The following is a 112540-nucleotide window of genomic DNA, read 5'->3' as shown; positions in this document are numbered from 1 at the left end:
CAGGCGGAACTGTTCCAGCGCGCTGGCGCCGAGCGCGCCCAGTTCCTCGCCCAGCGCCAGCACCTGGCCGGCATCGGCGCGCTGCAGGCCGCTGAGGATCGACAGCAGGGTGCTCTTGCCGCAGCCGGACGGGCCGGAGATCAGGGTCAGTTCGCCCGGCCACACCTGCAGTTCCACGTCGCGCAGCACCGGCGTGCGCAGGCTGCCGGAGACGAAGCTCTTGCACAGCCCGCTGCCGCTGAGGGTGGCGGCGGCCGGGTGCAGCGCGGCGGAGGCGACGATGCGGCTCATCGCAGCAGCAACGCCGGATCGGCGCGGCGCAGCCCGCGCAGCGCGGCCAGGGCCGAGACCACGGTCAGCAGCATCACCGCGCACACGCACAGCCCCCAGCCGCCGGCGTTGAACGCCACCGGCACGTCGTGCGCGCGGGCCAGCGCGACCAGCGCCGCGCCCAGCGCGCTGGCGCCGATCAGGCCCAGCGCGCCGACCCAGGCCGCCTGTTCCAGCACCACCCAGCGCAGGTTGCGCATGCTCACGCCCAGCGCGTTGAGCGTGGCGTACTCGCGCGCGGCGCCGAGCACGGTGCCCAGCAGGGTCTGGCTGGTGATGGCCACGCCGACCAGCAGCACGATGCCGCCCAGGAACAGCACGCCGGAGCCGGCGCCGGTGTCGAACATCCAGAACAGGATGCTGCGCCGGGCGAAATCGTCGGCGCTCCAGGCTTCCACGCGCGGCCGCGTGACCGCGCTGTCGATCGCCTGCGCCACCGCCTGCGGGTCGGCGCCGGGGCGCAGCTTGGCCACCATGTAGGTCGGCCAGTCCGGATGCGCGGTGTCGCTGTTGAGCGCGCGCGCGGTGTCCAGCGAGGCCAGCACGTTGACCCCGCCCAGCGCGCGCAGGCCGCGGCCGACCCCGATCACCCGCACGCGGTGGCCGTTGATGCGCGCGCTGCTGCCGACGGCGACGCCCAGCTTGTCCAGTTCCGCGCGGTCCACCACCACGGTGTCCGGCTCGCGCAGCGCCGCGCGCAGGGCCGGGCTGAGCAGGCGCGAGAACATCAGCCCGCCGTCGCGGGTGTCGATGCCGGAGATGTAGACCGAGACGGCACCGGTGTCGCCGGGGCCGCGCCAGTCGCCGTCGAACCAGATGAACGGTTCGATCTGCGCCACCCGCGGGTCCAGGTACAGCGGCGCGGCCGCGTCCGGGTCGATGGCGCGGCCCTGGTCCACGCTCTGCGTGCCGGGATAGCCCAGCCACAGGTCGGCATCGGAGCCGGAGACGTAGACGCTGGCGCTGCCGAAGATGCCCAGCACCAGCGCGGTCTGCAGCAGCAGCAACAGGCTGGCGAAGCCCACCGACACCACCACCGGCAGGAAGCGGCGCCACTCGTAGCGCAGGGTCTGGCGGGCCAGCGCGACCATCAGGGCTGCGCGCCTTCGCGCTCGCTACCCGGGATCGGCGCGGTGGCGCTGCCCAGTGCGGTGTGCAGGGCGACGTAGGCCAGGTCGCGCTGGCGCTGCGCGTCCAGCAGTTCCAGGTCGGCCTGGTCGCGCGCGGCCTGCTGCGTGGCAACCTCCAGGTCGCTGCCCAGGCCCAACTGCCGGCGCTGTTGCGCGACGTCGCTGGCCTGCTGCTGTGCCTGCAGCACCTGCTGCTGCGTCTCGACGTTGCGCCGCTGCTGTTCGAGCGCGGTCAAGGCGTCCTCGACCTCGTTGACCGCCGCCAGCACGGTCTGCCGGTAGGCCAGGGTCGCCGCTTCCAGCAGGTCGCCGCGTGCCTTGGCCTTGGCCTGGCGGATGCCCCAGTCGAACAGCGGGATGTCGATCACCGGGCCGAACGAGGCGATGCCGTGGGTGGCGGTGCGGCGATGGGTCAGCAGGCTGGTCGACCAGCGGATCGCGCCGCCCAGGCCGATGCTGCCGTAGCGGTCGGCGCGGGCGATGCCCAGGGCGCCGGCGGCGCTGATCACCTCGGCCTCGTGCGCGGCGATGTCCGGGCGCCGCCGCAGCAGGTCGGCCGGCACGCTGTCGACCGCGGCGATCTGCAGTTGCCCCGGCGCGGTGGTGGCCGCGGCCGTACTCCATGCCGGGTCGGGCGTGTCGCGGCCCAGCAGCACCGCCAGGCGCCGCGCGGCCGCGGCGGCGGCGTCGCGCGGTTCGTTCACCGCGCTCTGCGCCTGCAGCGCCGCGGCCTGCGCCTGCGCGGCGCTGGCCGGCGTGGCCAGATGCAGGTCGACCAGGGTCTGCTGCAGGCTGGCCTGGCGCTGGCGCGCGCTGGCGATGTCCTGCAGCAGGCGTTCGGCCTGCTGCGCGTGGCGCAGGTCGATCCAGTTGTGCGCCACGTCGGAGATCGTCGCCGCGCGCACCTGCGCCAGGTTGGCCTGGGCGCTCTGCAGGTCGCCGCGGGCCATGCGGTTGGTGGCTTCGCCGCGGCCGAACAGCGGCAGTTCCCATTCCGAATCGACGCCCACGACCAGGAACGAGGCGCTGGCGTCCGGGTCGATCGGGTCCTCGGTGCGCGCGCGTAGCTGCGGCCGAAGTGTCGCGTCGGCGACCGCGTCCAGCCGCCGCGCCGCGCGCAGCCGCGCCAGCGCCTGGCCGACCTCGAGATCGTCCCGCAGCGCCTGCGCGACCAGCGCGTCGAGCTGCGGATCGTGGAAATCCTGCCACCAGGCGCTGCCCGGCGGGCGCGGCACGGCCGCCTGCGGCGTCGCGCTGCTCCACTGTGCGGGCAGCGACGGCTGGCGCAGGTCGGGGATGCGCTGGCTGGCGCAGCCGCCCAGCGCGAGCGCGGCGGCCAGCGCCAGCAGCGCGGCCGGGCGGGGGCGTAGGCGGCTCATGCCTGCGGCTCCGCGCCGGCCGGCAGGTCCAGTTCCGCGCGCAAGCCGCCCAGCGCCGAGCGCCGATAGCGCAGCGTGGCGTGGTGGCGGGCGGCGATGTTGGCGACGATCGCCAGGCCCAGGCCGGTGCCGCCTTCGGGCGCGTCCGGGGCGCGGAAGAAGCGCTCGCCCAGACGCGGCAGCAGGGCATCGTCGATGCCGTTGCCGGCGTCGTCCACGGCCAGGCGCACGGACAGCGCATCGCGCCGCAGGCTGACCGTGACCACGCGGCCGGCGGCATGGCGGAAGGCATTGTCCAGCAGGTTGTCGAGCAGCTCGCGCAGCGTATAGCTGTCGGCGGCCACCCAGGCCGCCGCGTCGTCGTCGCCGGCGTCGTAGCCCAGGTCCACGCCGGCGTGCAGCGCGTCGGGGATGCGCTCGGCCAGCGCCTGCGGCAGCCATTGCGCCAGGTCCAGCGGCAGCAGCGGACGGATGCTCTCGCGCGGCGCCTGGGTGCGGGTCAGCGCCAGCAACTGGGTGGAGGTGCGGGTGGCGCGGTCGGTCAGCTGGCGGATGTGCTGCATCGCCTGCGCGGTGTCCTCCGGGCGATGGCTGGCCTGGGCGCGTTGCACGTGCATGCTCAGCCCGGCCAGCGGCGTGCGCAACTGGTGCGCGGCGTCGGCGAGGAAGCGCTCCTGCAGCGCCATCATGTGCTTGAGGCGGCCGAGCAGGCCGTCGATGGCCTGGGTCAGCGGCAGGATCTCCACCGGGATGTCCGGGCCGGACACCGGGCTGAGGTCGCGCTGGCTGTCGTCGAGCCGGCGCACCGCCGGCTCCAGCATGCGCAGGCCGACCCGCACGCCGTGCCAGACCAGCACCAGCAGGGAGCAGGTGAGCAGCAGTTCGGTCGGCAGCATCAGCATCAGGATCTCGCGGGCGCGGCGGTGGCGATCGTCCAGGGTCTCGGCCACCGACACGGTCAGCCAGTCGCCCGGCTCCAGCGCCGAGGGCAGCAACAGGCTGGCCACGCGCACCGGCACGCCGTTGTCCATGTGGTCGTCGTAGAGCATCACCCGGCCGACCTCGGCCGGATCCGGGTGCGCGGGAATCGGCTGGGTGCTGCCGCTGATCACCCCGTGGCGGCGGCTGTCCAGCTTGAAGAACACCCGGCCGTCGCTGCTGTACTCCAGCAGTTGCCGCGCCTGCAGGGTCAGCGGCATGCGCTCGCCGGGGTCGTTGACCGCGTTGGCCAGGCCCTGCGTGTCCTCCTTCAGGTCCATGTCGTGGACGTGATTGGTGTACTTGAGCATCAGCAGGTAGAACAGCGCCGAGACCACCAGCATCAGCAGCATGGTCGGGATCAGCAGGAACGCCAGCAATCGCCGGCGCAGGCTGGGATGGCGGTATGCCGGCGACTGCGCGGCCGCGGTCGCGCTCACTGCGGGATCTGTGCGTGGTCGGCGGCCGGTGAGGCGGCGCGCGACTCCTCCAGCAGATAGCCCAGGCCGCGGATGGTGCGGATGCCGACGCCGGCGCCATGCAGCTTGCGCCGCAGGCGGTGCATGGAGATGTCCAGGCCGTTGTCGGTGATTTCGTGTTGCCAGTCGCACAGCGCCTCGGTCAGCTGGCTGCGGCTGACCACGCGCCCGCTGCGCAGCAGGAGGGTTTCCAGCAGGGCGAACTCGCGCGCGGTCAGGTCCAGCGGCTGGTCCTGCAGCCACACCCGGCGCCCGGCCAGGTTGATGCGCAACTGGCCCAGCACCAGTTCCGGCACGCCGCCGCTGCTGCTGCGGCGCAGGAGCGCGCGGGTGCGGGCGAGGAACTCGGACAGTTCGAAGGGCTTGATCAGGTAGTCGTCGGCGCCCTGGTCGAGCGCGTGGATGCGGTCTTCCACCGCGTCGCGCGCGGTCACCACCAGGACCGGGATCTCGTCGCGGCGCGCGCGCAGGCGTTGCAGCACCTGCAACCCGTCGCGACGCGGCAGGCCCAGATCGAGGACCAGCAATTGATAGCTTTCGCTACCGAGCGCGCGTTCGGCGGCGGCGCCATCGCTGACATGATCCACCACGTGGCCGCACTCGGCGAGCGAGTCGCGCAACGCAACGGCAATGGACGTATCGTCTTCGGCGACCAGAATGCGCATGGCGCGGAATGCTTGCAACGGGGATGTGGGAAAACCGTCGTAATCGGCGGTCGCGAAGGCGCTACGATGGGATTCGTTAATGTAGCGTCGATGACGATTGTGCGGCAGGCGACGAGGCCTTGTCATCCACGGCCCCGCAGGCGCCGGGTGGAGGCGTCGCTGCGCCCATGTCGGAAAAGTCCTACACGCGGACGCGGTGTCGGCCGATCGTCACGGCCCGCGTGCCCAGGCACCATGCACCTGTCGGCAACGTCACCGCTCCCGCGCCAGGGAGACGGGTTCGCACGGAATCGAACGGATCTCGATTCGCCGGCCACTTTTCGTTCCCGCAGGCGCCAACGGACCGGCGCAGGTTCACTGCGATCGGAATCACAGGGAAGGAAACGCACGAGGCCCCGGCATGCCGGGGCCTCGTGCGTTCTGGGTTCCGCTGGACTGCGTGCGTGCTTGCGTGCGTGTGGGCGGCCAGCCAGTGGCCTGCGCACGGCGGCTGGTCCTGGCCCGCGGTCAGCGGCGCGTGGGGACGGTTGCGCCGCCGGCAATGCGGTCGAGCGTGCCGCACCTGCGCTCCACGCGCGTTCGCCCCGGCTGGCGCCGGCGCTGTGCCCGGTTTCCCCGCGGAAGCGGCCCGAGTCGTACCTGGCAAGCGGATGCGGCCGGGCGCCAGGCCCTCTCGCGATGGCGCCTGCCCGCAGCCGACGGCGAACCTGCGGCAACACGGGGGTCGCCGCCGGGACATCCAGCGGGCGCCTCGGCAAATCACAACGTTCGCCGAGACATGCACCTCAAGGCGGCCGAATCACCTCAGCCGCGGTGCCCCGCTTTTACGATTCCCCCCTCCCGATTCCCGATTCCCAGCCTCAAAGCGCCCAATCCAGCCGCAAGCCGGCCACCAGGGCATTGGGCAGGTCGCGGGTGCGCGAGGGCTCGTTGAACTGGTCCGGATGCACGATGTAGTGCAGGTTCGGGGCGATGCGCAGTTTCGGGGTCACCTCGATGCCGTAGCTCAGTTCCATCATGGTCTGCGCGCGGTGCGGGGTGCCGCTGCCGCCGGCCGCGGCGCGGGCCAGGCGCAGGTCCTCCAGGGCGTCGTCGCTGTAGTGCTGCTGGGTGACGACGAAGGCGATGTTGTCGTTCGGGCGGCTGGCGAAGGTGCCGCGCTGGACCAGGCCCAGTTCCAGGAAGTGGTCTTCGATCAACTGCCCGGAGGTGCCCTTGAGCACCGAGCCGAACAGCACCAGGCCGCGGTTGCTGTCCGGGTCGGGGCGGGTGACCTGCTGTTCGAAGCGGAAGAACGCGCCGGAGCGGCCGTTGCGGGTGGCGTAGTCCAGCCCGCTCAGCCGCGACGGGTTGCCGTTGCGGTCGTTGAGCGGATCGCGGTAATCGGAGTTGTCCTGCCAGCCGCCCAGCTCGTACAGCGCCGGCAGGCGCGCGCCGCTGGCCTGGGTGCTGTAGCCGATCGCGTAGGGCACGATCACCCCGGTGCGGTCGTTGGTGCTCCAGTTCAGGCCGTGCTGGCCGCGCTCGGCCTGGATCGGGTTGACCTCGTAGGCGCCGACGTGGACGTAGACGTTCGGCGTCACCCAGGCCTTGGCGTGCGCGGCCCAACTGGACACCGGCCAATAGGTGAAGTTGCTGGTGCGGAACACGAAGGTCGGGTTGCCGCAGGCCGAGTTGCCCTGGAAGTAGCCGCACAGCTCCGATCCCAGGAAGTGGATGTTGGCCACGCTGCGGCCGGCTTCCAGTTCCAGGCGGTCGTTGAACAGCTTCTGGTCGATGGTGAAGTTGGCCAGGCGCGTGCCCTGGCCGCCGTAGATTTCCTGCACCGAGGTGCTGTTGCCGATGTTGCCGTTGGCCAGGTTGGTGCCGTGGCGGTTGATGCCGTAGACCTTCAGCGTGGCGCCGTTCCAGCCCATCAGCCGTTGCAGGTCCACGTCGGTGCCGAACATCAGCTGTCCGGCATAGGCGCTGCCCTGGTGCTTGCCGCCGTCCAGCGAGACCGCGGCCTCGCCGGTGTAGGCGAGCTTGGGCGTGAACGCGTCGCTGGCGTCCTGGGCGTGGGCCAGCGGCGCGGCGAGGGCGAGCGCCAGTGGGGCGAGGGCGAAGGGCAGGCGCGAGACGAGGGAATGGGACATGGGTGGGACTCCTCAGCAAGGGAAGGCCGGCGCGCCGCCCACGGCGGCGGGGAGGGGCATCGCCAGGGCGACGCGCCGGCGCATGGACGGGACTAGGCGACGACCGGCTTCTTGAGCACCCGCAGCGCGACCGCGGTGACCACGGTGCCGGCGAGCAGCGCCACCAGGTACATGCCCAGGTGGGTGACCGCATTGGGGATCGGCAGCACGAACACGCCGCCGTGCGGCACCTTCAGCTCGGCGCCGGCGGCCATCGAGATCGCGCCGGCCAGCGCCGAGCCGAGCATCAGCGCGGGGATGGTGCGCAGCGGGTCGCGTGCGGCGTACGGGATCGCGCCTTCGGTGACGAAGGCCAGGCCGAGCACGCCGGTGGCGGCGCTGCTGCCGCGCTCGTCCTGGGTGAAGCGGTTGCGGAACACCCAGGTGGCCAGGGCGATGCCCAGCGGCGGGGTCATGCCGGCGACCATCGCCGCGGCCATCGGCGTGTACACCTGGCTGGCGATCAGGCCGGTGGAGAAGGCGTAGGCGGCCTTGTTGACCGGCCCGCCCATGTCGAAGGCCATCATCGCGCCCAGCAGCAGGCCCAGCAGCACCGCGCTGCTGCCCTGCATGCCGCGCAGCCATTCGGTCAGCCAGGCCAGCAGCTCGGCCACCGGCTGGCCGACCACGTAGAGCATGGACAGGCCGACCAGCAACGTGCCCAGCACCGGCAGGATCAGCACCGGCTTCAGGCCTTCCAACGTGCGCGGCAGCTTGATCGCCCGGTTCAGCGCGGCCACGCCGTAGCCGGCGATGAAGCCGGCCAGGATGCCGCCGATGAAGCCGGCGCCGAGGTTGGCCGCGACCATGCCGCCGATCATGCCCGGGGCGATGCCGGGGCGGTCGGCGATGGAGTAGGCGATGTAGCCGGCTAGCGCAGGCACCATCAGGGTGAAGCCGGCCTTGGCGCCGATCTGGAACAGCGACCAGGCCAGGGTGCCCTTGTGCGCGTCGTCGAAGGCGTAGATGCCGCCGAGCGCGAACGCCAGTGCGATCAGCAGGCCGCCGGCGGTGACGAACGGCAGCATGAACGACACGCCGGTCATCAGGTGCTTGTACGGCCCCGCGGAGCGCCCGCCCTGGGCCTTGGCCGGGGCGCCGCCGCCGTTGCCGGCGGCGTGCACGCTGGCCTCGGCCAGGGCCTTGCGGATCAGTGCCGGGCCGTCGTTGATCGCCGGCTTGGTGCCGCTCTTGAACAGGCGCTTGCCGCCGAAGCGGCCCAGGTCGACCTCGCGGTCGGCGGCGATCAGCACCAGGTCGGCGGCGGCGATCTCCTCGGCGCTGAGCGCGTCCTGCGCGCCGACCGAGCCCTGGGTTTCCACCCGGATCTGGTGGCCCAATGCCTTGGCCGCCTGCTGCAGGCCCTCGGCGGCCATGAAGGTATGGGCGATGCCGGTGGGGCAGGAGGTGATGGCGACGATGCGCTTGCTGCTGCCGCCGCCGCTGCCATCGCTGGCGGCCGTGGCGCCCACGGCGGCGTCGGACGCCGCCGCGGCCAGCAGCGGCGCCAGCACCGCGCCGGCGTCGGCCAGCACCGCGTCCAGCGCGCTGCGCTGCACGCTGCGGCCGCCGAAGCGGGCGGCATCGGCGTCGCCGTCGCCGACCAGCAGCAGCGGCGCGGCGGCGGGCGCCGCGGCCAGGTCCAGCGGGGCGATCACGCCCTGCGGCGTGCGCACCTCGGCCTGCAACACCGCGCCCCGCAGCGTGGCGGCATGGCGCAGCGCCTCGGCGGCGAGGACGGCTTCGGTACTGCGATCGCCGGCGGCGATCACCACGAGAATCGGATTCATGCGGGCTCCCGATGAGCGCAAGAGGGCGCGGCGCACAGCGGCGACGCGGCGGAAGTCATGACAGGGTCTCGAGGCCGACCGCGGCGGCCAGCTCGGCCAGGCGCTCGCGCGGCAGGCGGCGGGCGACGCCGCTGCCCAGCGTGGCCACGGCGAAGGCGGTAGCCTGGCGCGCGCAGGTAGCCAGGTCGGCGTCGGCGCGCAATGCCGCCACCAGGCCGGCGACCATCGCGTCGCCGGCGCCGACGCTGCTGCCGCCGGTCACCTGCGGCGGCTGCGCCAGCAGCGCCTGCTCGCCGCGCACGAACAGCGCGCCGTCGCTGCCCAGCGACACCGCGACCAGGCCGATGCCGCGCGCCAGCAGGGCGCGCGCGGCGCCGAGCAATTCGGCGGTGCTGGCCAGCGGCGCGCCGGCCCACTCCTCCAGTTCGTGGCGGTTGGGCTTGATCGCGAACGGCAGTTGCGCGCGCGGGGCGTCCAGTGCGGCGTGCAGCGGCGCACCGCTGGTGTCCAGCAGCACCCGCGCGCCGGCGGCCGCGGCCTGCGCCTGCAGGTGCCGCCAGGTATCCGTGGCCAGGCCGCCCGGCAGGCTGCCGCAGAGCACCACCGGCAGGCCGGGGCGCAGCAGGTCGGCCAGGCGCGCGCCGATGGTGTCGAGCTGCGCCTGGTCCAGCGCCAGGCCGGGCAGGTTGATGTCGGTGGTGGCGCCGCTGTCGGCGGCGACCAGCTTGAGGTTGGTGCGGGTGTCGCCGGGCACGCGCAGGCAGCGGTCGTCGATGCCGCGGGCGGCGAACAGCGCCTCGAACGCCTGCGCGTTGTCCGCGCCGAGCGCGCCGAGCGCGGCGCAGCGCAGGCCGGCGTCGGCCAGGCAGGCGGCGACGTTGATGCCCTTGCCGCCGGCGATGGCGTGGGCGCTGCGCGCACGGTGTACCTGGCCCGGTTGCAGCCGGTCGATCGCCACGGTCAGGTCGATCGCCGGATTCAGGGTGACGGTGACGGCATCGACGCTCATGCGCCGGCTCCGCCGTCGAGCGCGCGCACGTCCGCCGCGCTCTCGCAGTCCAGCGCGCGCTGCGCCAGCGCCTGCAGCGCGTCCAGGCGGCTGCCGCGCAGGCGCGCCTTCACCGCCGGGATGTCGTTCGGGGTCATCGACAGCTCGTGCACGCCCAGCCCGGCCAGCAGCGCCGCGCCGAACGCATCGCCGGCCAGCCCGCCGCACACGCCGACCCAGCGGCCGTGGCGCGCCGCGCCCTCGACGGTGGTGCGGATCAGCCGCAGCACCGCCGGATGCAGGCTGTCGGCCTCGGCGGCCAGGTCGGGGTTCTGCCGGTCGATGGCCAGGGTGTACTGGGTCAGGTCGTTGGTGCCGATCGAGAAGAAATCCGCATGCCTGGCCAGCGCGTCGGCCTGGATCGCCGCCGCCGGCACTTCGATCATGATGCCCAGCGGCACCTCCGGCGCCTGCAGTTCCGCACGCAGGCGCTCGCATTCGGCGCGCAGCGTCAGCAGTTCCGCGACCGAGGTGATCATCGGGAACATGATCGCCAGGCGCGCGCCGTCCTTGGCCGCGCGGTACAGCGCGCGCAGTTGCGGTTGCAGCAGGTCGGCGCGGCGCAGCAGCAGGCGCGCGCCGCGCACGCCCAGGAACGGGTTTTCCTCGCGCGGCAGGTTCAGGTGCGCGACCTGCTTGTCGCCGCCGATGTCCAGCGCGCGCACGATCAGCGCGCGGCCGTCCAGCGCCTGCGCCATCGCCGCGTAGGTGGCGTACTGCTCGTCCTCGCTGGGGGTGCTGCCGCGCTCCAGGAACAGGAATTCGGTGCGCATCAGGCCCACGCTCTCGGCGCCTTGCGCCAGCGCCGCGGCGACCTGCTCGGGCAGGTTGACGTTGGCGCCGATCTCCAGGCGATGGCCGTCCTCGGTCTGCGCCGGCTGGTTGCGCTGCTCGGCCTCGCGCGCGCGCAACTGCTGCTGTTCCTCGATGTAGGCGCGGGCCGAGGCCAGGTCGGCCTCCGACGGCGCCAGGTACAGGCGGCCGCTCGTGCCGTCGACGATGACCGTGGCGCCATCCTCCAGATCCAGCAGGTCGGCGCCGCCGGCGACCAGCGCCGGCAGGCCGAGGGTGCGCGAGAGGATCGCGGTATGCGAGGTCGGGCCGCCCACCGCGGTGGCCAGGCCGAGCACGCGGCTGGTGTCGAGGTGGGCGGTGTCCGACGGCGACAGGTCGTGCGCGAGCAGGATGCACGGCGCGGTCGGCAACTGCTCCAGGCTGCCGCCGGCCAGGCTCGGATCCAGCTGCGCCAGCACCCGGCGGCCGACATCGCGCAGGTCGCTGGCGCGGCCGGCGAGCACGGCGTTGCCCAGCGCCGAGAGCCTGTTGGCCAGGCGCTCGACCGACTGCTGCCAGGACCAGGCGACGCCGTGGCCCTCGACCATCAGCTGGCAGGCCAGGGTGATCAGGTCGGTGTCGTTGAGCAGTTCGGCCTGGGCGCGGAAGATCGCCGCGTCGCCGGCGCCGAGGCGGCGCCGGGTGTCGTCCTCGATGGCTTGCAGTTGCGCGCGGGTGCGCTGCAAGGCGTCGTGCAGCAGGGCGCCGCCGTCACTCAGCGGCACCGGCGTGTCCGCCACCGCGACCTCGTGGCCGGCCAGCTTGTGCACCACGCCGATCGCCAGGCCCGGGCTGGCACCGATGCCGACGATGGCCGGTTGCGCCTGCGGCGGGGTCCAGCCGGCGAGCGGTGCGGCGCGGCGTTGCGCGGCGGCCTCGGCGTCGGCCTGCTCCTGCGCGGTCAGGGCGTCGATCACGCTGCGCAGCCGCGCCAGCGCCGCGGCGGCATCCTGGCCTTCGGCCGAAATGGTCACGCTGTCGCCGGCGTGCAGGCCCAGTTGCAGCAGCGACACCAGGTTCTTGGCGTCGCCGACCTGGTCGCCGGCGCGCACCTGGATGCGGGCGGCGAAGCCGCGCGCGGTTTCCACCCAGCGCGTGGCCGGACGCGCGTGCAGGCCGGTGGGATAGCGCACGGTCCAGTCGAAGCGCTCGGCCAGGTCGCTGGCCGGCGCGGTGGGCGCGGCCGGGGCCGCATCCTCGCTCAGCGCGGCGACGATCGCCTGCGGGTCGTCGCTGGCGAACAGCGCCTCCAGCCGCGGCTGGTCCTGGATCAACCGGGTCAGCCGCCGCAGCAGGGCGATATGGGTGTCGGACTGGGCGGCGATGGCGACCACCAGGTGCGTGGTCTGGCCCGGGTTCCACTCCACGCCGTCGCGCAGCTGCAGCACCGCGATGCCGTCGCGGCGCACCAGGTGGCGGTCTTCGCCGGTGCAGTGCGGGATCGCCACGCCGTGGCCCAGGAAGGTGTTGGCCAGCGCTTCGCGGCGCAGCATGCTGGCCTCGTAGGCCGGCGGCACGCAGCCGGCGGCGACCAGCAACTGCGCCGCCTGGGCGATCGCGTCGGCCTTGTCGCGGGCCTGGACATCGACCCGGACCAGATCGCTGGAAACCAGGGGGGAGGAGGGCGTCTGGGACACGCGGAATCCTTGAGGGTGGGCGGCGAGTGGCGCGCAGTGTGGGAACGTTCCCAGTCAATCGTCAATGTGCAGTGCACAAATCCTTCGGAAATGCCCGGTGTTACCATCGGCAAACGCCAGCCGACAGGGGGTCGAAATGAAAATGATGCGGGAACGTTGCCAGTGAGCGTCAGCATCCATGACGTGGCCCGGGTCGCTGGCGTCTCGACCTCGACGGTATCGCGGGCCCTGGGCCAGGGCCCGGTCAGCGAGGAAGTGCGGGCGCGGGTGGAGGCGGCGGTGCGCGAAACCGGCTACCGCCCCAACCTGATGGCGCGGCGGCTGCGCTCACAGCATTCCGGCGTGATCGGCCTGATCGTCGCCGACATCCGCAATCCGTTCTTCACCGCCGCGATCCGCGCGGTCGAGGACGTGGCCTACCGCGCCGGCATGCGCGTGATCCTCTGCAATACCGACGAAGACCCGCAGCGCGAGGCGTTGTATCTGCAACTGATGCAGGAGGAACGGGTCAGCGGGCTGATCTTCGCCCCCACCCGCACCACCCAGAGCCAACTGGGCAAGTTGGCCTTCGACCATCCGGTGGTGCTGCTGGACCGCGCCGGCAAGGGCGGCGCGCACGACAGCGTGGTGCTGGACAATGCCGCGGCGATGGCCGCGCTGGTCGATCATCTGGTCGCCCGTGGCGCGCGCCGCATCGGCGGTCTGTTCGGCAAGACCAGCAGCACCGCCGCCGAGCGCCGCGACGGCTATCTGGAGGCGGTGCGCGGGCACGGCCTGGCGCCGGACTACCGCGAGGTGACGCCGAGCGCCGAAGCGGCGATCGCCGAGGTCCAGGCCTGGCTGGCGCAGGCGCCGCGGCCGGACGCGCTGGTGGCCAGCAACAGCCTGCTGCTGATGGGCGCGCTGAAGGCGGCGCGCGGTGCCGGCCTGCGCATTCCGCAGGACCTGGCGCTGGCCGGCTTCGACAACGAAAGCTGGACCGACCTGGTCGAACCCGGCATCACCGTGATCGAACAGCCGGTGGAAGAGATGGGCCGCACCGCGATGTCGCTGCTGCTGGAGCGGATGAACGCGCCTGCGCTGCCGACCCGCAAGGTGGTGCTCAGCGGCCGCTGCATCGTGCGCGGATCGAGCCTGCGTTGACCGCCGCGGGGCTTTGTCCGCTGCCCGCGCGCAGGTGAGGGGGAGCGCGCGGGGCGCTGCGGCGACCCTGATCTGCCGCAGCGGGGGCCTCGCGGATCGCCTGCTCGCTCATTCGCTGCCGTCCGGACGCGGATAGTCGTGCTCGGGATCGGCGTGGTCGTGCTTGGGATCGCTGTCCGGTTGGTCGCGCTCTTTCCACTGCGCGTCGTCGTTGCGCAGCTTGTCGGGCGTGTGGCTGCGCTGCTGCGAATCGTGGGCGTTGTCGCGGTTGGGCGTTGCCATGGCGGGACCTCGTGGATCAGGCGGGGGTATGCGCCGGATCGGGATTGTGGTCGCGCTGCTCGGACCCGTCGAAGCGTGCCCAGCAGGCCACGACCAGGGTTTCGGCATCGCTCCAGGCGATGCGCGGCCAGGGATGCTCGGCGTCGTAGCGCTGACGCAGGCGCTGCAGTCGCACGTCGTTGGATTCGCGCGGCAATTGCAGGAACACGTCGCAGGCCATCTTGATCAGGCGCGCATGCTCGCTGAACGACTGCGACCCCAATTGGCCCGCCGCGTGCAGCGCTTTCCAATGCGCCAATTCGGCTTCGACATCCACGAGCAGGCTCGGAGCGTGACTCACGCGAGTTCTCCTTGAGTGAGAGGGATAGAGGGAGGCGGGTGGTGCCCCCCTGGCAACGACCGCTGCACCACCCTAGGCGGTGGCGCGTAAAGGCGAGGTGGTGCTCATGTGGTGTGCATGACAAAACCCTTGCGGGTGTCGCCACAAAGCGTGATGCCCACCGCCGACTTTCACGCATGGCGTCGTGAAGGCGGCCATCGCCGCGCGTGAAGACGCACCACGCGCGCGAGCGCGCTGTTCCGCGGATCGGCTTGGTCTGCGCCGCTCGCACGCCTTACCATGGGCGGCGTCCGCGTGCGCGGGCGCCCCGACTTCCACCATCACGCGCCGACGGCCGCCGCTGCCGGCGCCCGTAAAGGACTGGCATGCCCGTTGCCCCTGTGCTCGATTCCGCGCCGCCGCGCATCGCCGTGATCGGCCTGGGCTACGTCGGCTTGCCGCTGGCGGTGGCGTTCGGCGCCCGCCACGACACGCTCGGCTACGACATCGACGCGCAGCGCGTGGCGCAACTGCGCGCCGGGCACGACCAGACCCTGGAACTGGAGGCCGAGGAGCTGCGCGCCGGCGTGCACCTGCGCTACAGCGACGACGCTGCGGCGCTGCGCGACCGCAACGTGTACATCGTCACCGTGCCGACCCCGATCGATGCGCACGAACAGCCGGACCTGCAGCCGCTGCGCCAGGCCAGCGAACTGCTGGCCGGCGTGCTCAAGCGCGGCGACCTGGTGATCTACGAGTCCACCGTCTATCCGGGCACCACCGAAGAGGTGTGCGTGCCGCTGCTGGAGCAGGGCTCGGGATTGCGCTGCGACGTCGATTTCCATTGCGGCTACAGCCCGGAGCGGGTCAACCCCGGCGACCGCCAGCGGCGCCTGGCCGACATCCGCAAGATCACCTCCGGCTCGAACCCGGCCGCCGCCGACGCGGTGGATGCGCTGTACGCCGGCATCATCGCCGCCGGCACCTGGCGCGCACCGTCGATCCGCGTGGCCGAGGCGGCCAAGGTGGTGGAGAACATCCAGCGCGACGTCAACATCGCCCTGGTCAACGAGCTGGCATTGATCTTCGACCGGCTCGGCATCGACACCCAGGACGTGCTGGACGCCGCCGGCACCAAGTGGAACTTCCTGCCGTTCCGGCCGGGCCTGGTCGGCGGCCACTGCATCGGCGTGGATCCGTACTACCTGCTGCACAAGTCCGAGAGCGTGGGCTACCACCCGGACCTGATCCACACCGCGCGCCAGGTCAACAACCGGGTCGGCGCCCACGTCGCCGCGCGGGTGCAGGCGCTGCTGGCCGGCAAGGGTGTGGCGATGGCCGAGGCCGCGGTGCTGGTGCTCGGCGTCACCTTCAAGGAGAACTGCCCGGACCTGCGCAACAGCCGCGCGCTGGAACTGGTGCAGGCACTGGCCGCCGCCGGCGCCCGCGTCGATGCCTGCGATCCGTGGGCCGATCCGCAGGCGGCGCAGGCGCACGGCGTCGACCTGTCGCCGGAACCGGTGCCCGGCCGCTACGACGCGGTGGTGCTGGCGGTGGCGCACGCGGCCTACCGCGACCTGGACGCGGCGCAGATCCGCGCGCTCGGCAAGCCCGGCCTGGTGGTCTACGACGTCAAGTCGGTGTGGCCGCGCGCGGCGGTGGACGACCGCCTCTAGGCACGCCGCCGGGAGCGGCTGGCCGTTCGCGCGGCGGTGTGGCGCGGGAGGCGAGCATCGGCAAGCTGTACCCGGGCGGAGCGGACCTCGCCGCCACTGCCGCGCCCGACCCGCGACACCCTCTACACTCGCCGGATTCCGACTCCTGCGAGGAACGCGATGCACCGTTACCTAGCCTATATCGCCAGTTGCGTGCTGCTGGCGCTGTCCATCGCCCTGTGCGCGATCTGGCCGCTGTGGGGCTGGGCCGTGGCGGCCTTCGCGATCCTGGCGGGACTGGGCACCGTGGACCTGCTGCAGACCCACAGCACCCTGCGCCGCAACTATCCGATCCTGGCGCATTTCCGCTACGGCCTGGAATCGGTCGGCCCGGAGATGCGCCAGTACTTCCTGCAGAGCGACATCGAAGAGGCGCCGTTCTCGCGGCAGCAGCGCGCCCTGGTCTACCAGCGCGCCAAGAACGTGATGGACGTGGTGCCGTTCGGCACCCAGCGCAGCACCTACGCGCCGGATTACGAATGGATCAACCATTCGCTGGCCACCAGCGAGATCGCCGACCACGATTTCCGGGTCACCATCGGCGCGGACTGCGCGCAGCCGTACGCGGCCAGCGTGTTCAACATCTCGGCGATGAGCTTCGGCGCGCTGTCGGCCAACGCCATCCGCGCGCTCAACGCCGGCGCGCGCCAGGGCGGCTTCTACCACGACACCGGCGAGGGCTCGATCTCGCCCTACCACCGCGAGTGCGGCGGCGACCTGGTGTGGGAGATCGGCTCGGGCTACTTCGGCTGCCGCGACGAGGACGGGCGCTTCGACCCGCAGCGCTTCGTCGCCAACGCCACGCTGGAGCAGGTCAAGATGATCGAGATCAAGCTCTCGCAAGGCGCCAAGCCGGGCCACGGTGGGGTGCTGCCGGCGGCCAAGGTCAGCGCCGAGATCGCCGCCACCCGTGGCGTGGCCATGGGCCGCGACTGCGTGTCGCCGTCGCGGCATTCGGCGTTCTCCACGCCGCTGGAACTGCTGCAGTTCGTGGCCCGGCTGCGCGAACTGTCCGGCGGCAAGCCCACCGGCTTCAAGCTGGCGATCGGCCACCCCTGGGAGTGGTTCGCCATCGCCAAGGCGATGCAGGAAAGCGGCCTGTACCCGGATTTCATCGTCGTCGACGGCGCCGAGGGCGGCACCGGCGCGGCGCCGGCGGAATTCATCGACCACGTTGGCGTGCCGATGCACGAGGCCTTGTTGTTGGTGCACAACACCCTGGTCGGGCTGGACATCCGCGAGCGCATCAAGCTCGGCGCCGCCGGCAAGATCACCAGCGCCTTCGACATCGCCCGCACCCTGGCGCTGGGCGCGGACTGGTGCAACGCCGCGCGCGGCTTCATGTTCGCGCTGGGCTGCATCCAGTCGCTGAGCTGCCACAGCGACCGCTGCCCCACCGGCATCGCCACCCAGGACCGTCGCCGCTGGCAGCATCTGGACCCCACCGACAAGGCCACCCGGGTCGCGCACTACCACGCCAACACGCTCAAGGCGCTGCGCGAACTGCTCAGCGCCGCCGGGCTGACGCATCCTTCGCAACTGGGGCCGGAACACATCCTGCGCCGCATCTCGCAGGTGGAGATCCGCTCGCTGGCCTCGCTGTACCGCTACCTGGAGCCGGGCGAGCTGCTACGCACGGTGCCCGACCACGCGGTCTTCCACGACTACTGGGGCGATGCGCGCAGCGATTCGTTCCAGCCGCCGGAGCGGATCCGGCGCCTGCGCGACAGCAAATCGGAATGAGCGACACGGCGCTGCCGGTGCGGTTGCGGCCTGGGCTGCACGAGGACATTCCGACGCTGTGGGCGTTGCGCACCCGCTGCGTGCGCGAGGTCTGCAGCAGCCATTACCCGCCGGAGGTGATCGCGCGCTGGTCGGCGGCGCCGGCGCCGGCCGGGTACCGTGCCCTGGTCGCTGCCGGCGGCGACCTCGTCGCCGAGGATGCCGCCGGTCGCGTGCTCGGGTTCGGCATCGCCGACCTGGCCGGTGCCGAGATCGACGCCCTGTTCGTCGACCCGGCGCTGCGCGGTGGCGGCCTCGGCCGGCGCCTGCTGCAGGCGCTGGAGCAGCGCCTGGACGCCTGCCCGCGCATCCATGTGGCGGCGGCGCTCAATGCGGTGCCGTTCTACCGAGCGCAGGGCTATGCGGTGGTGCGCGAGGGGCGCTATCCGCATCCCAGCGGGATCGCCCTGGACTGCGTGTTCATGGAGAAGCCCGGCGCGACGGCGCCACGCTGAGGTCGGTATCCCACAACATCGCGCCGATGCGGCGGCCGCGGCTTTTTTGCGCTGCCGCATCCGCGGCGCATGCTCGCCATCGCTGCCGCCGCCCGCTATCGTGCCGGTTCCTCCTCAGCGTCCTGCGCATGAACCAGCCCTCGGTCCCCGACGTCCTTCCCGCGCCGTTGCCCGACGACGAGGCCGAACGGCTTCGCGCGCTGGCGCAACTGGGGATGCTGGACACCGCGCCGGAGGCGGTCTTCGACGACCTGATCTGGCTGACCAGCCAACTGTGCGAGGCGCCGATCGCAGCGGTCTCGCTGATCGACGAACGCCGGCAATGGCTCAAGGCCAGTTGCGGCCTGCCGGCCGACAACACCACCTATCCACGCGAGCTGGCGTTCTGCGCCCACGCGCTGCTGTCGCCGCAGCTGCTGGAAGTGACCGACGCGACCATGGACCCGCGCTTCGCCCGCAACCCGCTGGTGCTCGGCGCGCCGCACATCCGCTTCTATGCCGGCATGCCGTTGCTCGGCGACCGGGGCCACATCTACGGCACCCTGTGCGTGATCGACCTGCACCCGCGGCAACTGGACGCGCGCCAGCGCGAGGGCCTGCAGCGGCTGGCCAGGCAGGTCACCGCGCATCTGGAGGCGCGCCGCGACGCGCGCATCGCCCACGACCAGGCCAAGACCCTGAGCCTGTTGCTGGAAACCATGCCCGACGGCGTGGTGTCGTGCCTGGCCGACGGCACGCTGGGCGAATTCAACCAGGTCGCGCGACAGTGGCACGGCGCCGATCCGCGCGCCTTGCCGCCGGCGCAATGGCCGCAGTACTTCGACCTGTTCGATGCCAGCGGCCAGCGCCTGCTGACCAGCGACGAGGTGCCGCTGGTGCGCGCCTGGCGCGGGGAATCGGTGCGCGATGCGGAAATCGTGATCGCCGCCAAGGGACAACCGTCGCGCAGCGTGCTGTGCAACGCGGAGCGGTTGTACGGCGGCGATGCGCGTGGCCTGGGCGCGGTCTGCGTGATGCGCGACGTCAGCGCCGAACGGGCGGCGTCGCACGCGGCGCTGCTGGCCGGGCAGCGCTTCTCCGGCGCCTTCTCGGCGGCCGCGCACGGCATGGCGCTGGTGTCGCTGGAGGGGCGCTGGCTGGACGTCAACGACGCCTTGTGCGCGATGCTGGGCTACAGCCGTGCGGAGCTGCTGGCGCTGCGTTTCCAGGACATCACCCACCCGGACGATCCGGCCGAGGATATGGAACTGGTGGCGGCGTTGATCGCCGATCGCGCCAACGAGTACCGCATCGAAAAGCGCTACCGCCACCGCGACGGCAGCAGCGTGCGTGCGCGCCTGTCGGTCTCGCTGGTGCGCGACGAACAGCGCCGCCCGTTGCATTTCGTCACCCACATCCAGGACATCACCGAGCAGCACCTGGCCGAACATCGCCTGCGCGACAGCGAGGCGCAACTGCGCACCATCGCCGACAACGCGCCGGCGCTGATCGCCTACCTCGACCGCGACCTGCGCTACCAGTTCGTCAACCGGCCGTACGCGGAATGGTTCGCGCTGGCGCCGGAGCGCATCGTCGGCCGTCGTCTGCACGAGGTGCTGGATCCGCAGCAGTTGGCCCTGCTGCAACCGCACCTGTCGTCGGCGCTGCAGGGCATGCCGGCGCAGTTCGACGCCGAGCTGTGCGATGCCGCCGACACCTTGCGGATCATGCACTTCAGCCTGATCCCGGACGTGGCGCTGGCGCCGCAGCGGGTCGGCCTGCACCTGATGATCAGCGACATCACCGGGCAGACCCGGCTGGCGCGGTTGCTGGAGGAGCGCGCACTGCGCGACGAACTGACCGGGCTGCCGAACCGGATGGCCTGGAACCAGACGCTGCGGCGGCGCATGAACGAGCGCCGCGGCCAGGGCCAGGTGGCGGTGATGTTCCTGGATCTGAACGACTTCAAGAGCGTCAACGACCGCTTCGGCCATCACGTCGGCGATGCGCTGCTGGTGCATTTCGCGCGCTTGCTGCAGGGCTGCCTGCGCGGGCAGGACAGCATTGCCCGGCTGGGCGGCGACGAGTTCGTGGTCCTGCTGGAAGGGCTGGCCGACGCCAGGCGCGAAGTGCTGGCCGCCGCGGCGCGGATCATGGACGCGTGCGCGGAGGGCTGCGTGGTCAGCGGCCGGCCGCTGCCGCTGCAGCCGAGCATCGGCATCGCCGTGCAGGCCGGGCCCGGCTTCGATCCGGTCCTGCTCACCCAGCGCGCCGACGAGGCGATGTACGTGGCCAAGCGCGATCCGCAGGCGCGGGTGCAGATCGCCACGCTTTGAGCGCGGTCCGCTGACGCCATCCCGATGTCGGTGCCTGCGGCGACGGCGCCCGACGCCGACGTGCCGCGCCGCGGCTACCGCGTGGCGTCCGCGGCGACGCGGCGGAACGCGAAGTGCGCGTCGCCGGCGTCGAGCGTGCCCTGGTCGGCATCGCCGGGCGTATCGAAGCGGATGACGATGTCCTGCGCGCTCAGGAAGAACGCATGTTCCGACGCGGGAATCAGCGGGTACGCCTGGTCCTTGCGCAACTCCACCAGCAGGCGCCCATGCGCTTCGCGGATCTGGAACGTGCCCAGCTCGGCGATGGCGAAGTTGCCGACGAAGCGCCGCCCGGCACGTGCAGCGCGCGCATCTGTTCGCGCAGCGTCAGCCGTGCGCCGGCCTGGTCCTGGGCGACGACGGCCGGCAACAGGCCGTGCTCCACCTGCCGCCTCGTCTGGCCGGAACCTGGCGCGGCAGTGGCGGCGAGGGCGCTGGCGGCGATGCCGAGCGCGAGGAAGCGGATCGATGGACGCATGCGTCGCTCCAGGCGGGAGATGCGCTGCGCACCGCGAGCCAGCCGCGGTCGCCACGGCCCTGCAGGGATACGACCTGCGGCCACAGCGTCGACAGGCCCGAAGGTCACTGGCCGTTCCGGCCAACCGCCGCGCCGGCGTCGCTCAGGCGGTGGCGCGCTGCAGCCAGGCCACCGCGCCGCGCCCGGCGCGCACGCCGCTGGCGAAGCACGCGGTGAGCAGGTAGCCGCCGGTCGGCGCTTCCCAGTCGAGCATTTCGCCGGCGCAGAAGGTGCCGGGCAGCGCCCGCAGCATCAGTTGCGCATCCAGCGCCTCCAGGCGCACGCCGCCGGCGCTGCTGATCGACTCTGCCAGCGGGCGCGGGCGCAACAGCGTCAGCGGCAGGCGCTTGAGCGTGGCCGCGGCCTGCGCCGGGTCCTGGCCGGCCTGCTTGCCGAGGATCTCGAACAGCAGCGCCGCCTTGACCCCGTCGATGCCGGCCTGGCGGCGCAGGTGCTCGCCGAAGCTGCGGCCGCCGCGCGGCTTGCCCAGCTCGGCCTGCAGCCGCGGCAGGTCCCGGCCGGGAGCCAGGTCCAGCCACAGCGTGGTCGGTCCGTGTGCGGCGATGGCCTCGCGCAGGTCCGCGGCCAGCGCATAGATCAGGCTGCCCTCGATACCGTGCTCGCCGACCACGCATTCGCCCTGCAGCGACTGCGCGCGGCCCTGCGCATCGTGCCAGTGCGCGACCACCGGCTTCAGCGGCGCGCCGGCGTGGCGTTCGCGGAAATGCACGCTCCAGTCCACGTCGAAGCCGCAGTTGGCCGGCTGCAGCGGCGCCAGGTCCACGCCGCGCGCGCGCAGCGTGTCCTGCCAGGCGCCGTCGGAGCCGAGCTGCGGCCAACTGCCGCCGCCCAGCGCCAGCACGCAGGCATCGGCCTGCACGCGCTGCTCACCGTCGGCGCCGGCGAAGCGCAGCGCGCCGTCCGCGTCCCAGCCCAGCCAGCGCTGCTGCACGTGGAAGCGCACGCCGGCGTCCTTCAGCCGCCGCACCCAGCCGCGCAGCAGCGGCGCCGCCTTGCGGTCCAGCGGGAACACCCGCCCGGAACTGCCGACGTAGGTCTCCACGCCCTGCGCCTGCGCCCAGCCGCGCAGCGCGTCGGCATCGAAGTCGGCCAGCCAGTCGCCGACCGCCGTCGCGCGCTCGCGGTAGCGCGCGACGAAGCGCTCGAACGGATCGGAGTGGGTGAGGTTGAGGCCGCCCTTGCCGGCGATCAGGAACTTGCGTCCGACCGAGCCCTTGGCCTCGTACACATCGACCTCGGCGCCGGCGGCGCGTGCGGTCTCGGCGGCGATCAGCCCGGCCGGGCCGCCGCCGACGATGGCGAGGCGGCCGCGCAGCGGCGCGGCGTGCTTGCTGGCGGACATCGGCGGGTGCGGCTCAACGCGGCTGGACATCGAGCAGTTCGACCTCGAACACCAGCGAGGCGCCCGGTGGGATCACCCCGCCGGCGCCGCTGGCGCCGTAGCCGTAGTCCGACGGCAGCATCAGCAGGCGCTTGCCGCCCACGCGCATGCCGGCCACGCCCTCGTCCCAGCCGCGGATCACCTGGCCGGCGCCGAGCACGAAGCTGAAGGGCTGGCCGTGGTCGGCGGAGGTATCGAACTTCTCGCCGCGCTTGTCCTTGGCGTGCTCGTCGTACAGCCAGCCGGTGTAGTGCACGGTGACGCGGCTGCCGGGACGGGCTTCCGCGCCGTCGCCGACGCGCTCGTCGGTGGCCTGGAACGCGGCGATGCTGCCGCCGGGCGGCGGCCCCGGCGGCGTGCAGCCGCCGAGGAGCCAGGCCGGCAACGACAGGCTCAACAGCAGCAGGATTCGGCGCATGCGGGAGGTCCACGGCGGGCAGGGCGTGCAAGGGTAGCGCATCGCCGCAGCGGCTATCATCGGCGCATGGCCAAACTGCTGCTCAATCTGCGCCACGTGCCCGACGACGAACGCGCCGAGGTCTGCGCGCTGCTCGACGCCGCCGGCATCGGCTACTACGAAACCCGCGCCGGCACCTTCGGCATCTCCGCCGGCGGCATCTGGTTGCGCGAGGACGCTGAGCAGCCGCGGGCCAAGGCGTTGCTGGCCGAGTACCAGGCCAGGCGCGGCGAACGCGCCCGCGCCGAGCGCGCCGCGGCGCTGCGTGACGGCAGCGCCGAGACCTTCGCCAGCCTGCTGCGGCAGCGCCCGCTGTTCGTGCTGGCGACGCTGCTGGGCATGCTGCTGGTGGCCTCGCTGGTGCTGCTGCCGTTCCTGCTGCTGCGCGGTTAGCAGCGGCGTTGATGCTTGGGGCGAGGCATCAACACGCCGCCCCGACGCACCCGTGCGCGCAAGGGGCGATCGGTATCCCTGCAGCGGTCATAGGTCGCAGGCTCTAAAATGGGCCGATGATCGCCAACACCGCCGCCTACCACTTCGTCGCCATCGCCGATCCCGACGCGCTCGCCGCGCAATTGCACGCCTGGGCGCAGGACGGCGAGCTGCGCGGCACCATCCTGGTGGCGGGCGAGGGCATCAACCTGTTCCTGGCCGGCGCGCCGGCGGCGATCGACGGTTTCTACGCGCAACTGCGCGCCGATCCGCGTTTCGCCGATCTGCGCGTCAAGACCAGCCCCAGCGCACAGCAGCCGTTCGCGCGGCTGAAGGTCAAGGTCAAGCCGGAGATCATCAGCTTCCGCCGCGACGCCGCCTCGCCCTTGGCGGCGGCGCGCGCGCCGGCGGTGGCGCCGGCCACGCTGCGGCGCTGGCTGCGCCAGGGCCACGACGACGCGGGCAAGCGCGTGGTGCTGCTGGACACGCGCAATGCGCAGGAAGTGGTCCATGGCACCTTCGCCGGCGCGCTGACCCTGCCGATCGTCAAGTTCACCGAGCTGCCGGAGGCGCTGGCCCCGCATCGCGCGGCGCTGGCCGACGCCACCGTGGTCAGCTTCTGCACCGGCGGCATCCGCTGCGAAAAGGCGGCGCTGTGGATGCGCGCCGACGGCATGGACAACGTGCTGCAGCTGGACGGCGGCATCCTCGGCTACTTCGAGGAAGTGGGCGGCGAGGGCTACGACGGCCGCTGCTTCGTTTTCGACGAACGCGTGGCGCTGGATCCGCAGTTGCGGCCGCTGGTGGACGTCGTGGCGTCGGCCAGCGATTGATTGCCGCGGCGGGGATTCGGGAGTCGGGATTGGGGATTGGCAAAGGCGGTTTGCTGCCAGATGGTGCACTCGGCCCGTCAGGTGAGGCACCAGCCGCTCCAACGACTCCCCATTCCCGATTCCCCAATCCCCACGCCGTCAGGCGTACTGCATCTTGCGCGTCATCCCGCCGTCGACCACGAAGTCCTGGCCGGTAATGAAGCCGGCCTGCGCCGACAGCAGATAGACCGCCAGCGCGCCGATGTCCGGCGGCGTGCCGACCCGCCCGGCCGGGTGCTGCGCATGGTCCTGCCGCGACAGTTTGGGGGCGCGCCGCGCGGTCGGCTTGCGCCAGGCGTCGGTGGCGATCCAGCCCGGGCTGATGCAGTTGACCCGCACGTCCGGACCGGCGCTGATCGCCAGTGCATGGGTGAACGCCACCAGCCCGCCCTTGGACGCGGCGTAGGCCTCGGTATCCGCTTCGGACTGCTGCGCGCGGCTGGAGGCGATGTTGACGATGGCGCCGCCGCCGGGGCTGTCGCGCAGTGCCGGCAGCGCGTGCTTGCTGCACAGGAAGGCGCCGCCCAGGCTCGCTCCCAGCCGCCGGTTCCATTCGCGCAGCGACAGCCGTTCCAGCGGTCCTGTATGCGGATCGGCGATGCCGGCGTTGTTGACCAGCCCGTCGATGCGGCCGAACCGGGCCAGTGCGGCATCGACGAAGCGGCGCACGTTGGCCTCGGCGGCCACGTCGACGCGGCGGAACAGCAGGCGCTCGCCGGCGTCGAGTTCGGCCACGCAGGCGCGTCCGGCGTCGGCGTCGAGATCGCAGAAGGCGACCCGCCCACCAGCGCCCAGCACCGCTTGCACCACGCCGCGGCCGATGCCCTGGGCACCGCCGGTGACCAGTACCACGCGGTCGCGCAACGGCAGGGCGGGAACGGGGGCGGGCGGCGGAATCAGCGACATGGGGGTGACCAGGCAAGGGCAGGGGGCGTCAGCGTAGCCAGGGTTCCGTGCAACTGGCGTGGTAGCAGCAGGCCAAAGCCCCTCTCCCCTCGGGAGAGGGGGGAGGGTAAGGGCGCGCAGCGCTCGCGCCGATCTGACGATACGAGGCTTCGCCCGCACCCTCATCCGCCCCTTCGGGGCACCTTCTCCCGAGGGGAGAAGGGAGACGCCAAAGCCCCTCTCCCCCCGGGAGAGGGGTTGGGGTGAGGGTACGGAGCGCGCAGCGCTCGCGCCGATCTGACGATACGAGGCTTCGCCCGTACCCTCATCCGCCCCTGCGGGGCACCTTCTCCCGAGGGGAGAAGGGAGACGCCAAAGCCCCTCTCCCCCGGGAGAGGGGTTGGGGTGAGGGTACGGAGCGCGCAGCGCTCGCGCCGATCTGGCGATACGAGGCTTCGCCCGCACCCTCATCCGCCCCTTCGGGGCACCTTCTCCCGAGGGGAGAAGGGAAAGGCCAAAGCCCCTCTCCCCCCGGGAGAGGGGGTGGGGTGAGGGTCCGACAGCCAGCCAACCGTCCTCCCCAGCCCTCCCACCGCGCACCACGCCCAGCGCAAATCAGCGTTCCGGCCGCGCGCCCTGCAATCGACGCCGCGCGCCCCCACATCGACGGCATCGCCTGCAGGAACCTGTTTCGCCATGATGCCGATCTCCATCCTCGACCTCGCGCCGGTCTGCGAAGGCAGCGACGCCACCGCCGCCTTCGCCAACATGCTGGACCTGGCCCAGCACGCCGAACGCTGGGGCTACCACCGCTACTGGCTGGCCGAGCATCACAACATGCCGGGCATCGCCAGCGCCGCCACCGCGGTGCTGATCGGGCATGTGGCCGGCGGCACCAAGCGCATCCGCGTCGGCGCCGGCGGCATCATGCTGCCCAACCATGCGCCGCTGCAGGTCGCCGAGCAGTTCGGCACCCTGGCCTCGTTGTATCCCGGGCGCATCGACCTGGGCCTGGGCCGCGCGCCCGGCACCGACCAGGCTACCGCGCGCGCGTTGCGGCGCTACTTCGACAGCGCCGACCAGTTCCCGCAGGACGTCGCCGAACTGCTGCGCTATTTCGAGCCGGCGGTGGACGGGCAACTGGTGCGCGCCGTGCCCGGCGCCGGCATCGAGGTGCCGGTGTGGCTGCTCGGCTCCAGCCTGTTCAGCGCGCGCCTGGCCGCGGCGATGGGCCTGCCGTTCGCCTTCGCCTCGCATTTCGCCCCGGATGCGATGGACGAGGCGCTGGCGGTGTATCGCCGCGAGTTCCGCGCCTCGGCGCGGCTGCAGGCGCCGTACGCGGTGCTGGCCTTGAACGTGGTCGCCGCCGCGTCCACCGCCGAGGCGCGACGCCTGTTCACCACCCAGCAGCAGAGCTTCGTCAACCTGCGTCGTGGCCGCCCCGGGCTGATCCCGCCGCCGATCGACGACATCGAGGCGTTCTGGGCGCCGCACGAGAAGCTGGGCGTGGAGCGGGCGCTGGCCTGCACGGTGCTCGGCGATGCCGAGACGGTCGCACGCGGGCTGTCCGACTTCGTCGCGCGGCACCGTCCGGACGAGCTGCTGCTGACCGCGAACATCCACGATCACGCGGCGCGCTTGCGCTCGTTCGAACTCGCGGCCGCGGCCTGGACGCAGGTCGCCGCCGCGGCGTGATGCGCAGGCGTGCGCGTGTGTCTACGAGCGCAGACGCGCGCAGGTGGCAATCGCCACATTTACGTTGATGCGCATCACGCTGTGCCGTGCTTTCACGATGTTTTGATTTTGGCGGGTATGTGATCGTCTCGCGACGCGCATTGAGCATGGCGTTCGGCCCAGCACATGGGCGTATCAACGACGCAAACAGGGGATCGGCAATGAACGCACAGCCTTCGACGACGGCACCGGTGCACGAATGTGGACTGGAAGCGGCCTTGCAACAGCTGAGCAAATGTCTGGAGCGCGTGCGCGGCCAGGCGACGGAACGGGCAAGCCAGGGCGCGTCGCCGCGCCCGTCGCACATGCGCAACGTGTTCGCCAGCGAGGCGGAGCTGTCCCTGGTGAAGTGAGCCGGCAGCGGAACGCTGCGCTGCCGCGCGGCGATCAGCGCAGCTTCTGCATCCATTCCCGGCCCAGGTCCACCACCTGGTCCGAGGCCAATCCCAGGCTCAGCGCCACGGCGACGCTGCCCAGCCACGACAGCAGCATCAGCCCGCCGTCGCGCTCCAGCAAGGCCAGCGCGAACAGCAGCAGCATCGCGCCGAAGGCGTAGTTGGTGAACGGGATCGGCAGCGACAGCAGGATCCCCAGCACGATCAGCAGCAGGCCGCTGAACGCACGCGCCGGCAGTCTGTCGACCAGCATCGGCAGGCGCGGCTTGAGCAGCCGGTCCAGGCGCCGCAGCCACGGCGCGATGCGGCCGACGAAGCGCTGCATGGTGCGGCGGCGCGGCCCGCGTTCGCCGATGAAGCGCGGCAGCCACGGCTTGCGCAGGCCGATCAGCATCTGCACGCCGATCAGCGTCACCAGCGGCCCGCTGATGCCGCCGGCCAGGCCCGGCACCGGCAGGAACGCGGGCAGGATCGCCACGAACAGGAACACGCCGAACGCGCTCTGTTGCAGGTCGGCGAGGATCAGCCGCAGCCGCAGGTGTTCCTCGGGGTCGCCGAGGACGAAGGTGTCGAGCAGGGTGCGGATGCCCTCGGCGCTGTAGCCGTGGCCCCGGTCCTGGTCCTCGTCGCCGGGCGCCTTACCCGGTGATGTCATCGCTGTTCTCGTCCTGCAGCTTGCGCAACAGCAGCTTGTCCACGCGCGCGCCGTCCAGGTCGACGATCTCGATGCGCCAGCCGGCCCAGTCGAAGAACTCGCCGGCGTGCGGGATGCGCCCGAAGTAGTAGATGCACAGGCCGGCCAGGGTGTTGTAGTCGCCTTCCTCGGCGCTGGGCAGCTCGGCGCCGCCCAGCAGTTCGCGCAGGTCCTCGATGGCCAGCGAACCGTCGATCAGCAGCGAGCCGTCGGCGCGGGTCACCACCAGCGCGTCCTCGTCGGCGGTGTCGGCCGACTGCAGGCGCCCGACCACCGCGCCCATCAGGTCGCTGATCGTCACCAGGCCCTGGATCTCGCCGTACTCGTCCACCACCAGTGCCATCGACTGCTGCTCCTCGCGGAAGATCTCCAGCAGCTTCATCGCGTGGGTGGACTCGGACACGAACAGGGTGTCGCGCAGGTTCTGGAAGAGCTGGGTGGCATCGCCGTCCATGCGCGTGACCAGCGATTTCACCTCCAGCACGCCGGCGATGTCCTGGTCGCTGCCGCGGTACACCGGGTAGCGCGAGAATTCGTGTTCGCGCATCACCTGCAGGTTGCGCTGCGGCTCGGCGTTGGCGTCGAGCCAGGCGATGCGGTTGCGCGGGGTCATCAGGCTGTCGGCGGTGCGGTCGCCCAGGCGCATGACCCGGTTCATCATGTCGCGCTCGTGCACGTCGATCACGCCGGCCTCGTGGCTCTCGGCCACCAGCATGCGGATCTCCTCTTCGGTCACCGAGGCCGATTCCTGCTTGCCCAGGCCGAGCAGGCGCAGCACCAGCCGGGTCGAGCGCGACAGCACCCACACGAACGGCGCGGCGATCCTGGCCAGCCAGCCCATGGGGATGGCGACGAAGCCGGCGATGACCTCCGAGCGGGTCAGCGCCAGGCGTTTGGGCACCAGTTCGCCGAAGATCAGCGTCAGGAAAGTGATCAGCACGATCGCCAGGGTCTTGCCGATCAGCGCCGACCACGGCTGCGGATCGCCGAACAGGGTGAAATTGGCCGCCAGCGCCGGGAACAGCGCCTGCAGCTTGGCGGCGATCGCCACGCCGATGGCCTCGCCGCCGAACACGCCGGTCAGGATGCCGATCGCGGTGATGCCGATCTGCACGGTGGACAGGAAGTGCTCGGGGTTCTCGGCCAGCGCCAGCGCCTTGGCCGCGCGCGTGCTGGTCTGCGCCATCTGCTTCAGGCGGCTCTTGCGCGAGGTCATCAGCGACATCTCGGACATCGCGAAGAAACCGTTCAGCAGCACCAGGGCTGCCACGATCAACAGTTCAAGCATGCGCGCGCTCCTTGGCGCCAAGGAAAGCGGGGACATGGGCGCCGTCGCGGCGCGGGGGAGGGGGGCTAGGGTGATCGTCCATAGGGTGCGCCCGCGGAGGGCGCGGCAGCGATGGTAGCAAACCCGGACCGGGGCCGCGTCCACGCCGCGCCGACGGCGCCCGGGCCTGCCGCGGCACCGCGACTACCCGCAGGTGTCAGCAAACAGTCATAATTCCGCCCCAGTGCCGTCCTTCCCGCGACGGCGGGAAGCGCGTTGCATGTTTTCGTTGCAGACCATCTTCGGTTCCGGCAAGCAGTTCTACACCCTGCTCGACGAGGCGGCGCAGGCCGCCTACGACAGCACCAAGGCCCTGCACGCGATGATGCGCGAGTCCGACCGGCAGCCGGCGCTGGACGGCTTCAAGCTGGCGCGCCTGCGCGAGCGCGCGGCCTCCGACAAGATCGGCCAGGCGCTGGTGGACAGCTTCATGACGCCCATCGAGCGCGAGGACATCGAGGCGCTGGGCTCGGCGCTGTACAAGATTCCCAAGCAGGTGGAGAAGTTCGCCGACCGCTACTCGCTGGCGATCCAGCACCTGGAGCACATCGACTTCGCCCCGCGCGCGGCGATGCTGGAGCAGGCCGCGGCGGTGGTGGTGGAGATGGTCCACGACCTGCGCAACATGAACCTGGACCGGATGAGCGCGCTCAACGACAAGCTGCGCTCGCTGGAGAACGAGGCCGACCGGCTGATGCTGGAGCTGTACCGCGACATCTACTCCGGGCGCCTGGACAACCTGCAGATGTTCCTGCTCAAGGAGTTCTTCGAAATCCTGGAGAAGGCCATCGACCGCTGCCGCGAGGCCGGCGTGGTGGTCTACCAGATCGTGCTGAAGAACTCCTGATGGACGCGCTGCGGAGTTGCTGCCTGCGCGGCCGTGGCGCCCTGCGCGCGCGCGCCGCCGCCGCCGCCGCCGCGTGCGTGGAGGCGCGCCGATGCTGACCCTGGTCCTGATCGTGATCCTGGCGGCGCTGGTGTTCGAGTTCATCAACGGCTTCCACGACACCGCCAACTCGATCGCCACGGTGGTCGCCACCAAGGTGCTCAGCCCTGGCTGGGCAGTGATGCTGGCGGCGGCGATGAACCTGGTCGGCGCGCTGACCGGCACCGCCGTGGCGATGACCATCGCCTCCGGCCTGCTCAATACCGAGGTGGTCGCGGTGACCCCGCAGGTGGTGCTGTGCGCGCTGCTCGGCGGCATCGTCTGGAACCTGATCACCTGGTGGAAGGGCCTGCCGTCCTCGTCCTCGCACGCGCTGATCGGCGGCTTGTGCGGCGCCGGCCTGGCCGCCGCGCACAACAACTGGGGCGCGCTGATCTGGTCGCAGAACGTCGGCGACTGGGCCAAGAACAAGGGCCTGCTGTGGAAGGTGTTCGTGCCGATGGTCACCTCGCCGATCGCCGGCTTCCTGCTCGGCATCGCGGTGATGCTGCTGCTGTGGGCGGCGATCGCCGGCCTGGCCAAGCTGGGCGGCCCGCTCGGGCGGCTGGCACGGCCGCGCTGGGTCAACGCCTTCTTCGGCAAGGCGCAGATCGCCTCGGCCGCGTACATGGGCTACGCGCACGGCCACAACGACGCGCAGAAGACCATGGGCATCATCGCCATGACCCTGATCGGCGCGCAGAGCACCGGCGCCCTGGACGAGCTGCCGTCGTGGCTGGCGTTCCTGCACCCCGACGCCCATCAGGGGCCGGGCATCGCCACCTGGATCGTGCTGACCTGCGCGGTGGTGATGGCCGCCGGCACCGCCTCCGGCGGCTGGAAGATCATCAAGACCCTGGGCCACAAGATGGTCAAGCTGCATCCGATCCACGGCTTCGCCGCCGAGACCAGCTCGGCGACGATCCTGACCCTGGCCGCGCACTTCGGCATGCCGGTGTCCACCACCCACAGCATCTCCACCGCGATCATGGGCGTGGGCTTCGCCAAGAACCCGCGCTCGCTGCGCTTCGGCGTCATCGAGCGCATCGTCTGGGCCTGGATCCTGACCATCCCCGCCGCTGCCGGCGTGGCGTATCTGATTTTCCGGGCGTTCGCGGTGTTTGGGTGGGTGTGAGGGGCGGGGAGTCGGGAATGGGGAAACGGGAGTCGTAAAGGCGCTGGCGTCCCAGGCATGGCGATGCCGTGTGCCTGGCTCGGCTCGCTTTCTGATGCTGCGATGAGCGCCGCTTCCGTGGCCCTCTTTCAGAGGGGCGGGGAATCGGGAATGGGGAAACGGGAATCGTAAAGGCGCTGGCGTCCCAGGCACGGCGATGCCGTGTGCCTGGCTCGGCTCGCTTTCTGATGGTGCGATGAGCGCCGCTTCCGCGGCCCTCTTTCAGAGGGGCGGGGAATCGGGAATGGGGAAACGGGAATCGTGAAGGCGCTGGCGTCCCAGACATGGCGATGCCGCATGCCTGGCTCGGCTCACCTTTCTGGTAGAGCGACGAGGGCCGCTTCCGCGGCTCTCGTTCAGAGGACCGATGTCGGCAGAGGGATGCCGGGAACTGGGAATGGGGAGATCGGAATCGTAAAGGCGCCGGCGTCCCAGGCACGGCGATGCCGCGTGCTTATCGCGACAACGCTCCGAACAAACCAGGTCGCCTTACTGCGTCGCATGCCGGGGAGTCGCTCCTGCGATTCCCCACTCCCGATTCCCCATTCCCATCAATTGGCCCGATACATCGCCAAAACATCCTGCCGCAACGCACGCTGGCTGTCGGCGCGGTTGTAGAACATGTGGCCGCCGGGGTAGTTCTTGACCTGCACGCGGGTCGGGTCGTTGCCCATCACCGGCATCTGGTCCACGGTCAGCACCGAGCCCATGAACGGGCACGACAGGTCGTTCCAGCCGTGCACGATCAGCACGCGCAGCTTCGGGTCGATCGCCACCGCCTGGCGCAGTTGCGTCACCGAGCCCTTGCGCAGTTCGTCGTCCCAGTCCCACAGCCGGTTCACGTCGTAGTTCAGCGCCTGATAGCGGGCGTCGATCTTCCAGCCGACCACGCGGGTCACGAAATCGACCATCGCGGTGGTGGTGGGGGCGATGATGCTGTCCAGCAGCGGGTCGTTGGCGCGCTGCTCGGGGGCGTTGGGGAACGGGTCGAAGGCGGTGACGTTGGAGTCGTAGCGGCTGCCCAGTTCGCCCTTGTCGCGGAACACCTCGCGCAGGTAGGCCTGGGTCTCCAGGCGGCCGCCGGCGCGGCGCACGAAGGCCGGGTCCAGACCGGTCATCGCGGTCACCTGCTGGATCATGCGGGTGGTGCCGGCCGGGTCCGAGCGCCCGCGCAGCAGCGCGGTGACGTAGTCGCCGCGGGTGTAGTCGATCACCTGGCGCATCGCCTCCGGGGTCAGCTTGCCCTCGCGCTCCAGGCGCGCGGCGGCGATCGACGGCAGGGTCAGCATCCACGGCAGCGGCGAGACGTCGCCGTTGTCGTCCAGGGTCGGGTTCAGATACGGCGAGACCAGGACCACGCCGTTCATCGCCACGCCGAGCTTGGTCTGCAGGTAATGGGTGATGCGCGGGCCGCGGAAGCCGCCGTAGCTTTCGCCGACCAGGTACTTGCGCGATTGCAGGCGCTGGTTCTTCAGCAGCCAGTCGTAGATGGTGCGCGAGAGGTATTCGATGTCGGCCTGCGGGTTGTAGAACAGCTTCTTGGCCTGCTCGTCGGCCACGCGCGAGCGGCTGAAGCCGGTGCCGACCGGGTCGATGAACACCAGGTCGGTGAAGTCCAGCCAGGTGCCGGGGTTGTCGTGCAGTTGCGCCGGTGCCGAGGCGCTGTCGCCCTCGCTGCCGAACGCCACCACCTTCGGCCCGATCGCGCCCAGGTTGAGATACACCGACGCCGCGCCGGGGCCGCCATTGAGCGCGAAGGTGACCGGGCGGTCCTTGCCGTCCATGGTGTAGGCGGTATAGACGACGTCGGCGACGACCTTGCCCTGCTTGTCCTTCACCGGCAACGTGCCGACCTTGACCGTGTAGCGCAGCGTCCTGCCATCGAGCTGGGTGGATTGGCTGGTCTGGGCGTCGGCCGGCAGCGGCGCCAGTTCGGCGGCGGCGGGCTTGTCGCCCTTGTCGGCATTCGCCGCATCGGCATCGGCATCGGCGGCCAGCGCCGCGCTCATCGGCATCGCAGCCAGCAGCACGGCCAGCAGGGCGGAGGGGAAGGTCGGCACGGGGGCAGTCGCTCGCAGGGAGGGGACCGGCATGCTAGGCCGCGGCGCCGGCGCGGCGGATGTGCACAAAGCCATGGTCGCCGGCGGCGCGGCCGCGGGATGGCGAGGCATCGGCGCTGGCTACAATCGCCGGCTCGTCCATGTCCAGTCCGTTCCGCATGCCCATCTTCCGTTCCCGCCTGCTGCCGTGCCTGTCGCTCGCGGCATTGCTGGCCGGCTGCGCCAGCGCGCCGCCGCCGGTGGCCGACGCGCCGTCCGCGCACGATCCGCATGCCCACGATCGCCAGCGCCTGTGGCGGTTGCTGAGCACCCGCTGCCTGCCGCAAGCGCGGGCCGGCGCCGATCCGGCGCCGTGCAGCGAGGTGCATGCCGAACCCGGCCAGCGCTATGCCCTGATGAAGGACCTGCGCGGCGACTACCAGTACCTGCTGATCCCGACCGTGCCGGTCAGCGGGATCGAGGATCCGCGCGCGCGTGCCGCCAGCGCGCCGAACTGGCTGGGCCTGGCCTGGCAGGCGCGGACCCGGGTCGCGCAAGCGCTGGGCCGGCCGCTGCCGCGCGATCTGACCAGCCTCACGATCAATCCGCCCTCGGCACGCTCCCAGGACCAGTTGCACATCCACATCGACTGCCTGGCGCCGCAGGTGCGTGACCAGCTGCAGGCGATGCAGGCGTCGATCGGCCCGGCCTGGGCGCCGTTGCCGCAGCCGCTGCACGGCCACGCCTATCGGGCCATGCGCGTGGAGGGCGAGGCGCTCGATGCGAATCCGCTGGCGCTGCTGGCGCGCGCCTTGCCGCCGCAGCAGCGCATGGCACACCAGACCCTGGCGGTGGTCGGCGCCGACTTCGCCGACGGCCGTCCCGGCTTCGTGCTGCTGGCCGCCACCGCGCTCCCCGGCGATGGTGTCGGTGCGGAGGAGCTGCAGGATCATGCGTGCACGGGGGTGGTGCCGACGGCGCCCGCGCACGGCTGACGGCCTGGGCGTCCGTCAGTGCTGTGCATGCAGTCAAGAGGGCGCTACGGCACCACCGGCCGTGCCGAGCGCAAGCGGGTATGGTGTGGGAGGGACTTCAGTCCCGACTGCACGATGTCCCGACTGCACGATGCCCGGGCATCTGCCTGCTTTGCGCGTCGCGACGGAAGGGCGCCTCGAATAATCCGCTTTTGCCGCGGATCAGGCTGTTTCGTATGGCGGCTCCCGCCGCGACGGGCTTACCCGGGAGCGCCCGTCGCGGCGGAAGCCGCTCCTGCAGGACGTGTCCCGGCGGTGTTAGAGGTGCCCTGAAGTCGCTCCCACACAATGCTCTCGGGAGCAGGCGCAACCCGCTAGCGTAAACGCCATACGGTTCTTGCCGAGCCGGCCGGGGAAGCGACATCGGCATCGCCACGCACGCGCTGACAGGAAGCGTCAACGCGCGCGTGCCGCCTCAGACCTCCAGCGACGCCAGGTCGCCCTTGGTCTCCAGCCACTGCTTGCGGTCGCCGGCACGCTTCTTGGCCAGCAGCATGTCCATCAGCGAGCGGGTCTGGTCGCCGTCGTCCACGGTCAGCTGCACCAGGCGCCGGGTGTCCGGATGGATGGTGGATTCGCGCAGCTGCTGCGGATTCATCTCGCCCAGGCCCTTGAAGCGGGTGACGCTGACCTGGCCCTTGATCTTCTCGCGCTCGATCTTGTCCAGCAGCGAGCGCTTCTCTTCCTCGTCCAGCGCGTAGAACACCTGCTTGCCCACGTCCACGCGGAACAGCGGCGGCATCGCCACGAACACGTGGCCGGCGCGCACCAGCGAGGGGAAATGGCGCAGGAACAGCGCGGTCAGCAGGGTGGCGATGTGCAGGCCGTCGGAGTCGGCGTCGGCCAGGATCACCACCTTGCCGTAGCGCAGGCCGTCGATCTCCTCCTTGCCCGGGTCGCAGCCGATCGCGATCGCCAGGTTGTGCACTTCCTCCGAGGCCAGCACGCTGCCGGAGGCCACTTCCCAGGTGTTGAGGATCTTGCCGCGCAACGGCAGGATCGCCTGGAAATCCTTGTCGCGGGCCTGCTTGGCGCTGCCGCCGGCCGAGTCGCCTTCGACCAGGAACAGTTCGGTGCGCGAGAGGTCCTGGCTGATGCAGTCGGCCAGCTTGCCCGGCAGCGCCGGGCCCTGGGTGACCTTCTTGCGTACGATCTGCTTCTCGGTCTTCAGCCGCGCGCTGGCGCGGTCGATGGCGATCTGCGCGATGCGCGTGCCGGTTTCCACGTTCTGGTTCAGCCACAGGCTGAAGGCGTCGTGTGCGGCGCCCTCGATGAAGCCGGCGGCCTGGCGCGAGGACAGGCGTTCCTTGGTCTGGCCGCTGAACTGCGGGTCGGTCATCTTCAGCGACAGCACGAACGCCACCCGGTCCCACACGTCTTCCGGCGCCAGCTTGACGCCGCGCGGCAGCAGGTTGCGGAAGTCGCAGAACTCGCGCAGCGCATCGGTGAGGCCGCTGCGCAGGCCGTTGACGTGGGTGCCGTGCTGCGCGGTCGGGATCAGGTTGACGTAGCTCTCCTGCACCAGCTCGCCGTCCACCACCCAGGCCACCGCCCAGTCGACGATCTCGCGGTCCTTCTTCAGGCTGCCGACGAACAGCTCGGCCGGCAGCAGCTCGCGTTCGGCCAGTTCGCCGCGCAGGTAGTCGCGCAGGCCGTCCTCGAAGTACCAGGTGTCCTGCTCGCCGGTGGCCTCGTCGTGCAGCTTGACGGTCAGGCCGGGGCACAGCACCGCCTTGGCGCGCAGCAGGTGGCGCAGCGCGCGCACCGCGAACTTCGGCGTGTCGAAATACTTCGGGTCCGGCCAGAAGCGCAGGCGCGTGCCGGTGTTCTTCTTGCCGACGCTGCCGACGATCTCCAGCTTGGAGGCAGCGTGGCCATCGGCGAAGGCCATGCGGTACTCGTTGCCCTCGCGCTTGATGAACAGCTCCACGTGCTTGGACAGCGCATTGACCACGCTGACGCCGACGCCGTGCAGGCCGCCGCTGAAGGTGTAGTTGCGGTCGCTGAACTTGCCGCCGGCGTGCAGCCGGGTCAGGATCAGTTCGACGCCGGAGATCTTCTCTTCCGGGTGGATGTCCACCGGCATGCCGCGGCCGTCGTCCGACACCTCGCAGCTGCCGTCCTTGTACAGCGTCACCTCGATGTGCCGGGCATGGCCGGCCAGCGCCTCGTCCACGGCGTTGTCGATGACTTCCTGCGCCAGGTGGTTTGGCCGAGCGGTGTCGGTGTACATGCCGGGCCGGCGCTTGACCGGGTCCAGGCCAGAGAGAACTTCGATGTCGGCGGCGTTGTAGCGGGTATTCATGCGTCTCAGCAGGTGGCGCGAAGCAGATCAGGAAGTGTGCGGTCTGCGGCGCTTTTTTGCACGTCGCCGGTGTTCAGGGCGGGTGCGGCGCCACTGCGCTAGTCTGGCCCTGGAAAAACCGCGACGTCGCCCACATCTTCGTCGCACGTCCCAAAGGAGTCCGCCATGAACGTTCGCAAGCTGTTGACCCTGGCCGCCCTGGTCGCCGCCGCGGTGGCCGTGCCGGTCGCGATGGCCCAGGCGCAGAGCGCCGATCCGGCCGCCTCCGGTGCCGCTGCCTACGAGGCGCAGGTTGCCAAGGAAAAGGCCGAGGCCGACGCCAAGGCCAAGCGCCGCGCCGCCGCGGCCGCCGAGCACAAGGCCGGCAGGGATGCGGCCGCGCCGAAGAAGGAAGAGGAAGAGGAAGCGCGCAAGCCCTGAGCCTGCGCCCGCTTTCCGGCACACGACGCCCCGGTCGCCCGGGGCGTCGCTTTTTTGTGGGGCGGCTGTTGCGCGAAAGCGCTTGGGCAAATCCGCTTCACCCGTTAAACTATGGCTTTCCGGGAGGCCTTTGAGCCATGACCCCCCTGATCTTCGTTACCGGCGGCGTAGTGTCCTCGCTTGGCAAGGGCATCGCGGCCGCTTCGCTTGCGTCCATTCTCGAAGCACGTGGCCTGTCGGTCACGATGATGAAGCTGGACCCCTACATCAACGTCGACCCGGGCACGATGAGCCCGTTCCAGCACGGCGAGGTGTACGTCACCGACGACGGCGCCGAGACCGACCTGGACCTGGGCCACTACGAGCGCTTCGTGCGCACGCGGCTGTCGCGCAAGAATTCGGTCACCACCGGGCGCATCTACGAGAACGTGATCCGCAAGGAGCGCCGCGGCGACTACCTCGGCGCCACCGTGCAGGTGATTCCGCACATCACCGACGAGATCCGCCGCTGCGTGGACGAGGCCACCGCCGGCTTCGACGTGGCCCTGGTGGAGATCGGTGGCACCGTCGGCGACATCGAATCGCTGCCGTTCCTGGAGGCGATCCGCCAGGTGCGCACCGAGCGCGGCGCCGAAAAGGCCATGTTCATGCACCTGACCCTGGTGCCGTACATCGCCGCGGCCGGCGAGCTGAAGACCAAGCCGACCCAGCATTCGGTCAAGGAACTGCGTTCGATCGGCATCCAGCCGGACGTGCTGCTGTGCCGTTCGGAACAGGCGATCCCGGATTCGGAGCGGCGCAAGATCGCGCTGTTCACCAACGTCTCCGAGCGCGCGGTGATCAGCGCCGCCGACATCGACGTGCTCTACGGCATGCCGCTGGAGCTGCACCGGCAGGGCCTGGACGAGATCGTCATCGACCAGTTCAAGCTGCGCGACAAGGTCGGCGCGGCCAACCTGTCGGAGTGGGAGGCGGTGGTCGACGCGATCAAGCATCCGCTCGACGAGGTCACCATCGCCGTGGTCGGCAAGTACGTGGACCATCAGGACGCGTACAAGTCGGTCGGCGAGGCGCTCAAGCACGGCGGCCTGCGCCAGCGCACCAAGGTCAACCTGAAGTGGCTGGAAGCGCAGGACCTGGAAGGCAGCGACATGGCGGCGCTGGCCGACGTGGACGGCATCCTGGTCCCGGGCGGCTTCGGCGACCGCGGCTTCGAAGGCAAGGTGCTGACCTCGCGCTACGCGCGCCAGCACGGCGTGCCGTACTTCGGCATCTGCTACGGCATGCAGGCGGCGGTGGTCGACTACGCGCGGCACGTCGCCGGGCTGGACGCGGCCAACAGCACCGAGAACGACCGGCAGTCGCCGTACCCGGTGATCGGCCTGATCACCGAGTGGCGCACCGCCAGCGGCGATGTCGAGAAGCGCGACGAGAAGTCCGATCTCGGCGGCACCATGCGCCTGGGCCTGCAGGAGCAGCGGCTCAAGCCGGGCACGCTGGCGCGCGAGCTGTATGGCAAGGACGTGGTGGCCGAGCGCCATCGCCACCGCTACGAATTCAACAACCGCTACCGCACCCAGCTCGAGGACGCCGGCCTGGTGATTGCCGCCAAGTCGATGGACGACACCCTGGTGGAGATGGTGGAGCTGCCGCGCGAGACGCATCCGTGGTTCCTGGCCTGCCAGGCGCACCCGGAATTCCTGTCCACGCCGCGTGACGGCCATCCGTTGTTCATCGGCTTCGTGCGCGCTGCGCGCGAGCGCAAGGCGGGCGGCAAGCTGTTGAAGGAAGCGCGCGCTTAATTCCTTCTCCCTTCGGGACCACTGCCTCCTTTTTGAGGGAAGGTGGCGCGAAGCGCCGGATGAGGGGACGGGCGCAGCCTCGTGTGGTCGAGTTCCCGAGGCTGCGCCCGGACCCTCACCCCAACCCCTCTCCCGGGGGGAGAGGGGCTTGATTCCGTGAGGTGTTGTTCGGACCCTCACCCCTAACCCTTCTCCCGGTGGGAGAGGGGAGTACTTTCGCCCCAATCTCGCGCCCCGCTGGGCGGGGCTCAACCGATAGGTGATCCAATGAAACTGTGTGGCTTCGACGTCGGCCTGGACCAGCCGCTGTTCCTGATCGCCGGCCCGTGCGTGATCGAGTCGATGCAACTGCAGCTCGACGTCGCCGGCAGGCTCAAGGAGATCACCGGCCGGCTGGGCATCAACTTCATCTTCAAGTCCAGCTTCGACAAGGCAAACCGCACCTCCGGCACCAGTTTCCGCGGCCCCGGCCTGGAAGAGGGGCTGAAGGTGCTGGAAGCGGTGAAGACGCAGATCGGCGTGCCGGTGCTGACCGACGTGCACGAGTACACGCCGATGCACGAGGTGGCGGCAGTGGTGGACGTGCTGCAGACCCCGGCGTTCCTGGTGCGGCAGACCGATTTCATCAAGAACGTGTGCGCGGCCGGCAAGCCGGTCAACATCAAGAAGGGCCAGTTCCTGTCGCCGTGGGACATGAAGCCGGTGGTGGAGAAGGCCAAGTCCACCGGCAACGAGCAGATCATGGTCTGCGAGCGCGGCGCCAGCTTCGGCTACAACAACCTGGTCAGCGACATGCGCTCGCTGAGCGTGATGCGCGAGACCGGATGCCCGGTGGTGTTCGACGCCACCCATTCGGTGCAGTTGCCGGGCGGGCAGGGCAGCAGTTCCGGCGGCCAGCGCGAGTTCGTGCCGGTGCTGGCGCGCGCGGCGGTGGCCGTGGGCGTGGCCGGCGTGTTCACCGAGACCCATCCGGATCCGTCCAAGGCGCTGTCCGACGGCCCCAACGCGTGGCCGCTGGACCAGATGGAAGCGCTGCTGGAAACGCTGATGGAGCTGGACGCGGTGACCAAGAAGCACGGCTTCTCGCGCTTCGCGTGAGGCCTGCGCTGCCGTTGCGGATTGCGCGCTGCGCCTGGCTGGATGCGCCATCCTGCCGGGTGCCCGCGTCCGCGTCGGGATGACCGCGATGACCGCGCGTGGCCGGTGCTCCTGGGGTCTGTGCGCGCTGCTGCTGTCGCTGCTGGCCTGGGCGGCGTTGGGCGTGGTGCTGTTCGCCTTCACCCGCGCGATCGGCGCGCCCGGCGACGGCGACCACGGCATTCTGGCCATGCAGCCCTGGATCGTCGGCGGCCTGCTGGTGCTGGCGGTTGCCGGGCTGGGGGCATTGATCGCCGCCGCGCTGGGCTGGGCGCTGCGGCGCGGCCGGGTCCTGGCCGGCATCGCCGCCGGCCTGCTGCTGGCGATGCTGGCCTTGATCCTGCTGTTCCTCGGCGGGATCCCGCCGGGCGCGGTGGGCCTCGGCTGAGGCGGCATTTGGCAAGGAACGGGCGGCCGGGGATAATCAGCCGGCATTCGTTTCCGCCCCCTCTTCCTACAGGTAACCGGCCCGCCCATGAGTACGATCCGCAGCATCCACGCCCGTGAAATCCTCGACAGCCGCGGCAATCCCACGCTGGAAGCCGATGTCATCCTGGAGGACGGTTCGTTCGGTCGTGCCGCGGTGCCCTCGGGCGCGTCCACCGGCACCAAGGAAGCGGTCGAGCTGCGCGACGGCGACAAGACCCGCTACCTGGGCAAGGGCGTGCGCAAGGCGGTGGAGAACGTCAACACCACCATCGCCGGCGCGCTGCAGGGCTTCGACGCCGCCGACCAGCAGGGCCTGGACCGCCGCCTGATCGACCTGGACGGCACCGAGAACAAGGGCCGCCTCGGCGCCAACGCGCTGCTCGGCGTCTCGCTCGCCAACGCCCATGCGCTCGCCGCCTCGCGCAAGCAGCCGCTGTGGCAGTCGCTGGCCGCGGGCAATACCGCCAACCTGGCGCTGCCGGTGCCGATGATGAACATCATCAACGGCGGCGCGCACGCCGACAACAACGTCGATTTCCAGGAGTTCATGGTGCTGCCGGTCGGCGCCGCCTCGTTCTCCGAGGCGCTGCGCGCCGGCACCGAGATCTTCCACGCGCTGAAGTCCGTGCTCAAGGGCCACGGCCTGTCCACCGCGGTCGGCGACGAGGGCGGCTTCGCCCCGGACTTCCGCAGCAACGTGGAAGCGCTGGACACCATCCTGGAAGCGATCGGCAAGGCCGGCTACACCGCCGGCGAAGACGTGCTGCTGGGCCTGGACGTGGCTTCCAGCGAGTTCTACGACAACGGCAAGTACCATCTGGTGGGCGAGGGCAAGCGCCTGACCAGCGAGCAGTTCGTCGACTTCCTCGCCGACTGGGCCGCGCAGTACCCGATCGTCAGCATCGAGGACGGCCTGGCCGAGGACGACTGGGCCGGCTGGAAGCTGCTCACCGACCGCATCGGCAGCAAGGTGCAGCTGGTCGGCGACGACCTGTTCGTGACCAACCCGAAGATCTTCAAGCAGGGCATCGAGTCCGGCACCGCCAACGCGATCCTGATCAAGGTCAACCAGATCGGCACCCTGACCGAGACCCTGGAAGCCATCGCCATGGCCGACAAGGCCGGCTACGCGGCCATCGTCTCGCACCGTTCCGGCGAGACCGAGGACACCACCATCGCCGACATCGCCGTGGCCACCACCGCCACCCAGATCAAGACCGGCTCGCTGTGCCGCAGCGATCGCGTGGCCAAGTACAACCAGCTGCTGCGCATCGAGGAGGCGCTGGGCAGCGCCGCCCGCTACGCCGGGCGCAGCGCCTTCGTTTCGCTCAAGCGATAAGCCGTGCGCAACTGGCGCTGGCTGCTGCTGGTGCTGGCGGGACTGCTGGCGTGGCTGCAGTACCGTTTCTGGCTCGGTCCGGGGAATTCCGGCGAAGTGCTGGTGCTCGAAAGCCAGGTCGAGCACCAGAAGCGCGACAACGAAGGACTGCAGCAACGCAACGCCGCGCTCGCCGCCGAGGTCAAGGACCTCAAGGACGGCGAGGCGGCGATCGAGGAACGCGCACGCAGCGAGCTGGGCATGATCAAACCGGGCGAGAAGTTCTACCGCGTGGTCGAGAACGCGCCGGTGTCGACGCCGGCCGGCACGGCGGCGGGCGCGCAGCCGGCGCCTGTTGCGCCGGCGCCGGGCGAACAGCCCTGATGGCCACGGTCTGGGCCGTGGTCCCGGCGGCTGGCCGCGGCACCCGTTTCGGCGGCGCTACCCCCAAGCAGTATCTGCAGGCGGGCGGGCGCCCCTTGCTGGCGCATGCGCTGGAAGCGCTGCTGGCGCATCCGGCCGTGGCCGGGGCGATGGTCGCGCTGGGCGCCGACGATGCGCAGTGGCCGGGCTGGACCGAACTGGCCGGCAAGCCGGTGCTGACCTGCCTGGGCGCCGGCAGCCGCGCCGGCTCGGTGCTGGCCGCACTGCACGCCTTGCCCGAGTCGGTGAAGGCGGACGATTTCGTGCTGGTGCACGATGCGGCGCGCCCGAACCTGGCGCTGGCCGACCTGGACCGGCTGCTGGAAGCGGGGCGCGGCGATCCGGTCGGCGCGATCCTGGCCGCGCCGGTGCGCGACACGCTCAAGCGCGCCGGCGACGACGGCGGCATCGACGGCACCGAACCGCGCGCGCGCCTGTGGCGCGCGCTGACCCCGCAGCTGTTCCGGCGCATGCAACTGAGCCGCGCGCTGGAGCAGGCCGCCGCGGCCGGCGTGGAAGTCACCGACGACGCCATGGCGATGGAGTTGCTGGGGCTGCGGCCGCTGCTGGTGGAAGGCGCCGAAGACAATTTCAAGGTGACCACGCCGGCCGACCTGGCGCGTTTCGAGTTCGAACTGTCCCAGCGACGGAGCGGCTGATGCGGTTCGAGGATGCCGTGGCGTTCGCCTGGCTGCAGCAGGCCAGCGGCGAGGCGATCGTGGTCGATGGCGAGGACATCGGCCACGAGGCCCACGCCAACCTGTGGGCGTTCTCGCCGTCCGCGGAGCAATCCGCAGGCATCGACGTCGCGAGCGTGGCACGGTTCGTGGAGGCGGTCGCCGACGATCGGCAGGCCACGCTGCGTGCGCAAGGGGCGCCGGCGATGACGTTCTACTGCTGGCACGACGGGCAGGCGCGGCAATTGCGCTTCAGCCTGGTGTCCTCGGCGCATGGCCGCCTGCCGTTCTGCGTGCCCATCCGGCAGACGCCGTTGCCGGCGCTGGTCGAGCGCATCGTCCAGGCCGACTGGCGCAACCCGCGGTGGGGCGCAGCGGACGTGGAAGAAGACGCGATGCCGGCTTCCGAGGCCTTGCCGGTCTACATGCGCACGCTGCACCCCGGCGTCTGACCGTCAGGCGGCCTCGACGCTTTTCACGAACAGGATTCCCATGTCACACAGTGCTTCTGCTCCTCCCTCCTTCCGCATCGGCCAGGGTTACGACGTCCACGCCTTCGGCGAGGGCGACCACATCATGCTCGGCGGCGTGCGCGTGGCGCACGAGCGCGGCGTGCTCGCCCACAGCGACGGCGACGTGGTGATCCACGCGCTGTGCGACGCCTTGCTCGGCGCCTTGGCGCTGGGCGACATCGGCCAGCACTTCCCGCCGTCCGATCCGCGCTGGAAGGGGGCCGACAGCGCGCAGTTCCTCGATCACTGCGTGGGCCTGCTGCACGCGCGCGGCTGGCGCCTGGGCAATGCCGACGTCACCGTGATCTGCGAGCGGCCCAAGGTCGGCCCGCAGGCGCAGGCGATGCGCGAACGCCTGGCGGCGCTGCTGCAGGTCGAGCTGGACTGCGTCAGCGTCAAGGCCACCACCAGCGAAAAGCTCGGCTTCACCGGCCGCGGTGAGGGCATCGCGGCGCAGGCGGTGGCCCTGCTGGTGGCGCTGTGAGCGAGCTGCCGCGCGCGTTCGGCGCCGCGCCGCTGCAGGCGCGCATGCGCAGCACCGCCGAGGATTTCCAGGTGGACGAACTGCCCGCGTTCGCGCCCAGCGGCGAGGGCGAGCACCTGCTGCTGAGCGTGCGCAAGCGCGGCATGAATACCGCCTTCGTCGCGCGTCGCCTGGCGCAGTGGGCCGGGGTCGCGGAACTGGCGATCGGCTATGCCGGCATGAAGGACCGCCACGCGGTCACCACCCAGCGCTTCTCGGTGCATCTGCCCAAGCGCGTGGCGCCGGCGCTGGAGAGCCTGCAGGACGCGGACCTGCAGGTGCTGGAGGCGCACTGGCACAACCGCAAGCTGCCGCGCGGCGCGCTGGCCGGCAACGGCTTCGTGCTGGTGTTGCGCGAGGTGCGTGGCGAGCGCACGGCGATCGAGGCGCGGCTGGCGCAGATCGCCGCGCGCGGGATTCCCAACTGGTTCGGCGAGCAGCGCTTCGGCCGCGACGGCGGCAACGTCGGCGCCGCGCTGGCGATGTTCGGCGGCCGCCGGGTGCGGCGCGAGCAGCGCTCGCTGCTGCTGTCGGCGGCCCGGTCGGAACTGTTCAACCGGGTGTTGGCCGCACGCGTGGCCGCCGGCAACTGGGACGGCGCGCTGGACGGCGAGGTATGGATGCTCGACGGCAGCCGCAGCGTGTTCGGTCCGGAACCCTGGTCGGAGGCGCTGGCCGAGCGCCTGCAGCGCTTCGACATCCATCCGTCCGCGCCGCTGTGGGGCGCCGGCGAGCTGCGCAGCACCGAGGCGGCGCGTGCGCTGGAACTGGCGGCGCTGGACGAGGCGGTCGCGCTGCGCCTGCGCGAAGGCCTGGAGCGCGAGGGCTTGAAACAGGAGCGGCGCGCGACCCGCCTGCGCGTGGCGGACCTGCAGTGGCGCTGGCTGGACGGGCAGGGCGATGCGCTGGAACTGCGGTTCGCGCTGCCGCCGGGCAGCTACGCCACGGCGCTGTTGCACGAACTCGGCCAGGTCGAAGAGGCGCCGCAGGCGTCCACCGAGGCCTGAGCGTCGCGCGGCGGGCGGGTCTGCACGCGGCCGCTGGCGAGGCTGGCGCCAGGCCATGGCATGCGAGCGATTCGCCGAGTGGGAGAGGCAACGCCTGGCGCGTCGGCCGCGACGCGCGCTAGAACCGGTAGGTGCCGGTCAGCAGCAGGTTGCGGCCATCGGGCAGCGGCACGAAGGTCTCATCGAACTCGTCGGCATACAGCCGGCGGTTGAAGACATTGCGCATGCCCACGGTCACGTCCCAGGCATCGGTGCGGTAGGACACGTTCGCATCGACGCTCGCTTGCCCCGGGATCCTGATGTATCCCCCGCCCAGGCGCCGGCCGAGGGTGTGGTCGCGCGCCAGGATGCCGCCCGCCACGCCCCAGCCGCTCCAGCGGCTGTCCTGGAACTGGTAGCTGCCCCACAGGGTGAAGCGCGTGCGCGGCACGCCGGTGGTCGGCGTGCCGTCGCGGCGGCCGATGCGCGCCAGCGCCAGGCTGCTGCTCAGCTCCAGGCCCGGGGCGGGCGCGCCGACGAAATCGAGGTCCAGCCCATGGTTGCTCTGGCTGTCGATCGGCCTGGCGAAGTACGACGGATGCGCCAGCACCAGATCGAAACTGCGGTCGACGGTGATCACGTAGTACGCGACGGTGAGCCGGGCACGGTGTTCGAACAGATCGAGCTTCGCACCGGCCTCCACCTGTCGCGACAGCGCGGGCGGCAGCGGCCGGCCGTTCCTGCCGAGCACGGTGCTCGGCGCGAAGCCGTTCATGCTGCTGGCGTACAGCGACGCCTCCGGACTCAGCTTGTAGACCACGCCGACATTGGGCACCCAGCGGCGCCTGCGCAGCTGGCGCAGCTTGCCCTTGGCGTCGTAGTTGGAAATTTCGTAGGCCGAGCGGCGCAGCGCCAACAACACGTCCCAGTGCTCGCCGATGCTGATCTGGTCCTGCAGCAGGATGCCGCTGCGGCTCGACCAGGGGCTGCCGGGGTAATGCAGGATCCCGCGCCGCGAATGCGGCCAGTTCACCGGTCCCAGTCGCTCGTCGCCGAAGACGTCGTAGTGGCGGCGGTGCATCCGGATGAAGTAGTCGCTGCTGCCCAGGCGGGCGCGCGTGTAATCCAGGCCCAGGGTCACGGTCTGCGTCAGCGCTCCGTCGCCGAACGTGCCGACCAGGTCGTTCTGGACGGTGTAGTACGCCGTCGTGTTGCGATAGGCCTCGGCATAGGCCCGCACGACGCCCTTCGGCGAAGGCGACAACATGCCCCAGTTGCGCGCCTCGATCGCCTGGGTCACGTACTGGCCGCGGCTGCGCAGTTGCCAGCGGTCGCTGAGCCGCTGATCGAACAGGTAGTAGGCGCGCTGGGTGCGGTAGGCGGTGTGGTCCTGCCGATTGCCGAGGCGCAAGCCCCTGGGCGTCATCGCCGACACGCGGTTGCGCAGCAGCAGCGCGTGGTCGGCGGCCGGCTGGCGATCGGTCACGCGCTGCACGCCGAGCACCAGGCGGTTGTCGTCGCCCTGCCAGGCGATGGACGGCGCCAGGTAGGCGGCGTTGCGCGGGCCGTAGCCCTGCGCCGTGGCATCGGCATGTTGGCCGGAGACGATGAGGCGATAACGCAGCGGCGTGGCGCCGATCGGCCCGGTGGCGTCGAGCCCGGCCTGCACGTCGCCGCGTTCGCCGAAGGCATAGCGCAGCGCGCGCTGTGGCGTGCGCTGCGGCTGCTTGGTGACGACGTTGATCAGTCCACTCATGTCGCCGCCGTTGCTGTCGCCGAGGATCGACTCCGGGCCCTTGAGCACCTCGACCCGTTCCACGCCGATCATCGGCGGATAGCCGCCGAGCCCGACGAAGCTGTTTGGCATCCCGTCGGTCATGCCGTTGCCGGTGTAGATGCCGCGGATCTTGAACAACGGCGCGCGCAACGGGTTTTCGATGTGCTGCACGCTGGCCACGTTGCGCAGGGCGTCGGCGACGGTGCGGACCTGTTGCGACGCCATCAGGTGCGGGGCGACGACGTTGACCGACTGCGGCACGGCGATGGCGTCGGCGGCATAGCGCAGCGCGTCGCTGGCATAGGCGGGCACGTCGCCCATGGTGCGCTCGGTCAGCGCCGCGACGTCGATCTGTTCCAGCAGCTTGGGCGGGGTGCCGGCGCTGTGGCCATCCGGGGCATCGGCCGGTACCGCCTCGGTGGCGGCCGGCGTGACCGTCACCGTGTTCGCGTCGAGCAGGCGATAGGCCAGGCCACTGGACTGCAGCAGGCGCTGCAGCGCCGTCTCCGGCGCGAGCACGCCTTGCACCCCGTCGCTGTGCAGCCCGGCCAGCGTCGGGCTGGCGGTAACGACCTGCACGTTGGCCTGCTTGGCATACGCGATCAGCGCCGTGGACAGCGGCTGCGGCGGGATCGAGAAGGCGACTTGCCGTGCGTCGGACGCGAGGGCGGCGGCGAGGGCAGGGTTCCAGGGTACGACTTGCAGCGCCAGGCTGCTACAGATGATCAGTCGCCTCAGCCCACGCACTGCACTTCGCCCCCCAGCGGAAGCGCAAATTATGCCATGCGCGACAGCGCCGACGGCGTGCCTCTGGGCCAGGCGATCGCCGCCGGCCGCCCAGGGCGGCCGGGGCGGGGACGGCATCGCCTAGCGGCGGCTCAGCACGATCTCGTCCTTGCCCTGGCGCACCTGCAGCGGGAACACCTGCGGCAAGGCCGCGGTCCACTGCGCCGTCGCTTCGGTGTCCACGCTGCCGGTGAACCTCAGTCGCGCCAGGTCCGGGTCGGCCAGGCGCAGCGGACGGTCGCTGTAGCGGTTGATCCTGGCGATCACCGTGTCCAGCGGCGTGTCGACGAACTCCAGCCGATGATCGCGCCAGGCCGTGGCCTGCTCCACGCTGATCTTGCTGACCTGCAGCGTCGGCCGGGCCGGATCGTAGGTCACGCGCTGGCCGGCCACCGCTTCCAGCCCGCCGCTGCCGTCGGCCGGCACCTGGCCGGCGCCGTAGATGCGGACCCGGCCTTCGGTGACCGCGACCTCCACGCGTTCGCCGTCGCGGCTGACATCGAAGGCGGTGCCCACGTCCAGGATCGACACGCCGCCGGCATCGACCACGAACGGACGCCCGGGGTGATGCGCCACTTCGAAGAAGGCCTCGCCGGCGATCAGGTCCACGTGGCGCTGCGCGGCGCTGAACCGCGTGCTCAGCCGCGAGGCGCCGCCGAGCGCGATCTTCGAGCCGTCCGCCAGCACGATGTCCTGGTGGTGGCGGATCGCGCTGCCGTAGACCTGGGTGACCGGTGGCGCATGCAACTGCCGCCACGCCAGGGCGCCGCCGAGCGCCAGCACGCCGATGCAGGCCGCCACCTGCAACGGCCGCCAGCGCGAGCGTGAGCGCGGCGGCGCGAAGGTGCGCACGAGTTCGTCGCGGGCGGTGGCATCGAGCGCACGCAGGTCGCCGCCGAGCGCGTTGATCCGTTCGAACGCCTGCAGATGCCGCGGGTCGGCCGCGGTCCAGTCCAGCCAGCGCGCGACGGTGTCCTCGCTGCTGTCGGGTTCGCGCAGCAGGGTCCACCAGCGCGCGGCGTCGTCGAGGATGTGCTTGTCGATGCCGCTGTCCACTACGGGATCTCCGCTTCGTCGAAGCGTTTGCGGCAATGCGCGAGCGCGTTGGCCACATGGTAGCGGACCATCCGTTCGCTCACGTTCATCGCCTTGGCGATCATGCCGAAGTCCTTGCCTTCGATCACGTGCAGCACGAAGGCGCGGCTGGTCTTGGCGGGAAGTTCCTTCAGTGCCCGGGTCAGCTGGCGCAGTTGTTCGCTGGCCGTGGCGTGCCGCTCCGGAATCGGCGACAGCGGCAGGTCCTGCTCCGGCAGGTCCACCGCCGCGCTTTCGCGGACCTTGCGCATGCGCAGCCGGTCCACCGCCAGGTTCGAGGCCACATGGAACAGGTAGGCCCGCGGCGACGCCAGCGCGTCTTGACGCTCAAGGGTCACGATGCGCATGTATGCCTCCTGTGCCACGTCCTGCGCGTCCGCCATCGAGCCGAGCTTGCAGTGCAGGAAGGCGAGCAGGGCATGGTGATGTTCCTTGAACAACGCGGCGACGTGCTGCGCATGCGCCTGTTCCGGCGACGGCGCGCCCTCGGTGTGCTCGGCCCGGCTCACGAATGCTGATGCTCCTGGAGGGAAGCGGCCGCGGCAGTATAGCCAGGCTCACTGGTCGCCACGCGGCGCGGCGACGCAGGCCGCCGGCAGCGCGGCGGCCAGCAAGCCCTCGGCGTGCGCCCGCAATGCCTCGCGGCGGCGAAACGCCGCGCGATGCTGGCTGGGCACATCGGCCACGGTCTTGCGCGCCGGGGTCAGCGGCAACGCGAACCAGCCGTCGGCGATGGGCGTACCGCCTTGCTCGATCCAGAACGCGTCGTAGTCGGCCAGGAACACGTCTCGCTTGCGCTGCAGCGGATGCGCAGAATTGCAGACGGCGCGGATCGCCTGCGCGCCGATGCGCTCGGCGAAGGTGCAGGCCAGGGACAGCATCAGTTGCTTGGGCCGCAGCCCGTGCATCTGCTTGGTCAGCGCGCGCACCACGTCCCGGGCGTCGGCGCCGTTGGGCCCCTGCAGGCAACCGATCAGCACCGTCGGATGGGCGGCGTCGCCGGTCACGGTCAGCACCAGGCGATACAGCTGGCGTCCCGCCGCGTCGCTGAGTTGCAACCAGAGCTCGCCCTCGCAGCTCATCGGCGCCGGCGGCAGCAGCGACAGCGTCAGTGCGCTGCCGTCGTGCAGCGGCAGCGTCCCCAGGTCCGCCTGGCCTTGCCGGTAGATCGCGTCGAACAGGGCGTGCGGCAGGCGATCGAGCAGGAGCCGGTAGTGCTGCCGCAGATGGCGCAGGCGCGCCGAACGGTTCCAGCGGGTGTTGACGAAGCGGTGCAGGTGGCGCTCGAGCAGGCGCGGATCGCGCGCCGCATAACCGTGCATGCGCGGCTCGCGCTGCAGTTCTTCCAGAAAGCGGCGGTGCGCGGCCGGCACGGACAGCGCGCGCACCAGGTACTTGCCCGCCTTGATCACGCGCTGCCAGCGATTGCCGTGCCAGTCCGTGCGCCCCTTGAACGAAGCCAGGAACAGTGCCGGCCACTGCGTGGGCGTCGTGGAGCCGGCGACCCGCGACGGCGCCGGTAGCGGCCGCCGTGGCCGGGCGGTGTGCGCCGGCGCTGCCTCGAAGTTCGCGGCGCTCGCGGAAACATCCACGATATCAGTGGGTTGCAGAAGGAATTCGGTGGTTGCGTCGGTCACTTTCGGCTCGCAGAGGGGCGGTACTCTCTGACAAGACGTTTCAGCGGGCGAAAATTGAAATGCGATCGTGCATTTCCAGCACGGGGCGCGCGACGGTGGTCCGGTCGGGTGGGATGTGGTCGAGCTGGAGGCTGCCGCGCCGGGGACGAAGGCGTCTCGGCTGCCGCTTTTGCGGCGACCGACAGGGACGGCTTCAGGGCACCTCCAACTCACGAGGAGACGAAATGTCCTGTAGGAGCGGCTTCAGCCGCGACCGGCCTACCCGGTAACGCCCCGTCGCGGCTGAAGCCGCTCCTACATCCGTCCCGCGCGAGCCGATGAGCACAGCACTGACGGCATGCGCAGCCAGCGATGGCGCACCCGGACCGGAGCACAGGCGCCACGCCCGGCCCGAGCGTGACCGGCGTCGCGCGCAGTGCCGCTCAGCGTCGCGCCAGCAGCACCAGCATCGCGCCGGTGCCGCCCTGCGCGGACGGCGCCGAATGGAACGCCAGCACATCGTTGCGCTGGCGCAGTACGCGGTCCACCAGGTTCTTCAGCAGCGGCACGCCGCCCGATTGCAGGCCCTTGCCGTGCACGATGCGCACGCAGCCGAACTCGTGCGCATGCGCCTCGGCCAGGAACTGGCGCAGCAGCGCCTCGGCCTGGGCGGCGGTGGCGCCGTGCAGGTCCAGTTCGTCCTGGGCCGAGAACTGGCCCTTGCGCAGGCGCTGGAACAGCCGCGCCGGCAGATGCTCGCGGCGGTAGCTGGCCACATCGCCGGCTTCCAGCGGCGCGCGCTCGCGCAGCAATTGCTGGAACTCGCCCTGCGCCTCGGCCTCGTCGCGCTCGGCCATGCGCGCACGCGGCTTGGGGCGCGGTTTGGGGTTGGCCGGCGGCGTCGCGTTGAGCGGGGCCACCTTGCCGATCGCCGCGCGGAACAGCGCGGCGGGGTCTTCGTCGTCGGAATGCGCCATGCGCACAGCTTAGAGCGTGCTGCGCGGTTTGAGGTGACCGTGGCGTCGCCGGCAGTGCCGGGGCACGGCGTCGCCGGCGCGGAACGGTCGCGCTGTATTCCTCGGGCGCGCAGCGCATCTGGCGCGCGGTGCGACGGTGGTCGCCGCGATCGCCGGCGCGCTGTCAGCGACCTGGTAGGGCGCATCCGGTATCATGCACCGGTTTTCGAGGAGCACCATGCGCGTATTAGTGAGCAACGACGACGGCGTCGACGCCCCCGGCATCCGCATGCTGGCCGAGCAGTTGCGCGGCGCCGGCCACGAAGTGACGGTGGTCGCACCCGACCGCGACCGGTCCGGCGCCAGCAATTCGCTGACCCTGGATCTGCCGATCCGGCTCAAGCGCATCGATCAGCACACCTGCAGCGTCGCCGGCACCCCGACCGACTGCGTGCACCTGGCGCTCACCGGCATGCTGGAGTTCGATCCGGACATCGTGGTCTCCGGCATCAACAATTCCGCCAATCTCGGCGACGACGTGATCTATTCCGGCACCGTCTCGGCGGCGATGGAAGGCCGCTTCCTCGGCCTGCCCGCAGTGGCCGTGTCGCTGGTCTCGCACAACCACGACCCCAGGCATTTCCAGACCGCCGCGCGCGCGGCGGTGGAGATCGTGGCACGGCTCAAGGCCGATCCGCTGCCCGCCGACACCATCCTCAACGTCAACGTGCCCGACCTGCCGTGGCAGGAGATCAAGGGCTTCGAGGTCACCCGGCTCGGCAACCGCCACCGTTCCGAACCGTGCCTGCCGCAGACCGACCCGCGCGGCGCCACCGTGTACTGGATCGGCCCGGCCGGGCGCGAGCAGGACGCCGGTCCCGGCACCGACTTCCATGCGGTGCGCACCGGCTTCATCTCGATCACCCCGATCCAGGTCGATCTGACCCGCTACCAGGCGTTGGAAAAGGTCGCCAGCTGGGTCGGCGGCCTGACCGAAGCGCTGGGCCGCCCGGCATGACCCCGCGGTTGCGTCTGCAGCCGGAAGCGATCGGCATCGGCATGACCTCCCAGCGCGTGCGCGACCGCCTGGTCGAGCGCCTGCGCGAGGCCGGCATCCGCGACGAGAGCGTGCTCAACGCGGTGCGTACCGTGCCGCGGCATCTGTTCATCGACGAGGCGCTGGCCTCGCGCGCCTACGAGGACACGGCGCTGCCGATCGGCCACGGCCAGACCATCTCCCAGCCCTGGGTGGTGGCGCGCATGACCGAGACGGTGCTGGAGGCGGCGCCGAAGAAGGTGCTGGAAGTCGGCACCGGCTCCGGCTACCAGGCGGCGATCCTGGCCGCGCTGGGTCTGGAAGTGCACACCGTCGAGCGCATCGGCGACCTGCTGCGGCAGGCGCGCAAGCGCTTCCGCCAGCTCGGCATGAACGTGCGCAGCAAGCACGACGACGGCCGCATCGGCTGGCCCGAGCACGGCCCCTTCGATGCCATCGTGGTCACCGCCGCGGCGCCGGCGCTGGTCGATGCCCTGGTCGAGCAGCTGGCCCCCGGCGGCTGCCTGGTGGCCCCGGTCGGCGGCCCGTCCGCGCAATCGCTGATCCGCCTGCGCCGTGCTGCCGACGGCCAGATCGAACAAGACGTCCTGGCGCCGGTGACCTTCGTCCCGTTGCTGTCGGGCATGCTGGATTGACCTCCCGGAGCCGCACTGGATGAAGATTTTTGGGCCGTTGTACGAACGTGCCATCGCCTGGTCGCGGCATCGCCGCGCGCCCGCCTTGCTGACCGGCCTCAGTTTCGCCGAGGCCATCGTGTTCCCGGTGCCGCCGGAAGTGATGCTGGCGCCGATGTCGCTGGCGCAGCCGCGGCGCGCGCTGTGGTTCGCCACGCTGAGCCTGCTCGGCTCGATCAGCGGCGCCGTGATCGGTTACCTGCTCGGCCATTTCGCCTTCGCCGCGGTGCAGCCGCTGATCGAATGGCTGGGCTGGACGCAGAAGATCGACGCGCAGGTCAACTATCTGCGCGAGGTCATCGCCGAGTCGCCGTGGCGTGCGTTCTGGTTGCTGGTGCTGGCCGGCTTCACGCCGATCCCGCTGAAGATATTCACCTGGGCCTCAGGCATCGTTGGAGTGCCGCTGCTACCGTTCCTGGCGAGCATGCTGGTCGGGCGCGGCAAGCGCGTGTACCTGGTGGCCGGAGCGATCCGCCTCGGCGGGCCGCGCGCCGAAGCGGCGTTGCGCCGCTGGATCGAGCCGCTCGGCTGGGTCGCCTCGGCGATCCTGGCGCTGCTGGTGGTGTGGGTCATATGGAGAGCGAAGGTCGGATGAGCGTCGATCGGGTGGTGCGGAACGGCCTGCGTGGCGGCCTGGGTGTGCTGGTGGCGGTGGCGCTCGGCGCCTGCAGCAGCGCCACGGTGGTTCGCACGCCTGGCGGCGCGCCCGTGCGCGGCAGCGCGGCGGCCTCGGCACCGCGGGTCTCCGTGCCCAAGCCCGGGGTCAGCGCCACCGTGCGCCGCGGCGACACGCTGTACGCGATCGCCCGCGCCAACAACATCACCCCGCAGGACCTGGCGGGCTGGAACGGCCTGCAGCCGCCGTACACGATCTATCCCGGGCAGTCGCTGCGGCTGTACCCGCCCGGCGGCGGCAGGGGCGCCGCACGTCCCGGCACCGCCACCGCGGTGGTACCGCCGGCCGCCGGCAGCGGCGCGGCGGCACGGCCGCCGGCGGCCGCCGCGCCGGCACCGGTCAGCAGCGGCTTCTCCTGGCGTTGGCCGGCCGATGGCGTGGTGGTCAGCCGCTTCGTCAGCGGCGAAACCACCAAGCAGGGCGTGGACATCGCCGGCAACAACGGCGAAGCGGTGCGCGCCGCCGCCGATGGCGTGGTGGTCTATTCCGGCGCCGGCCTGGTCGGTTACGGCGAACTGATCATCGTCAAGCACAACGAACAGTGGCTGTCGGCCTACGGCCACAACCGCAAGCGTCTGGTCAACGAGGGCCAGAACGTCAAGGCTGGCCAGCAGATCGCCGAGATGGGCCACAGCGGCGCGGCCCGCGACATGCTGCACTTCGAGATCCGCTACAACGGCAAGCCAGTCGACCCATTGCTGTACCTGCCGCCGAAGTAACGGCCGCAGCAGCGTATCGGCCGTCCGCCTTTGCCTTCGCAAGAGGAGGAGGACGGTCATGCGAGCGTGATCGCACGCGCGCGTTCGACGGTCCGTTGAACTGCCTCGCCGCTGACGGCCGGCAGGCTAGAGAGAGTCGATCTCACACGGGGCGCCACCGGGCACGCACTCCTCTGTGGGAGAGGCTTCAGCCCCGACGCGCGGCGCTCGACTCGCGCGGCAGACCTCGCGCAGCAATCTGCGGAAGGCCAAAAAATTCAGGCCGCTTCTGCGCCGTGATCGCATTGTGCCCGCCGCATGAATAGGCGGCGGTTGAGGCCGCTGTGGCCAACAGCCAGGGCGGTCGCGGCGCCCGGCGGCGACGCCGGACTCAGTCTTCGAGCAGGAACCCGACCGCCACACGCCGGCCTTCGGCGGCCAGCACGTTGTAGGTGCGCGCGGCGGCGGCATTGTTCATCACCTCGATGCCGATGCCGCGGGTCAGGAACAGCGCCATCACCGCCGCCGCGGGAAACACCTGGCGTTCGCCGGTGCCGAGGATCACCAGCGCCGGGTTGAGTTCCAGCAGCGGCTGCAGATGCAGCGGCTGCAGTTCGCCGACCAGCGGCGCCTGCCAGTCCTCGACCAGGGTGTCCGGCGCGAGGATGAAGCTGCGGGTCAGCACGCGGTCGTTCACCTTGGCCTGGCGGCCGTCGGCCATGCGCAGGGCGTAGGCGTAGTCGGGCAGGTCCTGGGTCAGTTGCATGGGGTCACCGGAGGCGCGCTCAGGCGCGCGGCAGCACGATCTGCCGGTCTTCCTTGGCCGGGCGATACAGGATCGCGGTATGGCCGATCCGCTGCACCAGCACGCTGTGCGACTGTTCCACTAGGCTGCCGATGGCGGCGTCGCGGGCCTCGCGGTCGTCGCCGCCGACCTTCACCTTGACCAGCTCGTGGCGCTCCAGCACCTCGTCCAGTTCGGCCAGGAAGGCCGGGGTGACGCCCTTGCTGCCGATCTGCAACAGGGGTTTGAGGTCGTGGGCCAGGCCGCGCAGGAAGCGGTTCTGGGCCGAGGTCAGGCTGATCGACATGCAGGCGGGAGCAGGGTTGGCAAGGGCGATCAGGGTATCATGGCCGCCCCTCCCGACCGTGCGTCCATGGCCACCCGCAGCAAAAGCAGCCAACGCTGGCTCCGTGAACATTTCGCCGATCCCTTCGTGAAGAAGGCCCAGGCCGAAGGCATGCGCTCGCGCGCGGCCTACAAGCTGGAGGAGCTGCTGCAGCGCGACCGGCTGCTCAAGCCGGACATGGTCGTGGTCGACCTCGGCGCCGCGCCGGGCGGCTGGTCGCAGCAGGTGCGCAAGTCGATGGGCGACCGCGGCCGGGTGCTGGCCCTGGACATCCTGGAGATGCCGCCGCTGGCCGGCGTCGAGTTCCTTCACGGTGACTTCAGGGAGGACGCGGTGCTATCGCAGTTCGAGGCCATGCTGGGCGACACCCCGGTGGACCTTGTGCTGTCGGATATGGCCCCCAATAAGAGCGGAATGGATGCGGTCGACCAGCCGCGGATGATGCATCTGGCGGAACTGGCGATGGCGTTCGCCGACAGCCACCTGAAGCCGAATGGCGCGTTCCTGATCAAGCTGTTCCAGGGCGTGGGGTTCGACGACTACATCCGCGACATGCGCCGCCGCTATGAGAAGGTGACCATTCGCAAGCCGGCCGCGTCGCGCAAGCGCTCGCCGGAGGTCTACGCCCTCGGACAGGGCAAGCGCACCCAGATCAAGTAAGCTGAACGCAAGGCTGAACCCGCAATGCCACGCATCGAGACAGAGTTGAAGGGACACCGGAGCCAATGAGGATGAACGACTTGACCAAGAATCTGCTGTTGTGGGTAGTCGTCGCCGTCGTGCTGATGGTGGTGTTCCAGAGCTTCTCGCCGCGGCTCGCCGGCGGCCAGGGCAGCGACACCGTGACCTACTCCCAGTTCCTGAAGGACGTGGACGCCGGGCGGGTGAAGTCGGTCGATTTCACCGACGCCACCAACCTGTCGGTCAACGCGATCCGCTTCAAGCGCGCCGACGGCAGCGAGGGCACGGTCTATGGCCCGAGCGACGACAAGCTGATCGACGTGCTGTACAGCAAGAACGTGGACATCACCCGGCAGAAGCCCGACAACGGGCCGAGCTTCTGGTCGTTGGTGCTGAACTTCCTGCCGGTCATCCTGATCATCGGCTTCTGGCTGTTCATCATGCGCCAGATGCAGGGCGGTGGCGGCGGCGCCAAGGGCGCGATGTCCTTCGGCAAGTCGCGCGCCAAGCTGCAGGGCGAGGACCAGGTCAAGATCACCTTCGCCGACGTCGCCGGTTGCGACGAGGCCAAGGAGGAGGTCGGCGAACTGGTCGACTTCCTGCGCGACCCGACCAAGTTCACCAAGCTCGGCGGCAAGATCCCGCGCGGCGTGCTGATGGTCGGCCCGCCCGGCACCGGCAAGACGCTGCTGGCCAAGGCCATCGCAGGCGAGGCCAAGGTGCCGTTCTTCAGCATCTCCGGTTCGGACTTCGTGGAAATGTTCGTCGGCGTCGGCGCCAGCCGCGTGCGCGACATGTTCGAGCAGGCCAAGAAGCACGCGCCGTGCATCATCTTCATCGACGAAATCGATGCGGTCGGCCGCCACCGCGGCGCCGGCCTGGGCGGCGGCCACGACGAGCGCGAGCAGACCCTCAACCAGTTGCTGGTGGAGATGGACGGCTTCGAAGGCGGCGAGGGCGTGATCGTGATCGCTGCGACCAACCGCCCCGACGTGCTGGATCCGGCGCTGTTGCGTCCGGGCCGCTTCGACCGCCAGGTCGTGGTGGGCCTGCCGGACGTGCGCGGCCGCGAGCAGATCCTCAAGGTGCACATGCGCAAGCTGCCGCTGGCCGACGACATCGAGCCGATGGTGATCGCGCGCGGTACCCCGGGCTTCTCCGGCGCCGACCTGGCCAACCTGTGCAACGAGGCGGCGCTGTTCGCCGCGCGCGAGTCGGTCAAGGAAGTGCGCATGGACCACTTCGACCGCGCCCGCGACAAGATCCTGATGGGCGCCGAGCGCCGCTCGATGGCGATGAGCGAGGACGAGAAGACGCTGACCGCCTACCACGAGGCCGGCCACGCCATCGTCGGCCGCCTGGTGCCCGAGCACGACCCGGTCTACAAGGTTACGATCATCCCGCGCGGCCGCGCGCTGGGCGTGACCATGTACCTGCCCGAGGGCGACAAGTATTCGATGAACCGCGTGGCGATCGAGTCGCAGCTGTGCTCGCTGTACGGCGGCCGCGTCGCCGAGGAACTGATCTTCGGCACCGACAAGGTCACCACCGGCGCCTCCAACGACATCGAACGCGCGACCAAGATGGCGCGCAACATGGTCACCAAGTGGGGCCTGTCCGACGAGCTGGGGCCGATCGCCTACGGCGAGGAGGACGATGAGGTGTTCCTGGGCCGCTCGGTGACCCAGCACAAGAGCGTCTCCGACGACACCGCGCGGCGCATCGACGAGGTGGTGCGCTCGATCCTCGACAAGGCGTATGCGAAGACCACGCAGATCCTCACCGAGAACCTGGACAAGCTGCACACCATGTCGCAGTTGCTGCTGCAGTACGAGACCATCGACGCGCCGCAGATCGACGCGATCATGGAAGGCCGCGATCCGCCGCCGCCGATGGGCTGGAACAGGTCCGGCAAGGATGGCGGCAACGACAAGGGCAATTCGCGGCCGCTGCCGCCGATCGCCGGGCCTGCCGAGCAGGTGTAATCCCGGCGCGGTCACGCGGATACAGAGAGCCAGGGAGCGATCCCTGGCTTTTTTTATCGGCGCCGGCCTGCCCCTGGCGGTGCCAGGCTCGTCGCCGCGCCACGGGTGGGCGACAATGCCCGCTTCGCTGTCGGCACGAGGCCGGTCGATGCGCGCGTCCTGCGGATCGCTGCAGCGTCGGTCCCGGCGCCGTCGTCCAGGGCGGCGCCATCGCCGCGCTCGCCGAGCCGCTTCGCCGCCTGCCGCGGCCACCACCAGGAGACCCGCCGATGTTCGACACCTCGCCCAGCCTGCAGTGCGGCGCTCGCCGGCTTTCGCTCGATCGTCCGCAGGTGATGGGCATCGTCAACGTCACTCCGGATTCGTTCTCCGATGGCGGCGCCCACGCCAGCGTGGAGGCGGCGGTGGCGCATGGCCTGCGTCTGGCCGAGGAGGGCGCCGACCTGCTCGACATCGGCGGCGAATCGACCCGTCCGGGCGCGACCCCGGTGTCGGTGGAAGAGGAACTGCGGCGGGTGATCCCGGTGATCGAGCGGCTGGCCGCGCAGACCGCGTTGCCGCTGAGTGTGGACACCTTCAAGCCGGAGGTGATGCGTGCCGCAGTCGCCGCCGGTGCCGGCATGATCAACGACGTGCAGGCGCTGCGGCAGCCCGGCGCGCTGGACGCGGCCGCCGAACTGGGCGTGCCGGTGGTGCTGATGCACATGCCCGGCGACCCCTATGCCGCCGGCAGCGCGCCCGGCTACGACGACGTGGTCGGCGAGGTGCACCGGTTCCTGGCCGAGCGGATCTTCGCCGCGGAGATGGCCGGCATCGACAAGCGGCGCATTCTGGTCGATCCGGGTTTCGGCTTCGGCAAGAGCACGGCCGACAATCTGCAGCTGTTGGCGCAGTTGGGACGGCTGGTCGGGTTGGGCGTGCCGGTGCTGGCCGGGCTGTCGCGCAAGCGCAGCATCGGCGAGCTGACCGGGCGCCAGGCGCCGGAGCAGCGTGTGGCCGGCTCGGTGGCCGCGCACTTGCTGGCCGCGCAGCGCGGCGCGGCGTTGCTGCGCGTGCACGACGTGGCCGCCACCGTCGACGCGCTGAAGGTCTGGCAGGCGTTGCAGGCGGTGCCGGTGCCGCGCGCCGCCAACGCGTCCGCTGCGGCGACGATCCGCTGGCCGGACGAGGACTGATGGCGGCCGACCGGCGCCCGCGCGCGATCGCGCTGATGGGCCCGACCGCCTCGGGCAAGACCGCCGCGGCGATCGCCCTGGCCGAACGCTGCGGCGGCGAGATCGTCAGCGTCGATTCGGCGCTGGTCTACCGCGGCCTGGACATCGGCGCGGCCAAACCGGATGCGGCCGAGCGCACGCGCGTGCCGCACCACCTGCTGGACCTGCGCGATCCCTGGAAGTCCTATTCGGCGGCCGAGTTCGCCGCCGACGCGCGCGCCGCGCTGGCCGCGATCGTCGCCCGCGGGCGCTTGCCGATCCTGGCCGGCGGCACCGGGCTGTACTTCCAGGCGTTGCTGGAGGGGCTGGCGCCGATGCCGGCGGCCGACCCGCAGCTGCGCGCGGCGCTGGCCGCGCAAGCGCAGGCCGAAGGCTGGGCGGCGCTGCACGCGGAACTGCAGCGGGTCGATCCGCTGGCTGCCCAGCGCATCCGTCCGGGCGATGCCCAGCGCATCCAGCGGGCGCTGGAGGTGTACCGGCTCAGCGGGCGGCCGATCAGCGCCTGGCAGGCGCAGCCCGGTCCGCCGCGGTTGCCGCTGCGGGTACTGAAGCTGGTGCTGGCGCCGGCCGAGCGCGCCGTGCTGCACGAGCGCATCGAAGCCCGCTTCGATGCGATGCTGGGGCAGGGCTTCCTCGACGAGGTGCGCGCCCTGCGCGCGCTGCCGGAGATGCGGGCGGTGGCGCAGCCGCTGGCGCTGCCGGCGGTGCGCGCGGTCGGCTATCGCCAGGCCTGGGAGTACCTGGAGGGCGCCGGCGACGCGGCGGACTTCCGTGCCCGCGCCATCGCCGCCACCCGCCAGTTGGCCAAGCGCCAGCTCACCTGGCTGCGCGGCGAGCAGGACGCGCGCTGGTTCGACCCGGCGCGCGACGCCGGGCGCCTGCAGGCGGCTGTGGATGCCTTCTTGGGCTGATCCGGACGCCGGCTGCGCTGTGTTGGGGCCCGCGGGCGTGTAACATCGACGTTCCGGACCGCGGCAGGGGAGCTGGAGTGCCGACCCGGACAATAAAAACAATAATTTGGGAGTCAAGCATGTCCAAGGGGCAATCCTTGCAGGATCCTTTCCTCAACGCGCTGCGGCGCGAACGGGTGCCTGTCTCGGTGTATCTGGTCAACGGCATCAAGTTGCAGGGCACGATCGAGTCGTTCGATCAGTTCGTGGTGCTGCTGCGCAATACCGTGAGCCAGATGGTCTACAAACACGCCATTTCCACCGTGGTGCCGGCGCGCAACGTGCGCGTGGGGCCGGGCGGCGGTTATGTGCAGCAGAACGAAGGTGGCAGTGCGGGTGATGACGAAGTCGAGTAGTTCGGTGGTAAAGCGCGGAGCCGCGGGTGTTTGATCGGTCGCGCCGCGGCGAGCACGCACTGCTGATCCAGCCCTACGCGGGTGGTCCGTTGGAAGACGATGTGCTGGAGGAGTTCGCCGACCTGGCGCGCTCGGCCGGCGCCAGCATCGCCGCCACCGTGACCGCGCGCATCGACAAGCCGAGTCCGGCGACGCTGATCGGCAGCGGCAAGCTGGAGGAGGTCAAGGCCGCCGCCGATGCCAGCGGCGCCGATCTGGTCCTGGTCAACCACGCGCTCAGCCCCGGCCAGGAACGCAACCTGGAGAAATACCTGGAGCGGCGCGTGATCGACCGCACCGGGCTGATCCTGGACATCTTCGCCCAGCGCGCGCGCAGCCACGAAGGCAAGCTGCAGGTCGAACTGGCCCAGTTGCGGCACATGGCCACGCGGCTGGTGCGCGGCTGGACCCACCTGGAGCGCCAGCGCGGCGGTTCGATCGGCCTGCGCGGTCCTGGCGAAACCCAGCTGGAAACCGACCGCCGCCTGCTGCAGAAGCGGGTGGAGCAGTTGCAGAAGCGGCTGGAGAAGGTCGAGGTCCAGCACACCCAGATGCGCCGCGCGCGGGTGCGCAGCGAACTGCCGCGGATCGCGGTGGTGGGCTACACCAACGCCGGCAAGTCGACCCTGTTCAATGCGCTGACCGGCGCCGAGGCCTACGCCGCCGACCAGCTGTTCGCGACCCTGGATCCGACCGTGCGGCGCATCGCCCTGCCTGGCGGCAACGCCATGCTGGCCGATACCGTCGGCTTCGTGCGCAACCTGCCGCACGAGCTGGTGGCGGCGTTCCGTTCGACCCTGTCCGAGGCGCGCGAGGCCGACCTGCTGCTGCACGTGGTCGACGCCGCCGATCCGCTGCGCGAGGAGCGCATCGCCCAGGTCGACGAGGTGCTGCACGCGGTCGGCGCCGGCGAACTGCCGCAGTTGCTGGTATTCAACAAGATCGACCGCATCGACGGCGCCGAAGTGCGCCACGACGCGCAGGACGGGGTGCCGGACGCGGCGCGGCGCGAACGGGTGTGGATCTCCGCCCGCGACGGTCGCGGCCTGGACCTGTTGCAGCACGTGCTCGGCCAGCGCCTGGGGCTGCGCCACGTGCAGGGCAGCCTGCGCCTGCCGCCGGACGCCGGACGCCTGCGCTCGCAGTTGCATCAGTTGCAGGTGATCCGCAGCGAGCAGGCCGACGAGGACGGCTGGCTGCTGCAGGTGGACATCCCGATCACCGAGGCCGAGCGCCTGGCCGCGGCGGCCGACGGCGCGCCGATCCGCGCGCTGCTGCCGCCGCGCGAGCGTGAGGAGTGGCAGCAGCGCTAGCCGCATCGCGTCGCCGATGCGGCGCCTGCGCGCGCCCGCGGTGCCGTGGCTGACGGCAGGCCATCGGCCGGCGCGCGCAGGCGCGACAGCCACGGCGAATTGGGCTACAAAGCGCATTGGTTTCCCGAGCTGTGCCATGACGCTTCCCACCGATTCGGATCTGTTGCAACAGGCCACCGCGCTCAGCGAGCGCTTGCGCACCGCGCGCGAGCGCCTGGTTACCGCCGAAAGCTGCAGCGGCGGCTGGATCGCCAAGGTGATGACCGACGTCGCCGGGTCCTCGGCCTGGTTCGACTGCGGCATCGTCGCCTACAGCTACGAGGCCAAGCAGGCGCTGCTGGGCGTGCGCCCGCAGACGCTGGAGCATCACGGCGCGGTCAGCCGCGAGACGGTGATCGAGATGGTCTCCGGCGCGCTGGTCAACTCCGGCGCCAGCGTCGCGGTCGCGGTGACCGGCATCGCCGGCCCTGGCGGCGGCTCCCCGGACAAGCCGGTCGGCAGCGTCTGGCTGGGCTGGAAGCGCCGCGGCGGTTATGCCAGCGCGCAGTTGTTCCACTTCCCGGGCGATCGCGACGCGGTGCGCCGGCAGACCGTGGCCGCCGCCCTGCGCGGCCTGGCCGCGCTGCTGTGATCGTGGTCGTGCGCCTTCCCCGAGGATGAGCGCGATGTGGGAGGCGCTGAGCACCGTCCGCGACCTGGGACGCCTGCAGGAAATCGCCTCGGTGCTGATCCGCTACGGGTTCGGCGACGTGGTCCGGCGCATCGGCATGGCCGACGTGCTGGAGCGCGCCGGTCGCCTGCTGCACTGGCACAACGCCGAGGAGATGCTGCGCATGTCGGCGCCGCAGCGGGTGCGGCGCGCGCTGCAGGATCTCGGCCCGACCTTCGTCAAGCTCGGCCAGGTGCTGGCCACCCGCGTGGACCTGTTGCCGCCGGAGTGGACCGACGAACTGGGCGAACTGCAGAACGCCGCACCGGCGTTGGACTATGCGCAGATCCTGCCGCAACTGATCGAGGCGCTTGGCGAGGCGCCGACGGCGATCTTCGCCGAGGTCGAGGAGGCCCCGCTGGCCGCCGCCTCGCTGGCGCAGACCCACCGCGCCTGGCTGCACGACGGCACCGCGGTGGTGATCAAGGTGCGCCGCCCGGGCATCCGCGAGGTGATCGAGGCCGACCTGCGGCTGCTGGCGCGGCTGGCCGAGATCGTCGAAGCGCGCGCGGCGGACCTGAAGCGCTACCACCCGGCCGCGGTGGTGCACCAGTTCACCCTGTCGCTGCGCCGCGAGCTGGACTTCGCCGGCGAGGGCCGCAACGCCGAGCGCATCGCCGCCAACTTCCAGGGCCACGACGAGATCGTGATCCCGCGGGTGCACTGGCAGTGGACCTGCGAGACGCTGAACGTGCAGGACTTCGTCGCCGGCATCGGCGGCCGCGACCTGGCCGGTGTCGAGGCCGCCGGCCTGGACCGGCGCCGGCTGGCGCGCACCGGTGCCGACATCGTGCTGAAGATGGTGCTGGAGGACGGCTGTTTCCACGCCGATCCGCATCCGGGCAACATCTTCTACCTGCCCGGCGAACGCATCGCGGTGATCGACTTCGGCATGGTCGGGCGCATTTCCGAGCAGCGCCGCTACCAGGTGGTGCAACTGCTGCACGGGCTGGTCACCCAGGACGCCGAGGCGGTCGCCGACATCCTGCTGGAGTGGACCGACGGCGAGGTCGAGGTCGACGAGGCGCACCTGCAACTGGAGATCGCCGCCTTCGTCGATCAGTACCGCGGCGTGCCGCTGAAGGACCTGCGCGTGGGCGCGATGCTCGGCGAGGTCACCGCGCTGCTGCGCCAGCACGCGCTGGCCCTGCCGGCCGACCTGGCGCTGATGATCAAGACCTTCCTGACCCTGGAAGGGGTCGGGCGCCAGCTCGATCCGGACTTCGACATGGCCGGCGCCGCCGCTCCGTACCTGGAGCGGGTGATGCTGCAGCGGTTCGCGCCGCGGGCGATGGCCCGGCGCGGCCGCCGCACCGTGCTGGGCGCGCTGGAACTACTCGGCGACCTGCCGCGCGATGCCCGCCGCCTGCTGCAGGCGGCGCGGCGCGGGCGGTTGCAGTTGAACGTGGAGACGGGCTCGCTGAAGGGCTTCGGCGACCAGGTCAACCGCGCCGCCAACCGCCTGACCATGGGCATCGTCACCGCCGCGCTGATCATCGGCTCGTCGATCGTGATGAACAGCGTCGGTGGCATTTCCAGCCGCTGGCTGCTGGCGATCGGCGTCTGCGGCTTCATCGGCGCGGCGCTGTCGGGCGTGTGGATCCTGTTCTCGATCTGGCGCAGCGGCCGCTGAGCGTGGCGGGCGCCTTCGGGCATAGTCCGCCGCAGGCGTCGAGGGGTCTGTTGGCCCAGGCATCGCCCCGCTTCCACAGGAGCGCCGGCGCACACGTTCTCCCCTGTGGGAGGGGCTTCAGCCCCGACGCGACGTACCCAAACCGTGCGGCACACATCGCTCTGACGCTCTGTAACGCCCTGGGAGGACGCGAGAGGCCGCGACGCACCTATCGATGATAGGCGGCCATCGCAGGCTGTCGTGCGGCCCAGCCGAATAGGCCGGCGATGCTGTCCGCCGGCACCCTCGATCCACACATCAGTTGCTCGTCAGTCGATTTAGTAGTATTACTACTAACCATGGACCTGACCGAAACCCAGCAGGCGATCCTCGACCTGATCGCCGAGCGCATCGAACACGACGGCGTGCCGCCGTCGCAGACCGAGATTGCCCGCGCCTTCGGCTTCAAGGGCGTGCGCGCGGCCCAGTACCACCTGGAAGCGCTGGAACAGGCCGGGGCGATCCGCCGCGTGCCCGGGCAGGCACGCGGCATCCGCCTGCTCGGCGGGGCGGCGGCGCCGGCGCCAGCGGCGCAGGTGGACAGCGCCGACGTGCTGCGTCTGCCGGTGCTCGGACGCGTCGCCGCCGGTCTGCCGATCGGCGCGGACATCGGCTCCGACGACTTCGTGGTGCTGGATCGGGTGTTCTTCTCGCCGGCCCCGGACTACCTGCTGAAGGTGCAGGGCGACTCGATGCGCGACGAAGGCATCTTCGACGGCGACCTGATCGGCGTGCACCGCACCCGCGATGCGCGTTCCGGGCAGATCGTGGTGGCGCGCATCGACGAGGAGATCACCGTCAAGCTGCTGAAGATCGGCAAGGACCGCATCCGCCTGCTGCCGCGCAACCCGGACTACGCGCCGATCGAAGTCCTGCCGGACCAGGAGTTCGCTATCGAAGGCCTGTACTGCGGCCTGCTGCGGCCCAACCGCTGATGCCGCGTCCGCAGCAAGGCATGCACTACAGCGCCGGCCGGATTTTTCCGACCCCAGACATCGCTATTCGCCGCTGCCGTTGCCCGGTCCGGACGAATTATTTTCATCTCGCCACGCACTGTCTCAGTCCGTGCGATACCAGGCTCTTACATTGACCTCACTCCGCAAATCCTCCTCACCTTCCAAGGACACCACAATGGACGAGAACAAGAAGCGCGCGCTTGCTGCCGCCCTGAGCCAGATCGAGAAGCAGTTCGGCAAGGGCTCGGTGATGCGGATGGGCGATCGCGTCATCGAAGCGGTGGAAGTGATTCCGACCGGCTCGCTGATGCTGGACATCGCGCTGGGCATCGGCGGCCTGCCGAAGGGCCGCGTGGTCGAGATCTACGGTCCGGAATCCTCGGGCAAGACCACCCTGACCCTGCAGGCCATCGCCCAGTGCCAGAAGAACGGCGGCACCGCCGCGTTCATCGACGCCGAGCATGCGCTGGACCCGATCTACGCCGCCAAGCTGGGCGTCAACGTCGACGAGTTGTTGCTGTCGCAGCCGGACACCGGCGAGCAGGCGCTGGAAATCGCCGACATGCTGGTGCGTTCCGGTTCGGTGGACATCGTGGTGGTCGACTCGGTCGCCGCGCTGACCCCGAAGGCCGAAATCGAGGGCGAGATGGGCGACCAGCTGCCGGGCCTGCAGGCGCGCCTGATGAGCCAGGCGCTGCGCAAGCTCACCGGCAACATCAAGCGCTCCAACACCCTGGTGGTGTTCATCAACCAGTTGCGCATGAAGATCGGCGTGATGATGCCGGGCCAGAGCCCGGAAACCACCACCGGCGGCAATGCGCTGAAGTTCTATGCCTCGGTGCGCCTGGACATCCGCCGCATCGGCGCGATCAAGAAGGGCGACGAGATCATTGGCAACCAGACCAAGATCAAGGTCGTCAAGAACAAGCTGGCGCCTCCGTTCAAGCAGGTCATCACCGAAATCCTCTACGGCGAAGGCATCAGCCGCGAGGGCGAACTGATCGACATGGGCGTGGAAGCCAAGCTGGTCGAGAAGGCCGGTGCCTGGTACAGCTACGGCAGCGAGCGCATCGGCCAGGGCAAGGACAACGCCCGCGGTTACCTGCGCGACAACCCGCAGGTCGCGGCCAAGCTGGAAGGCGAGCTGCGCGAGAAGTTCCAGCCCACGGAAATCGCCCCCAGCGAGGCCGAGGCGGAAGACGACGACGCGTAATGGTTTTCTGCCGGGGGAGCGGTGGAGTCAGTGCCGCTCGTCTCCCTCGGCAGTCTTGAGCAAGCCAGGAGGGCGCGCGCCAGGGACGGCGCATTTCGAGAGTAGGGTGGCTGGCGCATGAGCGACGAACACGCGCAGGAACCACGCCGGCGTCGCCGGCAAGCGGAGCAGACGCCGCTGCAGAAAGCGCTGGGCCTGCTGGTGCGGCGCGAGCATTCGCGCAAGGAACTGACCCGCAAGCTGCGTGCGCGTGGGGTGGAGGCCGAGGCCGCCGCAGCGGCGGTGGAGCGCCTGAGCGGCGAGGGCTGGCAGGACGATGGCCGTTTCGCCGAACTGCTGGTGCGCAGCCGCGCCGGAGCAGGTTACGGCCCTTTGCATATCCGCGCCGAACTCGGCACCCACGGCCTGGACAGCGAGGCCATCGGCACCGCGATGGGGGCCTTCGAGGGCGATTGGACCGAAAACGCCCGCGATCTGGTCCGGCGTCGCTTCGGCGCTGCCGGGGCGATGGACCTGCCGCAGCGGCGCAAGGCCGCCGATCTGCTGGCGCGGCGCGGCTTCGACGGGGACAGCATCCGCGCCGCGGTGCGCGACGCTGCGGAGGACTGAGCGGGCCGGGCCTGCTACCCTTGGCGGGTTGTCTTGTCCGGTTTCCTTGGCGCCCTCACCTATGAGGGAGCTCCAGGAAGCCCGTCCGCTCGTCTATAGCCAGCCCATGAACGCACCCGCCAAATTCTCCACCTCCCAGATCCGTAGCGACTTCCTCGATTTCTTCAAGGGGAAGGGCCATACCATCGTGCCGTCCGCGCCGTTGGTGCCCGGCAACGATCCGACGCTGCTGTTCACCAACTCCGGCATGGTGCAGTTCAAGGACGTGTTCCTGGGCGCCGAGAAGCGCAGCTACGTGCGTGCGGCGGACGTGCAGCGCTGCCTGCGCGCCGGCGGCAAGCACAACGACCTCGATTCGGTCGGCTACACCGCACGCCATCACACCTTCTTCGAAATGCTCGGCAACTGGTCGTTCGGCGACTACTTCAAGAAGGACGCCATTGCCTGGGCCTGGGAGCTGCTGACCCAGGTCTGGAAGCTGCCGGCCGAGCGCCTGCTGGTCACCGTCTACCACACCGACGACGAGGCCTATGCCTTGTGGCGCGACATGATCGGCGTTCCCGCCGAGCGCATCGTGCGCATCGGCGACAACAAGGGCGCGCCCTACGCCTCGGACAACTTCTGGCAGATGGCCGACACCGGTCCCTGCGGCCCGTGCACCGAGATCTTCTACGACCACGGCGCGCACATCGCAGGCGGTCCGCCGGGATCGCCCGACGAGGACGGCGACCGCTTCATCGAGATCTGGAATCTGGTGTTCATGCAGTTCGATCGCCAGCCCGACGGCACCCTGGTGCCGCTGCCGGCGCCCTGCGTGGACACCGGCATGGGCCTGGAGCGCCTGGCGGCGATCCTGCAGCACGTGCACACCAATTACGAGATCGACCTGTTCCAGACGCTGATCCGCAAGGCGTCCGAGCTGACCGGCACCGCCGACCTGGAAAACAAGTCGCTGCGCGTGATCGCCGACCATATCCGTGCCTGCGCGTTCCTGATCGTCGACGGCGTGCTGCCGTCCAACGAAGGCCGCGGCTACGTGCTGCGCCGGATCATCCGCCGCGCCCTGCGCCACGGCTGGATGCTCGGCGTGCGCCAGCCGTTCTTCAGCAAGCTGGTGCCGACCCTGGTGGAGCTGATGGGCGAGGCCTATCCGGAACTGGCCGCGGCCCAGGACACTGTCCTGCGTGCCCTGCAGGCCGAGGAGGAGCGTTTCGCCGAAACCCTCGATGCCGGCATGAAGATCTTCGAGGACGTCGCCGCCAAGGCGCGGGATGGGGTGATCGCCGGCGAAGACGCCTTCCGCCTCTACGACACCTACGGCTTCCCGCTGGACCTGACCCAGGACATCGCCCGCGAGCGCGCCTTGCGCGTGGACGAGCAGGGCTTCGAGACGGCGATGGACGAGCAGCGCCGGCGTGCGCGCGAAGCCGGCAAGTTCGGCGGCGGCGTGCAGCTGCCGGCGGATCTGGTGGCAACCCTGGCCCCGACCGTGTTCCTGGGCTACGACAGCCTGCAGGCCGATGGCCTGCGCGTGGTCGCCCTGCTCAAGGACGGTCGCCCGGTGCAGTCGGCCCAGGCCGGCGACGCGGTGATCGTGTTGACCGACAAGACCCCGTTCTATGCCGAATCCGGCGGCCAGGTCGGCGATCTCGGCACATTGACCGCCGCCGGCACCCGCCTGGCGGTCACCGACACGCAGAAATTCGCCGGCCAGTTCCATGGCCATGTCGGCACGCTGGAAGAAGGCAGCCTGAAGATCGGCGACGTGCTCGCCGGCCAGGTCGATGCCGAGCGTCGCGGCGCCACCATCCTCAACCATTCGGCGACGCACCTGCTGCATGCGGCCCTGCGCGAGGTGTTGGGCACCCACGTGCAGCAGAAGGGCTCGCTGGTGGCGCCGGACCGCCTGCGCTTCGACTTCTCGCACTTCCAGCCGATCGGGGCCGAGGAACTGGCGCTGATCGAGCGCAAGGTCAATCAACAGGTCCGCGCCAACAATGCCGCCGAAGTGCATCAGATGGGCATGCAGGAAGCGCTGGATTTCGGGGCGATGGCGCTGTTCGGCGAGAAGTACGGCGAGCGCGTGCGCGTGCTCAAGATGGGCGACTATTCCACCGAACTGTGCGGCGGCACGCATGTCGGCCGAACCGGCGACATTGGCCTGTTCAAGATCACCAGCGAGGGCGGCGTGTCGGCCGGCGTGCGCCGCATCGAGGCGGTGACCGGGCAGGGCGCGCTGGACTACGTGGCGGCCGAAGAGGCCCGGCTGCGCGAGGCGGCCGATCTGGTCGGCGGCAACAGCCATGACGTGGTCGACAAGATTCGCCAGCTCGGCGACCGCTACAAGCGCATGGAGCGGGAACTGGAGGCGCTGAAGGCCAAGCTGGCATCCGGCGCCACTGCCGACCTGGCCGGATCGGCGGTCGACGTTGCCGGCGTGAAGGTCCTCGCGGTGCGGCTGGAAGGCTTCGACGCCAAGGCCCTGCGCGATGCGATGGACCGCCTGAAGCAGCAACTGGGCGACAGCGTGATCGTGTTGGCCGGCGCCAGCGAGGGCAAGGTCGCCCTGGTCGCCGGCGTGAACGGCAGCCCAATGGGACGGGTCAAGGCCGGGGAACTGTTGAGCCACATCGCCGGTCAGATCTCGGGCAAGGGCGGCGGCCGCCCGGATCTCGCTCAGGGTGGTGGCGAGGACGGGCCCGCCCTTGCTCCTGCGCTCGCGGGCGTCCCCGCCTGGGTCAAGCAACATCTCCCCTGAACATCAAAGCCGCGCGCCTTGCTGGCGAGGCGCGGCTTCCCGTAACATCACCCTTCTTTTCACTTTCATTATGAGGCGTGCCGCAGTGCGGGCGCCGTGCCGGTGAGACCCACCGGTTCCCTGGAGAATTTTAAAAATGTTGATCCTGACTCGCCGGGTAGGCGAAACCTTGATGATCGGCGATTCGGTCACCGTGACGGTGCTTGGGGTCAAGGGCAATCAAGTGCGTATCGGCATCACTGCGCCGAAGGACGTCGCGGTGCATCGCGAAGAGATCTACCAGCGCATCCAGCGCGGTGACGAGCCCAGCTCGCACGGCGGCGGTCACGGCGATCAATCTGCCGATTGATGCGCGGAAAGGGTTTACCTGAGGCCCCATAACCCGGTATTCTTCGCGCCCGGTCGCGGAATATCCGCAGCGCATAAATCCGGAGTGATGCCCGAGTGGCTGAAGGGGCTCCCCTGCTAAGGGAGTATAGGGTCAAAAGCTCTATCGAGGGTTCGAATCCCTCTCACTCCGCCAGTGTCAAGGAAACGCCCGCAAATCAACGATTTGTGGGCGTTTTTCTTTTTCGCCACCTTGGACACTCGCTTGGACACTTCCATGCGAGTAGCGCACTCCCTCACGCGCGGCGAGACCGGCCGCTACTACGTTCGTTTGCGCGTTCCTGCTGACCTGCAAGCGCGCTTTGGACGCAAGGTCATCAAAGGCAGTGCAGGCACGACGTGTGATCGCGCCGAGCGTGGCGAGGCGCTGCTGCTTGCGGTGCCTCAAGCCTTCGTAGCGCAAGGCATCAGGAACGGCCGCACAGGTCGGCGCTGGAGGAACTGGTGAGGAGCCGGAAGGCAGGTCATCGCTTGATGAGTTCTGGCCTCAAGCGCGTGAAGCGCTCAGGTGCAGCCTTGTGCGGGTCATTGGAGAGACGAGGCCAAGGATCTGTCGCTGTTTCGGCAACTGACCACAGCGTGCAGCCGTGCAGCGATATCGGAGAGACGTAGGCGAAGCGCATCGCTCAGCGCCAGCGCGGCGTCCAGTGTTTGGATCGCGGCGGGGGCCGTCCGCAGTCCATCGCGCCTTGGCGAAACATCCACCAATGCGGGTGCGTCGCGAGCGCCAGCATGGCGGTGTGTGCATGGAATGGCGCCACCTCGCGTGGGCTGGCATGCAGCATGCAGTTCCAACACAGCACTATCGGCTAGATCACATCCGCACCGACCTGCTAGGGCGATACACAGCTGCTTCCGAGCGCAGTCGAGCCCGCAATGCGCGGTGCCTCATAGCGCTGCCGACACGGCGCATGAGCGTAGGAGCGGCAAGCGACTTCAGGACGTTCTGATGTGTGATCGCCATGCACGTCGTCGACTGGACGTTGCGACACAGCGGATTGAACGCGGCAGTGATTGCGATGCCGCGTTCGACTCACAACCAATTCCAAGACGTGTGCGACTCCTGAGAATCTATGGTGCCGGGCGAATCGGCAGATCAGCGCGTCGGCGACGTGCCAGTCGTTCCCAAAAGCTCCCCGGCCATGGAAGGCAGGGGAGCACGAAGGTCTGAAACTCAGCCGCGCGCGTGGTCGCGCGCCTTGCCCACTTCGCTCTGTACCTTGCCGGCGTTCTTCTGCAACTTGCCTTCGACTTCCTTCATCTTGTTGCCGGTGACCTTGCCGGCGACTTCCTTGATGGTGCCCTTGATCTGGTTCTTGGCGCCTTCGGTGCGATTCTTGTCCATCGTTGACTCCGCAGTAGGGATGCCCTCAAGTGGGCATCGCCAAGCTGCGCGCCGGCCGGTGGCGCGCGAGTGAAAATTGGGCGGACTCGCATGCGCCATTTAGGCGGCGGACGGGTTGCGCGCCGACGCTTGCGCTGCGCGTTTAGTACCAGCCGAGATACAGGGTGGTCACGCCCCAGGTGTCGATCAGGCCGTGCGCGAGGATCATCGCCCACAGGTTGCGCCTGGAACGCAGATAGGCATAGCCGAACAGCATGCCGACCACGCCGGTCAGCAGGATGCCGGAGGCGCCTTGCGCGGCGTGCATCAGGCCGAACACCACGCCGCCGGCCAGCGCGGCGATCCAGCGGCCGCCGCGCAGGCGCCCGAGCAGCGCATCGAGTTGGTGCATCAGGAAGGCACGGAACACCAGCTCTTCGCCGAGCGCCGCGCTCAGCCATGCCGCGCCGATCAAATGGGTCGTGGCCTGGACGTTGCCCTTGAGCGCGCCGTAGGCGCTGTAGTCGGTCTTGTGCCCGGTGAGGGTGTCGATCAGCGGCTGCAGCACCGGCGTGATGCAGCCGATCGTCAACAGCACCAGCAGCGCCGTCCAGCCCAGCAGTGCGCCGACGCGCGGTCGCTGCACGCCGCAGGCTGCGAGCGTGCGCGTCTCCAGCCACACCAGCGCCAGCCCGAGCAGGCCGACGACGGGCATGCGCCAGGGGAACGGCAGCCAGGGATAGGACGCCAGCACGAGGATCACCGCGCTCAGCGCGATGCGCAGCAGTGGATGGCGCATCACGGAGATGCCGGGAGTCGCGTGGATGGTGCCTTGGGTCGAGTGGTGCATGCCGGGCGGTGCAATGAGTGGACGCTCAGCGTAGCGAGCCGCCACGCTCGGGCACCGTGCCAAAGGCCATGCAGGCCATGTGCACTGCGGGACGCGGTTGCAGGTCTGCAGGCTGCGAAGATGACGCGCTGATTCGCCAAGCGGGGTTGCGACCGATCTGTGCGTGACCGTGCGCACTGCGATCGGTACGCGCGTCTTTGCTGGTGCCTAGTCTCGCCGCCAGGTCCTGTCGGAACATCGCTGCATTCGCATTCGTGGTCTCGTATCGGAGGTTGTCTGGCGATTGCTGCGAGGGAGCGTCAGGTCGAGTGCGACACGCTCGCGCGGTGAAGACATCGCTCCATCACTCCTGTTCGCTTGCTCATGTCTGCGCGCGACCTTCCGTAGAAGCCGGATGTCACGATTGAACGCATGCAAAAGCGGCGGTCGATGTCGTCAGTCGGTGCGTTTGCGCGGGCAGGGCAGGCTTGTGGACCTACCGACACCACTGCGCATCGCGTCGCACGCATTACCTTGCTGGCAGCAAGAGTGCCAGCGACGCCATATGCCTATCCCCCCGCGCGCGTGTGCTGTCAGCGTACGAGAGCACGCCGGCGTGCGTCGCCAACACCTGGTTGCTGGCGACGCGCGATATCGTCCATCGTCGAGGCGAGCGCTGGGGCGTGCGCCCGTTAAGCGCCCGGCGCCTGGCACTCGAACACGCTGACGCTGCGCGGCGGCGCCAGGAACTCGCTGGCGTCAGTCGGCATGCTGTCGACCTGCAGCGCGTCGTCGGTGGACAGCACCAGCTTCCAGTGCAGTTGCTCCTCGGAGGAGGGCAGCACGAAGCTCACGCCTTCGTGGTAGGCATTGATGACGATCAGCAAGGTGGCGTCGTTGGCCAGTTCCTTGACGCCTGAGGTCTGCGCCTTGCCTTCCAGCAACAGGCCGACCGAGCGTGCGCCGGCATCGGTCCAGTGCGCCTCGTCCATCTCGGTGCCGCCGGGATTGAGCCAGGTGAGGTCGCGCACGCCGGCTTCCTCGTTGTACTGGCCGTTGAGGAAGCGGCCGCGGGTGAGGATGGGATAGCGTCGGCGCAGCGCGCTCAGCGCCTTGACGAAGGCGGTGAGGCGGCCCTCGGTCGGGTCGCGCTCCCAGTCGATCCAGGTGATCTCGTTGTCCTGGCAATAGGTGTTGTTGTTGCCGCCCTGGGTCTGCGCGCGCTCGTCGCCGGCCAGCAGCATCGGCGTGCCCTGCGACAGCAGCAGCGTCGCCAGCAGGTTCTTCATCTGCCGCTCGCGCAGTTGCAGGATGCCGGCGTCCTCGGTTTCGCCCTCGGCGCCGTAGTTGCACGAGCTGTCGTGGTCGGAGCCGTCGCGGTTGTCCTCGCCGTTGGCGTCGTTGTGCTTGCCGTTGTAGCTGACCAGGTCGTGCAGGGTGAAGCCGTCGTGCGCGGTGATGAAGTTCACCGAGGCCCACGGCCGCCGCCCGCGCCGGTCGAACAGGTCGGCCGAGCCGGTGAAGCGGGTGGCGAACTCGGCGAGCTTGCCCTCGTCGCCCTTCCAGAACGCGCGGGCGTTGTCGCGGAACTTGTCGTTCCACTCCGACCAGCCCGGCGGGAAGTGTCCGACCTGGTAGCCGCCGGGACCGCAGTCCCAGGGCTCGGCGATCAGCTTGACCTGCGACAGCAGCGGATCCTGATTGCAGGCGTCGAGGAAGCCGCCGCGCTGGTCGAAGCCGGTCGGCTCGCGGCCGAGGATGGTGGCCAGATCGAAGCGGAAGCCGTCCACGTGCATCTCGCCTGCCCAATAGCGCAGCGAGTCGTTGACGAACTGGATCACCCGCGAATTGCTCAGGTTGAGCGTGTTGCCGGTGCCGGTGTCGTTGATGTAGTAGCGCTTGTCCTCGGCCAGGCGGTAGTAGCTGGCGTTGTCGATGCCGCGGAAGGACAGGGTGGGGCCCAGTTCGCTGCCTTCGGCGGTGTGGTTGTAGACCACGTCGAGGATCACTTCCAGGCCCTGGCGGTGCATGGCCTTGACCATGTCGCGGAACTCGTCGCGGTGGCCGCTGGCCAGGTAGCGCGACTTGATCGCGAAGAAGCCGAGCGTGTTGTAGCCCCAGTAGTTGCGCAGGTCCTTGTCGAGCAGGTGCTGGTCGTCGAGATAGGCGTGGACCGGCAGCAGTTCCACCGCGCTGACGCCCAGTTCCTTGATGTAGCGCAGCACCGCTTCCTGGGCCAGTCCGGCACAGGTGCCGCGCAGCTCCTCCGGCACCTGCGGGTGGCGCATGGTGTAGCCGCGCACGTGGGTCTCGTAGACCAGGGTCTGGTTCCACGGCGTGAGCAGGCGCTCGTCGTCCTCCCAGTCATAGGTGTCCTCGACCACCACGCACTTGGGCATGAACGGCGCGCTGTCGCGTTCGTCGAAGCTGAGGTCGCCGTCCGGATGGCCGACGGTGTAGCCGTACAGCTCGTCGGCCCAGATCAGGTCGCCCTCGAGTTCGCGCGCATAGGGGTCGAGCAGCAGCTTGTTGGGATTGAAGCGATGGCCTTCGCTGGGCGCGTACGGGCCGTGCACGCGGTAGCCGTAGCGCTGGCCCGGCTTCACGTCGGGCAGGTAGCCGTGCCAGATTTCGTTGGTGTACTCGGGCAGGTCCAGCCGCGTCTCGGTGCCGGCCTCGTCGAACAGGCACAGCTCCACGCGGGTGGCATGCGCCGAGAACAGGGCGAAGTTGGTGCCCTGTCCATCGAACACGGCGCCGCGCGGAAAGGGACGCCCTTCGCGGATGCGCGAGGGGGTGGCATAGGCGGCGCTGGTGGGGTGGCGCATCGGCAGGCTCTCGGCCGGCATGCCGGCAGTAGGGGAGGGAGAGCGGAAGCATTGACGCGGAGGCCGTGCAGGACGCGTTACGGGGTGCCGAGGGTGGCGTGAGGACGCGAGCGCGACCTGCAGCCGATGCAGCGACCCGCGCGGCGACGCCATGGCGCCGTGGCGTGGGCAGGTGGCGCGCGCCCCATCCGCCCGGTCCGGGATGGCCCCGGGCGCGACGTTGCCCGACGCGGTCAGCGCGGCAGGTCGAACAGCAGGAACTCGCTGTCCTGGGCGTCGGCGAACTGCAGGCTGGCCTCGTCGACCGCCTGGAGGGCGTCGCCGGCCTGCAGGGTCTGGCCGTTGACGCTCAGCGTGCCGCGCACCACCTGCACATAGGCGCCGCGCCCGGCCGCCAGCGGATAGTCCAGGCGCGCATCGCCGTCGAGGATCGAGGCGTAGATGCGCGCGTCCTGGTGGATGCGCACCGCACCGTCCTCGCCCTGCGGGGCGGCGATCAGGCGCAACTGGCCGCGCTTGCTGTCCGGGGTGAAGTGCTTTTCCTCGTAGCCCGGCGCGATCCCGGCGCGCTCGGGCAGCACCCAGATCTGCAGGAAGTGCACGGGCGCGCTGGCGGAGTGGTTGAACTCGCTGTGGGTGACCCCGGAGCCGGCGCTCATGCGCTGTACGTCGCCGTAGCGCAGCACCGAGCCGTTGCCCATGCTGTCCTTGTGCTCGAGCGCGCCATCGACCACGTAGGACAGGATCTCCATATCGCGATGGGCGTGGGTGCCGAAGCCCTCGCCGGGCTGCACGCGGTCTTCGTTGATCACCCGCAGCGGCCCGAAGCCCATGTGGCGCGGGTCGTGGTAGTGGCCGAAGGAGAAGGTGTGGCGCGAGGACAGCCAGCCGTGTTCGGCGCGGCCACGGGTATTGGCGGGGCGGATCTGCAACATGGGAGGCTCCTTGGTGGCTTGGATATGCAAGTGAATCGAAAAGGGCTGAATCGGCGCGATTTGGCACGCGCTTCGGATTGGAGACAAGTATCGGCGCTGTCGCCGGGTTTGAAAAACGGATAGATTCGGCATCCATCATCGAAAAATTCGAATGCTCAAGCTCAGTCTCGATGCCCTGCAGATCCTCGACGCCATCGACCGTCGCGGCTCGTTCTCGGCCGCCGGCAAGGCCCTGCACAAGGTGCCCTCGACCATTTCCTACACGGTCGCCAAGCTCGAGGAGGACCTGGGCGTACAGTTGTTCGAGCGCCTGGGGCCGAAGGCGGTACCGACCGCCGCGGGCGCCGAACTGCTGCGCGAAGGCCGGCACCTGCTGCGCGCGGCCGGCGATCTGGAGCTGCGCGTGCGCCGCGTCGCCTCCGGCTGGGAGACCGAGTTCGCGCTGGGCCTGGATGCGGTGTTCGCGCCGGAATGCCTGGCGCAGGACATGGCGGCGTTCTATGCGGTCGCCGATTGCACCCGGTTGCGGGTGGTGCAGGAATCGTTGTCCGGCACGTGGGAGGCGCTGCTGGACCGGCGGGTGGATCTGCTGGTCGGTGCGGCCGGCGAGGGGCCCAGCGGCGGCGGCTACGTGGCCGAGCCGCTCGGCTCGCTGCCGTTCGTGTTCGCGGTCGCGCCCGGGCACCCGCTGGCGCAGGCGCCGGAACCGCTGAGCCGCAGCCAGTTGAGCGCGCACCGCGCGATCGCCGTGGCCGATTCGGCGCGGCGGCTGCTGCCGCGCACCGTCGGGCTGCTGTTCGGCCAGGATGCGCTGACCGTGCCGGACATGCGCAGCAAGTATCGGCTGCAGCTGGCCGGGCTCGGTTTCGGCTTCCTGCCCGAGCCCTATGCGCGGGCGGCGCTGGCGCGCGGTGCGCTGGTGCGCAAGACGGTGGAGGAGCCGAAGCCGGACGAGGTGTTCCAACTGGCCTGGCGCAGCGGCGAGGAGGGCGCGGCGCTGGCCTGGTGGCGCGCGCGGATGCGCCAGCCGGGGGTGTTCGCGGCGTGGCTGGCGCAGATGGCGCTACGGCTGGACGAGGGCGTGTGATGCCGGTCGGCACGACGGCAGCCTGGTCGTCGGCAGGGCGTTGCGGCACGGCGGGCGCCGCGGCCTTGGCCGGTTGCGTACAGCGTCGTCGCGGTGCATGGCGGGCCGCTTGTCCGCAGGTGGGCCGTGCGTTGCGTCGTACCCGCGCCACGCGGTTTGCAGGGGTGCCGGTCCCTTGGTTGCGCACCGCCGGTGCCTTCGCCGCGTCGCGCTGCATGCGCTGCGCGCGGCGATGGATGGGTCTGTTCCGCCAGTGATGCCGTGGCACCCACGCGCGCCGCGGGTGCCGGGAGGATAATGCGCGGCATCCCCTTCCTCTTCTCTGCGCCCGGCATGCCATGCAGGACCTGATTGCGCGCTACGGACTCGGGCTGGTCTTCGTCAACGTGCTGGCCTTGTCGCTGGGCTTGCCGGTGCCGGCGCTGCCCACGCTGATCCTGGTCGGTGCGACCTATGCGCTGCTCGACGGGTCGGCGATGTGGGGTGCGCTGCTCGGCGCGTGGTCGGTGTCGATCGCGGCCAGCCTGGTCGGCGACCTGCTGTGGTTCGGCGCCGGTCGCCGCTATGGCACGCGCACGCTGCAGTCGCTGTGCCGGCTGTCGTTGTCGCGCGATACCTGCATGAAGCGCACCGAGCGCTTCTATGCGCGCTGGGGCGTGCGCGTGCTGGCGGTGGCCAAGTTCGTGCCCGGGCTGTCGATGGTGTCGGTGCCGATGGCCGGCGCGATGCGCACGCGGCCGGCGGCCTTCCTGCGCTACGACGCGCTGGGGGCGGCGTTGTGGGCCGGCGGCGGATTGTTGCTGGGCCTGTGCTTCGCCGACCAGGTGCAGTCCCTGCTGGACTGGCTGAGCCTGCTCGGCCGGCGTGCGGCGCTGCTGCTGGTCGGCCTGCTGGCGCTGTACGTGGGCTACCGCGCCTGGCGCCGGCATACGCTGCGCCAGGCGATGGAGACCCTGCGCATCGACGTCGACGAACTGCATGCGCTGCTGCAGGGCGAGACGCCGCCGCTGCTGCTGGACATTCGCGCCCCGGGCTATCGCGGGCTGGAGCCGTATGCGATCCCCGGCGCGCTGGAAGTGGACGATCGCCAGGTCGATGCGCTCGTCGAGCGCTTGCCGCGCGACCGCAGGATCGTCATCTATTGCGCCTGTCCGAACGAGGTCTCGGCCGCGGTGCTGGCCAAGCGCCTGCGCCAGCACCAGTTCCAGGACGTGCTGCCGCTGCGCGGTGGCCTGGATGCGTGGCGGGCGGCGGGCCATCCGCTGGTCGCGCTGGACGCTGGCAGCTCCGCGACCCCGCCGCCATCGGGACGTCGGATCGCGGCCTGAGCCTGCCGCGCGGCGGCGCTTGGTTGCGGCATGCCGTCGCCCGCTGCGGCTTGTTCGCCTGTCCCGGATCGGCATACGCTGCGTCATCGAAGCAGGGCTTGCAGGCAAGGAGCGCAGCGATGCGAGCGAGGCTGTGGGGACTGATTGCCGTCGGGCTGTTGCTGGCGCCGGCGCACGGCACGGCGCAGGCCGGGGGTGCGGCCGCCGCCGGGCCTGCGGCATGCGTCTCGGTCAACAATGTCGACAGCTGCTGGGAAGATGGCGTCGCGGCGGAGCGGCGCAAGGACGGCGCTGCCGCCTTGGCCGCCTACGTGCGCTCCTGCGATGCCGGTCTCCAGCAGGGTGGTTGCTACGAGGCCGGCAAGCGCTATCTGCTCGATCCTGCGGTGCGCGACGGCGCTGCCGCGGAACCCCGCCTGCGCGCCGTGTGCGATTCCGACGATGTCGGCCTGGGGCCGTATGCCTGCAAGTATCTGGGCCTGCTGTATCGCGACGGGATCGGTGTGGCGCCGCAGCCGGCGTTGGCGGTGTCGCGGTTCGCGCGCGCCTGCTTCCTGCACAATGCCGCGCCGTTCATCGATGGCGAGGGCTGCGCGCTGCTCGCCGAACGTGTGCTGGCCGCAGACGATCCCTCGCAATCCGGCACGCCCTGGCCGCGCGACTACGTCGCCTACCTTGCCTATGCCATGGGCTGTACCGACGGCATGCCGGCGCAATGCGGCAAGGCCCAGGCGCTGTACGCGCGCGCCGTCGCCGGCGAGGCCACCTGGTTGGCGCGCTGCGAGGACGTGTTGGGTGGGCGTGCGCCCGCCGGCACCTGTCCCTTGCTGGCCGATCCCGCCGTCGCCCGCGGCGCGGACGTGCGACAGGCGGTGCGCCGCACCCTGGTCGACCTGTTTCGCGAGGCGACCGGCCAGCGTTGAGCATCGCCGTCGGTGGAGTGGGGGAGGTGGTGCGCACGTCGCCGAAGCGTGCCGCGTTGCGCCGCAGCGCCATGGCGTGGCGCACGAGGTCGCCGCGCAGCGTGGCGTGTGTGTGTTGCGCCGGCGCTGTCACGCAGGCAAAAAAAACGACAAGCGCTGGCTTGTCGTTTTTGATCTGACTGGTGCGCCCGGAGAGATTCGAACTCCCGACCGCCTGGTTCGTAGCCAGGTACTCTATCCAACTGAGCTACGGGCGCGTTGTCAGGCGCGGGATTATTCACGAGTTGCGGCGATTCGTCTACACCTGCGTGTCGTCCGCATGACATTGGAGGGCGAGTGCGCCATCGCGTGCTGCCGGCAGCGATCGCATCGCGGCGCCAGGGCAAAAAAAAACGACAAGCGCTGGCTTGTCGTTTTTCATCTGACTGGTGCGCCCGGAGAGATTCGAACTCCCGACCGCCTGGTTCGTAGCCAGGTACTCTATCCAACTGAGCTACGGGCGCGTCGTCAGGAGCGGAATTATGCGGGAGTCGATCTGGCCCGTCAATGCTCTTTCCGAAAAATTTCACCGACCCTCGGCTAAGAGCGCTGCGGCCACCGCCGTGGGCCGCTTCATCCAGGCGAAGTGGTCGGCGGCCACGCCCAACTGCGCGGCATCCAGGCGGCGGATCTGCATCTGCGGTGCCGGTGCGGCGAGTTTGTCCAGCAACCCGCGCAGCGAGCTTTCCGGCGCCAGCCAATCGTCCTGCAGCACCACGCCGCGCACCGGCAACGCCAGCTGCGCCAGACGCGCTTCCAGGTCGGTGGTCAGGCCGGTCGCGGCGTAGCGGCCGCTCCGGCCCACGCGCGCCCAGTCGGCGATCAGACCACGCGCCTCGGTGCCGCCGAAGCCCAGGCGGCGGCCGTGCAGTACGCCCTGGCGCTGCGCCAGCCACGGCAGCAGGCGGTACGCCAACGGCAGCAGATAGCCGCGCGGTGCGGGAAAACGCCGCCAGTACGGCGTGCCGCTGGCGACCAGCCATAGCGCGGCGAAGGCCTGCGGCTGCAGGCTGGCGTAGCAGCAGGCGAGCTGTCCGCCGAGGCTGTGGCCGCCGACGAGCAGCGGCGGCGCGATGCCGGCCGCGGCGATCGCCGCCTGGCTGGCGGGCAGATCCAGCTGCAGCAGGGCGCGATAGCCCCAGTCGCACTGCCGCGACGGCCGCAGCGCACTGCTGCCGTTGCCGCGCCATTCGTGCAGGAACACGGCGACGCCGTGCGCGGCCAGCGCTTCGGCAAACGGCAGGTAGTGGCGCGCGGCCACGCCCAGCGCCGGCAGCCACAGCAGCGCCTGCCGCGGCGCGGCGGGAATGCGCGCCAGCAAGGTCCAGCGATGGCCGTCGGTCGCGGCGACGGGCAGGGCGTGCTCGGCGATCGCCGTCGCGCTGATGGGGGCCGCGCTCATGGGCCGCGCGCCGCGCCGAAATGGTCCAGCACCGCCACGTCGCCGCGGCCGGGCCGGCAGCTGCCGCGCAAGGCGCGCGCCACGTAGTCGATCGCCGCTTCGCAGGCGGCCGGCAAGGCCAGGCCCTGGCACAGCTGTGCGGCGATCGCCGCGGCCAGGGTGCAGCCGGTGCCGTGCGCGTCCAACGCCAGTCGCGCATGGCTGAACTCGCTGCGGCTGACGCCATCGTCGTAGCGGTCGATCACCCGCTGGCCTTCCCGCAAATGGCCGCCCTTCAGCAGCACCGCCTGCGCGCCGGCCTCGAGCAGCGCCGCAGTGGCGTGCTCGGCGTCGTCGGCGGTGTCGATCGGGCGGCCGAGCAGCAGTTGCGCTTCCGGCACGTTCGGCGTCACCAGCGTCGCCAGCGGCAACAGGCGGCTGCGCAGCGCGTCCAGGGCGTCGTCCTGCAGCAGCGTGGCGCCGCTGGTGGCCACCATCACCGGGTCCAGCACCACCCATGGCGGGCGGTACTCTTCCAGTGCGTCGGCGACCAGGTGGATCACCTCGGCGTTGGCGAGCATGCCGAGCTTGACCGCGCCGATGTCGAAGTCGGCGAAGCAGGCGTCGATCTGCGCGCGCAGGAACGGCAGCGGCGGCACGTGCACCGCGGTGACGCCGCGGGTGTGCTGCGCGGTCAGCGCGGCCACCGCCGACAGCCCATGGACGCGGTGCGCGGCGAAGGTCTTCAGATCGGCCTGGATGCCGGCACCGCCGCCGGAATCGGTGCCGGCGATGCTCAGCGCGGAGACGACGGTGGGTTCGCTCATGCGCCGATTGTGCAGGGCTGGCGCGGGTTATGCACTCGCCGGCGCGCAGCGCCGGTTACCGCCGGCAGGCGTCGCGCGCTTAGGGAGCGGGCGCGCGTGGCGGGCGGCCACGTCGTCGGCCCGAGCGCCGCATGCGCCGGCGCCGATGGCGCGTCATGCGCCCGGAACGCGTGCGGCGCAGGCCTGCCCGGTTGCGCATCGGCAATCCGCACCGCGCCGGGCGCCGCCTTGCGCGGGCCCGCCCCTTCAGCGTTCGCGGTTGCGGTAGTGCGCCTGCAGCGCGTACAGGGTGCCGACCGTGCCGGTCAGCAGGGCCGGTCCCAGCAGGGCGTCGAAGCCGACCTGTCGGTAGGCCCACGCGCCGAGCACGCCGCCGCACAGAAAACCGCCGATGATCAGCAGACTCAGGCGGATGCGCCGGCGCGGCAGCGGCAGGCCGTGCAGCGCCTGGCCCAGGCCGATGCCCAGGTCGGTGAACATGCCGGTCAGGTGGGTGGTGCGCACCACCGCGCCGCTGTAGACGGTGGTGGTGGCGTTCTGCAGGCCGCAGGCGATCGCGGCGAGCACGGCGCCGGCCAGTTGCTGCTGCTTGAACGCCTGCATCGCCGCCAGCAGCAGCAAGGCTTCCAGCGCCAGCGCCACGCCGTAGCGGCGGCTTAGGCGCAGGCGGCTGTCCTGCACGATGAAGCCGCCGAGCATCGACCCGCCGAGGAAGGCCAGGACCACGCCGGCCAGTTGCGCGATGGCGCGCGCGTCGCCGTCGGCCAGCGCCGCGCCGAGCAGGGTAGTGGTGCCGGTGAGATGGGTGACCGCCTGGTGCTCGAAGCCGAGATAGCCGACCACGTTGACCATGCCGGCGACCGCGGCCAGCGCGCCGGCGAAGGCCCAGGCCCAGCGTGGCAGTTCCAGGTTCATGCCGTGCGCAGTGCGGCCGCGGCGCGGCCGCCGCGGTGTGCGGCGGCATCGGCGTGCCGTCGTGGGCGCCTGCCTGCGGCCATCTCAGCGTGCGCCGTTGACCGCGATCTCGGAGAAGCGGGCGCTGGCCGGGTCGTAGACCGCGCCCCAGAAGCGGCTGCCGCCGCCGCAGGCGCGGACCGCGTCGACCGCGGGGTCGCGCGCGCTGCTGTCGTCCGGCGCGAAGGCGTTGACGTAGATCGCCTGCTTGCCGCGGTACAGGATGCCGACGTACTGGCGATCGGACGCGCTGGGGTCGGCGATCTGCGGCTGCAGTTGCGCCAGGTGCGCCTCCAGCGCGGCGATCTGTTCCGGGGTCGGGATCCAGTAGCCGCTGACGTCGCCGTCGTGGTGCGCCGGGCTGTCGCGCGCGCAGGTGTCGAGCACCTGCGCGGCGGTGCTGTTGCGGGTGACGATCCACGACTGCCCGGCCTTGACCGCGGTCGGCACGGTGGCCGGCCCGCGCGCGGTGGCGCAGGCGCCGAGCAACGCCATCGCCAGCGCCGCCCCGGCCAGGCGCGCGCCGGCCGCGGTCACAGGACCTCCGAGGCGTAGTCGGCCAGGCGCGAGCGCTCGCCGCGGCGCAGGGTGATGTGCGCGCTGTGCGGCCAGGCCTTGAAGCGGTCCACCGCGTAGGTCAGGCCGGAGGTGGTCTCGGTCAGGTACGGCGTGTCGATCTGTTCGACGTTGCCCAGGCACACGATCTTGGTGCCGGGGCCGGCACGGGTGATCAGCGTCTTCATCTGCTTCGGGGTCAGGTTCTGCGCTTCGTCCAGGATCAGGTAGCGCGACAGGAAAGTGCGCCCGCGCATGAAGTTCATCGAGCGGATCTTGATGCGGCTGGCGAGCAGGTCGTTGGTGGCCTGGCGGCCCCAGGTGCCGCCTTCCTGGGTGTGGGTGAGCACTTCCAGGTTGTCGGTGAGCGCGCCCATCCATGGCGTCATCTTCTCTTCCTCGGTGCCGGGCAGGAAGCCGATGTCCTCGCCGACGCTGACCGTGGCGCGGGTCATGATGATCTCGCGGTAGCGCTGCTGGTCCATGGTCTGCGCCAGGCCGGCGGCCAGCGCCAGCAGGGTCTTGCCGGTGCCGGCGGTGCCGAGCAGGGTGACGAAGTCGATTTCCGGGTCCATCAGCGCGTTGAGCGCGAAGTTCTGTTCGCGGTTGCGCGCGGCGATGCCCCACACCGCGTGCTGGCCGCTGCGGAAGTCGTCGACCAGCGCCAGGGTCGCCTTGCGCTCGGCGTTGACCTTGACCACGCGCAGTTCCACTTCGTCCTCGCCGGGCAGGTACAGGTACTGGTTCGGATACCAGTCCTCGTCCGCGGCCAGGGCGATCTCGTAGCAGGTACGGCCCTTGTCGCTCCAACTGCGCAGGTCCTGGTTGTGCTTCTGCCAGAAATCCTCCGGCAGTTCGATCGCGCCGGTGTACAGCAGGCTGAAATCGTCGAGCGCGCGGTCGTTCTCGTAGTCCTCGGCGACCAGCCCGCTGATCGCGGCCTTGATCCGCAGGTTGATGTCCTTGGACACCAGGATCACCGGAACCTCCGGGTGCTCCTCGCGCAGCGCCAGCACCGCGGCCAGGATCTTGTTGTCCGGGGCGACGCTGCCGAAGCTGCGCCCCGGCTCGACCGGACGCACCTGGAAGTACAGCCGGCCGATGCTGCCGGTGCTCTTGAGCTGGATGCCCTGCGGGTGGCTGAGCGGAATGCCGGATTCGATCTGCTCGGCGCCGGCGCCTTCGATCAGCTCGTTGAGGAAACGGCTGACCTGGCGTGCGTTGCGGCTGACTTCGGACATGCCCTTCTTGGCATTGTCCAGCTCCTCGATCACCTGCATCGGCAGGAACACGTCGTGCTCCTCGAACTTGAACAGCGCGGTCGGATCGTGCATCAGCACGTTGGTATCCAGCACGTAGATGCGCTTGCCTCGGGTCATCGTGGATTCCTGGAAGAGGAGCAGGGACGAACCATCGCTGCCTGCGGGGCAGGGCGATGCGGGGTGCGGGAAACGGCAGTGGTCACTGCTGAGCGGCGGCCTGCAGCGCGTCGAGCACGGCCTGGGCGTGGCCGGGGACCTTGACCTTGCGCCAGCTGCGGACCAGTTGCCCGGTCGGCGAGATCAGGAAGGTGCTGCGCTCGATGCCCAGCACCTGGCGGCCGTACATGTTCTTTTCCTTGATCACGTCGAAGGCGCGGCACAGCGCTTCGTCGGCGTCGCTGACCAGGGCGAAGCGGAAACCCTGCTTGGCGCAGAAGTTGTCGTGCGACTTCACCGAGTCGCGCGACACGCCGAGCACGGTCGCGCCGGCCTGCTCGAACTGCGGCAGCAGCGCATTGAATTCGATGCCTTCGGTGGTGCAGCCGGGCGTGCTGTCCTTCGGGTAGAAATACAGCACCAGCCAGCGGCCGGCGTAATCGCCGAGCGTGGCGCTGGCGCCGCCGGACAGCGCCAGCGGCAAGGCCAGCGTGCTGCGCTCCAGGGTGTCGCCGTCCTTCATCGGGTGTCCTCCGCGTGCATCGCCATCATCTGCGTTCGATTGCGTCGGTGTCCAGCGCGGCTCAGAACTTCATGGGGTCCATGATCGCGTCCAGGTTGAGGTGGTCGCAGAACTCGAGGAAGTCGTCGCGCAATGCGGCGATGTGCATGTTCGCCGGCACGCCGATCGTCACCTGCGCCGAGAACATCTCCGCGCCGGTCTGCATGGCGCGGTAGCGCGTGCTCTGCAGGTTCTCGATGGTGATGCCCTGGCGGTCGAAGAAGTCGGCCAACTGGAACAGGATGCCCGGTTTGTCGGCGGCGATAACTTCGACGATATACGGCAGCAGGTTGGACTGCGCCTGCTTGGCGCCGGTGCGGTACCACACCAGCTTCATGCCTTCCTCGCGGTCGAGGCGGGTCAGCATGGCTTCCAGCTTGGCCACCGAATCCCACGAGCCGGTCGCCAGCGCGGTCACCGACACGTCGCGGCCGACGGTGGCCAGGCGCGCATCGACCAGATTGCAGCCGCTGTCGGCGATGCGACGCGTCACCGGCAACAGCGGCGACTCCGGATGCGTCGTGTAGGCGTTGATCAGGAGGTGGTTTTCGGTCGGCGCGGGCCGGGGCGTGGTGTCGGTCAAAGGGGCTTCCGGCATTGCGTAAGGCTGAACGGCATCCGGGCGGTTGCCCGGCATGGTGTGCAGCATACTTGCCCGCGCTTTCGGGCCGCAAGTAACATGCGGGGCGACCCTGCCTCGCGTGCGGGGTCGAACCGTCCGCGCGCCCTGCGTGGCCCTCATCTCCCAGCGAGCACCCGGCATCTTGTCCCTCTCCGGCATCATCACCGCCTTGGCCACGCCCTTCCAGGGCAATGGCGACCTCGACCTCGACGCCTGGCAGCGGCTGCTCAAACGCCAGCTCGACGGCGGCGTGCAGGGGCTGGTGGTAGCCGGCTCGACCGGCGAGGCGGTCACGCTGCTGGACGCCGAATACGACCGCATCCTGCGCGAGGCGGTGCAGGCGATCGGCGGGCGCGTGCCGGTGCTGGCCGGCACCGGCCTGTCCGGCACCGCCAAGACCGTGGCGCTGACCCGCCGCGCCGCCGCCAACGGCGCACAGTACGCGCTGGTGGTGACCCCGCCGTACGTGCGCCCGACCCAGGCCGGCTTGATCGCGCATTACACGCAGGTGGCCGAGCAGGGCGGCCTGCCGGTGGTGCTGTACAACGTGCCCGGCCGCACCGGCTGCGACCTGCTGCCGGAGACCGTGGCGCAGCTGGCGCAGCACCCGAACATCGTCGGCATCAAGGACGCCAGCAGCGACCCGCAGCGCATCGCCGCGCTGGCGGCCCTGCGCAGCGACCGCTTCGCCGTGCTCAGCGGCGACGACGGCAGCGCCGCGCAGGCGATGCTGGCCGGCTTCGACGGGCTGATCTCGGTGGCCTCCAATGCCTTGCCGCGCGCCTACCGGCGCCTGTGCGACCTGGCGCGCGCGCGCCAGGCCGAGCCGGCGCAGGCCTGGGACGCGCGGTTGCAGCCGTTCCATGCGTTCTGCGGCATCGAATCCAACCCGATCCCGGTCAAGGCGCTGCTGCAGCGTGCCGGGATCGGCCAGGGCCTGCGGCTGCCGCTGCTGCCGCTGTCCGCGGCGCACCACGCCACGGCCGACCGACTTGCCGCCGACGCTGTCGCGTTGGAAGACCTATCCAGCCGCGAAACGCTCGCGGCCTGACCCCAGGAGATTGATTGATGCGTGCTTCCGTTCCCTACGTCCGCGTGCTGTCGGCCGCCGTGCTGGCGACCACCATGGTCGCGGCCACCAGCGGTTGCAGCTGGTTCCACAAGGGCAAGCCGCGCGGCGACTACGCGCTGGCGCCCGAGATGCGCCCGCTGGAAGTGCCGCCGGATCTGACCACGCCCGACACCTCGGCGGCGATGAAGGTGCCGGCGCTGGCCTCCACGCAGCGTCCCGCGGCTCCGGCCGGCCAGGCGCCGGCGGCGTCGAACAGCGGCTTCGTGGTGCCGGGTGCGCGCGACCAGGTGTTCGGCCAGGTCGGCGACGCGCTGGGGGCCATTCCCGGCGTGACCATCGCCAGCCGCGCGCAGCTGCTGGGCTCCTACGACGTGGCTTACGAGGGCAGCAACTTCCTGGTGCGCGTGGTCGCGGTGGATGCCGGCGTGTACGTCTCGGCGGTGGACCCGCGCGGCCTGCCGGCCAACGGCGAGGCGCCGGTCAAGCTGATCGCGGCGCTGAAGGCCAAGCTGGGCCACTGATCCGGTTGCGGTCCGGCGCGTGCGCCGGACGCGATGCGGTTCCGAATGCGAAACGGGCGCCTTGGGCGCCCGTTTCGTTTGGCCAAGATGCGGCTTCGGCCGCCAACGTTTCGCTTGGGCATCTCGGTCGCGGCTGAAGCCGCTCCTGCGACCGCGTCATGGCGGTGGATGCCGGTGTACGTCGTGGCGGTTGATTTGCGCGGCCTGCTAGCGGTGAAGCGTCGGTGGCGTTGGCGGCCAAGGCCGAATCCCATAGTGGTTTATGGATCGGAGCCCGGCTTTCCGCGCTCAAAACGCGAAACGGGCGCCCTGGGGGCGCCCGTTTCGTCTTTTGTAGGAGCGGCTCCAGCCGCGACCGCGTGTCCCCGGCACATCCGTCGCGGCCGAAGCCGCGCCTGCGGCCGTCGCGCGGTTACTTCTGCAGCAGCGGCAGCTTGTTCGGCTTGCCGTCCCACTCGGCGGCGTCGGGCAGCGGTTCCTGGCGCGTGGTCAGCACCGGCCAGGCCTTGGCCAGTTCCGCATTGAGCGCGACGAAGCCTTCCTGGCCGGCCGGCACGTCGTCTTCGGGATAGATGGCGTTGGCCGGGCATTCCGGTTCGCACAGGGTGCAGTCGATGCACTCGTCCGGATCGATCACCAGGAAGTTCGGGCCGGCGTGGAAGCAATCCACGGGGCATACTTCCACGCAGTCGGTGTATTTGCACTTGATGCAGTTTTCGGTGACGACGAAAGGCATGGCTCGATCCGGCGATTAACCCGGAGATTCTAATGCAAAGCGGCGGCCGCGCGGGCCTTGGCCGGCGCGCGCGGCTCAGCCGGCGAGGCCGCTGTGCTGCTGCGCCAGCCGGTACAGGCCGCGCGCGGCCAGGTCCTCCGGGTGGGTGCGTACGCTGCTGCCAAGCGCGGCCAGCGCATGCGCGTAGCGCGCCAGCAGGCCGCTGCCGCCAACCAGGTGCACCACCGGCGGCAAGGCGGCGTGCGCGCGCAGTTCGTGGCCGATCAGCAGGCCGGACAGGTAGGACGGTGCCGCGGCGGCGCTCAGGCGTTCGAACAGGCCCAGGCTGCGCACGCCGAACAGATGGTGCAGCAGTCCGCCGGGGTCGCCGCTGCGTTGTACGCCGGCATCGAACGCGGCCGCATCGAAGGCGCCGTCGTCGGCGTCCATCAGCCGCGCCAGCAGGCTGTGCGTGCGCAGCAGCGCGTACAGTTCGCCGGTCATCATCGTCGCCAGCGAGGCGATGCGCCCGTCCTGCAGCGTCACCCACTTGCTGTGGGTGCCGGGCAGGCAGACGTGGTGGACGTCGGCGCCCGGCGATTGCGCTGCCAGCTCTGCGAGCAGGCCGATCAGTTGGGTCTCCTCGCCGCGCATCACGTCCGGCACGGCATCGGCGGCGCTGGCCACGCCGGGCACGAACCACAGCGTGCGGCCGGGCAGGGCCGGATCCTGCAGCGGCTGCATCGCCGCGGCCAACGCGGCGGCGTCGGCCGGGCAGGGCGCGTACGGCAGTTCGATCCAGCCGTTGCGGCTGCCGATCATCCCGCACAGGACGACGTCGCCGTCCCAGCCGTCGATCAGCGCGGCCAGGGTCGCGGCGAAACGGCCCTGGCAGGCGGCGATGCCCTGGTCGCTGCGACGTTGTTCGAGGATGCCGCCATCGGCGTCGAGCCGATAGCCGCGCAGGCTGCTGGTGCCCCAATCGACGACGATCATGCGCTGGCGATGCGTCCTTCGGGTAGGCCGGCGATGCCGACCGCGGCCACGTACACGCCGCCGGCCTGCGGCGTGCGTGCCAATTCGTCCTCGCTGTGATCCTGCCGCGAGGTGCTCAGGTACAGGGTGCCGCCGTCGGCGCCGCCGAGCGTGGGGCAGGTGGGGTGCTTGACCGGCAGAGCGACGCGGCGCTCGACGCTGCCGTCGGGGCGGTAGCGCACCACCTGCCAGGCGCGCCATTGCGCATTCCACAGGTGGCCTTCGGCGTCGACGATGGCGCCGTCCGGCTCGGCGCCGGCATGGTCCAGTTCGGCGAACACGCGGCTGTTGGCGGTGTGCGCGGTATCCGGGTCGTAGTCGCAGCACAGGATGCGCGGCTGCACCGAATCGCAGTAGTACAGGGTGCGGCCATCGGCGCTGAAGCAGATCGCGTTGGGGATGGCCACGCCCGGCAGCGGCAGGCGGCGCAGGCCGTGGCGCGCCGACCACTGGTAGAAGCTGCCGACCGGCGCCTGGTCGGCGCGCTCGCTCATGGTGCCGAACACGAAGTTGCCGTGGCGGTCGGCGCGGCCGTCGTTGCTGCGGGTGTCGTCGCGTTCCGGCTCCACGTCCGCCAGATGCTGCAGCGGCAGCGTGCTGTCGGTTTCGGCGGCGGCGTCCGGATCGGCGGCGTACACGCCCTTGGCCAGCGCCAGCAGCAGGCGGCCGTCGTCGAACAGGCCCAGGCAGCCGGGGCGGTCGGGCAGGTCCCAGTGGCGGGTGCTGTCGCCGGCCGGATCGTGGCGCCACAGGCGGCGGCCGCTGATGTCGACCCAGAACAGCACGCCGCGGCGTTCGCACCACAGCATGCCCTCGCCATGCGCGCAGCGGCTGTCCACCGCCAGGGTGGCGGTGTGGCGGGCGGAGGAAGCGGCGGTCATCGGCTCACCACTCGGCGATGCTGCCGTCGGCGTGACGCCAGATGGGGTTGTGCCAGTCGGGTGGGTTGGCGTTGGCATGGCGCAGGCGCTCCTCGTCGATTTCCACGCCGAGGCCCGGTTTGGGCAATGCGGCGATGCTGCCGCCATTGTCGCAGGCGAAGTCGTCCTTGTTGAGCACGTAGTCGAGCAGGTCGGCGCCTTCGTTGTAGTGGATGCCGATGCTCTGTTCCTGCAGCACCGCGTTGTGCGAGACGAAGTCCACCTGCAGGCAGGCGGCCAGCGCCACCGGGCCGAGCGGGCAGTGCGGCGCCAGGCCGACCTCGTAGGCCTCGGCCATGCTGGCGATCTTCAGGCATTCGGTGATGCCGCCGGCGTGCGAGAGATCCGGCTGCAGCAGCGACAGGCCGCCGGCCTGCAGCACCGGCTTGAAGTCGAAGCGCGAGAACATGCGTTCGCCGGCGGCCAGCGGGATCGGCGTGGACGCGGCCAGCCGCGGGTAGTACTCGGCCTGCTCGGGCAGCACCGGCTCCTCGACGAACAGCGGCTTGAACGGCTCCAGTTCGCGCAGCAGCACGCGCGCCATCGGCGCGGCGACGCGGCCATGGAAGTCGATGCCGAAGTCGATGGCGGTGCCGAACGCCTCGCGGATCTGCGCCACCTTGGCCGCCGCCGCATCGACCGCGCGCGGGCCGTCGATCAGCTTCATTTCCTCGGTGCCGTTGAACTTGAAGGTGTCGAAACCGAGGTCGCGGTAGCCCTGGATCTGCGCGATGGTCGCCGCCGGGCGATCGCCGCCGACCCAGCGGTAGGTCTTCATGCGGTCGCGCACGCGCCCGCCGAGCAGTTCGTACACCGGCACGCCCAGCGCCTTGCCCTTGATGTCCCACAGCGCCTGGTCGATACCGGCGATGGCGCTCATCAGGATCGGGCCACCGCGGTAGAAGCCGCCGCGGTAGAGCATCTGCCAGATGTCGTTGATCCGCGCCGGATCCTTGCCGATCAGGCTGTCGCCGAGTTCGCGCACCGCGGCCTCGACGCTGCGCGCGCGGCCTTCGATGACCGGCTCGCCCCAGCCGGTGATGCCTTCGTCGGTCTCGATCTTCAGGAACAGCCAGCGCGGCGCGGCGTGGTAGGTGGTGAGACGGACGATCTTCATGCGCGGTCCAGATAGGCGTGGCGGAAGGCGGCGGCGTGCGCCTGGGTCTGTGCGAGCGACTGGCCGGGGCGGTACAGCTCGCCGCCGATGCCGGCGCCGATCGCGCCGGCGCCCAGGTAGTCGTGCAGGGTCTCGGTGTTGACCCCGCCGACCACGAACAGCGGCACCTGCGCCGGCAGCACCGCACGCAGGGCGCGCACGTGGCCCGGGCCGTAGGTCGCCGCGGGGAACAGCTTGAGCATCTGCGCGCCGGCATCCAGCGCGTCGAACGCCTCGGTGGCGGTGGCGAAGCCGGCCACCACCTGCAGGCCGCGCGCCACCGCGTGGCGGATCACCGGCGGGCGCGTGTTGGGAGTGACGATGAAGCGCGCGCCGAGGTCGGCCAGGGCGTCGACGTCGCCAATCTGCAGCACGGTGCCGCCGCCGATCCAGCAGCGCTGCCCGAACGCCTGCGCGGCCGGGCCGATGCTGTCGGCCCAGCGCGGCGAGTTGAGCGGGATCTCGATCGCGTCGTAGCCGGCATCGGCCAGCGCCCCGACGTGCGCCAGCGCGTCCTCGGGGGTGAGACCGCGCAGGATCGCGATCAGCGGGAGTCGAAACGGGGCGTCGGCGGACATCGGAGAGTACCTGGGGAAGCGGCAGTGACGGAGGCGCCCGGCCAGCGCGGCGCAGCGGCGGGACCGGACGGGGGCGGCCGCGGTCCGCGCCCGTGCGTCGGCGCGCTGGCGCCAACCCGGCGGCCTTCGCTGCCGACGGGCGGTGCCCGACGGCGGCGACGCCAGCGGGGGGCGCGATGGGCGGTTAGCCTGCGCGCGTGAGCTATGCTCTGCAAATGAAATTTTAGGCATATTCTATTCCGCCGCCGAATAGGCGGCTTCGCCCACAGGATGCCTGCTCACGATGAATGCTTCCGCCAACCCCTGGTTCAACGCCGCGCGCCTGAAGACCCGGCACCTGTTGCTGCTGCTGCAGTTGCACGAGCACCGCTCGGTGCTGCGCGCGGCCGAGGCGGCCAGCATGACCCAGCCGGCGGCGTCCAAGCTGCTGGCGGAAATGGAGGACCTGCTGGGGGTGAAGCTGTTCGAGCGCCACGCGCGCGGGGTCGAGCCGACCTGGTACGGGCAGGTGCTGATCCGCCGCGCACGCGCGGCGATGTCGGAAATCGGCCGCGCCCAGGAGGAGATCGCCGCGCTGTGCGAAGGGCGCATGGGCCAGGTCTCGATCGGCACCGTGGTCAATCCGGGCACCAACCTGGTGCCGCAGGCGATCGCCGAGGTCAAGCGCGAGTTTCCCGGCATCCTGGTGCGGGTGGAGATGGACTACAGCCGGCCGCTGGTGGGCAAGCTGCTCGACGGCCAGCTCGACATCGTGATCGGGCGCATCCTCGGTCCCTACGGCGCCGAGGCACTGGAGTTCGAGCCGCTGGCCGACGAGCCGCACTCGGTGATCGCCCGCGCCGGTCATCCGCTGTCCACCCGCGCCGATCTGCGCCATGCCGACCTGGCCCGCTACGGCTGGGTGCTGCCGCCGGCCGACAGTGTGCTGCGCGCGCGCCTGCACGCGATGTTCCTGGAGCACGCGGTGCCGGCGCCGCAGAACGTCATCGAGACCTCGTCGCTGCCGGTGATGACCAGCCTGCTGCGCGGCAGCGACCTGCTGGCCGCGCTGCCGGCCGAGGCGGTGGCGCCGTACGTGCAGGCCAAGCTGCTGACGGTGCTGCCGATCGCGCTGGGCGTGCGCATGGAATCGTTCGGCATCGTGCGCCGCCGCGACTATCTGTTGCCGCCGGGGGCCGAACGCGTGTTGCTGGCCTTGCGCAACGCGGCCAAGCGGCTGTACCCCGAGCGCGCGGGGAGTCTCTGAGCGAGGTTGCCGCAGACGCTGCAGACGCACGCGCTCATGCCGAATCCGCTGCCGCCACCATGCTGTGGTGCGCATCCCGCTAGTCTGGAATCGCATAGCTCGGCGTGAAACTTTCATTTGCTTCACGCAAACCGCATTTCTAGTCTCGGCCGATCGCGATAGCGACCGGCCTGCCGATCTGCGCAGCGGCGCCATCCGATACGGCAGCGGCTGAGACCGAGGTCGTCACAACTCGCAGGACGGCGCCGTTGGCGACCGTCGCCCGTGTCCGTGTGCATGTTCCTGGGAGGGAAAACAGCATGGCATCGCAGCACCCCCGTGGTCCGGCCTGGCCGACCGCAGCGTCACGCCGTCCCCGCGTTTTGCCGCGTTCCCTCATCGCGTTGAGCATCGGCCTGCTGCTCGGCGCGCAGGCGTCGGCACAGGAGGCGGCGCCCGCGGCCGCATCGCCTGCCGCCCGGCAGAAAGACGACCCCGTGACCCAGCTCGACGCGGTCCAGGTCCAGGGCGTGCGCGGCAGCCTGATCAAGTCGCAGTCGATCAAGCACGATGCCGAGCAGATCGTCGATTCGGTCAGCGCCGAGGACATCGGCGCGCTGCCGGACCGCAGCGTCACCGAGACCCTGCAGCGGGTCAGCGGCGTGACCATCGACCACTTCATGGCGCGCAACGATCCGGACCACTTCTCGGCCGAAGGCAGCGGGGTGATGATCCGCGGCATGACCCAGGTGCGCGGCGAACTCAACGGCCGCGACAGCTTCAGCGCCGCCAGCGGGCGCGGGCTCAGTTTCGAGGACGTGCCGGCCGAACTGATGGCCGGCGTGGACGTGTACAAGAACCCGTCGGCCGAGATCATCGAAGGCGGCCTTGGCGGCACGGTCAACCTGCGCACGCGCATGCCGTTCGACCAGCCCGGCCGGGTGATCGGTCTCACCGCCGACGCCAACTACGGCGATCTGAGCAAGACCTACAAGCCCTCGGGCTCGTTCCTGTTCAGCGATCGCTGGAACACCGGGCTGGGCGAGATGGGGCTCATGCTCGATGTCGCGAACTCCGAGCTGGCCACGCGCAGCGACGGCATCCAGGTCGAGCCGTTCGTGCGCCGCACCGATCCTGCGCTGCTGGCCGGCACCACGTTCGACAAGGTCTACGTACCGGGCGGGGTGAACTGGCGGCAGATGGACTTCGAGCGCAAGCGCAAGGGCGTGGCGGCGGCGTTCCAGTGGCGCCCCAGCGATGCCACCGACCTCTATGTGCAGTACCTGCGTTCGTCCTACGACATGAACTGGCGCGACCGCGCCGCGTTCTTCAACGACGACACCAACGCCATCGTGCCGGCGCCGGGCACCACCTTCACCTACGACCGCGAAGGCCGCTTCGTCAGCGGCTCGCCGGTGTCCACCTCCTGGCGCGGCAACGTCACCGGCAACGACGGCGTGCGCTTCTACACCGACAACCGCTACGCCCAGCAGAGCGCCACCACGTCCGAGCTGTCCGGAGGCTTCACCCATCGCCTGACCGACCGGCTGACCGTGCGCGGCGACATGCAGTTGGTGCGCTCGCAGAGCGACGTGCTGGATTTCACCCTGTTCAGTTCGATCTACCTGCCGGGCCTGAACGTGGATCTCGGCGGCCGCTACCCGGCCGTGACCCTGGCCGACCCCGGCTACACCACCGACCCCGCCAACTACTTCTGGAGCGCGGCGATGGACCACCTGGCGAAGAACCGCGGCCGCGAACTGGCCACGCGCTTCGACCTGGAGTACAGCTACGACGACAACCCGTGGCTGCGCACCTTCCGCGCCGGCATCCGCGCCACCGACCGCACCCAGACCAACAAGAACTCCGGCTACAACTGGGGCGTGATCAGCGACAACTGGGCCACCATCCCCGGGACCAGCACTGGCCTGGCCGACCTGGCCAGCTTCATGACCGCTTCGTCGTCGCTGTACAGCTACTCGAACCTGTTCCGCGGCAAGGTGAACGTGCCGACGCAACTGGTCTTCCCGCGCAACAGCGCGGTCAAGGACTACGCCGGCACCTCGGCGCTGATCGAGCAGATCGTCGCGCTGCGCGGTTATGGCTGGGCACCGGACCAGTACCAGTTGCAGGACACCAACCGCCAGTTCGAGCGCACCCAGGCCGCGTACATGGTGATGTACTTCGGCAACAACGAGGCGCTGGGCGTGCCGGTGGACGGCAACATCGGCGTGCGCGTGGTGCAGACCAGGACCGAGGCGGCCGGCTACGGCCAGTATCCCGATCTGTCCGCCACCTCGGCCCCGGACGCGCTCAAGGCCCAGTACAACGGGCAGTACTTCCCGAACAACGCGCGTGGCCGCTACACCGACGTGCTGCCGAGCCTCAATGTGCGCTTCAAGTTCTCCGATGCGCTGCAACTGCGCCTGGCCGCCTCCAAGGCGATGGCGCGGCCCGACTACACCCAGTTGCAGCCCTACCTGCTGCTGGCCACGACCCTCAACGACGACGGCACGCCGAAGGAATGGACCGGCACCGCCGGCAACCCCAACCTCAAGCCGATGAAGGCCGACCAGTACGATGCCGCGCTGGAGTGGTACTTCGACAGCAGCGACATGATGTACCTGACGCTGTTCTACAAGAGCGTCAAGGACTACTTCTCCAACCAGACCGTCACCGAGAACTACGGCGGCCAGGATTTCCTGGTCACGCGCCCGTACAACATGGACAAGGGCCGCATCCGCGGCTTCGAGTACGGCTACACCCAGTTCTTCGATTCGCTGCCGGGCTGGATGAGCGGCTTCGGCGTCAATGCCAACTTCACCTTCGTCGACAGCAGCGGCGGCGTGAACACGGCCACCGATCCGTACACCAAGACCACCGTGACCGGCGTGGCGTTGCCGCTGGAAGGCCTGTCGCGGCGCAGCTACAACCTCGCCGGCATCTACGAGAAGGGGCCGTTGTCGGTGCGCCTGGCCTACAACTGGCGCTCGCGCTACCTGCTCACCGCCAGCGACGTGGCGACCAAGCTGCCGACCTGGTCGGACGACTACGGCCAGCTCGACGGCTCGGTGTTCTACCGGTTCACGCCGCACCTGCAGTTGGGCATCCAGGCCAACAACCTCACCAATTCGGTGACCAAGGTGCTGATGGGGCCGACCTCCTACAGCGACGGCGAGGTCGACCGGCGCCTGTACACGCGCAGCTGGTTCGTCAACGACCGCCGCTACTCGCTGGTGTTGCGCGCCAACTGGTAGGCGCCGCGCCGCGTCCGGCACCCGGTCCGCTTGCGGCGAGGCAGGCGGACCGCGTACCGGCCCTTCCCCCGACGCAGGATCCGCTCATGGCCGTCCCCTTGTTCCCCACCGTTCGCCGCCTGGCCCTGCTGGCCCTGGCGAGTGCGTCCTGGCCGGCCGCGGCCGCGCTGGAATTGCCCTTGCTGTTCGACGACGGCGCGGTGCTGCAGCGCGATGCGCCGATTCCGCTGTGGGGCTGGGCCACGCCCGGCGCGCGCATCCAGGCGCGCCTGGACGGGGCCAGCGCCAGCGCGGTCGCCGGTGCCGACGGCCGCTGGCGGTTGCAGTTGCCGGCGCATGCGGCCGGTGGCCCGTACGTGCTGGAGGTGCAGGGCGACGGCAGCCGGCGCCGCATCGGCGACGTGCTGATCGGCGACGTGTGGCTGGCCAGCGGCCAGTCCAACATGGAGTGGCCGCTGGCGCAGGCGCGCGACGGCGCGCGCGAGGTGGCGGCGGCGATCGATCCGCAGCTGCGCAATTTCAAGGTGCCCAAGGCGTGGGCGGCGCAGCCGCAGCCGCGTCTGCCCGGGGGCAATTGGGTCGCGGCGACGCCGGCCACCGCCGGCGCGTTCTCGGCGGTGGCGTATTTCTTCGCGCGCGACCTGCGCCAGCACACCGGCGTGCCGATCGGCATCATCGACAGCAGCTGGGGTGGCAGCGCGATCGAGGCGTGGATGGACGCGGCCTCGCCCGGCGTGGACGCGGCGCAGCTGCGCACGCGCATCGCGCAGATGCAGGCCAAGGACGCGCAGGACCTGGGCGAGACCCGGCGGCGCCTGGCGCGCTGGCCGCAGCCGGCCGCGGCGGAGGCGGATGCAGGCTGGGCCGCCGCCGATCTGGACGACCGCGACTGGGACCGCCAGCCGCTGCCGGGGCTGTGGGAGCAGCACGGCTATGTCGGCATGGACGGCGTCGCCTGGTACCGCAGCAGCTTCACCCTGAGCGCGGCCGAAGCCAAGGCCGGCGCGGTCCTGGGCATCGGGCCGGCCGACGATGCCGACACCACCTATGTCAACGGCGTGGAAGTCGGCCATACCGAAGGGCGCTACACCGAGCCGCGCCGCTACCGTGTGCCGCCGTCGGCATTGCGTGCCGGGGCCAACCACATCGCGATCCGGATCGTGGATACCGGCGGCTTCGGCGGCATTTCCGGCGATGCGGCAGCGTTCTTCGTGCAGCCCGACGGCGCCCAGCCGCGCGCGCTGGCCGGCGACTGGCGGTTCCGCCCGGGCAAGGTCACGCTGGCCGCCAACGACGACAAGAACCAGGTCCCGACGCTGCTGTACAACGCGATGATCCATCCCTTGCAGCCGTTCCCGGTCAAGGGCGTGATCTGGTACCAGGGCGAGAGCAACGCCTACCCGTACGGCGCGCTGCGCTACCGCGAGCAGTTCGCCTCGTTGATCGGGCGCTGGCGGCAGGAGCGTGGACAGCCGCAACTGCCATTCCTGTGGGTGCAACTGGCCAACTGGAAGGCCGGCAACGACCAGGGCGACCTCAGCCCGTGGGCGCAGCTGCGCGAATCGCAGACCAGGACGCTGGCGCTGCCGGCGACCGGGCAGGCGGTGACCATCGACATCGGCATGCCGGACAACATCCATCCGACCAACAAGCAGGACGTGGGGCATCGCCTGGCGCTGGTCGCGCGGCACGTGGCCTATGGCGAAACCCTAGTCTACAGCGCGCCGGTGTTCGCGCGCGCCACGTTCGCCGACGGCCAGGCGCGGGTGGTGTTCGACATGATGGGCAGCAATCTGGCGGTCCGCGGCGGCGGCAATACGCTGCGCGGTTTCGCCCTGGCCGGTGCCGATCGTCGTTTCCACCCGGCGCAGGCGCGCATCGAGGGCGACCAGGTGGTGGTCCGCAGCGACGAGGTGCCGCAGCCGCAGGCGCTGCGCTACGCCTGGAGCGAGAACCCCGAGGACGCCAACCTGGTCAACCGCGAACAGTTGCCGGTGGGCCCGTTCCGCACCGACAGCTGGTGAGGCAGGGCACGCGCCGCATGCGAGGAATCGGGTCTCCGCCACGCGCGTCGCGCCGCCGCTGGCGGCTGCCGTGCCTGCTGTCGCTGCTGCTGGCCGCCTGCCAGGCTGCGCCGGATGCGCCGCCGGCTCCGGCGCGCGCGGGCGCCGCTAACGCCGCGCCCTCGGCGCCGGTAGGGGCGCCGATCCCGCGCCTGGTCAGCAGCGACGGCCGCCACGCGCTGCTGGTCGACGGCGCGCCGTTCCTGATCCTGGGCGCGCAGGTCAACAACTCCAGCAACTATCCGGCGGCGCTGGCGCAGGTGTGGCCGGCGATCCGCGCACTGGGGCCGAACACGGTGCAGGTGCCGATCGCCTGGGAGCAGGTGGAGCCGGAAGAAGGCCGTTTCGATTTCTCCTTCGTCGACACTCTGTTGGCGCAGGCGCGCACGCAGCGGGTGCGGCTGGTGCTGCTGTGGTTCGGCACCTGGAAGAACAACGGTCCCAACTACGCGCCGCACTGGGTCAAGACCGACGATGCGCGTTTTCCGCGCGTGGTCGCCCGCGACGGGCGGCGCCTGGGTTCACTGTCGCCGCTGGCGCCGGCCACGCTGGAGGCCGACCGCACCGCCTTCGTCGCGCTGATGCGGCATCTGCGCCAGGCCGACCCGCAGCGCACCGTGATCCTGGTGCAGGCGGAGAACGAACCGGGCACCTACGGCAGCGTGCGCGACTTCTCGCCGATGGCGCAGCGCGTGTTCGACGGCCCGGTGCCGCCAGCCCTGCTGCAGCGGCTCGGCAAGCCGCCGGGCAGCTGGGCGCAGGTGTTCGGCGCCGATGCCGACGAGATCTTCCACGCCTGGCACATCGCGCGCTTCATCGACCGCCTCGCCGAGGCCGGCAAGGCCGCGTATCCCTTGCCGATCTACGTCAACGCGGCGCTGCGCGGCCCGTTCAATCCCGGCCAGCCGGGGCAGTACGCCAGCGGTGGCCCCACCGACAACATGCTGGATGTCTGGAAGGCGGCGGCGCCGCACATCGACCTGCTGGCGCCGGACATCTACATGCCCGAGTACCTGCTGTACACCACGGTGCTGCAGCGCTACGCGCGAGCGGACAACGCGCTGTTCGTCGCCGAGACCGGCAACCGCCCCGAGTACGCGCGCTACCTGTATCCGGCGCTGGGCCACGACGGCATCGGCTGGTCGACCTTCGGCATCGACTACAGCGGCTACTCCAACTATCCGCTCGGCGCCAAGCGCGTGGACGCGCAGGCGCTGGCGCCGTTCGCGCTGGGCTACCGCGCGGTGGGCATGGGCATGCGCGTGTTCGCCAAGGCCGCGGCCGCGGGCAAGTTGCACGGTACCGCCGAGGCGCCGGGGCAGGCGGTGCAGGAGCTGCCGCTCAACGCGCGCTGGCGCGCCACCGTCACCTATGGCGTGCCGCAGTTCTGGTTCCAGGGCGAGCCGCCCGGCAATCCCACGCCGATCGGCGCGGCACTGATCGCCGAGCTCGGTCCGGACACCTTCCTGGTCACCGCCCAGCACGCGCGGGTGACCCTGCATCCGGCTAGCGCGGCGACCGCCAACATGCTCTACGACCGGGTCGAGGAGGGCGTCTACGAGGGCGAACACTGGCGGTTCCGCCGCAACTGGAACGGCGACCAGACCGATTACGGCCTGAATTTTTCCGACGTGCCGCAGTTGCTGCGCGTCACGCTGGCGACCTACTGACGACGCGGCGGCGCTCACGGCGCCGCGCTGCGCGACCATCCAAGGAGTGAACATGCACAACGCGAACCGTCACCTGCCGCCCTCGTTGCGTCGCCTGTTGCTGCTGGCGCTGGCGCTGGCGCTTGTCGCGTGGTCCGCCGCCGCGCAGCAGGTGACCCGCGATGCCGACGGCGTCACCGTGCGTCCCAGCGCCAAGGGGGCGGCGCCGGTGCGCCTGCAGGTGATCGACCGCGGCATCGTCCGGGTCAGCGCCGATCCGGCTGGCGCGTTCCAGCGCACGCCGAGCCTGATGCGGGTGCCGGTGCAGGGCGACACCGCCTTCGCGCTGGAACGACACGGCGAGACGGTGCAGCTCAAGACCGCCAGGCTGACCGCGCAGGTCTCCACCGTCGATGGTCATGTCGGCTTCGCCGATGCGCAGGGCACGCCATTGCTGGCGGAAGTGGCGGGCGGGCGCAGCTTCACGCCGCTGCAGGTCGAAGGACGCTCCTACCTGAGCGTGCGCCAGCGCTTCGTCTCGCCGCCCGACGAAGCGTTCTATGGGTTCGGGCAGCACCAGCAGGGCTGGATGAACCAGAAGGGCCACAACATCGAACTGCTGCAGAGCAATCTCGACATGGCGGTGCCGTACCTGGTGTCCAGCCGCAACTACGGCATCCTCTGGGACAACAACGCGATCACCCGCTTCGGCGATCCGCGCGGGCTGCAGCCGCTGCCGGCAACGCTGCGCCTGTACGACGCGTACGGCACGCCGGGCGCGCTCACCGCGCACTACGCGATCGACGGCAAGCCGGTGCTGGAACGCCGCGAATCCGAGATCGACTACCAATACATCAAGGACCTGGCCACGTATCCGGCCCAGGCCAAGCCCGGCGACAAGCGCCGCATGCAGGTGCGCTGGGAAGGCCAGATCGAGGCCGCGCGCGGCGGCACGCACACCTTTTCGCTGTATGCCAGCGAGTACGCCAGGCTGTGGGTCGACGGCAAGCTGCTGATCGACCGCTGGCGGCAGAACTGGAATCCCTGGCATCACGAGTTCGCGCTGCAGCTCCAGCCCGGCCAGCGGCATACCCTCAAGGTCGAGTGGGACCTGATCGACCCCAGCTACATCGCGCTGCTGCATCGCGATCCGCTGCCGGCGGCCGAGGCCGGCGACCTGTCGTTGTGGTCCGAAGCGGGGCAGATGATCGACTACTACGTGGTTGCCGGCGACAACGCCGACCAGGTCATCGCCGGCTACCGGCAACTGACCGGAAAGGCGGTGCTGCTGCCGAAGTGGGCCTACGGTTTCTGGCAGAGCCGCGAGCGCTACAAGACCCAGGACGAACTGCTCGGCGCGCTGGCCGAGTACCGCCGGCGCCAGTTGCCGATCGACAACATCGTGCTCGACTGGTCGTACTGGCCGGAGAACGCCTGGGGCTCGCATGATTTCGATCGCAGCCGTTTCCCCGATCCGGACGGCATGGTCAAGGCGGTGCACGCCAGCCATGCGCAACTGATGATCTCGGTCTGGCCGAAGTTCTATCCGAGCACCGCCCACTACAAGGAACTGGACGCGGCCGGACACATCTACCGGCGCAACGTCGCCGTGGGCGAACTGGACTGGATCGGCAAGGGCTACACCAACGCGTTCTACGACCCGTATGCGGCCGACGCGCAGGCGATCTACTGGCGGCAGATCGACGAAAAACTCAACCGCAAGGGCATCGATGCCTGGTGGCTGGATGCCGACGAGCCCGACGTGCATTCCAACCTGGACATCGCCGAGCGCAAGGCACGCACCACGCCGACCGCGCTGGGGCCGTCCACCGAATTCTTCAACGCCTATCCGTTGCCGCATACCCACGGCGTCTATGCCGGCGATCGTGCCGCCGACGGCAAGCGCGTGTTCATCCTCTCGCGTAAGGGCTATGCCGGCATCCAGCGCAACGCCGTGGCGGTGTGGAGCGGCGACATCGCCTCGCGCTGGGAGGACATGCGCGAGCAGATCTCCGCCGGCGTCAACCTGTCGATGTCGGGCCTGCCGAACTGGACCTTCGACATCGGCGGCTTTGCCGTGGAGAAGCGCTACGAGACCCAGGACCCGGCGCACCTGCCGGAATGGCGCGAACTCAACACACGCTGGTTCCAGTTCGGCGCGTTCGTGCCGCTGTTCCGCTCGCACGGCCAGTTCCCGTACCGCGAGATCTGGAACATCGCGCCGGAGGGCACGCCGTACTACGCCAGCATGGCGTACTACAGCCGCCTGCGCTACGCGCTGCTGCCGTACATCTACACGCTCGCCGGCGACACCTATCACCGCGACGGGGTGATCCTGCGCGGCCTACCGATGGACTTCCCGCACGATCCCAAGGTCGCCGACATCGACGACGAGTACCTGTTCGGGCCGGCGTTCCTGGTCGCACCGGTGACCCGCTTCGGCGCGACCTCACGCCCGGTGTACCTGCCGGCGGGGACCGAGTGGATCGACTTCAACAGCGGCGTGCGCCACGCCGGCGGCCAGACCATCGAGGCGCCCGCGCCGCTGCAGCGCATGCCGCTGTTCGTGCGCGCCGGCGCCATCGTGCCGATGACCCGCGTGCAGCAGTACGTCGACGAAACGCCGGAGGCGCCGCTGACCGTGGTGGTCTACACCGGCGCCGACGGTCGTTTCTCGCTGTACGAGGACGACGGCACCGGCTACGGCTACGAGAAGGGCGAATTCAGCCGCATTCCGCTGCAGTGGGACCAGGCGCGGGGCGTGCTGCGCATCGGTGCCCGCGAAGGCCGCTGGCCGGGCATGCAGGAACGGCGCACCATCCACGTGCGCTTCGTCGACGGCCCGCGCAAGGACGCCGGTGCACTGGAACCCGAGGCGGACGCCAGCGTGGAGTACCGCGGACAGCCCTTGCGGGTGCCACGCAAGGGCAGCGGCCATGCCGCCGTGGTAGGGGCGGGATGAGCCTGGCGCGAGGCGTCGTCACCCCCGGTCGCCGCATGCTGGCGATCGTGGCGTGCTGCGTGGGTTGGCGATGCAACGAAGCGCATGCGCGACCGCAACCGCGTCATCGCTGCGAGCGCAGAGAAGCAGGCAGCCGTGGCGCATTCAGCCTCTCTCCCACCGGGAGAGGGGTTGGGGTGAGGGTGCGGCGCGAAGCGCTGACGCCATCAACCGGCACAGGTCCTCACTGCGCGCCGACTCTGCCCGCACCCTCATCCGCCCCATCGGGGCACCTTCTCCCGGTGGGAGAAGGGATGCATGTTCGACCGTGCTCCGGCGCACTATGCGCACGCTTTGCGCATGTGCTTTGCGCAGTGCATCAAAACGGTGGCGTGTGTGGATCCGCGCGGCATGCATGTGCGGCCAGCTCCGCGCTGCGCACAGCGCGTGCAATCTGTACATCCACGACGGCCAACCCCGCCAGGATGGCGTATTGCTACCTTCATCGCGCGCTATGTTTGACTGCCGGCAAACGGCCTCCGCCGTACAACTGCAGCGCCGCGCGCGCGGCGCTGGCCGGCTGCGAGAACGGCCAGCATCATGCGCGGCGGAGCAGCGCGCACAAGCGCACTACACTGCGTCCCTGGCGCGCTGCCCGGTGCGCCGATCTTTTTCTGGAGCGACGATGGACTTGGCGGTACGCACGATATGGCGGGTAGGGCAATGAGTTTGTACATCGGCCTGGACGTGGGCACGCAGAGCGTCAAGTTGCTCGCCTACGATGCCGACAGCCGGCAGGTGGTGGCCACCCACGGCCATGCGCTGGAGCTGATCAGCCGCGACGACGGCACCCGCGAGCAGCAGGCGCAGTGGTGGATCGACGGCATCGTCGCCTGCTTCGCCGCATTGAGCGCCGCGCAGCGGGCGCAGGTGCGGGCGATCGCGGTGTCCGGGCAGCAGCACGGCTTCGTGCCGCTGGACGCGCAGGGCCAGGTCACCGCGCCGGTCAAGCTGTGGTGCGACACCAGCACCCAACGCGAGTGCGAGGAGATCATGGATGCGGTCGGCGGCGCGCAGCGCTGCGTGGAACTGGCCGGCAACCCGATCCTGGCCGGCTACACCGCTTCCAAGCTGCCGTGGACGCGCAAGCATCGCCCCGAGGCCTATGCCGCAATGACCTCGGTGCTGCTGCCGCACGACTACGTCAATTTCTGGCTCACCGGCGAGCGCTACACCGAGGTCGGCGATGCCTCCGGCAGCGGTTGGCTGGACGTGCGCACCCGGCAGTGGTCGGCGCCGCTGCTGCAGGCGATCGACCCGCAGCGCGACCTGGCCGCGGCGTTGCCGCCGCTGGTGCCGACCGAGACCAGCTTCGCCCTGTCCGCCGCGGCGGCGCAGACGCTGGGCCTGCCGCGCGAGGTGCGCGTGGCCACCGGCGGCGGCGACAACATGATGGCCGCGATCGGTACCGGCAACGTGGTGCCCGGGCGGCTGAGCATGAGCCTGGGCACCTCGGGCACGCTGTTCGCCTATGCCGAGCGCCCGGTGGTGGACGCACAGGCGCGCTGGGCCGCGTTCTGCTCTTCCAGCGGCGGCTGGTTGCCGCTGATCTGCACGATGAACTGCACCGTCGCCACCGAGACCATCGCGCGCCTGTTCGGCATCCGGACCGGGCAAGGCGAAGAGTTGCTCGCCGCCACCGAACCCGGCGCCGGCGGGCTGGTGCTGCTGCCGTTCTTCAACGGCGAGCGCACACCGGACCTGCCGGCCGCGCGCGGCTGCCTGACCGGCATGGACCTGCACAACACCACGCCGGCGCACTTCTATCGTGCGGCGATGGAAGGGGCCAGCTACAGCCTGCGCAACGGCTTCGACGCCTTCGTCGACGCCGGCCTGCAGTTCGATGCCATCTCCCTCACCGGCGGCGGCGGCAACAGCGCCGGCTGGCGCCAGCTCATCGCCGACCTGTTCGGGCTGCCGGTGCACGTGCCGGCGCAGGCCGAGGGCGCGGCGTTCGGCGCCGCGCTGCAGGCGCTGTGGGCCGATGGCTGGGCGCAGGGCGAGCGCGCCAGCCTGGCCGAGGTGGTGCTGCGGCACCAGCAGGACGACCCGGCGCGGTCCGCGCAGCCTGATGCGCAGCGCGGCGCGCAATACCAGGCGCACTACCAGAGCTTCCGCCGGCATCTGCAGGCCATCGGCCCGCTGTACGCCGCGTGATTCCCTTTCCCCCGCAACGCACCAGGACTTCGTGATGAGCACTTCCGTCTACACCGGCGCCAAGGAATACTTCCCGGGCATCGGCCGCATTCCGTTCGAAGGCAAGGCCTCGGACAATCCGCTGGCGTTCAAGGTCTACGACGCCGGCAAGCGCATCGGCGACAAGACCATGGGCGAGCACCTGCGCTTCGCCGTGGCCTATTGGCACAGCTTCTGCGGCAACGGCGCCGATCCGTTCGGCCCGGGCACGCGCGCCTATCCCTGGGACGCCGGCAGCGATGCGCTGGGCCGCGCCGAGGCCAAGGCCGATGCCGCGTTCGAGTTCTTCACCAAGCTCGGCGTGCCGTACTACTGCTTCCACGACGTGGACCTGGCGCCGGACGCCGAGGACATCGGCCAGTACGAAAAGAACCTCAAGCACATGGTCGGCATCGCCAGGCAGCGCCAGGCCGACACCGGGGTCAAGCTGCTGTGGGGCACCGCCAACCTGTTCTCGCACCCGCGCTACATGAACGGCGCGGCGACCAACCCGGACTTCGACGTGGTCGCGCGCGCGGCGGTGCAGGTCAAGGCCGCGCTGGAGGCGACCGTGGAACTGGGCGGCGAGAACTACGTGTTCTGGGGCGGCCGCGAGGGCTACGCCTGCCTGCACAACACGCAGATGCGGCGCGAGCAGGAGCACCTGGCGCGGTTCCTGACCCTGGCCCGCGACTACGGGCGCAGCATCGGCTTCAAGGGCAACTTCCTGATCGAGCCCAAGCCGATGGAGCCGATGAAGCACCAGTACGACTTCGACAGCGCCACCGTGGTCGGCTTCCTGCGCCAGCACGGTCTGGACCAGGACTTCAAGCTCAACATCGAGGCCAACCACGCCACGTTGTCCGGGCACAGCTTCGAGCACGACCTGCAGGTGGCCAGCGACGCCGGCCTGCTCGGCAGCATCGACGCCAACCGCGGCAATCCGCAGAACGGCTGGGACACCGACCAGTTCCCGGTCGACCTGTACGACACCGTGGGCGCGATGCTGGTGGTGCTGCGGCAGGGCGGGCTGGCCCCGGGCGGGCTCAACTTCGACGCCAAGGTGCGCCGCGAGTCGTCCGATCCGCAGGACCTGTTCATCGCCCACATCGGCGGCATGGACGCGTTCGCGCGCGGCCTGGAAGTGGCGCATGCGCTGCTCACCGCCTCGCCGCTGGAGCAATGGCGCCGCGAGCGCTACGCCAGCTTCGACAGCGGCGCCGGTGCGGCCTTCGCCACCGGCAAGAGCACGCTGGCGGATTTGGTCGCGCACGCCGCGCAGGCCGGCGAGCCGACCCAGCGCAGCGGCCGCCAGGAAGCCTACGAGAACCTGATCAACCAGTACCTGCTGCGCTGAAATCGATGCGCGGCGGCGCGCTTGCCGTCGTCGCGCACGCGCTTTCTGCCCGCCGGCCGTCTCCCCTTGCACGCCACCAGGTGAACCCATGTCCAGTGTTCCGATCGATCGCCACGCCGACGCCGGCGAGAACACCCGCCTCATCATCCTGATCAGCTGCGTCGCCACCATCGGCGGCTTCCTGTTCGGCTTCGACAGCGGCGTCATCAACGGCACCGTGGACGGCCTCAAGGAGACCTTCCAGTCCAGTTCCGCCGGCACCGGCTTCGAGGTCGCCTCGATGCTGCTGGGCTGTGCGGTCGGCGCGTTCCTGGCCGGCTCGCTGGCCGATCGCTGGGGCCGGCGCACGGTGCTGATCGTGTCGGCGGCGCTGTTCCTGGTGTCGGCACTGGGCGCCGGCGCGGCGCACACCTCGGGGGTGTTCGTGCTGGCGCGGATGATGGGCGGTTTCGCGGTGGGCGCGGCCAGCGTGATGTCGCCGGCCTACATCGCCGAGGTCGCCTCGGCGCGCTACCGCGGGCGCCTGGCCACGGTGCAGCAGATCGCCATCATCGGCGGCCTGTTCTGCGCCTTCCTCAGCAACTACCTGCTGGCCAAGGCCGCCGGCACCTCCACCGAGGCGCTGTGGCTCGGGCAGCCGGCCTGGCGCTGGATGTTCTGGATGCAGGCGCTGCCGTCGGCGGCGTTCCTGCTGCTGTTGCTGGCGATTCCCGAGAGCCCGCGCTTCCTGGTGGTGAAGGGCCGCCGCGAGCAGGCGCTGGCGGTGCTGACCCGGCTGTACGGCGCGCGCGCGGCGCAGACCAAGCTGACCGAGATTTCCGCCTCGCTGTCGGCCGACCAGCACAAGCCGCGCCTGTCCGACCTGGTCAGCCAGGTCACCGGCAAGATCCGCCCGATCGTGTGGATCGGCATCGGCCTGGCCACCTTCCAGCAACTGGTCGGCATCAACGTGGTGTTCTACTACGGCGCGGTGCTGTGGCAGGCGGTGGGGTTCTCCGAAAGCGACGCGTTGCTGACCAACGTGCTGTCCGGCGCGCTGAGCATCGGCGCCTGCCTGATCACCGTGGTGCTGATCGACCGGGTCGGGCGCAAGCCGCTGTTGTGGATCGGCTCGGCCGGCATGGCGGTGTCGCTGGCGCTGGTGACCTTCGCGTTCGCCAGCGCCTCGCTGGATGCGGCCGGCAAGCTGGCGCTGTCGCCGGGCATGGGGCGGCTGGCGCTGATCGCGGCCAACGTCTACGTGATCTTCTTCAACATGTCCTGGGGCCCGGTGATGTGGGTGATGCTGGGCGAGATGTTCCCCAACCAGATCCGCGGCTCCGGGCTGGCGGTGGCCGGCGCGGCGCAGTGGATGTCCAACTTCGCCATCACCGTGACCTTCCCGATCCTGCTCGGCAGCATCGGCCTGGCCGGCGCCTACGGCATCTACACCGTGGCCGCGTTCCTGTCGGTGTTCTTCGTGCTGCGCTACGTCTACGAGACCAAGGGCAAGGAACTGGAGCAGATGCAGGGCTGAGGCGGAGGCCGGCGCGCGCAGGGCGCACCGGCATCGTCGGATGCGGCGCGGCGCGGCGCGGCGCGCGCGCGCCGTGCCCGGCGCACTGCCATTGCAGGTCGCGGCTGGAGGCGAGCATGTCCAGGCTGCCCCAACTGGACACGGCGTCCCCGCCAGGGCCGGCACGGGGCCGTCGCGATGCAGGTTGTCGTCGCCGAGCAGCACATCGTAGCTGCCGCACTCAGTTCTGGCACGGCAGACACGGCCGGGCTGAAGAAGGCCACCGGGCTGTCGCCGGCCTGCGGCACGCGGGCGAGCGCGCCAGCCTAGGTCGGCGTCGCCGCACTGCCGCCGCGTAGACGTCGCCGCTGATCTCGGCCCCCACCGTCGTGCGCTCTGCAGGACGCGGACGCTGCTGTCGTCGGGGCCGTTGAGGCTGACATCGGGCACCGCACGCGTGCCGTGGAGTGGCGATGGCTCGATATGTTACTTTATAACAATTGAGGCTTTTCCCACCGCCTTCTCCTCGCTCCTTTGCCGCCTTGCCCATCCGATGAACCTGCCGATGCCCCCGCCGTTGCCCGATGTCGCCACCGATGAACCCTCGCAGATCGCCGCCCCGCTGAACTGGGTCGGCATGGACGGCATCGCGTTGCCGCTGTGCCTGGAGACGGGGGAGGGTGGGATGCCGGCAGCGGTGCCGGCGCAGGCCGCGCTCGCCGTGGACCTGCCGTCGGCGCAGGTCAAGGGCATCCACATGTCGCGGCTGTACCGCCTCCTCGACGACTGCGCGCAGCAGCCGCTGTCGCCGTCGCGGCTGTCGCAGTTGCTGCGGGCGATGGTGCACAGCCACGCCGACTGCGCCTCGACCGCGGCACGGGTGTCGCTGCGCCTGGAACTGCTGCGCCGCAGTCCGGCGCTGCGCAGTCCGGGCCTGGCCGGATGGCGGGCGTATCCGCTGCGGATCGACGCCGAGCTGCGCGGCGACGTGGTCCGCCTGGGGCTTGGCGTGGATCTGCTGTACTCCTCGACCTGTCCCTGCTCGGCGGCGTTGGCACGGCAACTGCTCAGCGAGGCCTTCGTGCAGCAGCACCCGGACGAGGCGTGGCTGCCGCGCGAGGCGGTCGCGGACTGGTTGCTCCAGCACGGCAGCCACGCCACCCCGCATAGCCAGCGCAGCGTCGCCTCGATCCGGATCGGCGTGTCGGCACGCGCAGTGCGTTTCGACCCGGAGGGCGTGATCGCGCTGGCCGAGCAGGCCCTGGCCACGCCGGTGCAGGCGGCGGTGCGGCGCGCCGACGAACAGGCGTTCGCGCGCCGCAACGGCGAGAACCTGATGTACGTGGAGGACGCCGCACGGCGCCTGCAGCAGGCGCTGGGCGCGCGCTACGCCGAGGTGCGCGTGCAGGTGCGGCATCTGGAGAGCCTGCACGCGCACGATGCGGTGGCGGAGACCGCGTCGGCGGCCGGTGCATTGGCCGAGGCCGCCCACTGAGATCCGACGCCAGGCGGCTGCCTGCCGTCGGCCGAACGACTCGGCCCGCGGCGACGGCCTGACGGGCCGCGACCATCCGGGCAGCCTGGCGGCCACGGACTTTTGTGGGGGTGAGGGGGCAAGCCCGCGGCGCATCACATCCGGGGCGGCCGGTGCCTGCGCTCCTGTTTCGACCCACCGCCGCTTGCCTTGCGGGTCCCCAGAACGCAGAAAACCCCGCCATGGCGGGGTTTTTGCGGTGTTGCGCTGCAGGCGAGGCGAGGATGGCGCTCCCTAGGGGACTCGAACCCCTGTTTTAGCCTTGAGAGGGCCACGTCCTAACCACTAGACGAAGGGAGCGTTTGGTCGCGTCGATTGCAGCGCGCTAGTATATGGGTCTCGCCGCCCTTCGGCAATCCCGCAACCCGATACGGAAGCGCCATCATCAATCCGCCAGTTCCATCGCCATTCACCCTGCGCGCGATCCCGCGCGATCAGCACCCCATCTCGCGCAAGGACATCAGCCCCAACGCCCTGCGCGTGCTGTACCGGCTGCGCGAGGCCGGCTTCGGCGCGTACCTGGTCGGCGGCGCGGTCCGCGACCTGCTGGTCCAGGTCCAGCCCAAGGACTTCGACGTCGCCACCGACGCCACCCCCGAGCAGGTCAAGCAGTTGTTCCGCAACTGCCGCCTGATCGGCCGCCGCTTCCGCCTGGCGCACGTGGTCTACGGTCGCGAGATCATCGAGGTCGCCACCTTCCGCGCCAACGTCGACGACGGCAGCGGCGACCGCGAGCTGGACAACGGCCGCCTGGTCCGCGACAACGTCTACGGCAGCATCGAGGACGACGCGGTGCGCCGCGACTTCACCTGCAACGCCTTGTACTACGCCATCGACGACTTCTCGGTGCGCGACTACACCGGCGGCTTCGAGGACGTGCAGGCGCGGCTGATGAAGTTGATCGGCGACCCCGAGCAGCGCTACCGCGAGGACCCGGTGCGCATGCTGCGCGCGGTGCGCCTGGCGGCCAAGCTCGATTTCGAGATCGAGGCCGGCACCGCCGAGCCGATCCCGCGCCTGGCCGGGCTGCTGGCCGAGGCCGCGCCGGCGCGGCTGTTCGAGGAAGTGCTCAAGCTGTTCCTGTCCGGCCACGGCGTGGCCAGCTTCGAGGGCCTGGAACGGCACGGGCTGCTCGCCGCGCTGTTCCCGGAGAGCGCGGCGGCGCTGCGCTCCAACCGCAGCGGCGCGCTGCGGCGGATGCTGATCGAGGGCCTGCGCAACACCGATACCCGCGTCGCCAACGACGAGCCGGTGTCGCCGGCGTTCCTGTTCGCGCTGCTGCTGTGGCCGGCCTACTGCCGCGCGCTGATGACCCTGCAGAAGCAGGGCATGCAGATGGAGGAGGCGCAACGCCGCGCCGCCGACCGGGTGACCCTGCACCAGTTGAGCACCGTGGCGCTGCCGCGGCGCTTCTCGCTGCCGATGCAGGAGATCTGGCTGCTGCAGTCGCGCTTCAGCTCGCGCCAGCGCAAGCGGGTGATGCGCACGCTGTCGCATCCGCGCTTCCGCGCCGCGTTCGATTTCCTGATCGTGCGCCAGTCCGCCTCGGACGAGCATGCGGCCGACATCGCCTACTGGCGCGAGTTGCAGCAGCAGCCCGGCTACGCGCCGCCGCCGCGCGGCTTCGATCCGGAGGTGGACTACGCCGGCGACGAGCTGGCGTTCGCGCCGCCGGCCGACAGCGAAGAGACCCCCAAGCGCCGCCGGCGCCGGCGCCGCCGTCCGGACGCCGCCAGCCCCGTCGAGTGAGCGCCGCGACCCAGGCGCCGGTCCAGGCCTGCATCGGCCTGGGCGGCAACCTCGGCGACGCCCAGGCGACCCTGCGCGCGGCCCTGGCCGCGCTCGACACCTTGCCGCAAACCCGCCTGCTGCGCGCCTCGCAGCTGTACCGCAGCCCGGCCTGGGGCCGCGAGGACCAGCCGGACTTCATCAACGCCGCGGCGCTGGTGGCCACCACGCTGCCGGCGCCGGACCTGCTGCAGGCGCTGCTGGACCTGGAAAGCCGCCACGGCCGCCAGCGCCTGCCCGGCGAGCGCTGGGGCCCGCGCACCCTGGACCTGGACCTGCTGCTGTACGCGCAGGACGTGATCGACCTGCCCGGGTTGCAGGTGCCGCACCCGTTCCTGCACCAGCGCGGCTTCGTGCTGCTGCCGCTGGCCGAGATCGCCGCCGAGGCGGCGATCCCGGGGCATGGAACGGTGCGTGACGCACGCGACCGCATCGAAACCGGCGGGATCGTGCCAATCGGTAGATAATGCTCGGCTCATTACCGCAGCACATGAGCTTATGAGCAGCCACGCCGACAGCAAGCCCTGGACCGTTCCCGCCCTGGCCGAGGCCAAGCGCCGCCAGCAGAAGCTGGTGATGCTGACCGCCTACGACGCCGGCTTCGCGCGGACCTTCGACGCCAACGGCGTGGACCTGATCCTGATCGGCGATTCGCTGGGCATGGTGGTGCAGGGCCACGACTCGACCCTGCCGGTGAGCGTGGACGACATCGTCTACCACACCGCCGCGGTGGCGAGGGTGCTGCAGCGGGCGCTGCTGGTGGCCGACCTGCCGTTCCAGTCCGACGCCACCCCGGAGCGGGCCCTGGACGCGTCGACCCGGCTGCTGCAGGCCGGGGCGGAGATGGTCAAGCTGGAGGGCGCCGGGCACAAGCTGGAGGTGATCCGCTTCCTCAGCGAGCGCGACATCCCGGTGTGCTCGCACCTGGGCCTGACCCCGCAGTCGGTGCTGACCTTCGGCGGCTACAAGATCCAGGGCCGCGAAGACGCCGCCGCGGCCAAGTTGCTCGCCGACGCCAAGGCGGTCGCCGCCGCCGGCGCCGCGCTGCTGGTGCTGGAATGCGTGCCGTCGCCGCTGGCCGCGCGGATCACCGCCGAGATCGCCATCCCCACCATCGGCATCGGCGCCGGCCCCGGCTGCGACGGGCAGGTGCTGGTGATGCACGAC

101 protein-coding genes and 4 tRNA genes (2 of these 105 running past the window's edge) are annotated in these 112540 nt (G+C 70.4%); 58 read left to right on the top strand and 47 right to left on the bottom strand.

What is annotated here, in order from left to right; all coding sequences use genetic code 11:
• From NKJ47_RS12755 to ptsP, 9 genes are all read right to left on the bottom strand, one after another.
• Positions 1-291: the 5' portion of an ABC transporter ATP-binding protein gene (locus tag NKJ47_RS12755; RefSeq protein WP_254458250.1), read on the bottom strand. The gene continues 474 nt to the left of window position 1, outside the view; only the first 291 of its 765 coding nucleotides appear in the window; the start codon lies at positions 289-291; its stop codon lies off the left edge, out of view.
• Positions 288-1421, bottom strand: a complete 1134-nt coding sequence (locus tag NKJ47_RS12750; protein ID WP_254458249.1) for an ABC transporter permease — start codon at positions 1419-1421, stop codon at positions 288-290. The genes NKJ47_RS12755 and NKJ47_RS12750 overlap by 4 nt, the downstream gene beginning before the upstream one ends.
• Entirely contained in the window at positions 1421-2839 is a 1419-nt protein-coding gene (locus NKJ47_RS12745) for an efflux transporter outer membrane subunit (protein ID WP_254458248.1), read from the bottom strand. The genes NKJ47_RS12750 and NKJ47_RS12745 overlap by 1 nt, the downstream gene beginning before the upstream one ends.
• Positions 2836-4257, bottom strand: coding sequence for a sensor histidine kinase (locus NKJ47_RS12740; RefSeq protein WP_254458247.1), 1422 nt, complete (start codon positions 4255-4257; stop codon positions 2836-2838). The genes NKJ47_RS12745 and NKJ47_RS12740 overlap by 4 nt, the downstream gene beginning before the upstream one ends.
• Positions 4254-4961: a response regulator gene (locus NKJ47_RS12735; protein WP_242159902.1), complete on the bottom strand. Its 708-nt coding sequence runs from the start codon at positions 4959-4961 to the stop codon at positions 4254-4256. The genes NKJ47_RS12740 and NKJ47_RS12735 overlap by 4 nt, the downstream gene beginning before the upstream one ends.
• An 860-nt stretch (positions 4962-5821) precedes the next feature.
• Positions 5822-7096 (bottom strand): carbohydrate porin, encoded by a 1275-nt coding sequence (locus tag NKJ47_RS12730; protein WP_254458246.1) that lies wholly within the window; start codon positions 7094-7096, stop codon positions 5822-5824.
• A gap of 92 nt (positions 7097-7188) precedes the next feature.
• On the bottom strand, positions 7189-8925 hold the full coding sequence (locus NKJ47_RS12725; RefSeq protein WP_254458245.1) for a PTS fructose transporter subunit IIC: 1737 nt from the start codon (positions 8923-8925) through the stop codon (positions 7189-7191).
• Between the two features lie 55 nt (positions 8926-8980).
• Positions 8981-9934 carry a 1-phosphofructokinase gene (gene pfkB, locus NKJ47_RS12720; protein ID WP_254458244.1) on the bottom strand — a complete coding sequence of 318 codons (954 nt, stop codon included), beginning with the start codon at positions 9932-9934 and terminating at the stop codon, positions 8981-8983.
• A complete protein-coding gene (gene ptsP, locus NKJ47_RS12715) occupies positions 9931-12444 on the bottom strand; it encodes a phosphoenolpyruvate--protein phosphotransferase (protein ID WP_254458243.1) in 2514 nt (837 codons plus the stop codon). Before ptsP ends, pfkB begins: the two co-directional genes overlap by 4 nt.
• A 162-nt stretch (positions 12445-12606) precedes the next feature.
• Here ptsP and NKJ47_RS12710 point away from each other — a divergent pair, with 162 nt between their 5' ends.
• A complete protein-coding gene (locus NKJ47_RS12710; RefSeq protein ID WP_254458242.1) occupies positions 12607-13587 on the top strand; it encodes a LacI family DNA-binding transcriptional regulator in 981 nt (326 codons plus the stop codon).
• Between the two features lie 108 nt (positions 13588-13695).
• Here NKJ47_RS12710 and NKJ47_RS12705 read toward each other — a convergent pair whose 3' ends face one another.
• The gene (locus NKJ47_RS12705) at positions 13696-13869 is read right to left on the bottom strand and encodes a hypothetical protein (RefSeq protein ID WP_254458241.1); all 174 of its coding nucleotides are present in this window, start codon (positions 13867-13869) and stop codon (positions 13696-13698) included.
• Between the two features lie 16 nt (positions 13870-13885).
• A complete protein-coding gene (locus NKJ47_RS12700) occupies positions 13886-14209 on the bottom strand; it encodes a transposase (RefSeq protein WP_254458240.1) in 324 nt (107 codons plus the stop codon).
• Between the two features lie 365 nt (positions 14210-14574).
• On the opposite strand from NKJ47_RS12700, the gene NKJ47_RS12695 reads away from it, so the two are divergent.
• The 4 genes from NKJ47_RS12695 to NKJ47_RS12680 all read left to right on the top strand — a co-directional run bounded on the left by NKJ47_RS12695 (position 14575) and on the right by NKJ47_RS12680 (position 20455).
• Positions 14575-15864 (top strand): nucleotide sugar dehydrogenase, encoded by a 1290-nt coding sequence (locus tag NKJ47_RS12695; RefSeq protein ID WP_254458239.1) that lies wholly within the window; start codon positions 14575-14577, stop codon positions 15862-15864.
• Between the two features lie 159 nt (positions 15865-16023).
• The gene (locus NKJ47_RS12690) at positions 16024-17646 is read left to right on the top strand and encodes an FMN-binding glutamate synthase family protein (protein WP_254458238.1); all 1623 of its coding nucleotides are present in this window, start codon (positions 16024-16026) and stop codon (positions 17644-17646) included.
• Between the two features lie 17 nt (positions 17647-17663).
• On the top strand, positions 17664-18140 hold the full coding sequence (locus NKJ47_RS12685) for a GNAT family N-acetyltransferase (protein WP_254461419.1): 477 nt from the start codon (positions 17664-17666) through the stop codon (positions 18138-18140).
• A gap of 128 nt (positions 18141-18268) precedes the next feature.
• A complete protein-coding gene (locus tag NKJ47_RS12680; RefSeq protein ID WP_302329794.1) occupies positions 18269-20455 on the top strand; it encodes a diguanylate cyclase domain-containing protein in 2187 nt (728 codons plus the stop codon).
• Between the two features lie 74 nt (positions 20456-20529).
• Here the strand turns inward: NKJ47_RS12680 and NKJ47_RS12670 are convergent, their stop codons facing one another.
• From NKJ47_RS12670 to NKJ47_RS12655, 4 genes are all read right to left on the bottom strand, one after another.
• A complete protein-coding gene (locus tag NKJ47_RS12670) occupies positions 20530-20709 on the bottom strand; it encodes a hypothetical protein (protein ID WP_254458237.1) in 180 nt (59 codons plus the stop codon).
• Positions 20676-20972: a hypothetical protein gene (locus tag NKJ47_RS12665; protein ID WP_254458236.1), complete on the bottom strand. Its 297-nt coding sequence runs from the start codon at positions 20970-20972 to the stop codon at positions 20676-20678. The genes NKJ47_RS12670 and NKJ47_RS12665 overlap by 34 nt, the downstream gene beginning before the upstream one ends.
• A gap of 142 nt (positions 20973-21114) precedes the next feature.
• Positions 21115-22374, bottom strand: coding sequence for a TIGR03862 family flavoprotein (locus NKJ47_RS12660; protein ID WP_254458235.1), 1260 nt, complete (start codon positions 22372-22374; stop codon positions 21115-21117).
• Positions 22375-22387: 13 nt separating this feature from the next.
• A complete protein-coding gene (locus NKJ47_RS12655) occupies positions 22388-22831 on the bottom strand; it encodes an FKBP-type peptidyl-prolyl cis-trans isomerase (protein WP_254458234.1) in 444 nt (147 codons plus the stop codon).
• 66 nt (positions 22832-22897) lie between these two features.
• On the opposite strand from NKJ47_RS12655, the gene NKJ47_RS12650 reads away from it, so the two are divergent.
• Positions 22898-23263, top strand: coding sequence for a DUF6164 family protein (locus NKJ47_RS12650; protein WP_254458233.1), 366 nt, complete (start codon positions 22898-22900; stop codon positions 23261-23263).
• Positions 23264-23379: 116 nt separating this feature from the next.
• Positions 23380-24135, top strand: a complete 756-nt coding sequence (locus NKJ47_RS12645) for a sulfurtransferase (RefSeq protein ID WP_254458232.1) — start codon at positions 23380-23382, stop codon at positions 24133-24135.
• A gap of 138 nt (positions 24136-24273) precedes the next feature.
• On the opposite strand, the gene NKJ47_RS12640 is transcribed toward NKJ47_RS12645, so the two are convergent.
• Complete coding sequence (locus NKJ47_RS12640; RefSeq protein ID WP_254458231.1) at positions 24274-25080, bottom strand: SDR family oxidoreductase; 807 nt, start codon at positions 25078-25080, stop codon at positions 24274-24276.
• Between the two features lie 675 nt (positions 25081-25755).
• On the opposite strand from NKJ47_RS12640, the gene NKJ47_RS12635 reads away from it, so the two are divergent.
• Positions 25756-26754: an LLM class flavin-dependent oxidoreductase gene (locus NKJ47_RS12635; protein WP_254458230.1), complete on the top strand. Its 999-nt coding sequence runs from the start codon at positions 25756-25758 to the stop codon at positions 26752-26754.
• A gap of 200 nt (positions 26755-26954) precedes the next feature.
• Positions 26955-27146, top strand: coding sequence for a hypothetical protein (locus NKJ47_RS12630; RefSeq protein WP_254458229.1), 192 nt, complete (start codon positions 26955-26957; stop codon positions 27144-27146).
• Between the two features lie 34 nt (positions 27147-27180).
• On the opposite strand, the gene NKJ47_RS12625 is transcribed toward NKJ47_RS12630, so the two are convergent.
• Both NKJ47_RS12625 and NKJ47_RS12620 read right to left on the bottom strand, forming a co-directional pair.
• A complete protein-coding gene (locus tag NKJ47_RS12625) occupies positions 27181-27843 on the bottom strand; it encodes an exopolysaccharide biosynthesis protein (RefSeq protein ID WP_254458228.1) in 663 nt (220 codons plus the stop codon).
• Positions 27827-29170 carry a hemolysin family protein gene (locus tag NKJ47_RS12620; RefSeq protein WP_254458227.1) on the bottom strand — a complete coding sequence of 448 codons (1344 nt, stop codon included), beginning with the start codon at positions 29168-29170 and terminating at the stop codon, positions 27827-27829. Before NKJ47_RS12620 ends, NKJ47_RS12625 begins: the two co-directional genes overlap by 17 nt.
• A gap of 259 nt (positions 29171-29429) precedes the next feature.
• On the opposite strand from NKJ47_RS12620, the gene NKJ47_RS12615 reads away from it, so the two are divergent.
• A complete protein-coding gene (locus NKJ47_RS12615) occupies positions 29430-30056 on the top strand; it encodes a DUF47 domain-containing protein (protein WP_160948508.1) in 627 nt (208 codons plus the stop codon).
• A gap of 91 nt (positions 30057-30147) precedes the next feature.
• The gene (locus tag NKJ47_RS12610; protein WP_254458226.1) at positions 30148-31269 is read left to right on the top strand and encodes an inorganic phosphate transporter; all 1122 of its coding nucleotides are present in this window, start codon (positions 30148-30150) and stop codon (positions 31267-31269) included.
• A gap of 590 nt (positions 31270-31859) precedes the next feature.
• Here NKJ47_RS12610 and NKJ47_RS12605 read toward each other — a convergent pair.
• Together NKJ47_RS12605 and NKJ47_RS20715 are read right to left on the bottom strand one after the other, a co-directional pair.
• A complete protein-coding gene (locus tag NKJ47_RS12605) occupies positions 31860-33323 on the bottom strand; it encodes a S10 family peptidase (RefSeq protein WP_429002535.1) in 1464 nt (487 codons plus the stop codon).
• 79 nt (positions 33324-33402) lie between these two features.
• Positions 33403-33528, bottom strand: a complete 126-nt coding sequence (locus tag NKJ47_RS20715; RefSeq protein WP_302329793.1) for a hypothetical protein — start codon at positions 33526-33528, stop codon at positions 33403-33405.
• On the opposite strand from NKJ47_RS20715, the gene NKJ47_RS12600 reads away from it, so the two are divergent.
• On the top strand, positions 33527-34342 hold the full coding sequence (locus NKJ47_RS12600) for a CDP-diacylglycerol diphosphatase (RefSeq protein WP_254458224.1): 816 nt from the start codon (positions 33527-33529) through the stop codon (positions 34340-34342). The two genes, NKJ47_RS20715 and NKJ47_RS12600, sit on opposite strands and share 2 nt — an antisense overlap.
• A gap of 454 nt (positions 34343-34796) precedes the next feature.
• Here the strand turns inward: NKJ47_RS12600 and parE are convergent, their stop codons facing one another.
• Entirely contained in the window at positions 34797-36686 is a 1890-nt protein-coding gene (gene parE / locus NKJ47_RS12595) for a DNA topoisomerase IV subunit B (RefSeq protein WP_254458223.1), read from the bottom strand.
• A 165-nt stretch (positions 36687-36851) separates the two neighbouring features.
• Here parE and NKJ47_RS12590 point away from each other — a divergent pair, with 165 nt between their 5' ends.
• The 10 genes from NKJ47_RS12590 (at position 36852) to truD (ending at position 44934) form a co-directional block, all read left to right on the top strand.
• Positions 36852-37106, top strand: a complete 255-nt coding sequence (locus NKJ47_RS12590; protein WP_254458222.1) for a hypothetical protein — start codon at positions 36852-36854, stop codon at positions 37104-37106.
• Between the two features lie 137 nt (positions 37107-37243).
• Positions 37244-38908: a CTP synthase gene (locus NKJ47_RS12585; protein ID WP_254458221.1), complete on the top strand. Its 1665-nt coding sequence runs from the start codon at positions 37244-37246 to the stop codon at positions 38906-38908.
• A gap of 267 nt (positions 38909-39175) precedes the next feature.
• Positions 39176-40006: a 3-deoxy-8-phosphooctulonate synthase gene (kdsA, locus tag NKJ47_RS12580; RefSeq protein ID WP_254458220.1), complete on the top strand. Its 831-nt coding sequence runs from the start codon at positions 39176-39178 to the stop codon at positions 40004-40006.
• A gap of 88 nt (positions 40007-40094) precedes the next feature.
• Complete coding sequence (locus NKJ47_RS12575) at positions 40095-40433, top strand: hypothetical protein (RefSeq protein ID WP_254458219.1); 339 nt, start codon at positions 40095-40097, stop codon at positions 40431-40433.
• Between the two features lie 87 nt (positions 40434-40520).
• Positions 40521-41813, top strand: a complete 1293-nt coding sequence (gene eno / locus NKJ47_RS12570; RefSeq protein WP_254458218.1) for a phosphopyruvate hydratase — start codon at positions 40521-40523, stop codon at positions 41811-41813.
• A gap of 3 nt (positions 41814-41816) precedes the next feature.
• Complete coding sequence (ftsB, locus tag NKJ47_RS12565) at positions 41817-42176, top strand: cell division protein FtsB (protein ID WP_254458217.1); 360 nt, start codon at positions 41817-41819, stop codon at positions 42174-42176.
• Positions 42176-42874 carry a 2-C-methyl-D-erythritol 4-phosphate cytidylyltransferase gene (gene ispD / locus NKJ47_RS12560; RefSeq protein WP_429002417.1) on the top strand — a complete coding sequence of 233 codons (699 nt, stop codon included), beginning with the start codon at positions 42176-42178 and terminating at the stop codon, positions 42872-42874. Before ftsB ends, ispD begins: the two co-directional genes overlap by 1 nt.
• On the top strand, positions 42874-43344 hold the full coding sequence (locus tag NKJ47_RS12555) for a hypothetical protein (RefSeq protein WP_254458216.1): 471 nt from the start codon (positions 42874-42876) through the stop codon (positions 43342-43344). Before ispD ends, NKJ47_RS12555 begins: the two co-directional genes overlap by 1 nt.
• A gap of 40 nt (positions 43345-43384) precedes the next feature.
• Positions 43385-43888, top strand: coding sequence for a 2-C-methyl-D-erythritol 2,4-cyclodiphosphate synthase (ispF, locus tag NKJ47_RS12550; RefSeq protein ID WP_254458215.1), 504 nt, complete (start codon positions 43385-43387; stop codon positions 43886-43888).
• Positions 43885-44934 (top strand): tRNA pseudouridine(13) synthase TruD, encoded by a 1050-nt coding sequence (truD, locus tag NKJ47_RS12545; RefSeq protein ID WP_254458214.1) that lies wholly within the window; start codon positions 43885-43887, stop codon positions 44932-44934. The genes ispF and truD overlap by 4 nt, the downstream gene beginning before the upstream one ends.
• A 118-nt stretch (positions 44935-45052) precedes the next feature.
• Here the strand turns inward: truD and NKJ47_RS12540 are convergent, their stop codons facing one another.
• The 5 genes from NKJ47_RS12540 to NKJ47_RS12520 form a co-directional block, all read right to left on the bottom strand.
• Complete coding sequence (locus tag NKJ47_RS12540) at positions 45053-47269, bottom strand: TonB-dependent siderophore receptor (RefSeq protein ID WP_254458213.1); 2217 nt, start codon at positions 47267-47269, stop codon at positions 45053-45055.
• Between the two features lie 288 nt (positions 47270-47557).
• Positions 47558-48532: a FecR family protein gene (locus tag NKJ47_RS12535; RefSeq protein WP_254458212.1), complete on the bottom strand. Its 975-nt coding sequence runs from the start codon at positions 48530-48532 to the stop codon at positions 47558-47560.
• Positions 48532-49080, bottom strand: a complete 549-nt coding sequence (locus tag NKJ47_RS12530) for an RNA polymerase sigma factor (protein ID WP_254458211.1) — start codon at positions 49078-49080, stop codon at positions 48532-48534. Before NKJ47_RS12530 ends, NKJ47_RS12535 begins: the two co-directional genes overlap by 1 nt.
• Positions 49081-49128: 48 nt before the next feature.
• Positions 49129-50163 (bottom strand): VirK/YbjX family protein, encoded by a 1035-nt coding sequence (locus NKJ47_RS12525; RefSeq protein ID WP_254458210.1) that lies wholly within the window; start codon positions 50161-50163, stop codon positions 49129-49131.
• Positions 50164-50630: 467 nt separating this feature from the next.
• On the bottom strand, positions 50631-51164 hold the full coding sequence (locus NKJ47_RS12520) for a Smr/MutS family protein (protein ID WP_254458209.1): 534 nt from the start codon (positions 51162-51164) through the stop codon (positions 50631-50633).
• Positions 51165-51381: 217 nt separating this feature from the next.
• On the opposite strand from NKJ47_RS12520, the gene surE reads away from it, so the two are divergent.
• From surE to NKJ47_RS12500, 4 genes are read left to right on the top strand one after another with little or no spacing between them, the layout of a single operon-like run.
• Positions 51382-52161, top strand: a complete 780-nt coding sequence (surE, locus tag NKJ47_RS12515) for a 5'/3'-nucleotidase SurE (protein WP_254458208.1) — start codon at positions 51382-51384, stop codon at positions 52159-52161.
• Positions 52158-52835 (top strand): protein-L-isoaspartate(D-aspartate) O-methyltransferase, encoded by a 678-nt coding sequence (locus tag NKJ47_RS12510; protein WP_010341528.1) that lies wholly within the window; start codon positions 52158-52160, stop codon positions 52833-52835. The genes surE and NKJ47_RS12510 overlap by 4 nt, the downstream gene beginning before the upstream one ends.
• Before the next feature lie 19 nt (positions 52836-52854).
• Positions 52855-53469 carry a YqaA family protein gene (locus NKJ47_RS12505; RefSeq protein WP_254458207.1) on the top strand — a complete coding sequence of 205 codons (615 nt, stop codon included), beginning with the start codon at positions 52855-52857 and terminating at the stop codon, positions 53467-53469.
• Positions 53466-54269 (top strand): peptidoglycan DD-metalloendopeptidase family protein, encoded by an 804-nt coding sequence (locus tag NKJ47_RS12500; RefSeq protein ID WP_254458206.1) that lies wholly within the window; start codon positions 53466-53468, stop codon positions 54267-54269. The genes NKJ47_RS12505 and NKJ47_RS12500 overlap by 4 nt, the downstream gene beginning before the upstream one ends.
• Before the next feature lie 370 nt (positions 54270-54639).
• Here NKJ47_RS12500 and NKJ47_RS12495 read toward each other — a convergent pair whose 3' ends face one another.
• Together NKJ47_RS12495 and yhbY are read right to left on the bottom strand one after the other, a co-directional pair.
• A complete protein-coding gene (locus NKJ47_RS12495) occupies positions 54640-55014 on the bottom strand; it encodes an Mth938-like domain-containing protein (protein WP_254458205.1) in 375 nt (124 codons plus the stop codon).
• A gap of 19 nt (positions 55015-55033) precedes the next feature.
• The gene (yhbY, locus tag NKJ47_RS12490; protein WP_010341321.1) at positions 55034-55339 is read right to left on the bottom strand and encodes a ribosome assembly RNA-binding protein YhbY; all 306 of its coding nucleotides are present in this window, start codon (positions 55337-55339) and stop codon (positions 55034-55036) included.
• A 66-nt stretch (positions 55340-55405) separates the two neighbouring features.
• Here yhbY and rlmE point away from each other — a divergent pair, with 66 nt between their 5' ends.
• From rlmE to NKJ47_RS12415, 15 genes are all read left to right on the top strand, one after another.
• The gene (rlmE, locus tag NKJ47_RS12485) at positions 55406-56038 is read left to right on the top strand and encodes a 23S rRNA (uridine(2552)-2'-O)-methyltransferase RlmE (RefSeq protein WP_254458204.1); all 633 of its coding nucleotides are present in this window, start codon (positions 55406-55408) and stop codon (positions 56036-56038) included.
• A 71-nt stretch (positions 56039-56109) separates the two neighbouring features.
• A complete protein-coding gene (gene ftsH, locus NKJ47_RS12480; protein WP_254458203.1) occupies positions 56110-58044 on the top strand; it encodes an ATP-dependent zinc metalloprotease FtsH in 1935 nt (644 codons plus the stop codon).
• A 269-nt stretch (positions 58045-58313) separates the two neighbouring features.
• On the top strand, positions 58314-59219 hold the full coding sequence (gene folP, locus NKJ47_RS12475) for a dihydropteroate synthase (RefSeq protein ID WP_254458202.1): 906 nt from the start codon (positions 58314-58316) through the stop codon (positions 59217-59219).
• Positions 59219-60169: a tRNA (adenosine(37)-N6)-dimethylallyltransferase MiaA gene (gene miaA, locus NKJ47_RS12470; RefSeq protein ID WP_254458201.1), complete on the top strand. Its 951-nt coding sequence runs from the start codon at positions 59219-59221 to the stop codon at positions 60167-60169. The genes folP and miaA overlap by 1 nt, the downstream gene beginning before the upstream one ends.
• A gap of 119 nt (positions 60170-60288) precedes the next feature.
• Positions 60289-60564 (top strand): RNA chaperone Hfq, encoded by a 276-nt coding sequence (gene hfq / locus NKJ47_RS12465; RefSeq protein WP_010341316.1) that lies wholly within the window; start codon positions 60289-60291, stop codon positions 60562-60564.
• Between the two features lie 26 nt (positions 60565-60590).
• Positions 60591-61916, top strand: a complete 1326-nt coding sequence (gene hflX, locus NKJ47_RS12460; protein ID WP_254458200.1) for a ribosome rescue GTPase HflX — start codon at positions 60591-60593, stop codon at positions 61914-61916.
• Between the two features lie 136 nt (positions 61917-62052).
• Positions 62053-62547 carry a CinA family protein gene (locus NKJ47_RS12455; RefSeq protein ID WP_254458199.1) on the top strand — a complete coding sequence of 165 codons (495 nt, stop codon included), beginning with the start codon at positions 62053-62055 and terminating at the stop codon, positions 62545-62547.
• Positions 62548-62581: 34 nt separating this feature from the next.
• Positions 62582-64258, top strand: a complete 1677-nt coding sequence (locus NKJ47_RS12450) for an ABC1 kinase family protein (RefSeq protein WP_254461416.1) — start codon at positions 62582-62584, stop codon at positions 64256-64258.
• Between the two features lie 338 nt (positions 64259-64596).
• Positions 64597-65232, top strand: a complete 636-nt coding sequence (gene lexA / locus NKJ47_RS12445; protein ID WP_254458198.1) for a transcriptional repressor LexA — start codon at positions 64597-64599, stop codon at positions 65230-65232.
• Between the two features lie 196 nt (positions 65233-65428).
• Positions 65429-66466: a recombinase RecA gene (gene recA, locus NKJ47_RS12440; RefSeq protein WP_254458197.1), complete on the top strand. Its 1038-nt coding sequence runs from the start codon at positions 65429-65431 to the stop codon at positions 66464-66466.
• 117 nt (positions 66467-66583) lie between these two features.
• Entirely contained in the window at positions 66584-67075 is a 492-nt protein-coding gene (gene recX, locus NKJ47_RS12435) for a recombination regulator RecX (RefSeq protein ID WP_254458196.1), read from the top strand.
• Between the two features lie 106 nt (positions 67076-67181).
• On the top strand, positions 67182-69833 hold the full coding sequence (alaS, locus tag NKJ47_RS12430; RefSeq protein ID WP_254458195.1) for an alanine--tRNA ligase: 2652 nt from the start codon (positions 67182-67184) through the stop codon (positions 69831-69833).
• 136 nt (positions 69834-69969) lie between these two features.
• Positions 69970-70182, top strand: a complete 213-nt coding sequence (gene csrA / locus NKJ47_RS12425; RefSeq protein WP_254458194.1) for a carbon storage regulator CsrA — start codon at positions 69970-69972, stop codon at positions 70180-70182.
• Positions 70183-70263: 81 nt separating this feature from the next.
• Positions 70264-70356, top strand: a tRNA-Ser gene (locus tag NKJ47_RS12420).
• A 69-nt stretch (positions 70357-70425) separates the two neighbouring features.
• The gene (locus NKJ47_RS12415; RefSeq protein WP_254458193.1) at positions 70426-70668 is read left to right on the top strand and encodes a DUF6538 domain-containing protein; all 243 of its coding nucleotides are present in this window, start codon (positions 70426-70428) and stop codon (positions 70666-70668) included.
• A 726-nt stretch (positions 70669-71394) separates the two neighbouring features.
• Here the strand turns inward: NKJ47_RS12415 and NKJ47_RS12410 are convergent.
• The 4 genes from NKJ47_RS12410 to NKJ47_RS12395 all read right to left on the bottom strand — a co-directional run bounded on the left by NKJ47_RS12410 (position 71395) and on the right by NKJ47_RS12395 (position 76136).
• Positions 71395-71565, bottom strand: coding sequence for a CsbD family protein (locus NKJ47_RS12410; protein WP_254458192.1), 171 nt, complete (start codon positions 71563-71565; stop codon positions 71395-71397).
• Between the two features lie 142 nt (positions 71566-71707).
• On the bottom strand, positions 71708-72259 hold the full coding sequence (locus NKJ47_RS12405; protein WP_254461415.1) for a CPBP family intramembrane glutamic endopeptidase: 552 nt from the start codon (positions 72257-72259) through the stop codon (positions 71708-71710).
• 806 nt (positions 72260-73065) lie between these two features.
• Positions 73066-75201 (bottom strand): glycogen debranching protein GlgX, encoded by a 2136-nt coding sequence (glgX, locus tag NKJ47_RS12400; RefSeq protein WP_254458191.1) that lies wholly within the window; start codon positions 75199-75201, stop codon positions 73066-73068.
• A gap of 233 nt (positions 75202-75434) precedes the next feature.
• A complete protein-coding gene (locus NKJ47_RS12395; RefSeq protein ID WP_254458190.1) occupies positions 75435-76136 on the bottom strand; it encodes a pirin family protein in 702 nt (233 codons plus the stop codon).
• Positions 76137-76287: 151 nt separating this feature from the next.
• Between NKJ47_RS12395 and NKJ47_RS12390 the strand changes: the two genes are divergently transcribed.
• The 3 genes from NKJ47_RS12390 (at position 76288) to NKJ47_RS12380 (ending at position 79474) form a co-directional block, all read left to right on the top strand.
• Positions 76288-77223 carry a LysR substrate-binding domain-containing protein gene (locus NKJ47_RS12390; RefSeq protein WP_254458189.1) on the top strand — a complete coding sequence of 312 codons (936 nt, stop codon included), beginning with the start codon at positions 76288-76290 and terminating at the stop codon, positions 77221-77223.
• Positions 77224-77561: 338 nt separating this feature from the next.
• Positions 77562-78551: a DedA family protein/thiosulfate sulfurtransferase GlpE gene (locus NKJ47_RS12385; protein WP_254458188.1), complete on the top strand. Its 990-nt coding sequence runs from the start codon at positions 77562-77564 to the stop codon at positions 78549-78551.
• 23 nt (positions 78552-78574) lie between these two features.
• Complete coding sequence (locus NKJ47_RS12380; protein WP_254458187.1) at positions 78575-79474, top strand: hypothetical protein; 900 nt, start codon at positions 78575-78577, stop codon at positions 79472-79474.
• A gap of 180 nt (positions 79475-79654) precedes the next feature.
• Here NKJ47_RS12380 and NKJ47_RS12375 read toward each other — a convergent pair.
• The 9 genes from NKJ47_RS12375 to NKJ47_RS12335 all read right to left on the bottom strand — a co-directional run bounded on the left by NKJ47_RS12375 (position 79655) and on the right by NKJ47_RS12335 (position 85808).
• Positions 79655-79731 (bottom strand) — tRNA-Arg (locus tag NKJ47_RS12375).
• A 169-nt stretch (positions 79732-79900) separates the two neighbouring features.
• A tRNA-Arg gene (locus NKJ47_RS12370) sits at positions 79901-79977 on the bottom strand.
• A gap of 62 nt (positions 79978-80039) precedes the next feature.
• Positions 80040-80915, bottom strand: a complete 876-nt coding sequence (locus NKJ47_RS12365) for an alpha/beta hydrolase family protein (RefSeq protein ID WP_254458186.1) — start codon at positions 80913-80915, stop codon at positions 80040-80042.
• Complete coding sequence (gene thiD, locus NKJ47_RS12360; RefSeq protein WP_254458185.1) at positions 80912-81721, bottom strand: bifunctional hydroxymethylpyrimidine kinase/phosphomethylpyrimidine kinase; 810 nt, start codon at positions 81719-81721, stop codon at positions 80912-80914. The genes NKJ47_RS12365 and thiD overlap by 4 nt, the downstream gene beginning before the upstream one ends.
• 246 nt (positions 81722-81967) lie before the next feature.
• Positions 81968-82636 carry a YoaK family protein gene (locus NKJ47_RS12355; protein ID WP_254458184.1) on the bottom strand — a complete coding sequence of 223 codons (669 nt, stop codon included), beginning with the start codon at positions 82634-82636 and terminating at the stop codon, positions 81968-81970.
• An 84-nt stretch (positions 82637-82720) separates the two neighbouring features.
• Entirely contained in the window at positions 82721-83170 is a 450-nt protein-coding gene (locus NKJ47_RS12350) for a hypothetical protein (protein ID WP_254461414.1), read from the bottom strand.
• 38 nt (positions 83171-83208) lie between these two features.
• Positions 83209-84609 carry a PhoH family protein gene (locus NKJ47_RS12345; protein WP_254458183.1) on the bottom strand — a complete coding sequence of 467 codons (1401 nt, stop codon included), beginning with the start codon at positions 84607-84609 and terminating at the stop codon, positions 83209-83211.
• A gap of 82 nt (positions 84610-84691) precedes the next feature.
• On the bottom strand, positions 84692-85171 hold the full coding sequence (locus tag NKJ47_RS12340) for a peroxiredoxin (RefSeq protein WP_254458182.1): 480 nt from the start codon (positions 85169-85171) through the stop codon (positions 84692-84694).
• A 61-nt stretch (positions 85172-85232) separates the two neighbouring features.
• Entirely contained in the window at positions 85233-85808 is a 576-nt protein-coding gene (locus tag NKJ47_RS12335) for a glycine cleavage system protein R (protein ID WP_087943489.1), read from the bottom strand.
• A 166-nt stretch (positions 85809-85974) separates the two neighbouring features.
• Between NKJ47_RS12335 and dapA the strand changes: the two genes are divergently transcribed.
• Together dapA and NKJ47_RS12325 are read left to right on the top strand one after the other, a co-directional pair.
• Positions 85975-86883: a 4-hydroxy-tetrahydrodipicolinate synthase gene (gene dapA / locus NKJ47_RS12330; RefSeq protein WP_254458181.1), complete on the top strand. Its 909-nt coding sequence runs from the start codon at positions 85975-85977 to the stop codon at positions 86881-86883.
• Between the two features lie 17 nt (positions 86884-86900).
• Positions 86901-87425: a hypothetical protein gene (locus tag NKJ47_RS12325; protein ID WP_254458180.1), complete on the top strand. Its 525-nt coding sequence runs from the start codon at positions 86901-86903 to the stop codon at positions 87423-87425.
• A 412-nt stretch (positions 87426-87837) separates the two neighbouring features.
• On the opposite strand, the gene fdxA is transcribed toward NKJ47_RS12325, so the two are convergent.
• From fdxA to NKJ47_RS12300, 5 genes are all read right to left on the bottom strand, one after another.
• Positions 87838-88161, bottom strand: a complete 324-nt coding sequence (gene fdxA, locus NKJ47_RS12320; RefSeq protein ID WP_017909525.1) for a ferredoxin FdxA — start codon at positions 88159-88161, stop codon at positions 87838-87840.
• A 75-nt stretch (positions 88162-88236) separates the two neighbouring features.
• On the bottom strand, positions 88237-89136 hold the full coding sequence (locus NKJ47_RS12315; protein ID WP_254458179.1) for a 2-dehydro-3-deoxygalactonokinase: 900 nt from the start codon (positions 89134-89136) through the stop codon (positions 88237-88239).
• Positions 89133-90056 (bottom strand): SMP-30/gluconolactonase/LRE family protein, encoded by a 924-nt coding sequence (locus NKJ47_RS12310; protein WP_254458178.1) that lies wholly within the window; start codon positions 90054-90056, stop codon positions 89133-89135. The genes NKJ47_RS12315 and NKJ47_RS12310 overlap by 4 nt, the downstream gene beginning before the upstream one ends.
• A gap of 4 nt (positions 90057-90060) precedes the next feature.
• Entirely contained in the window at positions 90061-91212 is a 1152-nt protein-coding gene (dgoD, locus tag NKJ47_RS12305; RefSeq protein ID WP_254458177.1) for a galactonate dehydratase, read from the bottom strand.
• Positions 91209-91829: a 2-dehydro-3-deoxy-6-phosphogalactonate aldolase gene (locus NKJ47_RS12300; RefSeq protein WP_254458176.1), complete on the bottom strand. Its 621-nt coding sequence runs from the start codon at positions 91827-91829 to the stop codon at positions 91209-91211. Before NKJ47_RS12300 ends, dgoD begins: the two co-directional genes overlap by 4 nt.
• A gap of 283 nt (positions 91830-92112) precedes the next feature.
• On the opposite strand from NKJ47_RS12300, the gene NKJ47_RS12295 reads away from it, so the two are divergent.
• The 9 genes from NKJ47_RS12295 to folE2 all read left to right on the top strand — a co-directional run bounded on the left by NKJ47_RS12295 (position 92113) and on the right by folE2 (position 109546).
• Positions 92113-93075, top strand: a complete 963-nt coding sequence (locus tag NKJ47_RS12295) for a LysR substrate-binding domain-containing protein (RefSeq protein ID WP_254458175.1) — start codon at positions 92113-92115, stop codon at positions 93073-93075.
• A gap of 299 nt (positions 93076-93374) precedes the next feature.
• On the top strand, positions 93375-96311 hold the full coding sequence (locus tag NKJ47_RS12290; protein ID WP_254458174.1) for a TonB-dependent receptor: 2937 nt from the start codon (positions 93375-93377) through the stop codon (positions 96309-96311).
• A gap of 86 nt (positions 96312-96397) precedes the next feature.
• Positions 96398-98335 carry a sialate O-acetylesterase gene (locus tag NKJ47_RS12285; RefSeq protein ID WP_254458173.1) on the top strand — a complete coding sequence of 646 codons (1938 nt, stop codon included), beginning with the start codon at positions 96398-96400 and terminating at the stop codon, positions 98333-98335.
• A gap of 17 nt (positions 98336-98352) precedes the next feature.
• Positions 98353-100044, top strand: coding sequence for a DUF5597 domain-containing protein (locus tag NKJ47_RS12280; protein ID WP_254458172.1), 1692 nt, complete (start codon positions 98353-98355; stop codon positions 100042-100044).
• 52 nt (positions 100045-100096) lie between these two features.
• Positions 100097-102985, top strand: coding sequence for a TIM-barrel domain-containing protein (locus tag NKJ47_RS12275; RefSeq protein WP_254458171.1), 2889 nt, complete (start codon positions 100097-100099; stop codon positions 102983-102985).
• A 702-nt stretch (positions 102986-103687) separates the two neighbouring features.
• Positions 103688-105181: a xylulokinase gene (gene xylB / locus NKJ47_RS12270; protein ID WP_254458170.1), complete on the top strand. Its 1494-nt coding sequence runs from the start codon at positions 103688-103690 to the stop codon at positions 105179-105181.
• Positions 105182-105215: 34 nt separating this feature from the next.
• Positions 105216-106556 carry a xylose isomerase gene (gene xylA / locus NKJ47_RS12265; protein ID WP_254458169.1) on the top strand — a complete coding sequence of 447 codons (1341 nt, stop codon included), beginning with the start codon at positions 105216-105218 and terminating at the stop codon, positions 106554-106556.
• Positions 106557-106644: 88 nt separating this feature from the next.
• Positions 106645-108072, top strand: coding sequence for a sugar porter family MFS transporter (locus NKJ47_RS12260; protein ID WP_254458168.1), 1428 nt, complete (start codon positions 106645-106647; stop codon positions 108070-108072).
• A 544-nt stretch (positions 108073-108616) separates the two neighbouring features.
• Positions 108617-109546 (top strand): GTP cyclohydrolase FolE2, encoded by a 930-nt coding sequence (gene folE2, locus NKJ47_RS12255; protein WP_254458167.1) that lies wholly within the window; start codon positions 108617-108619, stop codon positions 109544-109546.
• A 264-nt stretch (positions 109547-109810) separates the two neighbouring features.
• On the opposite strand, the gene NKJ47_RS12250 is transcribed toward folE2, so the two are convergent.
• A tRNA-Glu gene (locus NKJ47_RS12250) sits at positions 109811-109885 on the bottom strand.
• 30 nt (positions 109886-109915) lie between these two features.
• Between NKJ47_RS12250 and pcnB the strand changes: the two genes are divergently transcribed.
• The 3 genes in view from pcnB to panB are tightly spaced (at most 31 nt apart) and all read left to right on the top strand, a layout consistent with a single transcriptional unit that may run on beyond the window.
• Positions 109916-111334, top strand: a complete 1419-nt coding sequence (gene pcnB, locus NKJ47_RS12245) for a polynucleotide adenylyltransferase PcnB (protein WP_254461413.1) — start codon at positions 109916-109918, stop codon at positions 111332-111334.
• Positions 111331-111840, top strand: coding sequence for a 2-amino-4-hydroxy-6-hydroxymethyldihydropteridine diphosphokinase (gene folK / locus NKJ47_RS12240; protein WP_254458166.1), 510 nt, complete (start codon positions 111331-111333; stop codon positions 111838-111840). The genes pcnB and folK overlap by 4 nt, the downstream gene beginning before the upstream one ends.
• A gap of 31 nt (positions 111841-111871) precedes the next feature.
• Positions 111872-112540: the 5' portion of a 3-methyl-2-oxobutanoate hydroxymethyltransferase gene (gene panB, locus NKJ47_RS12235; RefSeq protein WP_254458165.1), read on the top strand. Its footprint extends 150 nt past the window's final position; 669 of the gene's 819 nt are visible here — the first part of the coding sequence; it begins with the start codon at positions 111872-111874; its stop codon lies beyond the right edge, outside the window.

Origin of the sequence: Xanthomonas sacchari (assembly GCF_024266585.1) — a bacterium.
GTDB classification, from domain to species: domain Bacteria; phylum Pseudomonadota; class Gammaproteobacteria; order Xanthomonadales; family Xanthomonadaceae; genus Xanthomonas_A; species Xanthomonas_A sacchari_C.
Note: the sequence above shows the minus strand (reverse complement) of the source record. Positions and strands in the feature narration are given on the sequence as shown.

Coding starts and splice junctions, on each gene's coding strand:
- ispD (WP_429002417.1), top strand. CDS start 42,176: ATGGCCACGGTCTGGGCCGTGGTCCCGGCGGCTGGCCGCGGCACCCGT.
- folP (WP_254458202.1), top strand. CDS start 58,314: ATGTTCGACACCTCGCCCAGCCTGCAGTGCGGCGCTCGCCGGCTTTCG.
- NKJ47_RS12395 (WP_254458190.1), bottom strand. CDS start 76,136: ATGTTGCAGATCCGCCCCGCCAATACCCGTGGCCGCGCCGAACACGGC.
- NKJ47_RS12590 (WP_254458222.1), top strand. CDS start 36,852: ATGAACGTTCGCAAGCTGTTGACCCTGGCCGCCCTGGTCGCCGCCGCG.
- NKJ47_RS12575 (WP_254458219.1), top strand. CDS start 40,095: ATGACCGCGCGTGGCCGGTGCTCCTGGGGTCTGTGCGCGCTGCTGCTG.
- NKJ47_RS12605 (WP_429002535.1), bottom strand. CDS start 33,323: ATGCCGATGAGCGCGGCGCTGGCCGCCGATGCCGATGCCGATGCGGCG.
- NKJ47_RS12640 (WP_254458231.1), bottom strand. CDS start 25,080: ATGTCGCTGATTCCGCCGCCCGCCCCCGTTCCCGCCCTGCCGTTGCGC.
- NKJ47_RS12695 (WP_254458239.1), top strand. CDS start 14,575: ATGCCCGTTGCCCCTGTGCTCGATTCCGCGCCGCCGCGCATCGCCGTG.
- NKJ47_RS12505 (WP_254458207.1), top strand. CDS start 52,855: ATGAAGATTTTTGGGCCGTTGTACGAACGTGCCATCGCCTGGTCGCGG.
- surE (WP_254458208.1), top strand. CDS start 51,382: ATGCGCGTATTAGTGAGCAACGACGACGGCGTCGACGCCCCCGGCATC.
- recX (WP_254458196.1), top strand. CDS start 66,584: ATGAGCGACGAACACGCGCAGGAACCACGCCGGCGTCGCCGGCAAGCG.
- NKJ47_RS12355 (WP_254458184.1), bottom strand. CDS start 82,636: ATGAACCTGGAACTGCCACGCTGGGCCTGGGCCTTCGCCGGCGCGCTG.
- NKJ47_RS12455 (WP_254458199.1), top strand. CDS start 62,053: ATGACGCTTCCCACCGATTCGGATCTGTTGCAACAGGCCACCGCGCTC.
- NKJ47_RS12325 (WP_254458180.1), top strand. CDS start 86,901: ATGCGTGCTTCCGTTCCCTACGTCCGCGTGCTGTCGGCCGCCGTGCTG.
- recA (WP_254458197.1), top strand. CDS start 65,429: ATGGACGAGAACAAGAAGCGCGCGCTTGCTGCCGCCCTGAGCCAGATC.
- NKJ47_RS12510 (WP_010341528.1), top strand. CDS start 52,158: ATGACCCCGCGGTTGCGTCTGCAGCCGGAAGCGATCGGCATCGGCATG.
- lexA (WP_254458198.1), top strand. CDS start 64,597: ATGGACCTGACCGAAACCCAGCAGGCGATCCTCGACCTGATCGCCGAG.
- NKJ47_RS12660 (WP_254458235.1), bottom strand. CDS start 22,374: ATGTCCGCCAGCAAGCACGCCGCGCCGCTGCGCGGCCGCCTCGCCATC.
- NKJ47_RS12610 (WP_254458226.1), top strand. CDS start 30,148: ATGCTGACCCTGGTCCTGATCGTGATCCTGGCGGCGCTGGTGTTCGAG.
- xylA (WP_254458169.1), top strand. CDS start 105,216: ATGAGCACTTCCGTCTACACCGGCGCCAAGGAATACTTCCCGGGCATC.
- NKJ47_RS12630 (WP_254458229.1), top strand. CDS start 26,955: ATGAACGCACAGCCTTCGACGACGGCACCGGTGCACGAATGTGGACTG.
- NKJ47_RS12520 (WP_254458209.1), bottom strand. CDS start 51,164: ATGGCGCATTCCGACGACGAAGACCCCGCCGCGCTGTTCCGCGCGGCG.
- NKJ47_RS12725 (WP_254458245.1), bottom strand. CDS start 8,925: ATGAATCCGATTCTCGTGGTGATCGCCGCCGGCGATCGCAGTACCGAA.
- NKJ47_RS12745 (WP_254458248.1), bottom strand. CDS start 2,839: ATGAGCCGCCTACGCCCCCGCCCGGCCGCGCTGCTGGCGCTGGCCGCC.
- NKJ47_RS12620 (WP_254458227.1), bottom strand. CDS start 29,170: ATGCTTGAACTGTTGATCGTGGCAGCCCTGGTGCTGCTGAACGGTTTC.
- NKJ47_RS12735 (WP_242159902.1), bottom strand. CDS start 4,961: ATGCGCATTCTGGTCGCCGAAGACGATACGTCCATTGCCGTTGCGTTG.
- NKJ47_RS12555 (WP_254458216.1), top strand. CDS start 42,874: ATGCGGTTCGAGGATGCCGTGGCGTTCGCCTGGCTGCAGCAGGCCAGC.
- NKJ47_RS12650 (WP_254458233.1), top strand. CDS start 22,898: ATGGCCAAACTGCTGCTCAATCTGCGCCACGTGCCCGACGACGAACGC.
- NKJ47_RS12295 (WP_254458175.1), top strand. CDS start 92,113: ATGAATGCTTCCGCCAACCCCTGGTTCAACGCCGCGCGCCTGAAGACC.
- NKJ47_RS12665 (WP_254458236.1), bottom strand. CDS start 20,972: ATGCGTCCATCGATCCGCTTCCTCGCGCTCGGCATCGCCGCCAGCGCC.
- NKJ47_RS20715 (WP_302329793.1), bottom strand. CDS start 33,528: ATGCGGAACGGACTGGACATGGACGAGCCGGCGATTGTAGCCAGCGCC.
- NKJ47_RS12615 (WP_160948508.1), top strand. CDS start 29,430: ATGTTTTCGTTGCAGACCATCTTCGGTTCCGGCAAGCAGTTCTACACC.
- NKJ47_RS12600 (WP_254458224.1), top strand. CDS start 33,527: ATGCCCATCTTCCGTTCCCGCCTGCTGCCGTGCCTGTCGCTCGCGGCA.
- NKJ47_RS12635 (WP_254458230.1), top strand. CDS start 25,756: ATGATGCCGATCTCCATCCTCGACCTCGCGCCGGTCTGCGAAGGCAGC.
- NKJ47_RS12585 (WP_254458221.1), top strand. CDS start 37,244: ATGACCCCCCTGATCTTCGTTACCGGCGGCGTAGTGTCCTCGCTTGGC.
- NKJ47_RS12385 (WP_254458188.1), top strand. CDS start 77,562: ATGCAGGACCTGATTGCGCGCTACGGACTCGGGCTGGTCTTCGTCAAC.
- NKJ47_RS12730 (WP_254458246.1), bottom strand. CDS start 7,096: ATGTCCCATTCCCTCGTCTCGCGCCTGCCCTTCGCCCTCGCCCCACTG.
- NKJ47_RS12310 (WP_254458178.1), bottom strand. CDS start 90,056: ATGACCGCCGCTTCCTCCGCCCGCCACACCGCCACCCTGGCGGTGGAC.
- NKJ47_RS12335 (WP_087943489.1), bottom strand. CDS start 85,808: ATGCCGGAAGCCCCTTTGACCGACACCACGCCCCGGCCCGCGCCGACC.
- rlmE (WP_254458204.1), top strand. CDS start 55,406: ATGGCCACCCGCAGCAAAAGCAGCCAACGCTGGCTCCGTGAACATTTC.
- NKJ47_RS12495 (WP_254458205.1), bottom strand. CDS start 55,014: ATGCAACTGACCCAGGACCTGCCCGACTACGCCTACGCCCTGCGCATG.
- NKJ47_RS12500 (WP_254458206.1), top strand. CDS start 53,466: ATGAGCGTCGATCGGGTGGTGCGGAACGGCCTGCGTGGCGGCCTGGGT.
- NKJ47_RS12625 (WP_254458228.1), bottom strand. CDS start 27,843: ATGACATCACCGGGTAAGGCGCCCGGCGACGAGGACCAGGACCGGGGC.
- csrA (WP_254458194.1), top strand. CDS start 69,970: ATGTTGATCCTGACTCGCCGGGTAGGCGAAACCTTGATGATCGGCGAT.
- NKJ47_RS12390 (WP_254458189.1), top strand. CDS start 76,288: ATGCTCAAGCTCAGTCTCGATGCCCTGCAGATCCTCGACGCCATCGAC.
- NKJ47_RS12690 (WP_254458238.1), top strand. CDS start 16,024: ATGCACCGTTACCTAGCCTATATCGCCAGTTGCGTGCTGCTGGCGCTG.
- NKJ47_RS12345 (WP_254458183.1), bottom strand. CDS start 84,609: ATGACCCGAGGCAAGCGCATCTACGTGCTGGATACCAACGTGCTGATG.
- NKJ47_RS12275 (WP_254458171.1), top strand. CDS start 100,097: ATGCACAACGCGAACCGTCACCTGCCGCCCTCGTTGCGTCGCCTGTTG.
- eno (WP_254458218.1), top strand. CDS start 40,521: ATGAGTACGATCCGCAGCATCCACGCCCGTGAAATCCTCGACAGCCGC.
- NKJ47_RS12410 (WP_254458192.1), bottom strand. CDS start 71,565: ATGGACAAGAATCGCACCGAAGGCGCCAAGAACCAGATCAAGGGCACC.
- NKJ47_RS12645 (WP_254458232.1), top strand. CDS start 23,380: ATGATCGCCAACACCGCCGCCTACCACTTCGTCGCCATCGCCGATCCC.
- NKJ47_RS12405 (WP_254461415.1), bottom strand. CDS start 72,259: ATGCCCGTCGTCGGCCTGCTCGGGCTGGCGCTGGTGTGGCTGGAGACG.
- kdsA (WP_254458220.1), top strand. CDS start 39,176: ATGAAACTGTGTGGCTTCGACGTCGGCCTGGACCAGCCGCTGTTCCTG.
- NKJ47_RS12680 (WP_302329794.1), top strand. CDS start 18,269: ATGAACCAGCCCTCGGTCCCCGACGTCCTTCCCGCGCCGTTGCCCGAC.
- NKJ47_RS12655 (WP_254458234.1), bottom strand. CDS start 22,831: ATGCGCCGAATCCTGCTGCTGTTGAGCCTGTCGTTGCCGGCCTGGCTC.
- NKJ47_RS12350 (WP_254461414.1), bottom strand. CDS start 83,170: ATGGCGTTGCTCGGCGCCTGCGCCACCGCGCGCGGGCCGGCCACCGTG.
- pfkB (WP_254458244.1), bottom strand. CDS start 9,934: ATGAGCGTCGATGCCGTCACCGTCACCCTGAATCCGGCGATCGACCTG.
- dgoD (WP_254458177.1), bottom strand. CDS start 91,212: ATGAAGATCGTCCGTCTCACCACCTACCACGCCGCGCCGCGCTGGCTG.
- fdxA (WP_017909525.1), bottom strand. CDS start 88,161: ATGCCTTTCGTCGTCACCGAAAACTGCATCAAGTGCAAATACACCGAC.
- parE (WP_254458223.1), bottom strand. CDS start 36,686: ATGAATACCCGCTACAACGCCGCCGACATCGAAGTTCTCTCTGGCCTG.
- ftsH (WP_254458203.1), top strand. CDS start 56,110: ATGAACGACTTGACCAAGAATCTGCTGTTGTGGGTAGTCGTCGCCGTC.
- NKJ47_RS12340 (WP_254458182.1), bottom strand. CDS start 85,171: ATGAAGGACGGCGACACCCTGGAGCGCAGCACGCTGGCCTTGCCGCTG.
- alaS (WP_254458195.1), top strand. CDS start 67,182: ATGAACGCACCCGCCAAATTCTCCACCTCCCAGATCCGTAGCGACTTC.
- glgX (WP_254458191.1), bottom strand. CDS start 75,201: ATGCGCCACCCCACCAGCGCCGCCTATGCCACCCCCTCGCGCATCCGC.
- hfq (WP_010341316.1), top strand. CDS start 60,289: ATGTCCAAGGGGCAATCCTTGCAGGATCCTTTCCTCAACGCGCTGCGG.
- xylB (WP_254458170.1), top strand. CDS start 103,688: ATGAGTTTGTACATCGGCCTGGACGTGGGCACGCAGAGCGTCAAGTTG.
- NKJ47_RS12450 (WP_254461416.1), top strand. CDS start 62,582: ATGTGGGAGGCGCTGAGCACCGTCCGCGACCTGGGACGCCTGCAGGAA.
- NKJ47_RS12285 (WP_254458173.1), top strand. CDS start 96,398: ATGGCCGTCCCCTTGTTCCCCACCGTTCGCCGCCTGGCCCTGCTGGCC.
- NKJ47_RS12315 (WP_254458179.1), bottom strand. CDS start 89,136: ATGATCGTCGTCGATTGGGGCACCAGCAGCCTGCGCGGCTATCGGCTC.
- NKJ47_RS12365 (WP_254458186.1), bottom strand. CDS start 80,915: ATGAGCGCGGCCCCCATCAGCGCGACGGCGATCGCCGAGCACGCCCTG.
- NKJ47_RS12280 (WP_254458172.1), top strand. CDS start 98,353: ATGCGAGGAATCGGGTCTCCGCCACGCGCGTCGCGCCGCCGCTGGCGG.
- NKJ47_RS12290 (WP_254458174.1), top strand. CDS start 93,375: ATGGCATCGCAGCACCCCCGTGGTCCGGCCTGGCCGACCGCAGCGTCA.
- thiD (WP_254458185.1), bottom strand. CDS start 81,721: ATGAGCGAACCCACCGTCGTCTCCGCGCTGAGCATCGCCGGCACCGAT.
- miaA (WP_254458201.1), top strand. CDS start 59,219: ATGGCGGCCGACCGGCGCCCGCGCGCGATCGCGCTGATGGGCCCGACC.
- NKJ47_RS12750 (WP_254458249.1), bottom strand. CDS start 1,421: ATGGTCGCGCTGGCCCGCCAGACCCTGCGCTACGAGTGGCGCCGCTTC.
- NKJ47_RS12705 (WP_254458241.1), bottom strand. CDS start 13,869: ATGGCAACGCCCAACCGCGACAACGCCCACGATTCGCAGCAGCGCAGC.
- NKJ47_RS12300 (WP_254458176.1), bottom strand. CDS start 91,829: ATGTCCGCCGACGCCCCGTTTCGACTCCCGCTGATCGCGATCCTGCGC.
- NKJ47_RS12260 (WP_254458168.1), top strand. CDS start 106,645: ATGTCCAGTGTTCCGATCGATCGCCACGCCGACGCCGGCGAGAACACC.
- yhbY (WP_010341321.1), bottom strand. CDS start 55,339: ATGTCGATCAGCCTGACCTCGGCCCAGAACCGCTTCCTGCGCGGCCTG.
- folE2 (WP_254458167.1), top strand. CDS start 108,617: ATGCCCCCGCCGTTGCCCGATGTCGCCACCGATGAACCCTCGCAGATC.
- ispF (WP_254458215.1), top strand. CDS start 43,385: ATGTCACACAGTGCTTCTGCTCCTCCCTCCTTCCGCATCGGCCAGGGT.